This is a genomic window from Bradyrhizobium sp. USDA 4472 (genome assembly GCF_054058595.1).
Genome location: NZ_JBSSAM010000002.1, coordinates 114837 through 230179, shown reverse-complemented (window position 1 = coordinate 230179; position 115343 = coordinate 114837). Strand labels below are relative to the sequence as shown.

Sequence of the window (115343 nt, the reverse complement as noted above, 5' to 3'; positions counted from 1 at the left end):
TGCTGCCCGGATCACGTCGGCCATCGAGCGGCTATCGGCGGAGCAGTCAAGGGTGGTGAGACTTTCGTTCATCGAGGAAAGGCCGCATCCGGAAATCGCAGGCCTGCTTGGAATTCCGCTCGGAACGGTGAAGTCGCGTATCAGGCTGGCGATGAGCCGCCTGAGAGAGCTATTGGACGAAGAAGCATGACCATCAGCCATCATCCGCCGGAAGATCTTCTGGCCGACTTTGCCGCCGGCAGGCTGGAAGAGGCCCACCACCTTGTCGTGGGGGTGCATGTCGCTGAATGCGTCCGCTGCGCCCGGTTCGTGCGTGCGATGGAGCAGCTTGCGGGCTTGGCACTCGGGGAGGTCGCTCCGGTGCCGGTAGCATCGGATGCATTCGAGCGCGTGCTGGCCCGGATCGACGACGCCGCCGAACCGAGAGCTGCGCCGCCCTCGACCGAGACGTTCGCAATGGTGCGAGACGTTCCACCGGCGCTGCGGAACTACCGCGTCGGCAAGCCCAGGCGCGTTGCGCCAGGTCTGAGCATGCGGCCGATTGAGCTGTCCGGCGCAGGTAAGGCACGGGCCTTCCTGCTAAGGTCCGCGCCGGGCACGCGGATGCTCGAACACACGCACACCGGTACCGAGTTGACTCTCGTGCTGGAAGGCAGCTTCAGCCACGAGGGCGGCCGTTTTGGCCCTGGCGATTTCGACTATGGCGATGACGAGGTCGATCATCGACCGATCGTCGGCGACGATTGCCCATGCCTCTGCCTGGTTGCGATGACAGGTGATCTGCGCATGAACGGTCTGCTTGGCCGGCTGATCGGGCCATTTGTGCGGCTCTGATCTTCTTCAGTCCCTCTCCCGCGGGGTGATCCGACCGCGATCCCCAAGCGTTTCAAAGCCGAACGCAAGGGAGACGGGACATGGCCTGCTCACGTCGGGCAACACAGGTACAGAGCGACGGATTGCCCGAACTGCTCGCCGGTGTGTCACGCGGCGACGCTCGAGCTTTCTCCGCGCTGCACATGATAACTCGGGGCAGACTGCGCAGGATCGCGCTTGCCGTTGGCGTAGCGCCGCATGATGTCGAAGACGTCCTGCAAGAGACCTACCTGAAGATCTGGCGCAACGCCCCTCAGTTCAATGCCGAGCGCGCTCCCGCGATGGCGTGGATGTCCGCGATCGTGCGCAATACCGCGATCGATCATCTGCGCGTCAGAAGACTGCTGACTGACGCGTTCGACCACGCGCTGTCGATAGCGGCCGGCGAGAATCCGTCTGAGACCGACGAACTCGACTACGCCAGTGCCGAACCCCTCGCCTTTGGCGCAATGGCTCGTTTGCCAGAAGATCGCCGCACGCTGGTGGTGCTCGCCTATCTCGAGGGCGAGAGCCGGGCCAATCTGTCACGGCGCTTCGGCGTGCCGGTGGGAACGATAAAGACCCGGCTGCACCGGGCTCTCCTGACGGTCCGCAAGGACTTCCTCGCCGCGTCTGGCACCGCCTGATGGTGAGGGAAAACCCGGCCTTGATCGCCGAGATCATCGAATTTCCGCTGCGCAGGCACGAGGACAACCTTGTGCCAGCGGTCATCAGGCTCGAGGAGATCGTGCGAGAGATCGAACGCATTGCGGTCGAGCAGCCTGCGGATGGTCTGCATCACCTGCTCACTGTGATCGAGCATTTGGGCGACAGGATGGTCGAGACGTCATCGCTATTGCTGGACGACGATGCAAACAGTCGAATCCAGACCGTCTTCACGACGTTATCTGAAAAGATCGCGGAAACCAGGGAGGCATTGGGTGAACTCGGGAACCACTTGCATCCGTGACGGCGCCATCAGCGACGCCAGCCGGGAGCCTTTGCTATTTTGCGGCCATTTGAGCTGTATTCACTGAGCGGCTCGCCGCCTCAAGTCCGCTCAACTCCAAGCGCGGCAGGAAAGCGGACGTCTCCCGAAGTCGCTGAAGAGCCAAACGCGACAAGTTCTAGGCTTTTTCCGCCGCCCCTGATGCCTTCCAATATTTCGTATTGGTTTGCGAGCGCCGAGAGGGTTTTGGCAATGTTCCTAAGCACCGTGGTAGCTTCCGAATTCCATTTGATGAATTCATGCTTCGTTTCCGGCGCTATAGGCGGGAAACGAACGAGCGTTCGCGGGATCAGCTCAGCTCCTGCGCAGACCTCGCGTGAATGACCGTGAGGGTGACGGGGTGAGCATGAAAAGCGTCGCATGGCACTCCACTCCAAGCTTCTAGCAGTTGAGCAGGAGCAGCGACAGATTGAGCACCATCGCGAACGCGAGCCAGGCCGCATAGGGCAGGAAAAGCAACGCCCCCAGCCGGTCTGCGGTCCACTGCCGCCAGATGAATGCGACGATGACGACGAACATTGCAGCGGTCACGCCGAGTGCGACGTCCATGCGATGAAGCGAAAAGAAGATCGGCGACCAGGCGAAGTTTAGGATCATCTGAATCGCCCATTGCCTCATCGAAACGCCGCGCGGCTCTGCCTCGAAAGTGCTATATCCCGCGACGGCGATGAGCAGGAACAGGATCGTCCAAACCGGAGCGAAGACGGCATTCGGCGGATCGAAGGATGGCTTGTTCAGTGCGGAATACCAGGCCCCAGGCCGGTTGAGCACGCCGATCAGAAGCCCCGCGGCGGGAACGAGACAAAGAAACGCGGCGCGGTGATACCAATTCCCGCTTTTGCGGCCTTGCTCCTTCGGCGGCCTGGTTGTGGCGCTCATGATCAGGGCATCATCCTTTGAGCGACGAGAAAGCCCGCCCAGGCGCTGACGCCGGCGAGAACCGATCCCCAGCAGATGTCCGCCACCGACAAGCCGGTCGACCAGCTTCGCAGCGTTGCTTGATTGGTCAGATCGTACGTCGCGTAGGTGAAACAGCCGAGCAGCGCACCGGAGGCAAATGCGCGTAGCGCGCCACCGTCCTGTTGCGCGGGCAGCACCGCGAACCAGATCAGCCCGGCGGGATAGGCCAGATAGAACACCGCGGCAGCGGCCAGATCGGGTTCGGACCGCAACATGTCGCCGAGCACCGGCCGATAGAGCCTTTCGACCATGGTCCTGAGCCAGATCATGTCGAAACCAAAGAAGGTGATCGCGACGGTGAGATACGTGAAGACCAGATTCATACGGCGTTCCCTTCCGCGCTCGCAGTCGCCAGCCTGACGAGGGTGTAACGACCCGAAGGTCGAATCGGATCACCCGACCGGCTCATTCGATCTTGCCGCCCGCTAGCCAGACCGCCTGGTCCCTCGGGGCGCCCGATCAATACGGCGAATGTCTGGGCGGCCACGGGAAGAACGCGCTGGTTCTGGCCTGGTACGCGCCATAGCGCTCGCCTCGCGATCGTAGCATCTGTTCCTCAAGCGGTGGGATGCCGGTCACCCTCACGAGGATCCAGTACATGATGGTTGGTGCCGCGATGCTGGCCCAGCCCCAGGGGTATTGAGGCGACAACGCGATGACGGGGTAGGCCAGCCATCCCAACCATTCGAAGAAATAATTCGGATGGCGTGACCAGCGCCAGACCCCGGTGTCGCAAATCAGACCAGCTTCGGGATGCGAGCGCTTGAAGCGACGCAATTGCTCGTCGGCGATGGCCTCGCCGACGACCGCTACCAGTATGATGAACGCTCCGGCATAGTCCTGTAGTCCCAGGCCGGGGCCCGGAGCGTGCGCGGCGAGAAAAATAGAAAACGGCAGCGGGACCGAGGCCAGCGCCTGGGATTGCAGGAAAAAGAACATGCGGCGGGGCGCTGCGAAGCCCCATTCGCGCGCATAGTTCGCATAACGCGGGTCATCCACACCTGCGGCAGAACGACGCGCAATGTGCGTCCCGAGTCTTGCCGACCAGCACAGTACCAGCCCTGCAACGAGAACACGGCGAGCCTGCGAACCATCGTCGAGAGGCCATAGGGCGACCACGGCGCCGACCAAACCGATCGAATAGGACCAGATGACGTCGACCCAACCCGAATTGCCGGTGCGCTGTCGGACGACCCAAGCCAGCGCCATCAACGCGGAAAGAGCCAGGGTAATGCCGGCTACGATCTGAAAGTGCGGGACAAGCATGCTTCACCGGCGCTGTTTTCCGTTGATACGTCTAACGTATGCACCGGTTTCATCATCGGCTCCAAGCTCGGCGAAGGGGGCGGTGATCCAAGGTGACTCCGCGAGCGTTCTTATTCACGGCCTGCAAAACAGAATGCGGATCGGTGATGAGCCGCGGGAAATGGCTTTGACGCAAAGACGTTTCTTGCTGCTTTGAGGCGACAATAGTGCAAGGGGGCAATGAAAGATGCGCTTGGCAGTGATCGGGACGGGAATTGCAGGCAATGCTGCTGCCTGGCTCCTGTCGAAGCGCTACGCTGTGACGGTGTACGAGCGCGAGCTGCGACCGGGCGGGCATAGTCATACCGTTCAGATCGACTATGATGGCGAAGCCATTGACGTTGACGTCGGCTTCATCGTGTTCAACGAGCTGAACTATCCCGAGCTGACATCGCTGTTCGCGCAACTGGGGGTGAAGACCGTCGAGACGTGCATGAGTTTTGCGATGTCCGCCGATCACGGCCGCTTTGAATGGCGCGGGGGCGGCGAAGGCATTTTGCGAAATGCACGCGGTCTCTTCGCCCAACCGAGCAACCTGGTCTCGCCGTCGCACTTTCGCATGCTGGCCGACGTCGTGCGATTCAACAGGCAGAGCGTCGCCGATTTGCGCGCCGGTCGGCTCGAGAAGATGACGCTCGGTGAGTATCTGCAAACGGAATCGTTTGGCGCGCGCCTGTTCTCCAGATATCTCGGACCGATGGGGGCCGCCATCTGGTCATCCTCGCCGGCGGAGATTCTGTCGTTTCCCGCGGAGAACTTCGTCACCTTCTTCGATAATCACAGGCTCCTGCACCTGGGCCGCCCGCGCTGGCTCACCGTGGCGGGTGGCAGCCGGCGCTATGTCGACAAGCTTACCGCTATGTTCAAGGACGTTATCCGGCTAGGCTGTGCCGTGACGTCGGTCACCCGAACGGAGCATGGCGTGACGATCAGCGACATTCATGGCGGTGTGGAGAGCTACGATGCGGTCGTGATGGCCTGCCACAGCGACCAGGCCCTGGCGGCGCTCACCGACGCCAACGCGGCGGAGAAGTCAATTCTCGGCGCGATCCGCTACAGCCCCAACGCCGTTTATCTGCATCGCGATCCCAGTCTGATGCCCAAGCGCCGGCAGGCATGGGCATCCTGGAACTTCCTGCAATGGCCGCGGCAAACACCTGTCGAGAACGACGTCGCCGTGACTTATTGGATGAACCGGCTGCAGGGCATCGACGATCGCAAGCCGCTGTTCGTCAGCCTCAACCCGCCGCGCGCGCCGGCGTCCGACCTGACCTTTGCAAAATTCAGCTTCGCTCACCCGCTCTACGATATGGCTGCGTTCGCAGCCCAACGACGGCTTCCTGCAATTCAAGGCCGTCGTCGAACATGGTTCTGTGGAGCGTGGACGGGGTACGGCTTCCACGAAGACGGTCTGCGGTCTGGGATCCGGATAGCGGAAGCCATGGGCTGCGAGCCGCCTTGGCGCCAGTCCACGTCATTGCTGGCGCAAGCAGCCGAGTAGCGGCGATGTTCGGGTCGAGACCGCACAGAGACAGAGACGCCGCCGCTCCGGTCGTGCTCTATCGGGGAAAGGTGATGCACGCGCGATGGCGGCCGGTGCAGTATAGATTCACATACGAGGTGATGAACCTTCTAATCGATTTGGACCGACTGGACGGTGCGGACCGACAGTCGCGCTTTTTCGGGGTCAATCGAGCCGCAATCTTCAGCTTCCACGAGCGTGATCACGGAGGCCACAAAGGCGCTAAGCTGAGTCATTATGTGCGGCAACTGGCAACCGAGCGCGGCATCGACCTCTCGGAAGGCCGGGTTCTGCTTCTGTGCTATCCGCGGGTGCTGGGCTACGTGTTCAACCCGCTCTCAATCTACTTCTGCTATAGCGCGAGTGGCGAGCTCGCATTGTTGATCTACGAGGTGCGCAACACCTTCGGGGAGATGCATTCCTACGTCCTGCCGGTCCGAGAGGCGCCCGCTGAACGGGCGATACGCCAAACTCAGGTCAAGGAGTTCTACGTGTCGCCCTTCATGGAAATGGAGATGCATTACCGCTTCAGCATCTCTCGACCGGCGCGGCATGTGCGGGTCAGGATCGTACAGCGGAACGAACAGGGTGCGATGTTTGCGGCCGCCTTTTTCGGCCGACGGCAGCGGCTGACCGGCCCCCGGCTCTTGGCGGCATTCTTCGGTCTGCCGTTTCTCACCTTCAAGGTGATCGCTGCCATCCATTGGGAGGCGTTGCGGCTCTGGATTAAAGGTGTTCCCTACGTAGGGCGGTTGAAACAGCGCGGAAATTGAGATCATGGACCTCGCAGCCAATCATCAGACTGCTCGCTTCGAAGATGTGCCGTTCCTCGCACGGCTCGCCTTGAGGCTTGCTTCGCAGCTAAAGTTCGGCAGTGTGCATGTGCGCCTTCCCGATCGTAGGACCATCGTCTTGAGGGGCGGCGAACCCGGCCCATCCGCCACGATCCAGCTCAACAATTACGGGTTTGCCCGCAGCCTCATCATGGGCGGCGATATCGGCATGGCCGACGCCTTTATTAGAGGCGACTGGACGACGCCCGATCTGACCCAGCTTCTTTATGTGTTCTGTCTCAACGACGACCTCGTCGAGAGCGCCTTTGCCGGCAACATGTTCATCCGACTCTGCCGCAGGATGCTTCACAGAGTACGCCGCAACACGCGAGAAGGGTCACGGCAAAATATCCATGCGCATTATGATCTCGGCAACGAGTTCTTCGCAGCATGGCTAGATCCAAGCATGACCTACTCGTCGGCTCTGTTCTCGGCCGAGACAGCGGACCTTGTGGCCGGGCAACGATTCAAATACGAGCAACTGGCGAAGGACATCGATTTGCGGCCCGGTCAGACGGTGCTCGAGATCGGATGCGGCTGGGGAGGTTTCGCCGAGTTTGCGGCGAAGACGCGCGGCGTCAGCATCTTGGCACTCACCATCAGCAAAGAGCAACACGACTTCGCCCGCCGACGGATTCACGAAGCCGGACTTGCCGAAAAGGTCGAAGTCCGGCTGCAGGATTATCGCGATCAAACGGGTCAATTCGACCGCATCGCCTCGATCGAAATGTTCGAGGCCGTCGGCGAGCAGTTCTGGCCCGCATACTTCCACCAGCTGCATCAACGGCTCAAGCCGGGCGGCCTGGCGGGTGTCCAAACCATCACCGTCCAGGACGCACTGTTCGACAGCTACCGGCGGCGCGTGGACTTCATCCAGCGCTACATTTTTCCAGGAGGCATGCTGCCTTCGGCGGGGATCTTGCGCTCGCTCGGTGAGCGCTTCGACATTCCCATGATGGGCGAGCGCGTCTTTGGACAAGATTATGCCAGGACGATCGCAATCTGGCGAGCAAATTTCGGTCAGGCCTGGGCTGACCTGACCTCGCTCGGGTTTGACGAGCATTTCCGACGACTTTGGGAATACTATTTGTCCTACTCCGAGGCGGGGTTCAAAGCCGGAAAGATCGACGTCCGCCAGTTGGTCTTTGCGCGTCGAGGTTAGAACCTACGATTGCTGTTCTTGTTGCCGGCCCTGGCTCACGCGATTGTTGGCCCGGCGGCCCGCGAAAGTCGCAGCCATCGCGCTCGCCAATAAGCTCGCCAGGATGGCTTGGCGATGATGGCCAGGAATGTACGGTGTCAGGAGCCGGCCGCGCTAGCGGCCTAAGCGAGATCGCGCCGACATTGCCGGCATGACGTAACGATTGGGAGGGCGAACAGCACGTAATGCAGTGCCGGTCGACAGGCGATCAGGACAACCCAAATGGGCCATGCATCTCCAATGCGTGCTGTTGACCGGCACCTGATCCACGGAGGGCATTATGGCCAGCGGTTATGTGTACCGCGCAAACAGGCCGAACACATGGCTGAAGATTCCTCTTGCCAACCCGGAGCCGTCACACATGGCCCGTAGCCGACCTTCTCGCGAAGCACCCAAGCGTCAGCTTTGACCCGTTCCGGACATTATCGCTTTCAAGCGGGGGTTCGATCACCCGATTATTGTGGTAATTTGCCCGCATAGACCCTTTAAGCTATGGAAGCTGGTTGGGGAGCGCGTCTTGACGCAGCCTATCGACACTCAGCGCAGGCTGGTCGCCATTTTCGCGGCGGATGTTGAAGGTTATAGCCGCATGATGGGAACCGACGAGGTCGGGACCCTCCGAGCCTTGAGCGAAAGACGGGTCATCCTCGACACACTTATCTCATCCCACCGAGGCCGCATTGCCAACACTGCGGGAGACAGTGTCTTGGCTGAGTTCGGCAGTGCTGTGGATGCCGTTCAGTGTGCCGTGGCAGCTCAGGCGGCCCTCGCGGAGGCCAATGCTGGGGCCGCACCCGACCGACCTATCAACTTCCGGATCGGCGTTCATGTTGGTGACGTCATGGTCAAGGACGGCGACCTCTTCGGTGATAGCGTCAATGTCGCTGCTCGCCTTCAAACGCTTGCCAGTCCGGGTGGCGTCTCGATGTCCGGCGCGGTTTACGACCATGTCCGCAAGATACTACCATTCAGCTTCGCTGATCTCGGCGCTCAACAGGTCAAGAACATCGAGGATCCGGTTCAGGCTTATTCGGTGACTGCCCTGAAATCCTCCGCAACTCCGGATGTCGCGAGAGCTTCGCCGCATAAGCAGCCCCTTGCGCTGCCCGACAAGCCTTCTATCGCCGTGCTCCCGTTCCAGAACCTAAGTGGCGACCTGGAGCAGGAGTACTTCGCCGATGGAATGGTCGAGGAGATCACCACCGCGATCGCTCGGCTACCGTGGCTGTTTGTAATCGCTCGCAATTCGAGTTTTACCTACAAAGGCAAGGCAGTCGATGTGAAGCAGGTGGCGCGCGAATTGGGCGTGCGTTACGTGATGGAAGGCTCGGTGCGCAGGGGTGGCAACCGGATGCGCATTACCGGACAGCTGATCGATACCGCATCAGGCACGCATATCTGGGCTAACCATTTCGATGGAGCGCTCGAGGACATTTTCGAGCTTCAGGACCAGGTGGCGAGCGGTGTCGTCGGCGCGATCGAGCCAAGATTGTACCGCGCCGAGATCGAGCGGGCCTCGCGTAAGCCGACCGCGATCCTTGACGCTTACGATCTTTACCTTCGTGCTTTGTCGCAAGTGCATAGAATGACGCCAGAAACGCTCACGGAAGCGATTTCGTTATCCAAAAGGGCACTGCAACATGATCCCTCGTATGCAGCCGCAGCGGGATTGGCAGCTTGGTGCCGCGGCATACAAAGAGGTCAGGGTTGGGTTCTCCCAGCCGGTCCAGAGGACGACGACGGCATCCGCCTTGCCAAGCTGGCGATCGAAGTTGGGACCAATGACCCCGATGCTCTCTGGATGGCGGCCTATCTCTTGTCCGTCGTCGGGGAGCAAACGACAGCGCTCTCCGCGCTGGATCGCGCGATTGCACTGAATCCAAATTCGGCGCACGCTGGGGGACCAAAGCCATGTGTCAGTCCCTTCGCGGCGCAGCTCATGCCTTGGTTGCTGTCGAAGCTGGCAATCGCGCAATCCGGCTCAATCCGCTCGATCCACTGTGCTACATCTATAAGTTCGCCGTCGCGTTGGCATATCTGGGTGCTCGCCAATACCAGGATGCCGAAGTCTGGATCGACGACGCGCTGCGCGAGCAACCAAGATTCCACGCTTCATTTCGCGTCAAAGTCTCTCTTTGCGGGCTTCTCGGCAGGAATGATGAGGCCCTAGTCTGGTTGGGTCGGCTCCTCGCTCTTCAACCCGGCCTAACGATTGCCGCGTGGACGGCTCACGCAGCTACCTTTCTTGCGCCGGAGACGAAGGCACTGATGATCGAGGGTTTGCGGCAGGCCGGCCTGCCCGACAAATAATGATGACCATCTGAACGTCTTGCTCAACCCGGCATTTCCAAAGCGCGAGGGACCAATCCGCATGGGGCGAAAAGGATTACAAACGGGAAGATGTTCCCGACGAGTTCTTGGCGAAGGCCTTTTAATTTAGCTCGGTAGCTAGCTTTGAAGGGATGACTGGCCGGTACGTTTTCATCACTTCAATCTCCAAAAAAGAAAAGGCCGGCTCATCGGAGCCGGCCCTCTGATTATTCCAAGAATGTGACTCAGTACCTTGCGATGATCGGGCCGCCGAACTTGTAGTTCAGACGCACGAGACCCATGTCGACATCCTGAGTGATGCGGTCGGTCTGGAAGGGGAAGCCCCCGGGAACCGTTGTGAGCGTTCTGTTCTGATTGCTCAGGAAGATGTGGTCGTACTCCAAACCTACCGACCAGTTTGGTGCGAACCCGAACTCGAGGCCGGCGCCCACTGTCCCGCCCCAACGAGTGTCATCTGCAGTTGCGAGCCGTGTCCCCGCACCGGGCGTGCCAGCGGCAGCGTAGATGTCATATCTGTCGCCAACCACGGCCGCACCGCCCTTGACGTAGAACAGCACGCTGTTCCAGGCGTAGCCGATCTGACCGGTGATCAGGCCGAAGGAGTTGATCCGCGATCGATTGCGGTCGCCCGCGACCAGCGCGCTGCCGGGGAACACGAGGCTGACATTGTCGCCACTGAAGTCAGCCCAATTGCCCTGACCTTCGAGGCCAAACACCCAGTTGGCGGACTGCCAGCGGTAGCCGATTTGACCACCGACTGTGCCGCCCGTTGCGTTGTGGCAGCCTTCTCTCGCAAGAGCGCCAGGGACTCCGGTCACGGCGCCGGTGGTGTCGACGAAGTCCCAGCAGGTGTGGGCGGAGCCGCCACCACCGTTAATGCCGATGTAGAATCCGCTCCAGTCGTAGATGGTCGCGACCATTGGCGCCGGCGCCTTGGTGTACGGTCGAGCCGCAAGATCGGCGGCGTTGGCAGGAGCTGCCAGTCCCAGTGTCAGTGCTAGTGTCCCGGCCGCAGCCGCAGTCAGTTTCTTCATTCGAGTCTCCCCCGATAACCAGTTCATGAATCGGCGCGTTCGCCCGCTTGCCGATCAGTAGTATGTGGCTCTCGCGCGTACGTTGCTGTAGCTGGCCTGCCACACTGGCGATCAAAGGAAGGCCAAAAATCCTTATATGTATTAATCAGTCGGGAACCTAATGCCTGGCGTCGTGCATAGCACGAACGCCCGACGCGGTTGAAGGAATGTAGAGCCGCGCTCATGTGTCAGGGCTGTGTTAGCCGCGGTGCCGACGTTCGACCGGACTTCAATCGGAATAAGCCTGTCGTTCCTGCGATAGGATATCGGAATACGGTGGCAACGTGAGGCGCGTCACAGCGGCCATCGCTGGAGCACGTACATCCTGCATTCGTCGGCAATCAAGCCATACACAGAACAGGGAGAACGCAGATGAAGACGATTAGCGCTCGTGAACTGTCAGCCGTCAAGCTGGAAGCCGTTTCGGGAGGTTCTCCGAACCTCACCGTTCCAGCGGGTACGTTCGATAAGCTATTTGCGGCGATCGACAAGAATCTTGAAACGGTGAGGCAGCTGCCGAAGGGCGGTTACCTTCCGCCTGGCTAAGACAAGTGGGCTTGACTTTGAGCGGGTCGACGCGCGGCTTGGCCTTACTGCATCGCCAACGAAAAGATGACGGCGAGCGCGATCGTGGCCAGTGTCCAAGTCAGCGTGTGCAGCATCCAAAGTCGCATGCCGTGCGCTCCAGTGTTCATTGGCCTCTGAGAAGCCGCTACGGCTGGCGCGCCTCTACGGCTTTTTGGTCGAGCGCAGGGACGGCCTCTATCGCCCGGGCGGCAGTCAAACGTCATGCTCGATGGAATCGGCGCGGAAGACAATTGAAGGTGGCTGGCTCCTAGAGCACGGCCAGAGGTATGAGCTCACAGAGCAAAGTCTGAAGGCCACAGAATGATCCGACTGATCATCCCAGTACTCAGCGGCGGGGCCGGCGAACCCTGCCCGATTGATACCCTTACTTGCTCTGCCATGTCAGCGCCTAATTGCCCAGGTCAAGCACTTTACCTGAGTTGCCATCCCCTTCCCCCATAATGAGCCCTTAACCCTGAGTACGTCGCCGGGCAACTATCCTTGGTCTCTAGACTAGTGCAGCCGCTCGTGAGGAGGATGAACCTCACTCATCTGCTCCAGTCGTTGCTCTAACCGCTCGTTCAACAGCATCAGCGCTCTAACCGCGCCGCGCAGGTCGCCGTCACAAGCGGCGACGATCTCATCGATCGCCAGCTCGTAATGATCAAGAGCAGAGTTGGTGCGTTGGCGTGGCATACGAACAACATCCAAACAGAAACCTAAGTAGATGGTCGCAATGCACGGGCATTTTCCCCGCAATTCACAGGATACTCTCGACCCAAAATGATTTCGATGCACCGGACGCAGATCAACTCGCCGTCTGCGTGCGGTGGCGGAAGCGTGGTTAGAAGTTCTACCGCGACTTGCTCTTGCAGTTGTGGCGGAATCGTGTGGCTCTTAGACTGTTGCTCTAGGCGCGCCCTGTTTAGGTTCGGGCTCGCATGAGTTCGTTCGCAATCCGGAACGCGGTGAAGCAAAAGCCGCGGGCGTTGCAGATTTACAACCCGCATAGCCGTTCCAGATACTAAGCTCGTCACATCAAGAGCGCCGAAACATATTTCTTGTTTTACTTAATGCGATCAGCGGAGACGCAAATGTTTGATGTCTATCGCAATGACAAGCGCGAGTTGCTCGTACTCAACAATGGCTCTGCAATACCGGTCGTTTGCTCCCAGAATAAGTGGCGTAAGAGCAGAAAACGAGTTCTCAGGGTCAGCGACGAGATCAAGTCAGCCGTTAAGAGACAGGGCTATTATGTTCGCAGCTTGCGGGTCACCAAGGCGCGGCTGATCTAGGTCGAGCAAGCCGGCGGCTTAGGTCGTCCTCGCGCCATCTAACTGCGCCAGTCCGGCCTCGATCACGATGATATCTTCCTCGATCTGGAATGGTTGCCCGGCAATCAAAACCAGTGCGCGCCTTTTGGGTCCACGGCCGGCTTCCGGCGCTGCATGCGCAGATCGTCGAGAGCCGCCTTGTCCTTCAGGCCAAACGTATGCGCTCACGATAAGCTCGATTGCGTTTGGTATCCCGACCCCAGTCTTAATTTTCCAGCCGCAACGCTTAGCCCGCAAGCCTCCTCATGACGGCATCTCTTCGCAAATTGTGTCCAGCAACCGTCAAATGGGACCCTGCGATTAAACCGAGCCGCCTCAACGCCAGGAGGGCGAGAGGGTCACATAGTTCAAGGGAAAGTCCGGCTCCCAATGTCGCAATGGCGCGCTGTTCATCGGTATCTAGATCAGCCCACGAAATGTTCATCACGCGGCTCCGTGCTCAAACAATTATCTAAAACCCAAACGCGTGCCTGATTTGCCGCAGCATAGCCATGGCCGCGTCGGTGTACCGACCGTCGTTTAAGTAGTGATCCACCTGCGCTGTGCTAGTCAGCGCGACAACTGCTACTGTGAAGCCCTTAAGCATCGGGCCTCTCCTTCAATAGACTGCCAACCGGGCGTGTCGAAAAATCAAAGCATTCTTGGAACTGGCTGCCGCCTATGGCGACGTAATAGGGGAGATGGTGACAGCGACTCGTAACCAGTTTCTTAATGGGCGCGATGTCTGGATGCGAGCGCCAATGACGAAGACGCCGGTACTGTTGCGGTATCGTTGCAAGAGGCGCGCGAGCCCGCCACTCGATGCCATGCCATTCGCCGGCCTGGCAACCATAGTCGGGGCCCCACTTACGTCGCCTCGTACCGCTGCCCCCTCAAATCCGGACATTGGGCGGTGCTCTTTGAATGCCTGCTAGAAGGTAAGCGTAGCGCCGAGGCCCTTTGGATTGTTTGTGCGGAGTTTTGAGAGCACCGTTAGAAGAGTCATCTTCTGGAAGGGTGCTCATAATGGACGACCATTCTGACGACATAAGACGACCGTTGTCGCCACGTATCGAGGTGTACGCAGGCGCAGGTCGCAGGCGCTGGCCGGGTGCGGATGAATGCCGCGCAGCTGTCGGCGCTTGCCGAACTGCGCATCCTTTGCAAGCTTGAGCAACCGCTCGAGCCGGGCGCAGCAATCCAGCAGAGCCGCGGCATCACTCAACACAGCAAGGCTGGGCGTCCCTCGCACCTCCACTCGTGCTCCCTGGAGCTCAACCGTCACAGGCGGGCATCAGGGTCTCGATGATGCGCGGCAAATGCTCCGGCAGCTGACCACGGTTGGCTCTGCGCGCGGCAGCTCTCTTCTCGCATGTCTTTGGATTGGCGCGATCCTCGGCGGCTTCGAGAGCCGCAACGGCCTGATCGATATCCTCCAAAACAAGTTGAAGCTGATCCCCGGTGGTGTCGGAATCGGCGCTGCCGATGGCGGCAGAGCCCACCGGGCGCCGGGCTCGTAACTCCAGTCGGGCTACGCCCTCCCTACGTCACGAGCCCAGCGAAACTCTCTCACCTTGATTGACGCTGCCTTCCATCCTGATCGCCGCGCGACAGACGACGCCGTGACAGGCACGGCCGGGCGCTGTCACGCGATGACAGGCCTTGGGCCGGACCTGATCCGCCTGGGGTGGTCTATGCCTATGCACCGGGCCGTGGCGCCGTTCATGGCTTGCGGTTACTTGAGGGCTATCGCGGCATCATCCATTGCGACGGCTATCAGGCTTACAAGACCATGACCCGAGAGACGCGTGCGGACGCCCTGTCCGGGACGCTCGCCTTCTGCTGGTCGCATCTGCGGCGCCAGTTTGTGAAGATCGAGCGCGAGGCGGCGCCGGCGCCAGCTCCGGTTGCCCGCGAGGCTCTCGAGCGCATTGCCAAGCTTTACGCGATCGAGAAGACCCTCCGGGGCCGATCTGCTGCCGAGCGCCGCGCGGGTCGACAAGCGCATGCCCGGCCTCTGGCTGCAGCCTTGAAGCAATGGTTTGAGGCAATGCTTGACCATCTTGCCGGGAAGAGCGACACGGCGGAGGCTTTACGTTATGCGCTGCGTCATTGGGACGGCTTGACGCTCTACCTTGATGACGGGCGCATCGAGATGGATACCAACGCGGTCGAGCGCGCGATGCGGCCGATCAAGCTCAACGCCAAGAACGCCCTGTTTGCCGGGTGCGACGAGGGTGCTGAGAATTGGGCATTGCTGGCTTCGCTCATTGAGACCTGTAAGCTCAATGGCGTCAGTGCCGAGCACTGGCTCGCTGACGTTCTCGCCAAGCTCGTCAATGGCTGGCCTGCGGCGCGACTGGACGAACTGCTTCCCTGGGCGTCGACCTACACGATCCATGCACAAGATCCGAGGCTGGCGGCATGAGCCTGAACACGACCGCGGTCCGGATCAAGGTGACACTGAAGGACGTGAAGCCGGAGGTGATGCGTCGCCTTGTCGTACCCGTCACCTTGCGCCTTGATCGGCTGCATCTGACCCTCCAGGAGGCATTTGGTTGGACGAATAGCCACCTCTTCGAGTTCTTCGCCGGTGAGGTCAGTTGGGGGATTCCCGACCCCCACAACGATTACGGACACCATGTAAATGCCGATTTGATTTTCCCCAAAAGCGCCGAAGTAAAATTCCCCACCCAGGCGGGCTCGGCGATCAACCGTCGGCATGATCGATATCTCCATTTTTCGGTGGCCGCCCTCGGCGCTTGAGGGTTGGTGGGATCGGCGATGGCTGTAAAGAGGCCTTGATTCTGATGTGCTCTGGAACGAGGTCGGCGTGCTGGCGCAGACGATAGCTGGAACCCTCGATCTGGAACACGACGGCGTGGTGTAAAAGGCGATCAAGGAGGGCAGTGGCGACGACGGGGTCACCGAACACGACAGAGTGCCCCTATTCTCGAACGGGTGGTGTCTCACATCACGATCACTGACCCGCATCATTTCCTTTTTGGGCAGCGGCTTGAGGTGCTGAAGGAGCGGTCGGGGCGCGGTCCCGCCTATGTCGTTGTCGTGCTGCCGGACGGACGGCGGCGGGGGGTTCGGATCGCGTCGACGGACCTTGCCGAGACGATCACTTCCCGCCCGAACGCCGCCGATCTGCCGCGCATCAGTACACGTACGCTGATCCCATTGATGCAACATTTGAGCGCGAGTCTGAGCCTTCTCGACGAGAAGGTGATTCGCGATGACCCACCGACCGCTCCCAGGTCGCGTTGCGTATCGACCCCTGCCAACGTTGGCAAATCCACCCAGCCGTCCGACGGCCGGCATTCCACGCCTGTGGCCGAATCTGTCGACCGCGACGCAAACCCAGATTGCTCAAACGATCGCCGCGCTGATGCGGCGAATGCAAGCGATCCCCGGCACGCCCGGAAGGGAACTGGGTCGTGCTGATCAGCTCGACCATCGCTGACGAGCGGCTCACGACCGCACACCGAGCCAAATTGGCCTATGTCTACGTGCGGCAGTCATCCGTGAACCAGGTGCGTCAGCATCAGGAGAGCACTGAGCTCCAGTACCGCCTTGTCGATCGCGCCATTGGCCTGGGCTGGCCGCCCGAGCGCGTCCAGGTCATTGACGAGGATCTGGGCAAATCCGGTGCTGGCGGCGTGGACCGCCATGGTTTCCAGAAGCTCATTGCCGAGATCGGCCTTGGCAACGCCGGTCTTGTGGTGAGCCTCGACGCTTCTCGCTTGGCCCGCAATAACCGGGACTGGCATCAGCTTCTCGAGCTGTGTTCGGTGTTCGGCGTGCTCATTGCGGATGGCGAGCGGCTTTACGATCCGCGCGCCTATCACGACCGCCTGCTGTTGGGCTTGTCCGGCATCATGAGCGAGGCGGAGCTGCATCAGCTACGGATGCGCCTTCACCAAGGGGAACGCCAGAAGGCGGCGCGGGGCGAACTGCGGCTGCCGCTGCCAGCCGGGCTCGCCTACGATCGAGCGGGCACAATTGTTCTCAATCCGGATGAGGAGGTGCGGGCCCGTCTTCACCTGGTGTTTGCCAAATTCCGGGAACTGCAAAGCGCGCGCCGTGTGATGCGTTACTTGGACAGGAATGGATTGTCCTTGCCGGTTCGGCCGCTGCTCGGACCATCTCCACATGAGATCGTCTGGCGCGCGCCAGATAGTACACGCGTCCTTAATATCCTTCAGAATCCGGCCTATGCTGGGGCGTATGTTTATGGCCGCCGGCAAAAGGATCCGAGCCGATGCCGGCCGGGATCGCTGACGGGAACGGTCAAGATAGCGATCGCGGATTGGGCGGTTTGCCTCCACGCCGCTCACCCAGGCTATATCAGCTGGGAGGAGTTCATGGCCAACCAGGGGCGATTGGCAGATAACGTCTGCCGCTACGAGGCAGGACACGCTGGCGTACCGCGCAAGGGGGGAGCCCTGCTACAAGGAATCGCGGTCTGCGGTCGTTGTGGACGGCGCATGAGCATGCGGTACACGGGCCCGAATGCCGACTATCCGGTCTATTGCTGCCGCTCGGATCGCGACCAGCAAGGCAGTGCAATGTGCCAGGAAGTCCGGGCCTTGGCAGTTGACGCGCTGGTTGAGCGGATGGTCCTCGATGCCCTGGTGCCGGATCAGATTGAGATCGCACTCGCAGCCGCGGGCCAACTGGAGCAGGAGAGCCGTCAGCTCGAGCGCCAGTGGGCGCTTCGCGTGGAGCGCGCCCGCTACGAGGCTGAGCGCGCTCGGCGCCAGTATGACGCCGTAGAGCCCGAGAACCGCCTTGTCGCACGCTCACTCGAGCGGGCTTGGGAAGAGAGGTTGCGTGTCGTAGAGGCGATCGAGCAGGAGCATGCGCGTTGGCGCGGGCAGGAGCCGCTTCTGATTGGGCCGGCGGAACGCGCAGGCCTACAAGCGCTCGGCGAGAACCTGCCGCGGATTTGGAACGCGGCCACCACGTCGGCAGCCGATCGCAAGCGCATTCTGCGATTTGTGATCCGCGAAGTCGTTCTTGATCAGAAGCGGACCCGAGGTCAGGTGTGGCTCAAGATCGTCTGGCAGACCGGTGCAACCAGCGAGCATCACGTGCAACGGCGCGTCCAGACCTACCGCGATTACATCGACATTGATCGGTTGCGGCAACGGATTGTCGAGTTGAATGCTGAACACAAAATGGATGCCGAGATCGCGGAAACACTCAATCAGGAAGGCTTTGTCGCGGCCCGAGGCTGCACCTTCAAAGGCGAGAATGTCTGGCTGTTGCGTACCCGCTGGGGCATTCCCACCGTCAAAATCAACGGCGTGGACAAGAATCCGATGCGCTGGCCCGACGGAAGCTTCTCAATTCAGGGCGCAGCGGCTGAGCTTGGAGTGACCCCGCAGACCGTGTTCGATTATCTCGCGCGGGGATTGCTGGCAGGTCGTCAGTTAGCCAAAGGCCAGCCATGGCAGATCGAACTCTCAAACGACCAAATCCGACAGCTTCGCAAGCGGATACGACGCACCAAGCGTTCGAAGAAGGAGGCATCATGAAGTCATCGGCTCGCCGAAGATTTCGCCCCACTCGGCGAAGCCTCGATTCGAAGTAAGGATCATGGCTCCCTTTTCGTACCTGGCATTGACGAGCTGGAAGAACAGATTGCCGCCGCCAGGCGTTACCGGCAGGTAGCCGATCTCGTCGACGATCAGCAGCGCGAAGCGGCAGAAGAAGCGGATTCGCTCGCGCAATGTCCCCTCGCGCTCGGCCTTGGCCAGCGTGGCGACGATGTCGGCAAGAGAGCCGAAGTAGACGCTGCGGCCAGCTTTGACGGCCTCGACGCCAAGCGCCAGGCTCAGGTGGCTTTTGCCCGTACCAGGCGGTCCAATGAGATGGACCACTTCGGCGCGATCGATGAACTGCAGTTCGGCGAGCGCCATGATGCGGTTCTTGTCGAGGGATGGCTGGAACGAGAAGTCAAATCCGGCCAGCGTCTTGATGGCCGAGAGCCGGGCCATGATCAGCGCCATTTTTATGCGCCGGTTTTCCCGCAAGGTGAGCTCTTCGGTGAGAAGGACGTCGATGGCTTCGAGGGCGCTCGTTTCGCCGCGCTCGATGCCTCGCAGCGTAACGTCGAGGATTTCCAGCGCACGCGGCATTTTGAGACCGACGAGATTACGCCGAATGCGGTCGATGACGGCGGGAGCCGTTCCGGCGCTCATCGGATGTCTCCCTGAGCGGCCAAGCGGCGCCCGACGGCCTCATAGAAGTCGAGGGAGCGCCGAACTGCCATGTCGCCAGGCCGGCGGATGACGACAGCATTGCCTCCTTCCGGTGACCGCCGGCGCGGTGGTGGCGTCGATTTACGATGCGCCGGATCGAGGCGCCGCTCACCCCGGCCTTCCAGCGGGGCATGGGTCGCGACGAGTACGCCATCTTCGAAGATTTGGATCGCGTTGGCGAGCACATGAACATCGAGCACGCGCCGGCGCGTGGTGTCAGGGACGCTGTAAAGATTGCCACCGACGCTGATCATGCCTTCGTGGGAGGCGCGCCGTTCAAGCCGCAGGACCGCCTCGTACGACGCCAGCGGCAGTGGCTTGAGGACGGCCTTTTCGTCGGCGAAGGCCTCGTTGACGACACGATGCGTCGTCGCATGGACCCGTGGATTGGCGACCGTATTGAGCCAATGCTGCAACTGGCTGTTCAGGTCATCCAGATTTCGGAACGAGCCACCCAGGAAGAAGTCCTCGCGGATATAGCGGAACGGCCGCTCGACCTTGCCTTTCGTTTTTGGACGATAAGGCCGGCAGGCGCGAGGCTGGAAGCCGAAGTGCCGGGCAAGGTCGAGAAGCGCACGATTGTAGATCACGAGCCCATCGGCATCTTCGCCGATAACCGCGGTCTTCATCCGGTCGTAGAGGATTTCCCGCGGCGCGCCACCAATCGCCTCCAGGGCGGCGATGTGACAGCGCAGGACGCTCTGCAGGTCTTGATGGACGACGAAGCGCGCCCAAATCAGCCGGGAGTAGCCCAGAACCATGGAGAAGAGCCAGACAACGCGTCGAACGCCAGGCTCATCGGTGAACTCAACATCGAACTGGGCAAAATCCACCTGCGCCTGTTCGCCAGGCGGCGTCTCAAAACGGACTTCAAAGCCGCCCGGTCGGACGGGCCGCATGTCGCGGAGATAGTCGGTGACGGCGGTGTAGCCGCCCACATAGCCGCGCTCCCTGAGTTCGCGCCATAACCGGCGACCCGTCAGGGTCGGAAACTCAGCGACCCTCTCCCGCAGATAGGGCGCGAACGGATCTATCACGCGCGGGCGCGGCGCCCGTTTCTTGTAAGCCGGGGGCTCGAGCCCCTTGGCGATATAGGATCGGACAGTCTTCCGATCGATACCGAGTTGGCGGGCGATGGCGGACACGGAAAGTCCTTGGCGGTGCAAATCTAAGATCATCACAAGTTCCCCAATTTTGATCACCGCGCCCCTCCCTCCCGCCAAGGGGAGCAGCATCGGTGAGTCGTTGCGTCGCCAGCCCCGCCGGGGCATGCCCCGGCGGGGCTGGCGACATGAAAACTGGGGAATTTTCAAACGGCACTTTTGGGGAATTTACGTCCGGCACTCACACACCACCCCATGGACGCCCGCAAAGCGCGGCTTTGCGATATCGTTCGCGAGACCGGCGCCAAGACGATCCATTATCTCTATGACTTCGGCGACAGCTGGGACCATGTGATCAAGCTCGAAAAATGGTTCGAGAACACCACGACGGAGGGGCTTCCCTTCCTGCTCGAGGCCGCCGGTCGTTGTCCTCCGGAAGACGTCGGCGGTGCGCCAGGCTATGCCGAATACCTCGCTGCCATCAGCGACCCCGGCCATCCCGAGCACGAACACATGCGCCTCTGGGGCCCGGAGCGGTTCGATCCCAACGTCGTCGACCGGAAGGCGCTCGAAGCCGCCGTCAATGCATTGTCCGACACATGGATACCGCGGCGACGCACCACGCGAACAAAATAGGCGTCAAAAGGGCCGCAGAGCTACGCTTACGCTAGAAGTCAACGTGGTGCAATCAAAGAGGACCGCCAACTGAGGCGACCTTATCGCAGCGTGGCTTGATGGCCGAAGCTCGTAATGAGCATCGCCATGCTCAGTGTCACAGTGAGGAGGGCTTGTTCCAGTCCATCCCTCCCAATGCGACCGCTTTAGCCGCGAGTTCTAATCCTCCAGTGCCTTCAGCCGCTTGGCCTCCGACACCTTCATAACGCCGAACTTCGCCTTCCATTTGTAGATGCTGGCGTCGCTGACGCCGTGCTTGCGGCACAGGTGGGCAACCGAAACGCCGGCCTCGTGCTCCTTCAAAATCCAGAGGATCTATCTTCCGAAAAGCGGCTGCGCTTCATGCTCTGGTCCTTGTCTTGGGCTAGAACGAACTTCAAATTGGATTAAGCCCGTGGGGCAAGGTCATCCTTCCGATGGCCCCCGCTCAAGATCACCTTCGGCGAGGTGCGCGGGATGGGCTTGCGAGCCGCCTTGGTCTACTGCCACTGCGTACATCACGTTGCTCTGGACGCAAATTGCTGGCCAACGACATGCGGCTGTCAGATGTCGAACCGCGCTTTGTTTGTCAGACGTGCGACAGCCGCTGCGATGTCCGGCCCGCCTTCGAGCGAGGCAATCAGCGGCTTGCCATCCGATCACGGTAGTCACCCGTAAATTTCCCAGGTAACAGGGCCGCCAGCGTGAACCGGCGGGCTAAAACGCAGGAGCGAAGCCCGCGCCCTGGAGTGTGTGACCTTCGTCACAGCGCAGATGAATTAAACGGTCTGAACCTGCGACATCAGATCGAGCGGGGAGCAATCCCGCATGAAGCGGGGAGAATGGGGACACCATAGACAACAACAACAATCTCCCGTGAAGAACCAAGAGGCCGCCTCAGTTGGCGGCCTTACTCCATCAAAAGATGACGGCGAGAGCGATCGTGGCCAGTGTCCAACTCAGCGTGTGCAGCATCCAAGCTGTCGTGTATGGCCCTTCAATCGCGTGACGTGTCGTTCTCGCCGCCAGACATCAAGGTTGTGCCCATCGAGTAGTTGGGCCGCCTTCTCTTTGGCTACTTCGCCGTTGGCGCAATCCAGCTCATGCACGCCGGTGATGCGCCCTTCATCGTCTAAGATGTAAGCGCGGTAGTCCATGGCAGTCGTTCCCCGTAGCTGGACCGATTATACCACCGGCTAAATGACTGAAAAGCACTGAGGCGGCCTTACTCTGCGGCGTCTTTGGCCTGCATATCGGCTAATGCGCGCTCCAGCTCGCCAGCCAAAATCCTGTAGTGCGCCGCGGTGCGGCGAAATACGCCTCGCTTGATATCGCTCTTGGCCGAGCGCTCAAGCTCCTCGCATTGGGCGATGTTCACCCGAAGAGTCTCGAGATGGGTGAGGATGTCTTTCATGGAGCTGTTCCGATCATCCCGGCTCACTAGCAGGTCGCAGATGACTGGAATACCACAAATGATGGGTGCTTCTTTCGGCGCCCGCAACTCGCCGTGGATCACGTTCTGGAGGTCCTGCCACTCGATGGGTCTTCCTCCGGGAACAGCTCTTGCCTCTTCCGGCCTAAGAAGGTGTCCGGTTTGGGCACTTTCAGCGCTTCGCTTGTGCGACCCGTGCCCGCACGCGGTCGTTCTGTTCGGCAACTTCAGAAGCCAAGTTGTGCGCGCGATAGACAGACCTATCCGTCATGACGGTGCTCCCTGTTATGCAGGCGGGAGCGATGGTCTCTCAGCCACCGACGCCTACGGGCAGAGCCTCGGCCGGTGATGATGTGACAACAGACCGTTTGGCGGGCGGTTCCTACGTCAGTCTTCCCAGATGCGTTCGCCGCACTGGCACTGGTAAAGCCGGACGGTCTTGCCTCTTCGGGTGTCGAGTATGGATTGGGTCAGGCGGGGGAAGGCAGCGCAGGCCAGGCAACGAGGCTCTTGGTCCTGCGCCTGCTGTCGCGGTAGCTGATCTTCGTGATGCGTAGCCACTTGCTCAAGTCTCTTAAGGAAAGGCTTAAGCGCAAAAGTAAACATTCGTTCCAATTTGAAATCAGGCCAATGCGAAAATCAACTTAGGCCACTAGGAGTTAACACAGGCCAGCGCCCGGCACTCCATAAGAACATCCGAGAAACGGGGACAAAACGCAGCCGGGCGAAACCGTACCCCGCCGGTCAGAGCGTCAGGAACAAAGGCCGCCGCGTAAGCTTGTGAGTCCCGCTGGCTCGCCGCCCGAGCTGGCGGAGCGGCCCCGGCCATATCCCCTAGCCCCCTGCGAGCCGGGGCCGTCTCTCCGCAGTATCGGAGTAGAGTATGCGTGCCTCGCCCTCGATTGTGCCGCTGGATCGTCTGGACCGGGACATCTACTTAGTGCTGGAGGATTTCGGGGCGCGCGCCGGCTGCTCTTGGCGCGAAACCGACGAGCAGGACGCGGATCGCCAGACCGTGCTACGGGATCTGATCTCGGGCCAGTATGCCTATCCCGTGCGGATCGTCGTCTTCAACGCCATCGAGGGCTGGTCCCGCGACGCGACAGAGGACATCGCCGATGCGATCGCCGAACGCGCTGCTCATGAAAGGCTCGATCTCTCGCCCGCGCTTGAGGCTTTCGTCCAGGCCAACGCCACGAGGCGCCTAGACGTACAGCTCGCTCTACCGCTCCGAGGCACGGCCTAAGGCAACCCGCTCGACACACGCCATGGGAGGATTGTCTGAGAGGGCGTGGACGGCCCCGGCCCCGGTAGAAAGGAGTGGTGAGGTCGGGGCCGCTGGAGGTTGCCTGGCCTTCACGCTAGCAAGGACCAAGCGAGAACGAGGCTATCAAGCTTGCAGCATTCCTACTGTTCGCTTCAGCACCGTTCCGGTTAGGAACTCGCCCTGTCGTCTCGGATTGGTAAATTCGCGTGTGAATGCATATCTGCGCTTTCATGCGTATCGCGTACGAGCTCTGCCTGGCTACCGCTGGCAAGCAGGTGCCCGGCGGGCCGGACTGGATTCACGAAGTAAAGCATGATGGCTACCGGATGCTGGTTATCCGCGAGCCTGAGCGCGTGCGCCTGCTCTCGCGCAACGGCACCGACTGGACCAAGCGTTATCCCTTGATTGCTGAGGCCCCGCCGAAGAGTCGGCAGAAGCAGTTCGTCATCGATGGTGAAGCCGTGGTGACGGCATTTCCGATTTCAACGCGCTGCACGCCCGCAAGCACGAGCATGAGGTGCAGCTTTATGCCTTCGACATTCTCGCCATAGACGGCGATGATATGCGCGTTTGCCCTTGCACCTGCGACCAACCTGGCAAGGCTTTTGGCGCGGCGTCCGGAGCGCATCACCGTTGCGCCCTTCGAGCGTGGTGCGATCGGGCCGGACTTATTCCGAGCGGCCTGCCGCTTGGGTCTCGAAGGATTAGTCTCCAAGCATCGCGATCGGGCGTACCGCGGCCGGCGGCAGAAGCACTGGATCAAGGTGAACAATCGGAGCCACCCAGCCATGGGAAGGGAGCTATAATCCGTGCCCTCCAGCTGAACCGGTGGGCCGTGCGCCTGCAGGCAGGAAGGGAGTAGACCACATCGGCCCCAGCCTGGAGGTTTTTCCGGATCGAAAAACGAGCTGGGACCGAGCGGTCTGCCGCCGCGTAAGTGGCAAACACTCCCGCATTTCCAAAAATTGCTTGCTTGCGCACTAACATTTGTGAGTCCAGCGGGCGGATTGGAACACCTGGTCGAAGTGAATATTTGCTGGTTCGGATTCGCCATAAGCCAAACGCCACTTAGAGATTGTGGTCAGCGGAGTTTTGTCGCTATCCAATTGATCGCCTCGATAAGATTTTTACTAGTCGTGGGCAAAGCCCGAATCTAGCAGAAGGTCGCCTCCGCTTTGGGGGGAAGACATGGTCATGGCAGCAGCTCTGCCGATCAACTTCGCGCTCGTCGCGTCGTCTGAAGAGATGTAGCTGAAATGAAAAGGCCGCCGGACCGCCAGGTATCTGATCGATCGCTCTTGGCTAGTCGTTAGCGCAATCTGTGCCCGCTTCAGCTTTATCTAGTCCCCGGAAATACGTCGCCAAAGCTCCCCCGGGGTGCCATCCAATACCTCTTGGGCTTTCCGCTTTGCCACCGCGTCGTTAGCGCATTCAAATTCCACCGCGCCGACTAAGTCGCCTCGTTCATCCAGAATGTGGAGACGATAACACGAAATTGCTTCGTCTTCCGTGCCTGGGTCCGACATGTCGGTATTTCCCCTCCTTAGGGAGCGTTGCAAGTCCCATGTATTCCAATCAGAACACCCACACTGAAGGAAAGCCCGCCATTGGCGACGGGCTTTAGGCTCGGAGGAAAGGCACCCGTGAAGACGCAGTAAAGCCTACGATGAGTCGACTGGGTATTGTGTATCGCGATCGACACTGTGGACAACAAAGAGCTGCTGTCGCGTTCCAGAACTAACGCGCAGCGCCGATATCAAGCTAAACAGAGGAGAAAAGTGGTGGTTGATCCAGGGGGCTTCTATCGTGCTCACAACCTGCAGATGAGGTGCGCTTTCGATCATCGGCAATGAAGTGCGGCGTGGCGCCCCTGCTGTCCAAGAAGTATCTTAGGAGACCGATGCATCTTGCCAGATTTCATAGTGGGCTTTCAGAGCAAGTCCGATAGCAGGATTATCGAAGAATGCGTAACAGCGGATTCCGCAGCCGAGGCTGTGCGTCGTTTGAAAGCAAAATACCCGGCGCCCCTATTCAGCTTCACATTCATCACCCCGGCGACCCGCAAGAAGCCACCGTCGAAATATGGCGCTGACTGACGGCAAGGTGCGCCGTCTTCCGTGCAGTATTGGCGTACAACGGTCAAGCGACACAAAGATCGTCCGAAAAGAGGTTCGCCGAGCGACCGCTCGACAAGACCAGATCAACTGCCTGCCCCTTGTACTCGTCCGAATATGACCAACGCTTCCGTTTCGCCATCCGACACCTCTCTGCCTAAGCTAAAGGCCGATTTAGGGGAGGCCACTTCTCGAATCGTCATTCGTGGAGGCACATAATGAAAATCCTCTTTTCTGCCACTGACAATCCTACGGACGTGCGAGTTCTGCTTGGAGCCGATGAAGTTTTGGGCGAACAGGCCAACTGCAGAGTATTCAGTTGCAACGATTGCGCGCTCGTGGCTAGCGAGACAATCATGCCCGCAGCGGCCTTCCAAGCACTGTCACTTAAAAAGCCATCGCTCTGGCGTTGACTTTTAGCCGACAGTTCGGTCGGACTGTCGACTTCCTGGTAGCCCAGGTCAATCTTGGGGATGCGCGTGACCGAGCAGCTATTCTTAGTTCTCCATCGCGCTTCCAAAGGTTCGGCCCCCGTCAGAACAGGACAATTGTCAGTAGGGAAAGGATCCGGTTCTCGGCAAGTGACGGTCACGCGAGGTAAAACTGAATATCCTGGTGTGCTGCTTGGGCGGCCTAGTCATGAAGCAGTGCGAATTCGCCGCTACGTAGTTTAAAAATCCGGGGCAATCGTTGGCGAAAGCGCTGGCTGGAAAAAAGTTAACGTCTCCTCTTGTGTCGATCGAGATGAGAGGCTGAAACAATGAAACTCCGCTCGAAGAGTCTCTCCGGCTGTGCACCTAGGGCCGGTGCTGATCGATCATTGTTCAGCCAGTCGGCAGCTCGTCATGAGAGCGTTCTGACTGCATTTCCAAGCGGCGCCCAGATCGGAGCTAACTGGGCGCGGGATAAACGCGATAGCGGCCATGAGCAGCGCGGCGGTGAAAGCAAGAGCCCGGGCGTTCCGATAGTGTGTCATAGGTGTCTCTCCGTGCCTTGAGATGGAGCAATCATTCGCCCTTCCCGCTTCAACTTCATTTCGTCTGCGTCCTAATCGTGTTTCCGGACCGTTTCGACCGGCGCTGGCGGGATCCGCCGTCAAAGCGGGCCCGCCCTGCGCCGAAAGTTCCCGCACCTCCTTCGCGAACCGGCGTAAATTTGCGTGTGAGTGCCTAGCTGCGCTTTCATGCGTATCGCGTGCGAGCTCTTCTCGCGCAACGGCACCGACTGGACCAGGCGCTATCCCTGGACTGCTGAGACCGCACTGAAGAACCGGCAAAAGAGGTTTGTGATAGATGGCGAGGCCGTGATCCTCGGGGTGGATGGCATCAGCGACTTTAACGCGCTGCACTCCCGCAAGCACGACCACGAAGTCCAGCTCTACGCCTTCGACATTCTCGCCGTGGGCGGCGATGATCTGCGCGTCCTGCCCTTGCACCTGCGCAAGACCAGCCTGGAAAGCTTTTGGCGCGCCGTCCGGAGGGCATCACCGTGGCGCCCTTCGAGCGCGGCGAGATCGGCCCGGACCTATTCCGAGCGGCGTGCCGCATGGGTCTCGAAGGCTTGGTCTCAAAGCTTCGCGATCAGCCGTACCGAGGCGGTCGGCAGAAGCACTGGATCAAGGTTAAGAACCGGCAGCATCCCGCGATGGAGCGCGAGCTGTGACCCGAGGCCACGAATTGAAGCGGCCCCACTGTCCTGTTGGCAAATTTACAGTTGCTTGCCTCTCGAGCCGCGCCATTAGCCTCCGAGCGCGCGCCACTCGAATACAATGATGATGCTTCCCAGCAGCGCGGTCCCTATGTAGCGAAATGGTGACAGCAACTCGTCTCCAGTTCCTTAATGGCCGATGTGTGGACGCGAGCGCCAAGAGCGAAGACGCTGGAGCGGCTGTTGCAAATATCGCCACAAGATGCGGTCGACCCTGCTGCTCGCTGAATTAGCCGCCCATCCAGCCATAATTGCGGAGAACTGCGTTGAGCAAATCAGGCCCGCTCCGCCTGAATGAGCTGACCACCATCAAAGGCATTTCGCTGACGGGCCACAAAGAGACATTAGCCCTAAGCGACGTCACAGCTCACCGCCGACTCTGTCAAAGCGCTTGCATCGCTTTAACGATGCGCGATGATACCAGCATGCCCTTCGCATTCAAGTTGCGGCCGCGGGTAAGAATCGCTTAAAGGAATAGCGATACAACCTACACTAGCATGAGGCCCGTCGGCAATCGGGCTCGATCCGGGGAGCGAGACGGCCACCGTCAGATGCATTGCGACGGAGGGCGTTATTATGATGTCCTTAGGGAGCTATGCCATGTTTTCCAACATTTCCATACGAACGAAGATTACCGCCGTCGTCATCGGCCTCTTGGTGGCCCTGATCGCCACCAGCGCGCTCGCAATCTGGAAGATGCAGGTGATCAACGCCGCGGTCGTTGACATCCAGACCAACTGGCTTCCGAGCGTTCGCGTGCTCGGCGACCTGCGCGCAACCACTATCACTTACCGTAACGCGGTGCGGCAGCACCTCTTAAACGACCAAGCAGAGGACAAGGCGGACTTTGACAAGCGGATCGAGCAGATCGCTGAAAGGATGGCGCAGAATACTGCGGACTACGAGAAGCTCATCTCCGCTCCGCAGGAACGTGCGCTCTATGACCAATGGCGCGGTCTCTGGAACGAGTACATGAAGGGCGCGCAGGAGGTGCTGCGTCTGTCGCGCGTCGCGGTTGGCCGTTTCCCCCAAGAGGCAAACGAGCTCAACAGCAAGACCGTCAATCCCGTCGGCCTGAAGGCCGACAAGGTCCTGACAAGTGCGATCGACCTGAACAACAAGGGCGCGGACGAGGCCGGAGCGAAGGCCACGGCCGCCTACCACCATACCTTCAATACCGTGGTGGCGCTGGCGGCGACCGCCGGCGTCCTCGGCGCCCTCGTCGCCTTCTTCTTGGTGAGAAGCGTCTCGCGAGGGATCGCCGCGATCGTGTCGCCGATGCAAGCGCTCAGTGCCGGTGATCTGTCGGCAGAGGTCACGCGTCAGGGCGAGCGCACCGAGATCGGGCAAATGGCCGATGCGTTGCAGGTGTTCAAGGAGGCGCTGATCGCCAAGAAGGGGGCAGAGGAAACCAGGGCCGAGCAGGACCGGGAACAGGCCAAGCTCCAGCGGCGCAACATGGATCAACTCGCCGACGCATTCGAGACTGCGGTGGGCGAAATCGTTCGAACTGTCTCGTCAGCTTCAAGTCAGCTTGAATCATCTGCAAGCGCGCTGAGGTCGACGGCCGAACGCACCCAGAACGTGGCGACCGGCGTCGCCGCGGCTTCCGAGGAAGCGACCACCAACGTCCGGTCGGTCGCGTCCGCCTCCGAACAATTGGCGACCTCAGTGGGAGAAGTCGGCCGACAGGTTCAGGAGTCCTCACGCATCGCAAGCGAGGCGGTCCGACAGGCTGAAACAACGAATGAACAGATCACGCATTTGGCGCAGGCAGCCGCGCGAATTGGGGATGTCATCGATCTCATCAACAGCATTGCTGGCCAAACCAATCTCCTGGCGCTCAACGCGACGATCGAGGCAGCGCGTGCAGGCGATGCCGGTCGCGGCTTCGCGGTGGTGGCGAGCGAGGTCAAGGCGTTAGCCGAACAGACCGCCAAGGCCACTGAAGAGATCAGCCAGCAGGTCGGGAGCATGCAGGACGCCACGGGAAAATCTGTCGCGGCCATCACGGATATCAGCGGCACCATTTCCAGAATGTCCGAAATCGCTACGGTGGTCGCGGCTGCGGTGAAGCGGCAGGGCGCGGCGACGCACGAGATTGCTCGAAACATCCAGCAGGCGGCCCAAGGCACCGGCGAGGTCAGTTCCGGCGTCGCCGACGTGCAACGCGGCGCAGTGGAAACCGGCAGCGCGTCGGCTCAGCTCCTGTCATCCGCTGGGCTGTTGTCGCGCAATTCGACTAGACTCAGGGACGAGGTCGCGAATTTCCTGCGCACAGTTCGAGCGTGACGCGTTCCTGAGAACGTGTGGCAGTTGTTCGGCGCGAGGCTTGCGCAGCTAGGCCAAGTTTGTTCGCGCCGACCGGCAGCGAGGAGGATTGCAAGCCTCTTCATCTCGGCTGTGGTCGACCAAGCCTTCGGAGTGTGTCGCGAAGAAGGGGCCGGTTTAGTTCAAACGCCTTGCGCCTCTTTAGGTGCAATCTCTGCAACATCGTAACCAGTGAGCCGCCATGCTCGCTTCTTTCGCGCGCACCAACCGACGCGCAGCCGGATGCCAGCATCAGCATCTGCTGGTCCTCCGACTGGGGAGGCACCTGCACTGGCCGTCCACGCGTGGGACGCCTTGCCTAAAGCTCGAGTAGTCGTTCGGCATTTGAATTCTTGAGACAGCAAGCGACCCGCAAAGACAGCGTGTCCCTACTACCTACGCGCCATCCAAGGATTCGATTGTCGGGCTGAGGCTTCTCATAGAAAAAGAGCGGCTACTGTCTCTCCGACGTGACCCTTGCGTGACCCAAGCCGACGCGGCCAACTGACTTGAGCCCGGTCACTTTCTAAGCATTTGATTCTGTGGATATTTTGGTGGCCGCGCCAGGGCTCGAACCTGGGACCCGCTGATTATGAGACATGATAGGATCATTGATTTTACAAGAGAAAGGGCGAGTTTGCCGCGCGTCTCGCGTCAGCATTGCGGTTCGCTGCTGCCTCGAGTCTCGGTCTGGTCTCGCTGCTCAATGCACCGCCGCGTACAGAATTTTGTCCTGCGTGGCCTCCGCCGAATCGAACTCGGCGACGATGCGCCCCGTCCGGGCGACCAGGATGCGGTCGGAGACGGCGAGGACTTCCGGCAGATAGGACGAGATCACGACCACCGCCTTGCCCTCGTCCGCGAGGCGGCGGATCTCGGCGTGGATGTGCGGAATGGTGCCGACGTCGACGCCGCGGGTCGGCTCATCGAAAATGATAATGGAGGGATCCTGCACCAGCGTCTTTGCCAGTACGACCTTCTGCTGGTTGCCGCCGGAGAGTTCGATGATCTTGGCTTTTCTTTGCAGGGCGCTGATCTTGAGCCGGTCGACCCAATAGGTGGCGAGCTTGCCGCGGCGGCCGCGCGAGAGCAGAAAGCTGAAGCCGCCCTTGGTGGCGAGCTTGCCGAGATAGACGTTGTCATCGACCACCATGGTCTCAAAAAAGCCGTTGGCCTTGCGGTCCTCGGTGATGTAAGCGATGCCGTCATTGATGGCCTGGCGCGGCACCCGGTAACGGATCGGCCTCCCGCGCAGGCGGATGGTGCCACCATTGATCAAATTGCGCTTGAGCGCACCATAGATCACCTTGGCGATCTCGGTGCGGCCCGAGCCGATCAGTCCGGCGATGCCGACGACCTCCCCTGCATAAACCGAGAACGACATGTTCTTCACCGCCATGCCCATGGTGACGTTCTCGACCGTCAGAACCTTCTCGCGACGGTGGTGAGTTTTCTTGCTGCCGCCATAGACCGCTTGCCCGACCTCGCGGCCGACCATATGCTGAACGAGGCTATCCCGGCTGAGTTGCTTTGCCGGCGCGGTGATCACGTGCCGTCCGTCACGCAGCACCGTGATGCGATCGGCGATCTGCAAGGATTCTTCCAGCGCGTGCGAGATGTAGATGATAGAAACGCCCCGGGCGCGGAGGTCGCGCACCAGGTGGAAGAAATGGACGATCTCCTCTGGCGTAAGCGAGGCGGTCGGCTCGTCGAAGATAATGATGCGCGCCTTGTTGTAGATCGCGCGCGCGATCTCGACCATTTGCTTCTTGGCGGTGCCGAGCATGGCCACGGGCGTTGCCGGGTCGACGTGGAAATTGAGCGATTGCAGCAGCTGCTGTGCCTGGATGTTCAGGGTGCGGAAGCGCGTCAGCAGCTTTTCGTTGCCGAGCTCGATATTCTGCGCCGCCGTCATGGTCGGCACCAGGCTCGTCTCCTGATAGACCATGCAGATGCCGGCGTTCAGAGCATCGCGCGGCTGTTCGAGCTTCACCTGCTTGCCATCGAGCCGGTATTCGCCGGAGGTGAGCTGGATCGCCCCCGCAATCGCCTTGCACAGCGTCGATTTGCCGGCGCCGTTCTCGCCGACGAGGGCATGCACCTCGCCCGGATAGAGATTGAAGTTGACACCCTCGATGGCGTGCACGCCGCCGTAGATCTTGCTGCCGCCGACGATCTCGAGCACCGGCTCGGCGGGATTGACGAGGTTTGCGCCGTCGCTCATCGGAACTCTCCCGTGTGGAGCAGAAGACATCCCGCGCCGCGGGCGGCGATGACCACGCCTTGCGGCGTCGCGCAGGCCGCAGTGACGCCGTGGAAGCGGCCGCCGGCACGGCTGTGCAGGCTGTCCGTTGCTTCGCCCTCGCTATCCAGATGCACGAGCAACCCATAGGAGCGCGGCGGCGCCCAAGGCTTTTGTATGCCGAGCGCCTTGACGCCACCGATCTGCATCGGCTCGAGGCAATCGGAACCGCCGGCCAGCGCCGGCGCGATCCAATAGCTTTCCGGCATGGTCCGCATCATCTCCTCGCGGAAATCGTCCTCCTTGAGCACGAATTCGATGAGATGCGTGCGCCGCGCGAACAGGCCTAGGAGGAAGCCGCCACGATCATCCGGATGCAGCCGCCCAGGGTAGCCCGGCAGATTGCCGGCGACGATTTCGGCCTGCCCCAGCGCACTTGCGGTGAGCGGGAAACGGCTGAAGCGATACGCGCCGGTCTCGGTGAGCCACAAGCTTTTGCCGTCGGCGGACACCGCAACGCCGGAGGGATAAGATAGGTCACTCAGCAGCACCTCGGCACTTCCGAGATCCGGCCCGCACGCAATCAACCTTCCCTGGCTCCGCTTCTCCATCAGGTCCCGCCGCCACTGGTCCGGTGAGCGGCCGGCGGCGCCTTCGACCGCGAAGATGCGGCCCTCGGGATGCGCGGCCACCGACAACAGCCCGACTAAGGGGCGGCCGTCCCCGGATTGCAGCCAGACCGGATCGGGTTTGGCCGGATCGATTGCCGCAAGGCCGCGGCCGGCCACGCACGCGAGCAGCCGGCTGTCCGGGTGAATCGCAAGCCCACCCGCATCGCCGTCGAATTCGGCGATCAGCGTCCGCGTTGCAAAACCCGCACCTGAGAGCTTCAGCACTTGTCGCCCAGCCGAGGCGAAGATCGATCCGTCGGGTGCCGCGACGACGTCGTCCACCCCAGGCAAGGGCTCGCCGATGACGGTCGCGCCATCCAGCCGGTCGTTAGGGCTCAGCGACCCGTCGAGCGGCGGGATCGCGTTCTCGCCGCCATCGCGGTCGATGACGCTGCGGATATCGCGCAGGAGATGATCGAAGAATCCCATCGCTATCCCCTGACCCTGCTCTTGTCGCCCCAGTAGGCGTCGTATCCGGTCCAGCTCTCGTCGACACCATCGAGCTTGATGCGGCCGATACGATTGTTCTCGAGGCCGCCGAGATAGAGATAGCCCTTGTGCTCGCGCATCGAGGTCAGCGTCGAATGCGAGATGCCGGTCGGATCCCACCAGGATTCCAGCGCTTCGCCCCGTTCGTTGAACTTCAGCACGCAGCCGTGATTGAGCGCGGGCGCGAGCCACTCATCGGTCGGCACCTGCTTGACCATGCGTAAGCGGAATCCGGGTTTGCGTACCGAGAGGTCGAAGGTGGGCGTGCGGATGCCGACCAGCGCCAGCCAGTAATTGCCGTCGGACGCGCGGTTGATGTTATCGGGATTGCCCGGAAGCTCGTCGATCAGGACCTCGGTCTTGCCCTTCTTCGGCCCCTCGATCCAGTAGCGGAAGATTTTGCAGAGCGAGGTGCTCGCGATCAGCACTGATTTGCCGTCATGGGAGACGCACACTCCGTTGGGGAAGTAGAAGTGATTGATGACGGTACGCGTCGTCCTGGTCTTGGGATCGTAGCAGACCACGCGACCGTTGGGCCGCGCTTCGAGAATGTCGAGCGTGTTGGTCGTCATCTCGTAGCGCGTGGTGCAATCACTGAAATAAATCTTGCCATCAGGCGCGATGTCGAGATCATCAGCCATGCGGAGGCGGGAATCGTCATTGAGCTTGTACCAGGTGCGGTTGGTCTCGTCGGTGACTTTGAACACGCGGCCGTCCGGGGCGACGCCATAGACGCCCATGCCGGCAACCGCTACGATCAGGTTCTCGTCGCGGTCGAACTGCATGCCAAGAGGGCGGCCGCCGATATGGGCGAATACCTCGCGCTGTTCGAAGTTCTCTCCCGAAAAGCGGATCACGTTGCCGTCGCGGGTCGAGCCATAGACCCGGCCCTGGCGGTCGACGATGACGTCCTCCGGACCCTCGACCTGGTCGAGGCCGATGGCCTTGGCGTGGATCAAGCGATCGTTCTGGGCAAAGGGCGAGGCCGAGCCGCGCTGCACGGAGGGCGCGGGGGAGAACGCCACATAGGCCGGATTGACGTAGATCTTCTGGATCGCCTTACCGCGGTTCTTCGACCATTTGACGTCGATACCGACCGCGGCGAGCAGGATCATGCCCGTGACCGCCGACGTGACATAGCCGGGGATGCCCATGCGGACGAGGCCGTTGATGAGGAGGAAGACGATCAGGGCACCGATCATCGCCCGCCACACGGTGCCCTTCCCGCCGGCTAGCGAGATGCCGCCCAGCACGACCGCGGTCAGCGCCTGGAATTCCCAGCCGACGCCGGTCGTCGAATCCGTCGAGGCCTGGCGTGCGGCATAAAAGATGCCGCTGGCCGCGCACAGCGTGCCGGACAGCACATAGGTGAGAAACAGCATCAGCCGGACGCGGATGCCGGCATGCCGCGCCGCCTTGCGGCTGGCGCCGATCGCGGTCAGATGCCAGCCATAGCGCGAGCGCGACAGGAAGATGTGACAGATCAGCAGCACCACGAACAGCATCGCGGCGTTGACGGGAATGCCGAGCACGCTGCCGGTGCCGATGAAGTCCCAGGCATCACTATCGACCGAATTGGTGGCGAACACCTGGGCATAGCCGGTGTTGAGCAGGTTCACCGAGGCACGCAGTATGATCAGCGTCACCAGCGTGGTCAGGAACGGCCGCGTCTTCAGGAAACCTATGAGGACGCCGTTGATGCTGCCGAGCGCAGCGCCGACGCAAAGCGTCGCGACCACGACGAGGCCAACCGGCCACTCCATCACAAGGAGGAAGAACAGTGCGGCGAAATTGCAGAGCGCAAAGATCGCACCGACCGACAGGTCGATGCCGCCGCTGATGAGGCAAAAGCCCATCGCCAGCGCCACGAAGCCGAATTCGGCGAACAGGCGCAGCAGCGACAACCCGTTTTGCACCGAGGCATAGTCCGGGATTGTCAACGCGAAATACAGCCACAGCCCCATCATCACCGTGAACGGGACGACCGGCTCGAACCATTGCTTGAGGAGCAACTCGGAGAGAAGCAGGCGTGGCGAGAACCGCCGCGCCGATTGCGTCAGGGATTCGGCAAAGGCTTCGATGGTAGACATGGTCGTAGCACTCCCAAGCAGCCGGCGTGCAACCGCGCACGCCGGCTCAGATTCGCGTCAGCTCTTCTTGGGAAGTGCGAAGCAGTTCGCACCCGACGCGTTGCTCTTATCGAGCCAGATCGGGCGCGTGTAATATTCGAGATTCTTCGTGCCGGGCTTTTCGCCGGACATCAGCAGCGTCTCAGCCGCAAACATCAGATCGTGGCCCTGCTCAGTCGCCTTGTAGCTAAGGAATTTGTAGAAATTGCCAGAAGTTAGCTGGTCGCAATCGAGCGAGGAGCCCTCGCCGGAAGCGAACACCTTGACGTCGTCGATCTTGCCGGCGTTGCGGATCGCCTGCGCGGCACCCGATTCCATGATTCCCCAGAACCCGATCGAGGCGCAGAGGTCCGGATGCTGCTGGATCACGGTGGCGGTGATGTTCAGCGCGGTATTGGCGTCCCAGTTGGCGGCCTGGTTCGACACCACCTTGATATTGGTGTCCTTGTTGAGGACCTCCATGATGCCGCCGACCTGGTCGACACTCGCCGCCGCCGTCAGTTCGCCCTGCACGATCTGGACCTTGCCGGACTTGCCGGACCCGGTGCCGCAGACCCTGACCACCTCAGTCGCCAGCATCTTGCCGATCTCGCGCCAGTCCGCGCCGACGAAGGCGCCTGACTTGTAGTTCGAGGACATGTTGATCTGGATGACATGCGTGCCCTGCGCTTCGGCGCGCTTCAGGTCCTTCATCAGCAGCGTGACGCTGGGATTTTGCACGATCAGCACGTCAGGCTTCTGGTCGACCAACGCGGTGAGCGCCTGCTGCATCGCCGATGGATTGTTGTTGGGATCGCGGACAATGAACTTCATGCCGCGCCACTCCGCCTCTTCCTGCACCACCCGGCCCCATTCGTCGGACAGCGGAACGCCGAGCGCGATCGGCAGGTACGCGATGGTCTTGCCCTGCAACGCCTTGTCATAGGAGGCGCGAAGCTCGCGCGCGGTCTTGGTGCCGCCTTCCTCCTGCGAGAGCACCAGGGATGGCAGCGCGGCCAGCGCAGCGCCTGTGATCGCGATCGTCCAGAGTGTCCTGATCTTCATGGGTTCCTCCCGTTGTTGATGAGACGGGATGCCTTGGCGGCATTCTTCGTTAGGTTTTTGCCTCGCTAGGTTTTGCTTCGTTGAGTAAGTCTCGTCAGTCTCCCTGCCGCGCCGTTTCCTCGTCCCGCGGATGCAGGAAATTGTCGAGCACGATGGCGGCCAGCAGCACCACCCCCTTGATGATGTTCTGCACCTCGCTGTTGACGTCCATGATGGTGAACGCATTCAGCAGTGTGCCGATCAGGATGCAGCCGACCACGACCGAGAACACGCTGCCGCGCCCACCAATTAGGCTGATGCCGCCGATGACGACGACCAGCACCACGTCGAAGATCATTGTGCCCTGCGTGATCGCCATCTGCATGCTGCCGGTGGTGCCGACCCAGACGAGGCCGGCGAGCCAGGCGAGGAACGCGACGAGCGCGTATTCGAGCACGATCAACGGCCGCAGCGGGATGCCGGTGAGCCGCGCGGCCTCGGGATTATCGCCCTGCGCATAGATGAAGCGACCGATCGAGGTGCGCGACAGGAACAGATGCATGGCGATCGCCGAAACGGCGAACACCAGGATTGGGACGGGAATGCCGAACAGGCGCCCGGCGCCGGCGAACATCAGCCCTGGTGCATCTTTGGGCGCGTAGACCACCCAGGCCGGCGCCAACCAGAACGCCAGCCCATAGATCACGAAGCCGGCGGCCAGCGTCACGAACAGAGGCGGCGCTTCGACAAAGGCAACCATGACGCCATTGATGACGCCGATCAGCAGCGCGATGGCGAGAGCGAGCAGGACGGCGGCGCCGACCGGCACGCCGCGCTGCATCTCGATCAGGGCGATGGCCCAGCAGCCTGCAAGGGTCGCGACCTCGCTGAGGTCGATGCCGCGGCTGATCACGATCAGCCCCATGCCGAGGCCGAGCACGCCCAGAATGGAAATACTGCGCAGCAGATTGAGCAGGTTGGAGACGGTGGCAAAGCCGCTTAGCGTGACACCGAACACGACGAGCAGCACGATCGTGATCAGAAGCACGATCTGCTCCTGGTTTGGCTTCGGGATATTGAAGGGAATGCGCGGGGCGGTCTCAGGAACGGCAAGGCTGCGCGACGCCAGGGGCCACCGCATTCGTTTCCTCCAACTCTTATTTTGTCGGGAGTTTGAAGCGGCTTTCAGGCTTCGTCAAATACATTTCGCGAGCTGCGTTTGATCACCTCCTCGCGATTTTTCAAACAGCGTTTGAAGTTGCGACGTCCGGGATGCAGTCGGTGGACTGTGATCTTACAGACTTCATCAGCAATTCCAACGCGCCGATTTCCACGAAACGGCATTTTGCAATGTTGCAGCTTTCGCCTGCATAGCTTTTGCGCAATCACAGTCGCGACTCCTACGGCGAACCGGCGAGTAGCCGCGCGGTGTGGCGCGCGATCATTGCGGGCGTGGTCCATCTCCAGGCCGAGCCATTCGGAATCCTCACAGATCCGCGCACTGATGCGACAGGCATTCTCGCCGATGCCGCCGGGTCGCGCGATGCAACGTCGAGCTGATATCCGATGCATTGCTCATGGGCAACCGCGGCCGCCTACACAGACCAACCGTCCTGACGTCTGATCGGCGGTCGCGGCGCGCAGGCATAAAACACTAACGCACCGATTTTCTTGGAACGCGGTACGGCAAAAATGGTTCGATTGGCCCGTCGTGTAAGCCACTGATTGGGCGATTGAAAGTCGCTAGCGGGGAGAGGCTTCAGCCCGCCCTGGCCGTTGGTTGAAAGGTCCGTTTGAAAAATCATGTGCTCACTGGCTAATGCATTGAAATCGTGGGCGCACGAGGGCTCGAAACTGGGACCCGCAATTGCTCTCATGACCGGAGAGAAGTTTTCCGGTAAGCAGCCAAGCAAGTACTCGCTTTCAGTATCTCGAAGCCGCCTTCATAATTCTGGTCTTGGAGTGGCCGACGCTGACGATTACGCCGCAGCTATTACCGTCGCCTGCTTCTTTCCGGTCTGGCCGAGTCTAGTGATTCCGGTGGCATCGATACTCAGGCTGACTGTGTGGCCAATGCTCGCAGACGCTAGATCGGCTTTTGCGCCTTCGCGCAGCGCCTCTAATGCCGTTTCGTCAATCTCTCTGGCCAAACAGCTCAGTATGATGGTTGCCCTTGGCAATTTCCGCCTCAGCCGCCGGACCGAGTAACGCATATGTGCCGGACTGCTGATGTCGAGATAGACCAGGCATACGATCATAACGCCTGTGGTATCCAAGCGGAAAACATTGCTGGAGGTCAGCGAAGAGGCACCTTCTACGCGCGCCGCTAATCCGTGCTCTGTTGAGAGCTGGCCGAGCATGATCGCAGCTGCCTCATCGACTAAGCTGCGTCCGGCCACGCACAGCACGGGGTGATCGCCCTGCCACTCCGGCGGGAGGTCTCCTTTGCGCACGGAAGGCATCCGTTCGTTCGCGGCGGATTCTGGAACGCTCTCCACCGCAGTGGATGCTTCCGGATCCATGGTCGCCTCGCCCTTCGCCGGCGGCCGCTCATCTTGATCGGCAAGGTCGCCGACGAGCTCGCTGACCGCATCGCGGATTCTGATGAGTCGCTCCTGATCGAGAGCATTCCGTTCGGCATCGGTTTGCGCCAGGTGCAACCCCCTAAGGGCGACTTCGTCATAGTATGAGGCCAGCGACCGCTCCTTAAGAAATTCCTCGGCCTTCTCGGCTGCTTCTGTCGGATCGCCAGCCAGCATGCGCTGATAAAAAATTTCCGGTGGAGCAAGAGCCGGCCGATCTCCGAACATGACGTCGAGGAATTCCAGCCTCTCCACGTGCCTTCCGAGCACCACAAGGCAGACCGTGAGCGGCGTTGCGAGGACGAGGCCGATGGGTCCCCACAGCGCGGTCCAGAACGTCGCCGACGCGAGAACGGCAACGGGAGATAGCCCTGTGCTGTGACCGTAAACCATTGGTTCTATGACATGCCCCACGATCGGCTCCACGACCACAAACAGCGCGAGCGTCCACAGCAGCATTGACCAGCCAGGGTCAAGGGCGACCGCAAGAGCAAGCGGAAATGCGGCGGCAATCACCGCGCCGATATACGGGACAAAGCGCAGCGCGGCAGCCAAGATGCCCCACAAGATCGCGCTGGGAATCCCGATGAACCACAAACCCGTGCCGATCACTGCGCCGAACGCCCCGTTAAGAATGAGCTGCGTGAGGAAAAGCTTGCTAAGCCGGCTCGCCGCATCGTCCAGCGCCGCCGTTGTCCGCTGTAAATCGGACGAGCCGGCCAGCCGGATCAGGCGGTTACGCAGGTCCTCGCGTTGAACGAGAATGAAGATCACGAAAATGATGATGATGCCCGTGGTCGCGAGCGGATGGATGAGTGGAGATATCAAGCTACGAAGACTTTCCAGCGCCCCGGGATCCGGCTGGCGAACCTCCACTGGCACCGGCGGAGCAGAAATGGTTCGGCCCGCCGTTAATCCGGGGACTCGCACCACCGCGGTGTCCTTTGGCTTGTCGAGCTCCTTGCCGAGGTCCTTCAGCATGTCGGACGCGCGTTCCAGCGTACCCCTACCTGCTTTGGTGTTCCGGAACGACTGTATCTTTTCACTGATCGTCGACTGATAGCGAGGAAGATCACCGGCGAGTTGGGTCAGCTGCGTTGCCAGAAGACTTCCCATCGCAAAAATCAGGCCAAAGGCGAGGATGACAACGCCTACGACAGCCAGTCCGCGGGGAACGTGGATGCGCTGCAATAAACCTACGACGGGAGCCAACACAAAACTGAGAAGGACAGCAAGCGCTACCGGCACGAAAATATCTCGGCCGAAATAGAGCGTGGCGATGATGATTACGGCCAGTATCGCAGCGGATGCCGTGCTTAGGATCCCAATCAGCTCCTCAATGGTCCGTGCCTTGAACGGCTGCCTCGGTAGAGGGCTCATTCCTTTTCTCCGTCCCGTTGAGAGCGCGGGAGCTGCAAATCACGCGCGCACAGCCGCTTCTCAATTTATGGAAAGAACATTCAACTGTGGGCAGTTCTCTTCGGTTCCCTGTGATAAGGATCACACATCGCCGATTGATGTAAGAAGTACTTTGGAATGGCAGTTCGCCTTATAAGAGCCGTGGCTCTTTTGAAGCTTTCGATGCGATCGGAGTGGCGCTTGGTATTCCGCTGCTGTCTCTTTAGGGACGTCAATAGACGTCGCTTTTTTCGAAGGTGAGCAGCGGCACGATGTCCTGCGATATCCCGGCGAGCATGGCATTTACCGTGCCCGGGCCGCTGATCAGGAAACCATGCTCCAGGGCCACCTGCGGATTGGGCAGGATTCCGGCGGCAAACGCCTGCGCCTGGGCAACACCGAGCCGCGCCCTCGTCGCGCGTAGTTCCGGATTGTTGGCGACCGCCACAATGGGAAGGCAAGCGCCCCAGCTAAATTAGTTGGTCGATGGTGGGTTCCGGGCCCATGCCCGACTAAGGCTCGTAATTTCCGCGATGGAATTGGAAATGCTCGGTTCTGTCGTCGGGCCCGAAGTCCGCATGCGAAGAGCTCAGGTTGAGCAAATCTGTCCGCTCCGTCGCAATAAGCGGACCTCCGTCAGGCGCGCCCCTTTTCAGCAGCCACGATCATGGCCGAGAAGCACCCCTGCCGCCAGAAGCTTAGGCAAATTTTAACAACTACGGCGTGAGAATTAGGTCAGCAACACGGGGCATTTCGACAGTGCGGATTTTGACGCTGCACTCGTCCTGGTCGAAGCCGGACCCGCGAGCCTGATGCAGTGCGCGCGTCCTGTCGGTTTGTTGTTTATGTATTTTGATTCCTTGGGCGGCCCTTAAGCCCGAACCGATTGAGAACCACATGTCTACTGTCCTGAAATTCCGTAGACCTCGCCAATCCCCTAGGCCACAGCAGTTATACTGCCGTCCATCCAATATTTTGGCGCACATCGCTGCGCTCGTCTCAACAGTTGAATGTCACCAGATTCGCTCAACAGAGGATCTGCGCCAGGCGATCTTCATCCTGGATCTCGCAAACGCCTGCATTCGATTGTTGCTCGGCCAATTGCCCAGCGGCGCGACGACAATTCAGTTGCTGTCCCAGTCCGAACGAATCGAACAGCTCATCGTGGCTGCGCGCAGCGAGGTGCATATGTCCATCGAGCGCTTCTGCTTTGAACCTAGTACCTTTACTCCAGGGGATTGCAATGAGGTTGAACGGTCGAAAGGCAGGCCGCGTTCACTTTGAACACAAGCGCCTCATGAACATCATGGGCGTCGATGGCACATGGCGCCGAAGTTGCGTTCTCCTTGACGTCTCGGCAACAGGCGCCAAGCTCGAGGTCGAAGGATCTATCGACGCGCTCAAGGCTCAAGAGTTCTTCCTCGTTCTATCTTCCAGCGGGCTTGCATTTCGTCGATGCGAGTTGGTTTGGGTCAACGTGATGAATGTCGGTGTCCACTTCGTGACGAAAAAGGCGAGGAAGAAAGCGTCCCCTAAGGATCATCTTGCTCCCGCGCGATGAGCGGAAGCTGTCGAAGCTCGAATGACCAGTAGCAACACATGCAGCTAGTCTCCTCGCGAACGGTGTCTTTCATCGACGTTCCGTCTCTCGCTGCTTGCGAAGCCAAAGAGGCCCTCTTTTATCACGACAGCAAGGGCTTCATCCTCTATCTGTCCGGGGGAGGCCGACCGTCGACGTCTGAGGAGCGAGTGATCTTCCTGGAATTGCGCGAAGCGCTAGTGTGGTTGAACGAACCGCCTGAGGATCAGGGATCATTTTGGACGTGAAGACGCCGATTAGCGTCTCGGAGACGGCTCTCATGTTTGTGCATGTTCTGACTGATAATGCCGCCAAGCTGTCCGAGCTTTGCAGCCTGCTCGATCGAAGATTTCGGATCGCAGGGGAGCGACTGGACCTCGACGCAAAGCTCTCGGACGTGCCCGACGTTCTGGTTGTGCGGGCCGATTTACGTGTGATCGAAAACATCGTCGCTCTCAAGAGGAGGAGTGCTCGGATGGCCAAAGTCTCCAAGCGCATATTCCTAGTCGAGGAAGCGTCTCACGTCTGCATCTCGCAGGCCTATGCCCTGGGAGCTACGCTCGCCGTGACGGGTAAAATTAATCAATCCAAACTCTTCGCGGCGTTGGCCAGTCGGGCGAGTTCAGAGACTGATTCGGCAACTGGCACGGCGCAGCAAGACAATCCGGTGGAGGCGGCGGCTGCTGCGATCGGATCGATTTTTGCTGCGGCCTCTTTGGGCGAGCCGATAGACGTGATCGCGACTATAGAAGCTGGCAGAGGAATCGCCGAACGGATCACTGAGCGCGGCCTCGCTGAGTGGCTCAGCACCGTGCGGCGCCATCACGAAGGGACCTATCAGCACTGCCTCCTCGTTACCGGTGTAGCCATCGACTTCGGCCTTAGCTTAGGGCTGAAGAGAACCGATCTTGAGCGCCTGTACTCTGCCGCCATGTTTCACGACATCGGGAAGGCAACTGTCCCCTTGGCGATCCTGGACAAGCCCGGACGTCTGGATGCCGAAGAGCGGGCGCTTGTAGAGACGCATCCGGTGGCGGGGTACGAGTTTCTGAAAGCTCAGACCGGAATCTCGGCCGAGATCCTGGATGCGGTCCGGCATCATCACGAATATCTCGATGGCAGCGGGTATCCGGACGCGCTCTCTGCCGAGAGCATCGCCGACATCGTGAGAATGTTGACCATTGCCGACATCTTCGCCGCCCTGATCGAGCATCGACGCTACAAGCCGACCATGCCTCGGGCGGAGGCATACGGCATTCTCTCGGGGATGCAGGGAAAACTCGAAAAGGCTCTCGTGATTGCATTCAAGCAGGTCGCGCTGACTCGGTAGGAATGCCGAATAACTTGGGCGTAGAGGAGTCGGTGCACGGTCTCGCGCTGAAGGAGGTCTTCTCGGCAGGTAGCAGGCCAGGGTGTGGGCGGACGTGAGCGAGATAGCAATCAGCATCAAACCAAAGGGTGAGAAGCTCGTCATCCTTGCGGATGAAGTGCCCGTGTTGAATGCAGCGAACTCGCCGTAGCAATACGAGTCGTTGCAGAAGCCAATCGGCAGCTTCAGTCCACAGCCCGAAACGTCGCTGACCGGCCGCTTGCTGAACTCGGTCTGAAGCAAGCAGTAGGCACAGCGGCTCGCGCAGCCAAAGTTCAGTTCATTGTTTTGCCGGCTTCCGTTCCGGCGCGGAGCGCTGACCTAAGACCGCATCGAATAAACCCACTGATGAACTGCATTGCATTAACGTTCGAGATATGGCCCGAGTTGGCTAGCTCAATGCTCGCCCAAGCGTCGGCTAGCGAGGGAAGACTGGAAGCAGCACGCAGCGGTCTCGACCGCTGATTTTGACCCGGAGCGGTCTTTCAAAGCACCTCACAGCCTTAAACCAAAGTGCTAGGCTCCTACTCCCCAGCGTGGCCCTTGGAGGAGAGGCACATGCGACGGCGAGACGTGCTTGCAGGGATAGTGGCCACCGGCATAACGAGCGCGCTGCCGGCCGCGGAGCAAAACAAGGTCTACCGGCTGGCGATCTTTACCTTAGTCAGCATCCCTCGCAACGACCTGGCTTTTGCGCCGCTTGTTTCTCGCTTGCGTGGGCTCGGGTACATTGAAGGCAAGAATTTGATCGTAGCGCGATACACCGCCGACGGTCTGCCAGAACGCTATGCCGAGATCGCACGCAGTATAGTGCGAACAAAGCCGGATGTGATTGTGGCTCTGAACCATCAGGCAATAGCACTGCTTGCGAAAGAGACATCCACATCCCAATTGTCGCGTTGATGGGCGATCCGGTCGCCGCCGGACTTCTGCAAAATATGGCCCGGCCCGAAGGCAACATTACCTGCATCGCCGGGGACGCAGGGATCGAGATGCAAGGCAAGCATCTTGCTCTCCTGCACGAAGCTGTCCCTTCTGCATCGCGCGTATCATGGAAATTCGCCTGGCGGTTCCTGACCAAGCGTCTCTCAGCCACCGTTGCCTTGGCAGAGCCTCGCCAATCAGGGCCTGCCGCTGCCGATCGGAACGCCCGCCGACCACGCCCGCGCCGTCCTTGCGATTCCCCTCGATCTCGGTCGTACCGCTGCCGATCAATCCGACGCTGCCGTTGTTGCCCTCGTTGCCGACGATCAACTTGCCAACCATCAACTTGCCGAGCTTCGCGGCCTTCCCCGATCTGCCGATCTTCGAGGTCGGCATCTGACCGCATGAGGACGAGGCGCCGCGGCACGCATATCGTCGACGGTTCAGCCTGGTGCAATTCTCGGCGCCGTCGCCGGATCGATATCCGCGACGTTCGCCGCCGCTTGAGGGGACGACTAAGGTCCACACGACCGGCACCACCGCCTTCCGACCGCCTGGTCCATGCCGACAGAACCCTCGCGCCTCCGGGTCTCGAAGTGAAAGCGTTGGTTTTGTCCCAAGCGCCTGAAAGTGCTAACATATCGCTGCGTTAATGGTCTTGGCCAAATCGCGATCGCTGGAGGCCATCCTGAAGATCGAGCGAGCCCTTGCGATCGCGGCCCGGGCACGGGTCAGACGGCGTATTTCAACCGATCCCGCTGCGCCATACAGCACCGGAGCGACAGCGTCGTTCGAGCGCCCGTCCCAATGCGCGACGCGCATGGTCGCTTTGTCAACGGCCACGCTGGTGGCCCGGGGCGGCCCCCGCGTGACTGTCTCAGGGAAGCCTTTACCAGCGACCTACTTGCGGTCTCGACACGGCAAGCAGGCGCTGCGCCAACTTTGCGAAGAGCGGCCGGCAGCATTTCTGCGGCACATCTTAAGCATCGTCGCGAGCAAGAGGCGCGATTAGAATAATGGGGACGGCCGGTGGCGCATAGTGAGAATTAGGCAGTGGTCCAATCGATACCAAAACTAGCTGCCGAGTACATCATTGAATGGCCTGACGGCCAGCGCGCAAAGGTCGCCTGTGTCTCGGAAGACGGCATGCGCTTTCGCGTCGAGGGTCTGCCGTCGTTGCTGCGGGCGACCGACAGCTTTCGGGTGGTCAGGAGAGGACGAATAGCCGTTCCGGATTGAGCGCGCTGGAGACGCCTAGTAGCTCTAGCCAGAGGTGACATCGGGGTCAGCGCGCAGCCCGAGGTTCGCGATCTCCCCCTGTATTGGCCGGGACTACAAGTGCAGCCACAACCCAAGCTGGACCGGCCTGCGTTGGCCCGACGTTTGTCAAAAGCTACCGCTACGTAACAGCGGTCGCCTCGCCTTTTGACGCCCGAATCCCCGGATAGTGTCTAGGGACGTGGGCATTCCGCCGTTGCCCTGGCGCGCGCGGCCAGCCGGCTGATCGTCGATTGGTCCACATTGAGCGGCCGCGCTACCGCGCTCTGCGGCTCGCCGGCATCGAGCAGCTTGATCGCCTGCCGCTGTTGATGCTTGGTCAACTTCGATGGTCGACCGAACTTCGCCCGCTTCTCTCGCGCGCCGAATGCCGACGTCGGTGCGCGCCTTGATCAAGCTGCGCTCGAACTCAGACAGTCCGCCCGGAATGGTCACCATCATCTTGCCGTGCGGCGTGGTGGTATCGGCCCAAGCATCGGCCAAGCTCTTGAACGCAGCTCCCGACTCACTGACCTCGTGCAGGATATTGAGCAGATCGCGGCTCGAGCGCGCCAGCCTGTCGAGCCGGGTGATGATCAGCACGTCACCTTTCCCGAGCGCAGCGATTGCCTTTCGCAATTGCGGCCGGTCAAAACGCGCGCCGCTCAGGTTCTCAGACAGAAGCCGAGGAAGGCGAAGGTCTCCGGTCGCCGCTCGCCGCGCCGCTGAAGCGAGAGGGCCGCGAACCGGCCAAACTCGATCAGGCGTCTTGTTCTCATGGAGCGTCAGGCCGAAGCTGGCCAGCCGCGCCTTGAGCGCCAAGAGCATTTCCTGCGCATCTGCCTTGCTCTCGAAGCCCGTGACGAAGTCGTCGGCGTAGCGCGCGGTCACAATGCGACCGCGTGAGTGGCGACGACGTCATTGGTGGACCCAGAGATCGAGGATGTAGTGCAGGAAGATGTTGGCAAGGAGCGGGCTGATGCCTGCCCCTTGCGGCGTGCCCCTGTCCGTCTCTTGCTTCTCGCCGCTCTCAAGAACGCCGGCCGGCAGCCACAGCCCGATGAGCCGCAAGATGCGAGGATCGGCGATTCTATGCGCCACCATCCGCAGCAGCCACTCGTGGTCGACCGAGTCGAAGAAGCTGCGAATGTCGGCATTGAGCACGCAGTTCACGCGCTAGTGTGGTCTCTCAGGAGGTTGTCCATCTGGTCTGAACCGAGTGACCGCGACATTAAGGATCGGGAAGAGCTGCCGGAGGATATTGCCGTTCCGCTCCTCGAAGCTTCCCAAGGCGAATCGCGGGAGTCGATTCAGGACCTGTACGCTGCGTTGCTTGCCAATGCGATGGACAGCAGGTTCGCCGGGGATGTCCGCCCAGAGTTTATCGAAATCGTCAAACAACTACAGCCGATTGATGCCGTCGTTCTCGAGTTCGCGAGAGGGCGATATATCGAGCCCTCTAGGCGAATCTTCAACAACAAGGATGCTTTCGAAGCGCTGAAGAACTATCGATCAACCGCAATAGAGGTGAGCCTCGAAAATATGCAGCGGCTCAAGTGCATCAGGTCTCATTCCCAAGGCCTCCTATTGTCGACATTTGGGTTTGAGTTCATGTCGGCATGCGATCGGCATGTCGGAAGTTATCTTCCGCATTTCGCGGTCGCGTCAGCCGACAGCCCGCGCTGCTGAGACATGATCTCCGCCAGATCGTGCCGGTATTGCTCATGCCGCCGCTCTGACCGTCGAAGACCGTTCGAGCCGTGCGATCGCGGTGGAGATGGCGGCCAACGGTGCGGACGTGGTCCCCTAGACATCGCGGGGCCGGTTTCTCCCGCCTCCAATGCCGAGCCGGCGACGGCCGAGGAACTCGATGCGATCGTGCGGATGGTCAAGAAATTCGGAAGGCGCAGCGAAGGGATCAAGGCAGACATTCGCGTCATCGGTGCGGTGCGGGCGCGCGCCCGCCCCGTCCAAGGCATTCCGACGTCGCGGTTAACGAGAGACGCGAGACGCCCACCTCGGCATCCGGCAAGTGGGAAAAAGGGCAGCCCCTACTTCTTCACCTTGCTCGCATCCATCTTGATGCTCGGATCCAGCATCTTCGTCGTGAACGCGGTGGTCACGTCAAACGGCTTTTCCATGCCGAGATAGGTCTGGACCAGCTCGTAGTCCTTCTTCATCCGCTCGCCGTCGATCCAACCGAGGCCCTTGGTGGTCGTAAACTCGTCCGTCATCAGATATTTGATGCGCTCCCACTGGCGCTCCTGGTTCTCCTTGTCGAGACCGGAGACCTGGTCGAGCAGCGCCTTCAGGCACGGCGTGACGTCGGCGACGCAGGCCGCGAAGGCCTTCTGCGTGACGCGCACGAACTCTTCCGCGACCTTCGGGTTCTTCTGCAAGTAGACTCCATTGACGATCAGCGAATTGCCGTAAGGGTTGAGGCCGATGTCCTTCCAGTTGACGAAGCCGAGGTCGGGACCGAACTCGATCACCTTGAGATCGTGCTCGTTGTAGAAGTCGCTGATGATGTCCACCGTGTGGCTCTTCAGCGCGGCGATCTTCGCGGTCGGCCCGATATTGACGAAGCTGACGGAATCAGGCGCAAGCCCCGCGGCCTTAGCGAAGGCCGGCCACATCACGCGCGAGGCATCGCCCGGCGGATTGCCGATCTTGTGGCCGGCGAAATCCTTCACGCCGTTCACGCCATAGCTCTTCAGCCAGTAGAAGGTCTGCCCGGTATTGGCGTAGATGCTCATCAGCGCGACGTCGTCGGCGCCCTTGCTCTTGGCCACCAGCATGGTGGCGAGATCCGCGATCCCGAACGCCGAGCCGCCGGAGCCGACCTTGGCGGCGGAGACGCCCGAACCCTTGCCGACCTCGATGGTCAGATCGATGCCCGCCTTCTCGTACCAGCCCTGCGCCTTGGCGTAATAGAACGGTGAATGATCGGCCGTCGGCGTCCAGTTCAGGATCAGATTGACCGCCTGGCTCGCGTTCGCCGGCACCGCGGGTAGACCGAGCGCCAGAGCCACAAGAGCCGCCTGCAAACGCTTCATCGTCTCTCTCCCCATTGCCGCGACCCGGCTTGTCGCTCTCCTCGTGTGAGGTTACCAATGCAACAAGCCCGTCCTCAACTTGTCAACTGTTTGGTTGGAAATGCCCGCAAAACTTTCAGGAGGCAGCGTGCCGCAGCGCCGCGACCCTGTCGCCACCCGCAAGAAACTGCTCACCGCGGCGCGCCAGGAGTTCGCCCGACACGGTTTTGCGGGTGCACGCGTCGACGAGATCGCGGAGCGCGCTGGCGTCAACAAACAGTTGGTCTATCATTATTTCGGCGACAAGGACGCGCTCTACCTCGCCGTGCTCGAATGGGTCTACGAGGACATCCGCGAGCAGGAACGCAAGCTCAATCTCGAAGGCCTGCCGCCGGACAAGGCCATCCGCAAGCTGATCGAGGCCTCCTTCGATCATCTGGCCGAAAACCCTGATTTCATCGTGCTTTTGAACGACGAGAACCGCGGCGGCGCCCGCCATGTCCGCGGCTCGACGCGGCTGGAAGCCATGCATTCGCCGCTGGTGAGGAGCGTCTCCCACATCCTGCAGGAAGGCGTGCGCGCCGGCCTGTTCCGCAACGGGATCGACCCGATCCAGCTTTATATCTCCATCGCAGGCCTCAGCTATTTCTTCTTCTCCAACACCCCGACGCTGTCGGCGATCTTCGGCAAGGACCTGTCGAGCCGCACCGCCCGACGAGCCCGCCGCCGGCACGTGGCCGATCTGGTGCTGCAGTCGCTCCGACCGTAATCAACCATCTGGTTGAAACTTGTCCCAAGGCCGGTTAGGCTGTGCCTCGCGGCGATGAGGGCTACCGCAAATGGGAGAACCAGGTGGCTGGTGGCGGAGCAAGTCCTGCGCGCAGCTTTGCGATCATCCTGATCGTGCACCTCGCCGTGCTCGTGCTCTGGCAGGTCTCGGTCGACGCCTTCCACGCGCCGAAATTCATCCTGCCCTCCCCGCTCGCGACGGTGAAGACGCTGGGCACCGCGAGCTATTCCTGGGGAGCTAACACGCTGGTAACGGCGATTGAGATCCTCGGCGGGTTCGCGCTCGGTGCTGTCGTCGGCGTCGCACTTGCCGTGATCTTCAGCTGGGCGCCGCTCGTGAGCCTGGTGCTGCTGCCGCTGTTCGTGACCTTGAACATGATCCCGAAGGTCGCGCTTGGCCCGCTCTTCATCGTCTGGTTCTCCTATGGCATCCTGCCGAACATCCTGATCGCCTTCAGCATTTGCTTCTTCCCAATCCTGCTGACCACCGCGCGGGGTCTGCGCGAAGTCGAGCCAGACCTGCTCGATCTCGTCAAATCGCTGCGTGGCTCGCGCTGGACGCTTTTCCGCAAAATCCAGCTGCCTGGTTCGCTGCCTTACGTGTTCTCCGGTATGAAGGTCGGCGCTATCCTCGCGGTCGCCGGCGCCATTGTCGGCGAGTTCATCGCCTCCGAGCGCGGCCTCGGCTACCTCATGATCCAGGTGCAATCTTCGCTCGACACGCCCGCAATGGTGATGGCGGTCGTGCTGCTGACGCTGCTCGGCGTCGCCCTCTACGGCCTGGTGCTCGTCCTCGAACGCATGTTCGTGGTCGGGGACGCAAGACAAAATTGAAGGAGCTCTCCATGCTGCTCTCCCGCCAGGCGCTGCCAAAGACCATTTCTGACATCACCGCCCTCGATGATCTCCTCTGCCGTCCGACGCAGGCGCTGATCGACGACCTCAAGAATGTCGACGGCGACATCATGATCCTCGGCGTCGCCGGCAAGATGGGCCCGACGCTCGCAGGCCTGGCCAAGGCCGCCGCGCCGGATCGCCGCGTCATCGGCGTCGCCCGCTTCAGCGATGTCAGCGTCAAGGACTGGCTGCACGCGCGCGGCGTCGAGACCATCAATTGCGACTTGCTGGACGAGGCCGCGATCAAGGCGCTCCCAAAGGCGCCGAACATCATTTTCATGGCCGGCCGCAAGTTCGGTGCCGAGGGTGATCTGTCGCTGACCTGGGCGATGAACGCGCATGTGCCGGCATTGGTAGCGCAGGCTTTCCCACGGTCGCGGATCGTCGCGTTCTCGACCGGCTGCGTCTATCCGTTCGTGCCCGTCGACGGCAAGGGCTCGACCGAGGATATGGCGCCGAACCCGCCCGGCGAATACGCCCAGTCCTGCGTCGGCCGCGAGCGCATGTTCGAGTATTTCTCGCACAAATTCGCAACGCCGGGTCGACTGTTCCGACTTAATTACGCGATCGACATGCGCTATGGCGTGCTGCACGACATTGCGACAAAAGTGCTGATGGGCACACCGATCGACGTCAGCCTCGGCCACGTCAATTTCATCTGGCAGGGCGATGCGTCCGCGCAGGCGCTGCGCTGCCTGGCGCATTGCACGGCGCCGACCTCGCCGATCAATGTCAGCGGCCACGAGATTTTGGCCGTGCGCGATCTCGCACAGAAATTCGGCGCCCGCTTCGGCCGCGCGCCGGTGCTGACGGGCAAGGAAGAGCCGACGGCCTGGCTGACCGACACGTCGAAAGCCGTGGAGCTGTTCGGGCTGCCCGTCATCGACACCGAGCAGTTGATTGCCTGGACCGCCGACTGGGTCTCCCGCGCCATGCCGAGCCTCGGCAAGCCGACAAAATACGAGGTGCGCGATGGCCGCTACTGATGGGCGTCCCGTCATCAAGCTCGGCCTGGATGATGCCACGGCCGGGCTCGTCCTCTCGGCGGAGGCACACTGGAACCAGACCGAGGAGGATTGGCGCGTCTTCCTGCGCGACGGCGTCGTGTTTGGTATCCGCATCGGCGTGCTGCTGGTCGCAACGGCCGCGCTGCTGCCCTATTCCGGCAACAACGCCTGGATCAGCATGGTGCTGGTGACATCCAGCCACCGCCGGCGCGGCCTCGCCACGCGGCTCGTCGATGCCTGCCTCGAGACCGCCCGCAAGAACGGCCTGACCAGTTGGCTCGACGCGACACCTGATGGCGTTGCCGTCTACGGGCCGCTCGGCTTCACGCCGACGCTGCAATTGCGGCGGCTGAAGCTGGCGAGACCAGCGCACACTCCCGCGCCGCCGCCGCCCTCCGCAGCGCTCGAAGCGCTTCGCGCGCGCGATCGCCGTGCCACCGGCTTCGACCGGACCGCCCTGCTGTCCGCCTTCGCGCAGCGTTCCGGCTCGCGCATCGCCGCCACGAGCGGAGCGATCGCGCTAGTCCGCGATGGCCGGACTGCGCGCCATATCGGCCCGCTGTTCGCGGACGAGGCCGCCGAAGCGCTGGCGCTCGTTCATGCCATCGCGCGATCGGAATCCGGACCGCTGCTGATCGACGCTGTCGCGCCGCAGACTGCGTTTCTGGAAGGATTGACCGCCTCAGGGTGGGCCATCGAGCGTCCGTTCCAGCGCATGCGGTTCGGTCCCGCTACCACCCCGGGCGAGGAAATGCCATTCGCCGTCGCCGGCCCTGAATTCGGATAGGACATCATGCACCACAGCCAGATCAACAGGGACATCCGCAAGCTGATTGCCGAGGGCACCGTGCTGCCGGCGCATCCGCTCGCGCTCACCGCCGAGCGACAGCTCGACAAGACACATCAGCGCGCGCTGACGCGCTATTACATCGATGCTGGCTCGGGCGGCCTTGCCGTCGGCGTCCACACCACGCAATTCGCAATTCGCGATGTCGGGCTCTACCGTCCGGTACTCGAGTTAGCCGCTGAGACCGCAGCAAACTGGACTAAGCGTCCGCTTGCAATGGTCGCGGGGCTCGCTGGTCCGACCGCACAGGCCGTGACTGAAGCCCGCACCGCACGTGATATCGGTTATCACGCCGGCCTCCTCAGCCTCGCCGCAATGAAAAGCGCGTCCGAGGACGAAATCATCGCGCATTGCACCGCTGTTGCCGCGGAAATCCCGCTCGTGGGATTCTACCTTCAGCCGGCGGTCGGCGGCGTCATCCTGTCGAGCCGGTTCTGGCAGCGTTTTGCCTCGGTCGAAAATGTCATTGCGATCAAGATCGCACCATTCAACCGCTATCGCACGCTCGACGTGCTGCGCGGCGTAGCTGCCGCCGGCGCCCTCGACCGCGTCGCGCTCTACACCGGCAATGACGATCACATCCTGCTCGACCTGATGCTGCCGTTCGATCTCCGCGACAAGGGCGTCACCACGCGCACTTATTTTAAAGGCGGCCTGCTCGGCCACTGGTCAGTTTGGACCTCAAGCGCCATCAAGCAGTTCGAGCGCTGCAAGGCGGCGCGGCACAAGGACAGCGTGCCGGCCGATCTCCTCGCGCTCGATGCCCGCGTCACCGATTGCAACAGCGCCTTCTTCGACGTGGCCAACAATTTTCACGGCTGCATCGCCGGCTGCCACGAGATCCTGCGCCGTCAGGGCCTGATGAAGGGTCTCTGGTGCCTCGATCCGAACGAAGGTCTCAGCCTCGGCCAGAAAGACGAGATCGATCGCGTGACGCGCGAGCATGCCGACCTTAGCGACGATGCCTTCGTCGCCGACAATTTGAGCAAATGGCTGGCATGAGCTCAAAACCCTTCATCAGCCTGCAAGGCGTCCGAAAGGTCTATCGCAGCGGCGGCAGCGAGTTTCTCGCTGTTTCCGACGTGACCATGGACGTGCAGGAGGGTGAGCTGGTCTCGCTGGTCGGCCCGTCCGGCTGCGGCAAGACCACGGTCATGAAGATGCTGGCCGGCCTGCACAACGCGGACGGCGGCACCGTGACCATCGGCAACGCGTGCAGCCCGTTCGATCCGAGCCGTGACATTGGCATGGTGTTCCAGCAGGCGCTGCTGCTGAAATGGCGCACCATCCTAGACAACGTATTGCTACCGGCCGAGATCGTCGGCCTCCCGATGAAGGCCGCGCGCGAACGGGCGCGCGACCTGCTCAATCTCGTCGGCCTCTCAGGCTACGAGCAGAAATATCCCCAGCAATTGTCCGGCGGCATGCAGCAACGCACGTCGATCGCGCGCGCCTTCATCCACGATCCAAAGTTGATCCTGATGGACGAGCCGTTCGGCGCGTTGGATGCACTGACGCGTGAGCAGATGAATCTGGAGATGCTGCGGATCTGGCGGGAGAGCGGCAAGACCATCATCTTCGTCACGCATTCGATCCAGGAAGCCGTATTCCTGTCCTCGCACTGCGCGGTGCTGACGGCCGGGCCGGCGAAGATGGCCGACTACTTCCCGATCGACCTGCCCTTCCCGCGCGATCTGCCGTTGAAGACAATGGATGCGTTTGGCGCGTATGCACGGCGGATCTACGCGAAGCTGGGGCTGGGGGCGGCGTAGTACGCCACACGGTAGCTGCCGGCTTGCGATAAAGAGGAAGAGGCCGCCAACTGTGGCGGCCTTTCTCAGGGGGCAAGAATGCGCTCACGAATTATCGGCCGCTTGATCGGCGTGGCCGTGATCGAATTCGTAATAGGTGTTTCGTGGCTGTTCGGTGCCAACCAAATGCTAGTACTGATGCTCATCCACGTCGGCCTGTCGCCAGTTCGGGTGATGGCTCGTGTGGATGCCTATGAAACGCTATGGTCTAGTCGGCTTCGCTGCGGCCATTCTCTTAGCAGCAAGCCTCGCTCCCGATGACGCAGTTGCGCGTCGAGGCGGAGGTGGTTATCGCGGTGGCAGATTTCATGGAGGAGGAGGTCGCGTCGCTCATGTAAGAGGCGGTGCCGTCCACGGGCGAGTCGTCGGCGCCGGCGGAGGGTATGGCTACAGACCAATTCCCGGTAGTCCTGTCGCACGTGCGTCGGTACGACGGGGCGCATACCGCGCGGCCTATAGGGGCGCAGCCTATCGCGGCGCCGCTGTTGGCGCCGCGGCCGCAGGGGCCGCCTACTACAGCGGTTACAACAATCGCTGCTACTACAATTCCTACGGCCACCAGTCGGTAAGCATCACTGCGGGTCCTTTCGGCTGAACTGAACCTATGACGCATAATGAAGCCAGCGGTCCTTCGAGCTTCTTTGGTTCAAGGTGTCTGTCGCCGCCAGCCACGGAGCAGCGGTGCGCCGGGTTGACGTCACTTGGCGTCTTGATAGGCTGCTTGCATGGGCATCTTTGAAAAGCATCGCGGTACTCTAGTTCCCGTTCACGAGGACAACGCTAAGACGAGGGATTGGCTCGTCCTCCTGGAAGCAGCCACCATAGTTGGCGAGCAACGTGACAAGCTTCGGGTGGCGCTGACCACGCAAGAGCGGAAGCTCGTGAAGAAGCGCAGGCTATTCGGCAAGCCGCAGTATTTCCTTGTCATAGACGGCTATGATCCAAGGATACACGCTCTCTATTTCTGCCCCCAGCTCTACAAGAACGAAAACGGCAGTCTAGCCCCACTAACGGGGCCGGAAATCGGCCAGCTAATGGCTCAAGCACTTGAGGGCGGTGCAATTGAAAAAGCGCCTTGGTACGAGCCGGGCGACGGTGCCCCGAAGGACCTAGTGATCAAGGCGGCGCCCAACCTGGAGCTTGATAGTTTGGTCGTCGACGCTCCTATGCCGAGATCGAATAAGCCCGCGCCTCTCAGAGCGGTCCCTATTAGCGACAAAGACAAGTGAGGCGTTCGTGTTGACTGCTGCTATTGACGGCTGCTGCTATTGTAGCCGTGACTGTGCGCTCCCGAACTCCCTCAGCATCAGCCCCCTTTCGGAACTCCGAGTTTCAGTGTCGCTTTTGCAACCCTGCCCGTAAGCAGAGGTTAACCCAGGTTAACAACGCCGGGGTTTGCCATGGGCCAGTCCACTCCGTTTTCTAAGCTTGCAATGGTCGTCGAAGATGATCGCGATTCAGCGCGAGATGATCGCAATTCTTCTGGAGGAGAGTGGCTTCCAGGTGCTTCAATTCGAGGATGCCGATAGCGCAACTATGGTGCTCAAGGTCCATCACGCGGCAGTGCTGATTACTGATGTCAACCTGATCGGCAAAATGACCGGCGTTGAACTCGCACACATCGCGAGGGCAATTGATCCCGACCTTCGTATCGTTGTGACCTCAGGAAGACCTTGCCAGAGCGTGCTGCCTTCGGACGTGACGTTCCTATCGAAGCCGGTCTATCCGGTCGATTTGTTAAGGATGGCGACAAACTAGGCTGGCGCGCCCGCTACGTGCCAAGCAAGGCCCTTGTCGCTCTGCGGACGTGAAAAGCCCCAGACAGCTGCTGTCCGGGGCTTTGAACAGAACAAGACGGTCTCGCGCTCCGTTTTGTTACCACTCAGGTCCGTAATAACCGCGGCGCTCGTAATAGGGCTCGCCGTACCCATAGGGACGATCATAGTAGCCGCGGTCGTAGGCGTAGGATCCTCGGAACGGTGCAGTCGCGATAGCGCCAGCCGTTCCGATAGCCGCGCCAGCGAGGCCAGCGGCAGCTCCGATGGGGCCGACGCCATAGTGATGGGCGTAATAGTGGCCGCGATGGTGCACGATCCGCGCTTCCGCGGGGGCAGCCACCAAGGTCGCTACCGCCGCAGCGGCAGCCAATAGCTTCACTTTGATCATTGTATTTCCTCCTCTGAGCGGATTTAACGGCACCGAGACAAATCAGTTCCGGAGGTGGCCGGCGTGCTGCCGCCTGGGTGTGATGAATCGTTAGACCGGGGCTTGCCTGACTTGGCTGCTGAAGGGGTCGACCAGCTGCAGATTGGTCTGGGAGAGTTGTTCAACGAAGGGTTCGAACGCGGCCGCTCCTGAACCCTCCGGTCATCTTGTGCATCCTTCCTCGGCGGCCACGGCCGACATGGCCGCACGCGCGATGCGCATGCAAAGCTTCAAGGGCACTCAAGACGCAACGCGGCCTCAAGCCAATCGACCGGAGCAAGGCCTTCAGGAGGCGGCCTGGAGCGGGAGCCTCTTGCTTTTGTTGGGTGTCGCCAGACTTCGCGGCCGGCCGATCAGATATCCCTGCATTTCGTCGCACCCGTCTGCAGGAGGAGCGTCATCTGGGCTTCGGTCTTTATGCCCTCCGCCAGCACCGGGACCCCGAGGCCGTGGGCGAGGCCGATCACGGCCCGGACGATGGCGAGCGAGCGATCGTTTTGGCCGAGCGCCATCACGAAGGATCGGTCGATCTTGATTCGGTCGAGGGGGAAAGCTTCCAGGTATGACTGAGTATCCCGTGCCGAAGTCGTCCAGTGCGATTTGAACCCGGTGCCTTGAGCGACTGCATCGTCTTCTTGGCGCGCGCGATGTCCTCGATCAGCACGCCTTCGGTGATTTCGAGCTCGAGCCGCGAGCCCGGCAGCCCGCTATCGCGCAGCGCCTGGCGGACGTGCGCTTCGAGATTCTCGCGGCGCAACTGCGCGGCCGAGACGTTGACTGCGATCCTCAGCGGCCGTGGCCATGACGCAGCTTCCCTGCACGCCTCCGTCAGTACCCAGTCGTCTATCTGCGCGATCGAGCCGCTCCGTTCGGCGACCGGAATGAACTCGCCGGGCGGAACGATGCCGCGAAGCGGATGGCGCCAACGGATGAGCGCCTCATAAGCCTTCAACGTGCCGTCCCGGTGCTGCTGCGGCTGATACTCCAGAAAGAGCTCGCATCGCTCGACGGCGACCCGCAGGTCGTGCTCGATCGCCCGGCGCTCCCGCAGTTGCTGGTCCATGGCGCTCGTGAACAGGCGAATCGCTGCCCTGCCTTCATGCTTGGCGCGGTAAAAGGCGGCATCGGCATTGGCCAGCAACGAGACCGCATTGTCGGCATCTCGCGGATACAGTGCGGCGCCAACGCAGAGATCAATCTGAAGGGCGTGGCCGTCGACCTCGATGGGCCGTTCGACGGCGTGCATGCGTCTCGACACTTTGAAGGCCCCCGCGTAGCCTCGCGCACCACGGACGCCCGAGTTCTTCGTTCGCTAGTGTGTTTGTGAACAAGTTTCTCAGTCTTCTTTGACATCATCATCTGGATTCAACTGGCTTCGATATTCCCGCGCTATCGTGTCGAAGCAGGTGCAGGAGACTTGCCGAGAGCGTGAGAGTTGATGATGTTGACGAGCCCGCGCAAGCTGTGGATCAACCCACCTTTTTCGAGTGCTTCAAGGCATTCGGTCACGCTTGCCCGTCGAACACCAAGCAGATGAGCCAAGACTTCGTGGGTGAGCGGCAACTTATCGTCCTCGAGGGCATTGCTGGCGACGAGCAGCCATCGGGCGAGTCGTTGCTTGACGGAGTGTGCCGCATTGCAGACGCCTCGACTGCGAGGTCTGCAGCAACACGACATCTACGTGTCTGAGCAGAATTCTCCTAGAGCTCGAGACGGGATCTAGCGAGTTCAAAAATGCCTTGAGAGCGTCCGCGTCCTCGCGGCTGATTTTGGTGTACCAGGGGTAGGGAATGGCGGGACATAGATAGCTGCCATCGGCCGATATGCCCTGATGGAAAGCCCGGTAGAACTGATTCTCACTCGACGCGGTAGTCGGACTTGCCGTTGCAATGTGGCTGTACGCAACTCCGACTGCCTCGCTTGCGGTGCTGCTGGGGGGCGATAGGCGGCATAGTGCCAGATCCCCTGCAACTTGCGCATACTGCTCTCCCGAGGGAGCCCCTGAGGTCGCTTCAGCGCTTTCGCATCTGGATTCACACCAAACGGAAACTCAACTGGCCGGAAGGGATCTGGTCACAGATCTTGTTCGTTCTAGTGACCGTTGCCCTTGTCGAAATCGTTCGGACTGGCATCCAAAGCAGCTAATTCTGCAACACGCAAAAGACCCTAGCCCATGGGGCCATGGCGGTCAGTTACCCACACCCACGACGCGCAGTAGCTCGCGCGCGTTCGGAGCCACCCAGTAATCGACAATGTTTGCTAGCGGTGGCGGGGGCTTCGTCGGCGTGATCCGCTCGTAGGGCAGCGAACGAAAACGGCCGCAGGACCCTGCCCCACATCCTGCGGCCTCATTTTTCCGGGAAAATTCAATGTTTGCGAATGATGCTCGACTTCCAGCCCCGGCTGAGCGGAATGATTGCAGGACTCGGGCTGAAGTTTGAGTCGCCAATCGGTGTTCCAGAACGGAACATACGCGATGTTGCGACAGCGCCACGTTAAGGTCAGGACGGCGAACCTAAAGCAAATTGCTGTGATCCCGATCAGCGTCCCGGTGCATCAGAACGCGATAATGTTGGCTCGCCACTTACTCTTCCCAAACCATCTCCCCGCACTGACATCGAGCAGGTCGCTGCTGGATGAAGAGAGTAACCCGGAAGGTTTCTTTGGCGGAGCGACCCTTTAAGTGACCATCGTCTATTCTGGGTGCCTGGTCGCGGTCTGGTCCGCGACCAGGCGGTCGAGCGCCATAGCCTGAAGCCAGCCCCAGGGCGATGGTTGCTCGGCCGTCACCGTAGCAAACAACATGCCACGCCTAGACCGTGGCTCCGATACTCGGGACGTCGGCGTCCGGGGTCCGGCTGGCATGTTTGGTGGCGCGGCGCGGGAAACAGAAAAGCGGCCTCGGGTACGCAGCGGGCTGGGTAGGCCGGGGCCGCTCTGCGGGCATTGGTGGCCCGCAGCCATCAACGAACCGCGGGGGCGCCGTCGGTTCCTGCCCAAATCCGGCGCCGGGCCAACTAGGCTTGCGACTTGTACCCGCCTTCAGCGAGGCGCGGCCCCAGCCCTAGCCGGTGATTCACTCAGCCATTCGCCATTGCGAAAAGGTTTCGCCGCTCTTTCGACTGATCTGGCCTCGCTGCTTGCGAAAGCGCTGAGTACGGCCGTATATCGCCTGCCGGGACCGTCCTAGGCGTTTGGCGGTTTCGTCAGCTTGGACGCCATCGCTTCTTCGTCCGGCAACCAGGGCCGTCCTGTTGCGTGATCGTTGGACATAGAAATCACGTCGGAGGTCAATTACGAAACGATAGCGCCAGATCGTAAGTGAACGTTCAAAAACGGCAGCGTCGCAATTGCTTGGCTGGCTCCTTGGCGTGACGAGTCGTTGCACCTAGAGGGCACCAATCTTTAGACAAATCACGTAGGCGATTACAAATCCCGGCAGAAAGAGGAAAAACCACACGACGCCGTTCGGCTCGCCATGGGATGCAAACTCACGGTTTGGATCTGTCTCACGGTGATGGGGCACGTCCGAAGAGATGTTCTGACTCGGGCGTCTGCGTCTGGCTACTCGCCTTAGAAGCTGCTTGACGGCCGTTTCGTGCGAGCTCGTTGTGGTGTCATCTCGATCGGACATCGGTGCTCTACCTCTTCACTTCATCCGATGTCGACCAGCCGCGGCTATTCCCGCCATTCCTCGGACCTTCGCTTGGTAGCCCGGCCGCTAACTGCGCACGAAATCCCGCAATATCTCGAAGTAATTCGTCGCGACCCGGCCCCTGCGGAAGCTTCCGAGCGGTGGCCTCTAATAGCCTCACAGCCGTTTCTTCTAGTTTCCGCATGTCGTTGCTGCAACCGTTCGGTGGGTGCTTCCGGCGACGCACCGCCGATCAATGCGTTGGTGAGATCGCCCCCCGCGTCGACCACGATGACATCGCCGGGATCGGCGATCGCCATCGCCTTGTGAAGCATCAGATTGTCGCCCGGGCACGTCTTCACGGTCAGCGCGGGGCCGGCCATCCCTCCGGACTGGTGCCTCTCGAGATTTTCTTGGCCTGCCTGATGACCGGGGTCATTTCCTCGGGCTTCTCGGTCTTGAAGCGAGTGAATTGAACGATCGTCACTGGCTACCTCCATCATTGTGTGAAATGTCCAAGAGGCACCGGATCGTAGCGGCGCGGCGCTTTGGCTATTCTAAAATTGATCAAGTAGCTCAATCTATTCTCGCTCGTTCGCCACGGAATCTGTGAACCATCTCACACCCGACACAACCGCAAACCGATAACTTCTTTTTGTAGTCCTACCGCTTGAGTGACAAAGCGATGAAGAAAATCGTTGTTCTCTCTGACGGCACAGGCAACTCCTCTGCCGCTGTCTGGCGCACTGATGTATGGCGCACATTCGAGGCAATCGATCTCTCGAATTCGGATCAGGTCGCATTTTATGACGACGGGGTTGGGACCTCGAGCTTCAAACCTCTCGCGATACTCGGCGGCGCCTTCGGCTACGGCCTGAAACGCAATGTCATCGACATCTACAAGTTCATCTGCAGAAATTATCGAGACGACGGTGACGAGATATTCGGCTTCGGCTTTAGCCGTGGTGCTTTCACAATCCGCGTAGTCGTAGGCTTGATCTTGGATCAGGGCTTGGTCGAGGCGGAAGATGAGCTCGATCTCGATAGTCGCGCGACTGCCGCGTTCGAGGACTATCGACGTCGCAAGTATCATACGGTCTGGTGGAGCTTGTTCAGGGGTGATCGAAAAATACCGCCGCCTAAGGACACAGCCAGAAATAAGCCGGTCAAGAGCATCCGTTTCCTGGGCCTTTGGGATACGGTGGCGGCCTACGGGCTCCCCGTCGATGAAATGACCCGCGGCGTCAACAAATGGATATGGCCGCTCGAGCTCCCAAGCCGGGTGCTTGATCCCCGCGTTAAACGCGGCTGCCACGCGTTAGCCTTGGACGATGAACGCACGACATTTCACCCCGTCTTGTGGGATGAGAGCAAGGAGACGCCAGCCCAATCCGAACAACCGCGGCCGATCTCCGAGGAACGCATCAGCCAAGTCTGGTTCTCCGGAATGCATTCCAATGTCGGCGGCGGTTATCCCGACGATTCGCTGGCGAGGATCCCGCAGTGCTGGATCATGACCGAAGCCCAGAAGTGCGGCCTTCGCTTCAAGTCTGCTCCAACCGCCGATCCGGATAGTATGATCGCCACGCATGCCGCCAGAGACAAGGACGGGCGGCTCTATGACTCTCGCAGCGGCCTCGGCAGTTATTACCGCTACGGTCCGCGCAAGCTCGCCGTGCTGTGTCACGACCGCCTTTCGCGCGACGAAGGCCATCGGGTCAAGATCGATAAGCCAAAGATTCATGAGAGCGTCTTTCGGCGCATCCAAAACAACGCACATCCTTGCGCGCCACTCGGTATCCCGTCGCGGTATGACGTCCTCACGGACAAGGGCCAAATCCTTCCGGCCCCCGCCAACCCCTACGAAACGAGCGCTCAGAGTGAAGCGCGGGCGAAGGCGCAGGAAGCGGTCTGGAACACGGTTTGGCTTCGCCGCGTCGTATACTTCTTAAACGTCTTTGCCTCCGCGGCGCTGCTGGTTTTTCCGCTGCTGAAAGCCCTGCCGGCCTCAGATGAGTTCTCCAGTCCCGTGCGGTGGCTTTCCGACCTCATTCGCCTCATCGGCTCCTTTCTTCCGTCCATTGCCACGCCCTGGATCAACGGATATGCCCGCAGTTCCCTTACTTTCCTGGTTCTCGCGCTGGCGGTTGCGGCATTCTCGCTAATCGGAAGCCGGCTCTCGGCACGCATCAAGAGCGACATGGGCGCGATTTGGCAAAATTCTATGGTGACCGGCACCACTATCGCAAGCGCGCCGGAAAACTGGATCTATCGGCTGCGCACCAGCACGCCGTACGAATGGTCCAAACGATTTTGGAAGTTTCAGTTGGGGCCCGCCCTCTCAGCCGTCTTCTTTCTGTATGCCGGAATTATGGCCGTCAACCACCTCCTCTACATCGTCATCGACGATGCCGGCTTCGTGTGCAGCGAGAGTAGTCCGACCGCAATGACAAAGGGGGAAACGCGACGACTGATCCTTGACACGTCTTCAGTGTGCTCGCCCACTGGCATTCTTCTTCAAGATGGTCAGCGCTATCTCGTCACGATCAAAGCGAGGGAACCGCAATGGTTCGATCGGACGATTGCGACGACGGCTGCAGGCTTCTATAGCCTGGACCCGCCCACGATCTGGGAACGGGCAGCGATGCTGTTTGCGCTCCCGATGCGCCGCGAATTGATCCGGCCCTGGTTCAGGATCGTCGCTAGGACCGGCAGCGTCGGAGGCGAGGAGAGCTTTTTGGATCCCGATCCAGAAGACCATTCGATCGAAGAGGTGATCCGCGCAACGCGCGATGGCGAACTATTTTTCTTTGTCAACGACGCCGTCGTTGGCGTGCCTAGACTGGCCGGTACATTTTATGCGAACAACCGTGGCACCGCCGAAATTACGGTGACGCGGCGGTAGCCCCTAATAGGTAGATCACGGATTATGGAAAGAAGTCGGCCGAGGGCCGAGTTCTGGGCCGAAGCAGGTTCATCATCTTCTGCTCCTGTAGGCTGGCAGCCGCTTCGCGCGCCCGCTCTGCGGGGCGGGCTCTATAAGTTGCGCTCACCGAATCTTCGTCTGGGAGCCGAGGCTCCCGGCCGGTCGTTCAAGGACGTGCAACAAGCAATGACTGCACGTTTGCACCGCCGGCCATGAGAGGATTCGACGGCTCGAAGTGCTCCCCCAGTTCTCGTTTCTGGACAAGCAAGCGCGCATCGAGAAACGCATCCTTCAGGCTTACGGCTCGCCGGAGCGCGACGTTAAAAAACGCATCACCGAAATAGGTCCACTTCGCCTTATCTTGACACCCAAACGACGCATGATTTGCGTCGGCCGCAGTGATGACCAGCACATCGGGATTCGCGAGACGTGGGATGAAGACCCCGGAATAGCAAGCCGAGATGACCACCACCTTATGTCGCACACCAGTCTTCGCGAGTATGCTAGCGAGACGAGAGGGCGTCAGTGTTTGTGTGAGCCGCCCCGCCTTGATTGCAAGTCCGTCGGGAGAGCCATGGGAGGTGAGAATCAGAAAGAGAACATCTTTATCGGCATTCAGGCTATTGGCTGCGACCTGCAACGAACTAGCCAAGGCTTCGATCGTTGCACCTCCGCCTTTCTTCGAATTGTATTGTACGTCGATCGCGCCGGTTTCGAAACGGGCCGCTACGACCTGAGCTGCGCCAGTTGCCTCCGCTCTAAATACGCCCTGATCGCCGAAAAGGCCAAAGGACACCACGCCAACCTTTCGAGCATCCTCAATAGCGCATACCGACGAAACCAACGGCCCGACGGTCAGAATTAAAGCGAGGAGCGGCGCGCAGAGCCGCCTGATCCAACAATGAGAGGTCATGCAAAACCTCGTTTCGAGATCGCCGCTAAAGAATTGCGGCTCTATACAAAATAGTGGACGTACAGTGAATTACCATTAGTCGGAGTGTACCTCTCCAGCCACGCTCTCGCTTCGCCGCTCTGACGCGTCAATTTGAACGCTTGATTTGCATCAACGTTGCGTTTGCCGTTGCGTACGAGCATGTCCTGAACTTGCCTTGTCCCTAGGCGGCCGACCACGTTGCCACTTCAATATAAAAGGTATACCTTGCCACCGCTTCAGCCGGTCCACCGGCCTTTCGCTCGATCCCTGCACCGCGTCGCGAAAATGAGGAGCATGACCATGCCGATTACGACGCTGAAGGTTTTGGCCAGCCTCATACAATTACATGGGCCAGGGGCAACAATTCAAAGCGACCATCAGGGTATCGACGCATTGCTGAACGATCTGCGCGGACAGAGTGCGGAGCAAGGCGTTGTCTCCGAGGAACCCGTGGCGACCCAAGCCGCTTTCAGACGAGGGGGTTTTGCTAAAGGGGCTAATGCAGGCGCCTTTCGCAGGGCGGCGTACGCCCCGGGCGCGGGCGCGTTCCGCCGAGGGGGATTTGTTCGAGGGTATTAGATAGGTTTCTTCTAGCCCGGCTCGGTATCGGCATGTCGGCTGACGGTTCAGATTTTGCTGCCTTCCAGGATCTGCCGATTGCGCAGTTGCTGGTCAAGGTTGCGACGAGATGTAACATCGACTGCTCCTATTGCTACTGGTTTCGCGATACGTCCGTTTATAGCAAGCCCAAACTGATGAGCCCTGACGTGCAGCATCAATTGCTGCAGCGCATCGAGGAGCACGTCGTCAGATACTCCCTCGTCGATTTTCCGATCATTCTGCACGGCGGCGAGCCGCTGCTATGGGGCGTCGAGAACTTCCATCGCTTTGCCGAGGCCTGCGAGGCTATTTCATCACGGACGGGCTGCGAATTTCCCATCGCGGTCACGACCAACGGCGTGTTGATCGATGACGAATGGCTGGCCTGCTTCGAGGCCCGCCACATTTCGGTTGCGATCAGTCTGGATGGGCCAGCACACATACATGACATTCATCGCAGAACATTTCAGGGTACGGGTACCCACGCCGCTGTGGAACGTGCCGCTCGAATGCTGGTATCGCGTAAGATTGGCGTAATTGCCCTGGCAGTCTGCAATCCCGTCCACGCGCCACAGCACTATGCTGATTTTTTCGCTGCGTGTGGAATCTCCAACTACGACATCATGATCCCCGACGCGACGGTGGATGAGAAACCGCCATCTATTGCCGCGTTCTACAAGGGTCTGTTCGACTTGTGGCTGGAGGCAAATCGTACAAAGTCGACGACCAATATTCGTATCATTTCTGACATGATCACTGCCCTGCTTAGCAACAATTCGCCGACCGAGGGCGTGGGCCACAAACCTGTCGAACTTTGCACCGTCATGACAGATGGCACCGTGGAGGCGCACGATGTACTGCGGATTGCAGGCGACGGCTTCACGAGCACCACGTTCAACATCTTCGATCATGCGATCGACGAGGTCAGGAACGAGCCTCGCTGGAAAGCCGCGCGGGATGCCTCAATCAATCTTTGCGCGAAGTGTCGGCAATGCAAGTTCATGAACGCCTGCGGCGGAGGCTATCTTCCGCATCGTTTCTCCAAAAAGAACGGTTACGATAATCCTTCGGTCTATTGCGACGATCTCTACGCGATGTTTGAGAACATGCAGTCCGCACTTGAGAGCCATCTCTACGTCAGCAAGCCAGACGGGGGTCGCCTCAATGTGCGCGAGCTCTTGGCAGACGCCTAGTCGACTGCACGAACCGCCAGACGTTCCGCCCGCGGGGAGGCCGCCGTGCCGATCCCAGTGTGTGGCCCAGAGGGCTGGGTAGAACAATGCTGACGCAAATCTACGAAGTCGCGACGCCCGCCGAAGCCGAAGCAATATCCTCAATTGGTGTAGATCATGTCGGCGTGCTTGTCGGCGATGGTTCCTTCCCTCGCGAGCTTCCGGTTCACAAAGCAGCTGCCGTTATGAAAGCGATCCGGGCGCCGTCTGTACTTTCAGCGTTGTTCCTGTCGGCGGATGTCGATCTCATCGAACGGATGGCCAGGGAGCTTAATCCCCAGATCGTGCACCTCGGCGCTTCCAACGACTTGCTTACGCCTGATCATGTCGTGGCGCTGCGAAAGACTCTGCCAAAACTCAAATTCATTCGCAGCATATCTGTGACGGGACCCGAGGCGGTACACGTGGCGCGCACTTATGATGGAATTGTTCAGTGGATCCTACTTGATAGTCATCGAGTAGGCGATATCCAAATCGGTGCGCAGGGCGTGACGCATGACTGGAGCGTCAGTCGAACGATTGTCGAGACTGTTCGCACCCCGGTAATACTCGCTGGTGGCCTCGGACCAGACAACGTCGAAGAGGCCATCCGATCGGTCCAACCTGCCGGCGTTGACTCGAAAACGAAGACCGACCGCGAGGGTGCTCACTCAAAAGACCGGGCCAAGGTCGAAGCTTTCTATCGCGCCGCGAAGAGCTATTAGGTCTTCTCTTTGTTGGCTCTTGTGAGACGTTCGGATTCGACAGCATGTCGGTTTGCGCCAAAACCGGCCGATCCTCGCAAGACTATGCTTCATTGGCGTGACAAGGTCAGCCCGCATAGGCAAACTGGGCTTACCCGCGTTCGCAGTTTACACCATCGCATCAGCTAGCCCTGGCCGCTGTTATCAGGAGTAGAAGATCGGAGCAAATCGCTAGGTGGGCTACCGCTTCCGGCATGTGGTTGGAGTAATGACCCTGGGCCCGGATCCTTCGCAACGTGGACGGACACGCCTGATACCTTGCGGACCTACGATAACGCTGGTCCGCACAGTGAGGCTGGTCATGGCGCTGGGCACCACCCCCGCGTACGCCGCTGACGTTAATTATCTGGCCCCGACAGGAATCCCCGCAAAGGAGTTTCCCGCACCTCGGCGTCCGGTTGCGCCGATCCCCAGCCTAAGCCGCTCCGCCGAGGAGCACCGCGACTTCCTGAATGAGGCCGGCGAGGTCGCACGTCTTCTTGAGCTGAAACCAGGCATGACAGTCGGCGATATTGGTGCAGGCAGCGGCTACTGCACGGTCCGTCTCTCATACCTCTTCAGCCCGAACGGTTATCGTCGCCCAGGATGTGATGCGGGATTACCTCATCGAGCTCAGGAGGCGAACGGAACGACTGGGGCTGAGATACGTTATATTTGTGATGGGCGAACCGCACGACCCCCGCCTGCCCGCTTCGTCGCTGGATGTCGCCATCCTTGGGCACATGTATCACGAGATAGCCCCAGCCCTATGCCTTCCTTTACAATCTCGCGCCCGCATTGAAGCCGGAATTGTCGACTTCGAGCGTCCCACCTCATGGCACGGCAGGTCGATTGAGCTGCTGCGTTGCGAATTGACCGCTGTTGGCTACGGTCAGATCGCCACGTATCAGCTTGGAGGCGGTGGCGGATATTTGGCGGTATTTGCTCCACCGCAAGAAGCGGGTCTCCGATGGACATACGTCACGAGCGTCGAGTAGATCGTCTGGACCTCGTCTTTCATCCGACCGACGACTGCCTGCTTCGGGCCGGCGAAATGCTGAAAGACTATAGTCACCAGATAAGCTGACCAACCATCATTAAGCCGACCGGCGACCAATTGACCGTATCCGTTGGCGATCGTGCTCGGGCCGGTGAGAGTCCCTTGCCTTCCAGGATCTGTCTAACGGAGGGAGTCGGTGAGAAGCGAGGCCGGCGCATGGTTCGCGCGAACGGGACATTCCCCGCCAGTTCGGATCGCACGCTTCGAGTAACTCGATGTCTCTCCGGAGAGAGGGGCCCACGAACCGGCTACCCAGCCAGTCATGCAACTACTCCGCACGGCCGGTACAACGTCGGACCAAGGGGCCAAGACCGAGCGGGTTCGGCTGACGGCACTACCGATACGTTTCCAGCGAAATAGAGAAGCAAGGAAGGGTTGTAGCAGCAGCCATTTACCACAGGCGCCGTAAAGGCTCCTCGATATCTGCCTAGCACTTGATTCCCTGCGATGCCCTGATTTTGGGCCGCTATCGAACAGCGCTGCTGAAGACTCCACTTCAAACTGGTGGTAGAGTAATCATTCGCTTGGTTTGAGGAGGTGGCTGTGCCTTCTGGCCCAGACGTTTCAGTCGAGCCGATTATCGAGTTCGGTCGCCTCAGCCGAGCTGTGCTCGCCGCTGATGTAGTAGCGTATACGCGTCTCATGGAGACCAACGAGCTTCAAATTCATCGACGGTTTCGTCGCCTAAGGGTAGAAACTATCGATCCATGCATCCTTTACATGCGCGGGGAGATCGTCAAGAACACGGGCGATGGCTTTATCGCCATATTTGAAAGTCCATTGGACGCCCTAAAAGCAGCCGCAGAGTTGCAGCGCGAGATTAGATCCAGGGAAGCAGACCATCCGCCTGAACTCCAAATATCATTTCGGATGGGCATCCATTGGGATCCCGTGATTGTGGATCTGAATGATGTGTATGGCAGCGGAGTCAATATTGCCGCTCGGTTGCAAACCGCGGCCCCAGCTGGCGGAATTGTCCTCTCGTCAGCTATGCTCGACGAGATTGGTGATCAGAATGAATACGCTTTCGACGATTTGGGCGAACTTCGGTTTAAGAATCTAACACGGCCGATAGCCGCCTTTTCTGTTCGCTTGCCCGGTGTAGACCGCAGTGCAGCTGTGGGTTTTGCGTCGAAGGGTTCAAAGCGAGCAAGACTGCCATCGATCGGCGTACTGCCGTTCGCAAATCTCTCGCAAAACAATGACGACAACTATTTTGCTGAAGGTTTCGTCGACGACATTATCGCCACCTTGAGCAACCTTCGGGATCTACTAGTCGTCTCTCGTGGTTCAACTGTTAATTTTGTCCGGCGGTCTTTAGACCCATCCTTGGCAAGCGAGAAGCTCGGAGTGCGATATTTTCTAAACGGAAAGGTTAGGAGGACAGGAAACTCTATTCGTGTGTCAGTAGAGCTTACTGACTTGGCAGCTGGTTCAGTGATCTGGGCAGAGAAATATGATTCGAAGATCGACGATATCTTCGTTGTACAGGACGAGATTGCTTCTGCGATAGTAGAGCGCGTAGCTACCCACGTTCGTCGAGCTGAAGTTAGGCGTGCCATGCGTAAGCGGCCACAAAGCCTCAACGCATACGATCACCTGCTTCGAGCCCTTGAGCTGCTCTATAAGCTTGACTTCTCCAGTTTTTCGCGAGCGCGAACTCTTCTTGAAAGGGCACGTGAGGACGACAATACATATGCAGCGCCTTTTGCGTTCTCAGCGCATTGGCACTTGTTCAACATTGCAGAAGGCTGGTCTTCCGATCCTGCTGTCGAAATTGCAGAAGTTATGCACTTGTCAGACCTGGCGCTTGAGCGAGACCCCAGCAATGCACTCGCGCTTGCGCTGAAGGGACATGCCACGAGTATGTTCTTCCGCGACTACGATGCTGCGTTGGACTGCTTCGATCGTGCGCTTACTATTTCCCCCAATAACGCTTGGGCTTGGATGTTTAGCAGTGCGACTTATGGTTTCATCGGTAATGCTTTGAGCGGTATCGAGCGGGCAGAGCGGGCAATTCGTCTTTCGCCTCTCGATCAGCAAGCATTTGTAAGTTACGCTAGGCTCGCACAGAACCATTATCTCAACGAGGGCTACGAGGACGCCCTGCGATGGTCCCGTAAGGCTCTAAGTTTAAACCCTCGCTTTGGAAATGCGATCCGCATAGCAGCGGCGAGCCTACTCGCTCTCGGTCGCGATGAACAAGCCACGCAGATGGTCACACAACACAGCAAGGTGCTACCTCAATTCAAAGTCTCTCAATACGCAGCCCGTTGTCCATTTAAAGAACCCCAACGTTCTTTGTACTTGCAAAGATTGAGATCCGCCGGAATTCCCGATTAACTCTGGCGTGCCGCTCCGAAGTAATCTTTAACTCAGGAGGAAGCCATGCGCTTGCACATACTTGAAGGTGGCGGAGAGGGGGGCGGCGAAGGCGGAGGCGAGGGTGGCGGAGAAGGCGGCGGCAGCGCGGTTGGCGGCGCGTATGTCGGTGCACCGGCCCCCCAAGGTGCGCCCTTTCTACTCTTCGATCCGCTCGGCGGCACCATTTGCGAAAAAGATCTAAACTATGACGTTCATTTCCCATCTTCTGCGTGGCAGCCTGATCTGTTCGGCGTGATAGCACTTGCAGAATTTGGTGAGACGGATTGGCAGAAGAAGATTACGCATTCAGGTCCACCCACCGATCCCAAGATCATCTTCCATGAGATCGAACAGCTATTTGCTATGGCTCGAGACGAGCGGCCACGCTTGGTCAACGAGATTTTGGACCAGAATGCTAGACTCAGGGGATACTTCGCCCAAGTCCTGATGTTATCGTCGTGGTCGCACTCTGAAACACTCAAAGTAATTGAAATGGCGATGCGTGTAGCGCAGCTGGTTTCGATTTATTTCAAGCTGCGTTTCAAGCGGGCGCGACCTCAACAAGTGTGTCCAGCCTTGGTTCCTCTGATTAACTCCCCTTGGCACGCATCATTTCCGAGCGCTCATTCTTTGGAAAGTCACATGATAGCGTATTCGCTCGCGAAAATCAGACCACGCAGCGGACGTGAGCTAATTGCGCTAGCAGATCGCATTGGTCGAAATCGCGAAGTCGCCGGAGTCCACTATCCAACTGATACAGCCGCCGGAGTAGAAATTGCGAAACAAGCGTTTAAGCTTTTGATGACGTGCGGCAGCTTTAACGACGCGATCGAAAGAGCGCAGAGTGAGCCAGGCGGCTCAGGACATTAGAAATGGAAGCACGTCGGATGCAAATCGGGTCCGGCTAACCTATCAGCTTATTCTCGAGGTAACTCAAATGACATCAGTCGCGGGAGAAGGCGAACGCGCCTTAGGCTCGGTGTGTGATCCGATCAAACTAGGCTCAGTCCACGATTCAACCTGGAAGGCTCTAGATTTTCACCTTGAGTATCAAGAGAAGACCAATTGGTGCTGGGCGGCCTTAGCGGTCAGCGTTGCTAAGACTTACGTTTCATCAGGCAAGTACTCTCAATGCGAGATTGCAAACGGTGAACTCGGCAGGACGGACTGTTGCAAACAAGACAAGGATGAGCCGTGCAATGTATTTGGGTATCTTATGTCGTCGCTCAATCGTCTCGACCGCTTTGAACAATGGAATGTCCGACGACCTGAAAAGTCCGAGCGTTTAAGGCTTCAAGTGCGAGACGCGATTCAAGCTGAGATTCGAAGCGAGATAGACCAAGGTCGTCCCTTGTGCGCGCGCATTGCCTGGTTAGGGGGTGGCGAGCATTTCGTTGCGATCTACGGCTATGCTGGCGACACTGAGGTGGATGCAGTAGCTATCGCAGATCCATGGTGGGGCTTGTCAGACATAGATTGGAGCGACTTTCCCGCTCTTTACCGGATGGGGGCCGTCTATACGGACAGTTATCACACGAGGGCGCCATGACAGCTTACCTTTCAGCAAATTCGCAAGAAGCTAAGAAAGCTGCGCTAGATGGCATTCGAAAACGTGCCGCGACCAGAGGATTTCTTACGCCAAAGTTGAAGAAGGCAAAGCCAGACGCTCTTCAGCTATGTTGGGGGCACAGGCTCGGCTTTGTGCGGCTCAACGAAGTACCTAAGGACGGAAATATCAGAGCTGCCGCGAGGATTTCAGGATGGCGGTTCTTTGTTGTCGAGTCCGATGAGGCTATCGCAGCAGCACACGTTATGAGAGATGAGCATGGAGAACTCCGGCTATGCGAATTGAACGAGGGGCAGTTCGTCAGCGGCACTCTGGATGTTCTCAAAGACATTCTCGCTGATTTTAACGATGGCAGCAAAAACGGAACAAGATTGCCGTCTTTCGAGCTTTTACTTTTGATTGTTCCAGCACTTTGCTCGGTCAACTGGTGGGCGCAGTTCGAGGACCAAGCCAATGATTGGATTGCGCCCGTCAGCCCAACCCTTAGCCGTATCGAGTCAAAGCGTCTTTCGCCGAAAGAACTGCTTGGGGCTCTTAACGATGAGTACGAACATGCGGCGCAGGTTATGGAGACGTCCTAGCTAGGGCTCGACCAACGACAGAGCCGACGGTAGCAGTCAGACATGCATCCGCGACAGGCAGGCTTGGGCCGCGCACGCTTAGCGGTATATCGAACAGGACGCAGACGCCCAGCGTAAAGTTGTTCAGCAAATGTGAGGCGCACTTGAGGGTCGAGAGGCGGCGTTCCGATGAACCCCCGGGTAGCCGATTTAGGGTCCCCTGCAAAGGAGAGCCATCGAGCCACTGAGTATTTCCTCCAGAAGGAGCTAGAGTCCGCCCCGAAGAAGGACGGACAGATGAAGCGAGCACGGTTCACGGAAGAGCAAATTATTGCGGTGCTGAAGGAGCATGAGGCCGGGGCGAAGACGGCCGATCTGGCTCGCAAGCACGGGATCTCCGAGGCACGATCTACAATTGGAAGGCCAAATTCGGCGGCATGGACGTTTCCGAAGCGAAGCGGTTGAGGGCCCTGGAGGAGGAGAACGGAAAGCTGAAGAAGCTTCTGGCCGAACAGATGCTCGATGCAGCCGCACTCCGTGAGCTCCTTTCAAAAAAATGGTAGGGCCCGCCGCCAAGCGCGCTGCGGTCGCGCATCTGCAGGCCGTCGTGAGCCTGTCGGAGCGGCGGGCCTGCTCGATCGTGGGTGCGGATCGGAAGATGATCCGCTATCGCTCCAGCCGCCCGCAGGACGCAGTTCTGCGGGGCCGGTTGCGCGATCTCGCCAACGAGCGGCGGCGTTTCGGCTATCGCCGCCTGTTCGTCCTGCTGCGGCGCGAGGGCGAGCCATCGGGGATCGACCGGATCTACCGGCTTTATCGCGAGGAAGGGCGTACGCATCCGACGGGGGCCGTCTTGCGTGACGGATGGTAATTGGCGAAGCGTGTGACCTTAAGTCTAGCTTTAAGGTCATCAGGCGATGCGGGTCGAGGTTTTGGGCGGGCTGGAGCGGCGGCGGCGCTGGTCGCAGGACGACAAGGCACGGATTGTCGAGGAGACGTTGGCGCCGGGCGCGAAGGTGACTGAGGTTGCGCGTCGCAACGGAGTAGCGGCCAGCCTGGTGTTTACCTGGCGTCGACAAGCACGGACATCGGAACAAATTGTACCATCTTTTACGCCGGTGCAGATCGCCGCCGTAGCGGCATCGGCTGAGGAAACTCCGAAGCTTTTGCCTACGGTTGATGGCCGAGTTCGCTCCGTGGCAGCCGCGCGTACTGGTTTGATAGAGATTGATCGTATCGCTCCGGCGAGGGCCGCCTTGCGCGCTGAGGACGGAGGATGAAGACATAGGCGTATGACTGACCATACGCCTATTTCGAAGGTCTCCCGATTGGAAGTAGTTTCGACTGGCGCCCGCCGTCGTTGGACAGTGGACGAGAAGCAGCGGATCGTTGCTGAGAGTTATGATGGTTCCCGGTTGGTGTCGGCGACGGCGCGGCGCAACGGGTTGTCCACGAGCCAGTTGTTCACGTGGCGACGGTTGGCGCGCGAGGGTCGGCTGGGCGGGGATGCAGCGCCATTGCTTGTTCCTGTGGAGATCACTTCGACACCAACTCCGGCATCGGCCGTGGTCGCGCAGACAAGGCCATCGCCGGCTAAAGAGCGCGCGAAGGTAGGCATAATCGAGATCGAGCTTAGCGGCTGTCGGGTCCGCGTTGACCGTGACGTGGACACTGAAGCACTGCAGCGGGTCCTCGAGCTTCTGAGGCGGTGATGATTCCGATCCCAAGCAACGTCAGGGTCTGGATTGCCACCGGTCACACAGACATGCGCCGCGGCATGCAAAGCCTGGCGCTCGCGGTCCAGGAGAGTTTGAAGCGTGACCCGCATGCGGGGGATCTCTACATCTTCCGCGGCCGCCGCGGTGATCTGCTCAAGATTCTTTGGCACGACGGGTTAGGCATGTCGCTGTATGCCAAGCGCTTGGACCGCGGCAAGTTTATCTGGCCTGCGACGTCGGGAGATGCGGTATCGATCTCAGCGGCTCAGATGGCTTATATGCTGGAAGGGATCGACTGGAGGAATCCGCAACTAACATGGCGACCGCAGAGCGCCGGCTGAGCGAAATAAAATATGAGATCATGCGCATTTTGGGGCACCACAAAGCACTGAATTTGTGATTCTCTGGTTGCATGGACACGCCTCGCGACGCTCTTCCCGAAGACATAGCCGCTCTGAAAGAGGCGTTGGCGAGCGAACGCGCGAAGGCTCTGGATATTGCAGCGGAGCTTGCGGTCGCCCGTGCCAAGGCGTCGGAAGACAGTGCGCTGATTGCCCGCCAGAAGCTGCGGATCGCCAAGCTTGAGCGCCAGGTCCACGGGCAAAGATCAGAACGCTCGTCTCGTCTGATCGACCAGTTAGCGCTTACGTTTGAAGAGCTGGAATCCAGCGCCACCGAAGACGAGCTTGCGGCCGAGAGAGCTGTCGCCAGGACAACGACCGTGCGCGGATTTACGCGCACGCGTCCCGAACGCAATACCTTCCCTGATCATCTTCCCCGCGAGCGCGTGGTGATCGATTCGCCAACGACGTGTGAATGCTGCGGCGGCAATCGCCTGCGCAAGCTTGGTGAGGATGTGACCCGGACCCTGGAATCAATACCGCGCCAGTGGAAAGTGGTCGAGACGGTGCGGGAAAAGTTCACCTGCCGGGACTGCGAGAAAATCAGTCAGGCACCGGCGCCATTCCATGTGATTCCGCGAGGATGGGCGGGGCCGAGCCTGCTGGCCATGCTCCTCTATGAGAAGTTCGGCCAGCATCAGCCTCTGAACCGGCAGACTGAGCGTTACGCGCTGGAGGGCGTGCCCGTCAGTCTGTCGACCGCAGCCGACGCTGTTGGGGCTTGCTGCACGGTATTGGAGCCGCTATCGCGCCTGTTGGAAGCCCACGTCATGGCAGCTGAACGCCTCCACGGCGACGACACCACCGTGCCCGTGTTGGCCTTGGGCAAGTGCGATGTCGCTCGATGCTGGGTCTATGTGAAGGACGACCGCCCCTTCGGCGGCTCAGATCCGCCGGCAGCAATGTTTTATTACTCGCGCGATCGAAGGGGCGAGCATCCGCAGGCGCATCTGACCAACTATAGCGGCATCCTGCAGGCCGACGCCTTCGGTGGATACACCAAACTCTACGAGCCCCAGCGAAGTCCTGGGCCTATCAGGGAAGCGGCCTGTTGGGTCCATGCCCGGCGGCCGTTCTTCGCCATGGCGGATCTTGAGGAGAACGCGCGGCGCAAAGCGGCCGGAAAGCAGGAGATCGTCATCTCGCCCGTCGCCATGGAGATCGTGCGCCGCATCGACGCTCTGTTCGAGATAGAGCGCTCTATCAATGGCCAAAGCGCCGATCACCGAAGAGCTGTTCGCCAGGCGCAGAGCGCGCCGCTGGTCGCCGATCTGGAAGCCTATATGCGCGAGCAGTGCGCCAAGCTCACCCGCGGTCACGATCTGGCCAAGGCCATGAACTACATGTTCAAGCGCTGGACCTCCTTCACCCGCTTCCTCGACGATGGCCGCGTCTGCCTCTCGAACAATGCAGCCGAAAGAGCGCTGCGCGGCATCGCATTGGGCAGAAAGTCGTGGTTATTCTGTGGGTCCGACCGCGGAGGGCGCCGAGCCGCCGCCATGTATAGCCTCATCGTCTCTGCCAAGATGAACGACGTCGATCCTCAGGCCTGGCTCGCCGATGTACTCGCTCGCATCGCCACCCACTCCGCCCACAGGCTCGATGAGCTGCTGCCCTGGAACTGGAAGACAGCGCAACAGCAAGGCCTTGCGGCACAGGCGGCTTGATGGGACACGTCAACAAGGTTAGCCACGTGTTCACTCTCAGCCATGTTGCTGAGATGCTCGGCGAAGACGGGGAATGGCTGTTCGAGGTCGCCGAAGAAATGGACACCGAGGATGGCCAGCTATGGGTCGTCGGCGTCGGTGAAGACGGGGTGATGGCGTTCACCGATGACGGGATCGAGAACCTCAAAGAGCTGATCGCAATCCACAAGGACGCTCCTTGGATTATTGAAGAACGCCGCCAGGTACTCGCGGCGATCGTTAAGCCGAAGGCCGAAAAGCCCGAGGTTTAGCCGCTAACCGGACAAACCAGCCCGCCCGCGGCCTACGCCGCATGCTTACGGACAAGCAGTAGTTATGCCGCCGCCCGATCGTCCCGCCCGCGGCCTACGCCGCATGCTTACGATTGATCTCGGCAACCGACGGTGCATCCGGGTGGATGCGCACGTCGATCCGGAGGCGCTGGCGCGGGTCCTCGATGTGCTTGGACGCCGATGATTGCTATACCGGGGAATGTGCGAGTGTGGCTCGCGACAGGCTACACGGATATGCGCAGAGGCTTTCCGTCGCTGGCACTCCAAGTGCAGGAGGTGCTGCACAAAGACCCGCTCAGCGGTCATCTGTTCGTCTTCCGCGGTCGCCGCAGCGATCTTGTGAAGGCGATCTGGCACGATGGCCAGGGAGCCTGCTTGTTCACAAAAAGACTCGAGAGAGGAAAGTTCATCTGGCCATCGGTTGCCGGTGAATCGGTAACGATCTCGCCGGCGCAGTTGAGCTATCTGCTGTCCGGGATCGATTGGCGTAACCCTCAAGAAACCCATCGGCCGACGCGGGTCGGATAGCCGCTTTTACGGTTTGAATCTGCTGCTTGATCTGATTCAATGGCTTCATGATATCGAAGCCGGACGATCTTCCATCGGACCTTGCGAGTGCCCTGGCGGCGCTGCAGGCCGAGCGTGAGGCGCGGCTGCGAGCCGAGGCGGTGGCTGCCAGTGCGCAGGCGGAGCTGTCGGACAACGAGGCGCTGATCGCGCATCTCGAGCTGCGGATCGAGATGCTCAAACGCGAACTGTACGGGCAGCGCTCCGAGCGCTCGGCACGGCTGCTCGAGCAGCTGGAGTTGGAGCTCGAAGAACTCGTCACCACGGCGAGCGAGGATGAGCTTGCCGCGCAGGCCGCAGCGGCGAAGACGCAGAACGTCCGCCCCTTCATGCGCAAGCGGCCGGTGCGCAAGCCATGGCCGGATGACGTCGAACGCGAGCGCGTCGTCATTGAGGCTCCAACGACCTGTGCCTGCTGCGGTGGATCGCGGCTGGCGAAGATCGGTGAGGATGTGACCAAGACGCTGGAGGAGATCCCGCGCCGCTTCAAGCTGATCGAGACGGTACGCGAGAAGTTCACCTGCCGCGATTGCGAGAAGATCAGCCAGCCGCCCGCGCCGTTCCACGCCACGCCGCGCGGCTTCATCGGCCCACAATTGCTGGCGACGATCCTGTTCGACAAGTTCGGCATGCATATCCCGCTCAACCGCCAGAGTGCGCGCTTCAAGGCCGAGGGGATCGACCTGCCGTTGTCGACGCTGGCCGACCAGGTCGGCCACGGGACCTTCGCCGTCATGCCGCTCTTCCACTTGATCGAACGCCATGTGCTCGCGGCCGAGCGCCTTCATGGCGATGACACCACCATCCGTATCCTGGCGAAGGGCAAGTGCACGACCGGGCGGATCTGGACTTATGTGCGGGATGACCGGCCCTTCGCCGGGCCTGCGCCGCCGGCGGCGGTCTATTACGCCTCGAGCGACCGACGAGGCGAGCATCCCCAGAAGCATCTGGCCGCCTTCGCCGGTATCCTGCAAGCCGATTGCTACAACGGCTTCGAGCCGCTGTTCGACCCGCAGAAGAAGGTGCTGCCGATCACGCCGGCGTTTTGCTTTGCCCATGCGCGGCGGGGCTTCTTCGAGCTGGCTGACATCGAGAAAAATGCCCGGGAAGGTAAGAAGGGCAAACCGGTCTCTCCGATCGCGCTGGAGGCGGTCAGACGCCTCGATGCGTTGTTCGAGATCGAGCGCGCCATCAACGGCCGCGGCGCCGACGAGCGGCGCGCCGTGCGCCAGGAAAAGAGCAAGCCGCTCCTCGGCGACATGCACGCCTGGTTGTTGCGCGAGCGCGAAACCCTCTCTCGCTCCTCCGACGTCCTGAAGCCTATGAATTACATGCTCAGGCGCTGGGACGACTTCGGCCGCTTCCTCGACGATGGCAGGATCTGCTTGACCAACAATTGTGCTGAGCGCGCATTGAGAGGCATCGCCTTGGGAAGGCGCAACTGGACCTTCGCCGGCAGCCAGCGTGGTGCCGACCGTGCCGCCATCATGCTGACGATGATCACGACCTGTCGTCTCAACGACGTCGATCCGAAAGCCTGGCTCGCCGACGTCCTCGCCCGCATCGCCGATCTTCCCGCATCGCGTCTGCACGAACTGCTGCCCTGGGAATGGAAGCTCCTGCGCAAAGCCGACAAACCCGCCGATCAGCAGGCCGCCTGACGCAACGCCAAGCCATCATAGAGCTCGCCGCTCTCACGCGCATGTGCCAATCTGGCGGCCTTCGTCGTATGCGTACGGAAGGGCTCACCGTCCGCAAGCGGCGGGCTCGCCGCAAGGCCGCGGGGAGCCGGGCCCCGATCCTAGTCGAGGCCTAGCCAAATGCCCGCTGGTCGTTGGACTTCGTCCACGACCAGTTCGCCAATGGCCGACGCTTCCGCATCCTCAACATCGTCGACGACGTCACCAAGGAATGCCTGGGCGCTATTCCGGACACGTCGATCTCGGGGCGGCGCGTGGCCCGCGAACTCACGGCAATCGTCGAGCGACGCCGCAAGCCAGGAATGATCGTGTCCGACCATGGCACCGAGTTCACCTGCAACGCCATGCTGGCTTGGTGCAAGGACGCAGCCATCGATTGGCACTTCATCGCACCGGGAAAGCCCATGCAGAATGGCTTCGTGTATAGACGGCCCCGCGGATGCAAGAGATTTCAGCAGCACTTTGGTTACCGGTCGGGTGCGTTCATGTATACGGCCTGTTAGTGCGACCGATGCCATGGCCGCTGGCCCTGATCGAGTTCGCGGATCGAGGCCTCATCAACGGGTCGCGCTTGTTGCGCTTAAAACTCTTCGGGCTTTCTCGATCCCCAGCTCCGCCGGTTTCCATCACGCTGTCATCTGCCCTCACTCCTTAGGGTGGCCAAAAAAAGCGCGGCAGCTCAGGCCGCGAGCTTAGGCCGATAGAACTCACCGGTCGTCATCATTGCCCAGATGATCCGAGCCAACTTGTTGGCGACAGCGACCGCAACAACCATGGGCCGACGCCGTTCAAGAAGGGCTTCGATCCAGCCAGCTCCGACCCGGGACCGGGCCTTTGGACACCGAACGACGTTGCGTGCCCCGATGACAAGCAAGTGCCTGAGATAGGAATCGCCCTGCTTTGTTATGCGGCCGAGCCTGTCCTTCCCGCCGGTGGAATTTTGTCTAGGCGTCAGGCCAAGCCAGGCCGCGAACTCCCGCCCGGAGCGGAAAATTGTCGCGTCCGGTACGGTCCCGGCGAGAGCTGTGGCCGTTATGGGACCGATCCCGGGGATCGAGGACAGCAACTTCGCCATCGGATTTACGCGCTGGATCTGAGCCAGCTCGCGCTCGATAGCCTCGACCTGCCGGTCCAATTCCTTCAGTTGGTTCACAAGGACGGCTAATGCGATCCGGGCGTGAGCCGGTAGCGTCAGTTCCTCGTCATCCAACACGTCCACCAGACCATCCACCCGTTGCCGGCCTTGCCCGACGATGATTCCGAACTCAGCAAAGTGAGCCCGAATGGCGCAGGCCGTCATGGTTCGTTGGCGGACCAATAAGCCTCTTGCACGATGAAGCATCAAGAAGCCCTGGTTCTCGCCGCTCTTGATGGGAACGAACCGCATATTGGGACGACTGACCGCTTCGCAGATCGCGGCCGCGTCAGCGGCGTCATTCTTGGCTCCTCTTCGTACGTAGGGTTTAACATAGGCCGGCGGGATCAATCTCACATCATGTCCAAACTGCCGAATCTCCCGCGCCCAGTCGTGAGCAGTCGCGCAGGCTTCGATGCCGACCAGGCAAGGTGCGAGCGAGGAGAAGAACGACACGATCTCGCCTCGCCGGAGGCGTTGGCGACCGGCCACTTGGCCTTGGCCATCAACTGCATGGATGTGAAATACGTGCTTCGAAATGTCCAACCCAATTGTCGCGAGTTCCATTGGTGAATTGCTCCTGTTACCGGGTTCGTCCATCGCCAGTATATCGCCGGCGCCGAGGAAGCGGGGCCGTCTTCCCCATCAACGGCCGGATGCGCGATGAGCTACTCAACGAGACTCTGTTCTTCGATCTCGATGATGCCCGCGCCAAAATCGCCAATTGGGTCGCCGACTACAATCTCCAGCGTCCCCACTCGTCGCTGAAATACCTGACCCCCGCGGCCTACGCCGCCCACCTCACCGCAACGGACGATCGGCTGCGCAACCCCGACCAGCTCCGCCGATCGTCCGTTGCTCCACCCGCGCCACTTGGCGTACAAACCCCCGAGACTCTAACTGCTGCTGGATGAAAATTCAGTGGCAGGTCAGGTAGTTTTTGCTTTGCGGGTCCACGGACGGACGCCTGCCTCGGGTCAATCGCGACGGTTTGGCCCGGTTTAAGTTAGGTCCGGTCTAGCTCTGACAGCCGACACAGCTGCGGCCGTGGGATGCGGCAGCGATGGGCCAATTCCAGACTAAACTCCGCACTACAAAAACCTACTCGATTACCTGGTCAGCACGGGCGACCAATCCAGCAGGGATTTCAAGGCCGAGCGTTTTTGCAGTTTTCAAGTTGATCGAGAGGACGAAGTTCGTTGGTTGGGAGACGGGGATATCCACTATCTTTGTGCCCTTGAGCACTTGGGCCACCGAGTTAGCCCACCGCTCCGGTATATCGCTGTCGACTTGCGTATAAGCCAGGAGGCCGTGACCGTTCTCGACAACGTCCGGATACCAACCTATGGACGGAAGCCGATATCTCAACGCTAACTCGGCGATAAGATATCGGTGGGTGAAATTGCCACCAAGCCCGTTAGCCATGAGTGCCTCGGCCGACTGCTGAGCCACAGTCTCAAATGCTTGATGGTAGTCCTCTTCGTCGACCCAATGGTCCATCGGGATGCCAATTATTGATACTCCTGATGCCCGGCCAGCCTCGACAACTGCGCGTCCCCAAACTCCTTCCCAATCGTAGCGATTTGAAAGGTAGGCAACACGTGATGCGGAGCTAACGGCCTGCCGCAGAATATCGAGGTGCTTCCCTTGCATCTCAATCCCCGCGTCCGCAGCGATTCCAGTAATGTTGCCCTCAGGCCGGTTAGGGTTACGCACAAATCCGGCGTCGAGCGATGGCATGTATGCAACAATCGGAATCGTGGATGTCTCTTTAGCGACCTTCGCTAAGAGTTGGTTGTCCCACGACACCATGATTACGTCGGGCTTTGCTTCGACCGCCTTGCGTGCGATCTCTGAATATCGTTCGGGCTGATCCTCCGCGCCATATATGTCTACGATCAGGTTTTTGCCCTCGCTGTAGCCAAGCTGCCGCAAGCGCTCAAGCAATCTCGCGAGAAAGGACGAAGGAGGCTTCGGGCGCTTCACATGGACGCAGTACACCACGCGATAGACCTTGGTTGGCTCAGCCGCCCGCAGCGCGCTCACCGTTGTCGTGGCCAACAATCCTGCAAGAAGATCGCGCCGTTGCATGTGACCCCCTCAAGGACCACGCTCGTGGGCTGAGAAGGTTAGCATTTTTTTTCACGCCGTCAGAGCGGTAAGATGAGGACGGCAGGTCGCCTTTGGGTCAAAATCGGCGGTCTAGCCCCCGCAAGGCGCTTCCGGTCTACACTCGACAGACGACACTTGGGACCAACCTCGGGGTAGGCAGCATCGGCCAAGAGCGGAAAAAATTGGCCCGGCGCTAGGCCTCGCCAAGCGCGTCATCTGTTCCGCGAGCCGCTACCGCTTGCCACGCTGGGACGCCTGGAAATCGAAGATGAGGATGAGGACGACGAGTAGGCGCATCTGAGCCCGGCCTGGTCCGAGCACCTCGCTCGGACGGGGAGCGCCTATCGTGATGATCAACTCGACTATGAGAGCGATCCGGGCGGCTCTGGTCGAGCGGCAGCATCCCCATCGGGCGTGCGCATGGCCAGCGCCGTGCGTATCATTCGGGCAAGATCCGACCTGAGATAGGGCTTCGCCAGCAGGAGGACACCCGGGTCGAGGCGCCCGTGATGCACGATGGCGTTGTCGGTATAGCCGGAGCTGAAGAGCACCTTGAGGCCGGGCCGCCGCCTCACGGCCTCGTCGGCGAGATGACGCCCGTTCATGAGGCCGGGCATGATTACGTCGGTGAACAGCAGATCGACGGCATCACCATGTTCGATGCGGGCCAGCGCTTCGGCGGCGTTACTCGCGAGGATCGCGGTATAGCCGAGGCTCCGCAGCTGAGCGCCAACGTAGTCGCGCACCAATGCTTCATCCTCGACCACCAGAATTGTTTCAGTTCCCCTCTCGACCTGCGTCACCGGCTGGGCACGCGCCTGCCCCTCATCGTGCTCCCCTGCCGGCGGCAGATAGATCCTAACAGTCGTTCCACATCCCTCCTCGCTGTAGATCTTGATGTGGCCGTTCGACTGCTTGACGAAGCCGTAGACCATGCTGAGGCCGAGCCCGGATCCCTTCCCGGCGTGCTTCGTGGTGAAGAACGGATCGAACACCTTGTCGCGGATCGCGGCGGGGATTCCTTGCCCGGTATCGCTAACGGCGATCATCACGTAAGGTCCCGGACGAACGTCGCCATTTGCACTCGCATAGTCCTCGTCAAGCTGGACGTTCTCGGTCTCCAGCATGAGCTTGCCGCCGGCCGGCATCGCATCTCGCGCATTTACGGCAAGATTGACGAGAGAGTTGCTCAGTTGGCTCGGATCGACCAGGGCGGCCCACACATCGTCCGCCAACATCGAAACGATCTCGACGTTGTCGCCGAGCATCGGCCGCAAAAGCCGGCCCACATCGATGACCAGCGCATTGACGTCCGTTCGGCGCGGCTGCAGCGGCTGCAAACGGGAGAAGGCGAGCAGCCGATGAGTGAGGTCCGCGCCGCGCTTGGCGGCTTCGTCGATCATTTTGGCGATGGCGGAAAGCTCTGGATTGCCGGCAACGCCGTCCTTCAGAATCTCTATGGTGCCAAGAATGACGGTGAGCATGTTGTTGAAGTCGTGCGCAACGCCTCCTGTGAGTTGGCCGACCGATTCCATTTTCTGGGCCTGCACCAGTTTCCGTTCCAGCTCGGCCTTGCTGTTCAATTCGTCCTGGGCCTGCACGAAGCTCGATCTCATCCTTTCGAGGGAGCGGGCCAGCGCATCGATCTCGTCGACCGACGATGCCACGTTGATCGGTCGAGAGAATTCCATGAGCCCGATGCGCTCACTTTCAGCCGACAACTGCTCGATCGGCCGGGCGATGCGCGTGCCGAACCATATCGCGGCAAACGACGCGATTGTTATGCAGCCGACGACAAGCGCTGCGCCAATCGCCAGCTTGCCCGCGCCCACCCATCCGAAATCCGCTGAGGGCGCGAGCGTTGCAATCCAGAAGGTTTGACCTGCAGGATGCACCGCATGGAACGATGCGAACCAGAGGTTTCCGCTTTCCTCGACCGGGATGATCTCGTTAGAAGGACGCCCGCGAGCCTGCCAGGCTCGGTATGACGCCGTTAGCGGCGCCACTCCGAGCGCGTCGACAGGCTTCAGCAATGCCTTCCTGACGGTCTCGCTCGTCCATCCCGGATGGCGCGGGAGACCGAGCGCCTCGCCGGCGTCGGTCAAAATCGCCGCCAGTCCGGAATTGGTGAAACGGACCTGCTGCGTGAAGCTCGTGATTTCACGGAGCCACACATCGCTGGTGATGGCGTAGCGATGGCCGTCCGGAGCGGTCCACCGCACCACCGCCGACAGGCCCGGCTCGCCGGACGAGACGAACCGATAGGCCGCCGTCCAATGGATATTGTCGTCCTTCGGCATCGCTGCGGCGGCCAGAAACCACGGACGCTTTCTGGCATCGTAGTCGGTCTTTCGCAGCTCGTCGCCGACCACCCGGTCGCTCTCATCGTAACTGATGAAGCGCCCGACGCCGCCGCGCACGTCCGGATCGGTGAGGCGGTTGAACCAGCGCCCGTTGGCTTCCGACGAGATCAGGATCTCGCGACCGTCGTCGCGCGCGATTGCGAACGAGGTGATGCCGCTGGTCCCTTTCAGGAGTGGGCGAAGCAGAGCGTTCGAGGCGTCGAGACGATCGACATCGATCAGTCCCTTGAGTCCCCATTCGCGTTCGAGGCGAGCGATCGCCTCGACCCTGACGAAGATCGTCTCGAAATCAGCGGTCACCTGGACGGCGGCACGGCGGCTCTCCGACGCCGCCAGCTCCTTCACCAGCGGCCGATAGAGCAAGACGTAGATGCCCATGGCGCAGATCAGCAAGGCCACGGTGACGAGCCCAACGCCTCCGAACACTAAGCTGCGCCGAATGGACCACTTGCGATCTATCTGACCCAGGTCGGGAACTTGTTCGGGCTGCAGCAAGCGATATCCCTGGTAAGAATCTTGATCGCCGGCACTGTAGGATTTCAGCGCCTTTGGGGGAACCAAGGAATGCAATCAAGCCGCCGGCTTTTGCTGCCGGTGGTCCTGTTACTAACCGCCGCTGCAAAAGACGGACCGCATGGAGTTCAAAAGCGTCGGATGGCCGCCGGTAGCCCTGTCCGGTCTGATCGCTCTGCCTCTGGATGGACATGGAAGGCGACCTGCTCCGTGAGACGATGCCGCTCGCCACTCTCATCCAGGTGGAAGAAGACGAGGATGAGGACGACGAAGAGGAGGTAGAAGATGACGAGGACGACGAGTAAGTCCGCTTAGCTAGCGGCCTGATCGGAGCGCTCAGCTCCGGCTCACCTGATGTCCGCTTTGCTGCCGGCAATGAAGCAAGAGCGGACATCGCTGGATGGCGCTGCTGTGAAGGGTTTCGGACGCCGGCCGCCCGAATACGCCGCGCCGTCAGTCATGCGGCCGGCATCCGAAACCCTTCACAATTCCTCACCTCGTCCGCGCGGGCGACCAATCCGGCGGGTATTTCGAGGCCGAGCATCCTTGCTGTTTTTAGATTGATCGCGAGGATGAATTTCGTCGGCGGAGAGACGGGGATATCCGCTATTTTGGTGCCATTGAGAACTTGGCCCACGGCATTAGCAAAGCGGTCCGTAAGATCGCTCAAGTCCGCCGCGTAAGAGAGGAGTCCGGGACCGTTCTCGACAATATCGGGAGACCAACCAATCGAGGGCAGTCGATATTTCAAGGCTAATTCAGCGATGAGTTTTCTGTGAGTGAAATTACCACCTAGCCCGTTAAACATGAGCGCGTCTGCGGACTGCTGGCCTATGGTCTCAAATGCTCGACGATAGTCCTCGTCCTCTACCCAATGGTCCATCGGTATGCCGATAATTGAAATGCCCGAACTGCGCCCAGCCTGGACAACCGCATGCCCCCAAGTCCCTTCCCAATCGTAGCGGTTTGAGAGATAGGCGATACGGGACGCAGATGGGACAGCTTGGCAGGATGTCGAGGTGTTTTCCCTGCATCTCCGTCCCGGCGTCAAAGGCGAAACCGGTGATATTGCCTTCCGGCCGAGCAGGGTTGCGCACAAATCCGGCGTCGAGCGATGGCATTTGCCAAAGAATCGGGATCGTGGATGTCTCTTTAGCGACCTGCGCTAGGAGCTGGTTGTCCCACGACACCACGATCACATCGGGCTTTGCCTGGACAGCCTTGCGTGCGATCTCCGCGTAGCGTTCTGGCCGATCCTCAGCGAAATATCCATCCGCGATCAAATTCTTACCTTCGATGTAACCGAGCTGGCGTAAGCGGTCGAATATGCGGATCGCAATGGGCCCCCGCGGCAACCGCTTGAAATGATTGCAAAACGCCAGCCGGTAGACCCTGTTTGGCTCGGCAGCTCGCACCGCGGTGGCCGTTGTCGTCGCCAACAATCCTGCAAGAAGGTCCCGCCGTCGCATGCGCCCCTCCCTCCACGGACCCACGCCTGTGGGATGAGAAGGTTAGCACTTTTTCGCGGCGCAAGAGCGATGACTAAGGACCGCAAGATCGGCTTCGGGTCAAAGGCTACCCTCGTCGACCAGCATGAACTTGGTCCGGTCACCTTTCGTAAGCGGACATACTTGCGCTCTGGGCTAACGTCAGCGACGGGCCGACAACGAAAGGAGGTCTGCAAGAGGTGACCGTCGGACATTGATTGCAACATCAATCCGCATCTATGCGTTAGTCGCGCCCAGGCACCGGCTTCGGCGTGATGGTCGCCGCCGGAAGCGGCGTGCGCGTCAACTCGGAAGACGCTAATGGCGTGAAATCTGGGCTCTGGTCGTTGCCGACCCGTATGCCGGAATAGGCGACGAGCCCGTCAGCGGTAGCGACCGCGTCGCCCGAGCGTAACGAGCCGTCCATCGCGAGATCGACTGACGCAAGACCGGCGGGATTGTGGCCGTTGCAGGTGCAATCGGCTCGCAGCGCCTTCCGATAGGCAAAGGCGTTTTCGCTATCGCCGTATCGTTCGCCGGTTGCGGTATAGGCTCTGTCGATGCTGGAGCCGAAGAACACTTTGGTGGGGCTTGCCGGACAGAAGGCTTGGCACATCTGCGCCGGCAACGCCGCGCCGCGCATCAGCGGAAAATATTTGCCGTCGCAGCTGCGCACGCAGAAAGCAGGTCCCGCGCTTACGACGACCGGCCGCGGCGGTGGTGATTGCGGATTGTTGTTAAAAGACGAGGTCTGCTGCTGTTGCTTCTGGCCGCCACCGAAAAAGAAATCAAGCAAGCCCTCGGCCGCACCCATTTCGGGCGTCAGCACCACGGGGCCAACGATGGCAACAGCAACAAGCATGTGGCGCAGCTTGCAGTGAAAGGACAATTCGGTACGCATCGCTTGCTCCACCGGACGCAAGGAACTCTCTTCAGTACTGAGGGCGTTGCGTCAAACGTGGATACGAAACGCGCTCTAAGCTGGGCGGAGAAGGGGAAATAAATAGGCGAGCGGGCGGCGCAAGCGCCACATTCCGGCCGTTATGGGACAAGGAGCCGTGATCCCACGGAGTTCGCGCCGCGTTAAAACCGACCGAAGTCCGGTGCGGGTCAAAGGCTGCCCTGGGCAGCAGCATGCTCTTGGTCGGGTCATCTCTTGGGGATCGGACATAGCAGCGCTGTGGGTGTGGACGGCTCCGGGTTGGCAAGAAGAATCTTCACGTCGCAGGATTGGTCGGAGCAGCCATGTGTTCGGCCTGTTTGTGCGATAATAACCGCTGGCCATAATGCCCTCCGCGGATCAGGTCCCTGGGCGCTGGCAAGATTCAGCCTCATGAGTTCGCTGATTCTTTCGTCGCGCCTAGCGCATTCAGCCAACAACTTGACAAAATCGTAATCCGTCGCGGCGCCGGCCCTGCTGAGAACACGCAACCACTGCGAAATGCGGTTCGCGCCCCGCCGAGTTGCAATTCAAATGGCGTTGCAAGATCTTGTTCTCGATTAAGATCCTTCTTCACGACCGCGGCTCCGCGGCCTTTTTATGAGGATGCGCAGCGTTTCCGAGCGTCGGCTCGATGCCGTGATCGATGAGCTTCTGAATGTCACTATCGCGCCAAGCGGTGATGCGCGGCCCGAGCTTCACCGGTCGGGAAAGCGACCGGACTTGACCCCGGCCCACCACGTCCTCCTCGCCAACGCCAATGGCCCATAGGGCCTAATAATTTCGCTAAGCCGCCACAGGGCTCGAGAGTTTGTGTCAGACATGCAGAACCTCACGCAATGTCGAATGCCGTGAGCGTCTGCTTTCCTTCGAACTAAAAACAGGGAGAATTAATGTGCCTGTTGTCTGAGCCCTATCGGCAAACCAGTTATGTTGGGTTCCCGTTGTGCTGATCGAGCGCCGGCAGGAATAGATCGCTGTAATGTCGCGCCAGGCGAATCATGGGGTGTCCGCCGCTCGTTTCTTCCATAGGTTCGATCTGTTTGGCGACATCGGATACAGCCTTCAGACTGACCCTCCACCTCCCCCCTCCTTATATTTAGTCTTGTAGGGGTCTTTCTCTCGCAAGGTCTTCAAAGCCTCCTTTCGGCTCCATCTCTTTTTGCTTGAAATGCTCCTCCCAAATTTGGATCAGGTCAAATCCTAGAGCCACCTTACGTTCTTTCGACCATTCCGGTGGACGGCCGCAAGCGGCGATATAGGTCCGGCAGAATATCTCAAGGAGAGTTCGCCAAAAGAAAGGGTCGTCGTGGCCGACTACGGGCGGCAAGCTCGGAGTCATCGTGCGCATCTTCAAGGAGCGGGTCTTGTTGTTGGCTGATGGCCCTAACCGCAACCGATGAAGACGTATCTGCGGCCCAGTCCCGAAACGCTGAACGAAAGCCATGGACCGTGAGGTGACGCCCAATCGGCGCAGCATCATCAAAAACACCATGTTCGACATCGGAGAGCTCAAGTCTCGTCCTGGGAAGATCGGACCTGAATCGCTGTTCAAGGCGCGGGCGGCGCGAAGTATCTCGACTGCGCGCGGCGCCAGCGGGACACGGTGTTCTCGTCCCGCTTTCATATGGCCGGCGGGGACTGCCCAAGTCGCCATTTCCAGGTCCACCTCACCCCACTGGGCTCTCTACACCTCGTTCGTTCGAGCAGCAGCAGTTAGGATCAGAAACTAAAGCCCTAGTCGCGCGAACTCGGCGGTAGGCGCCTCGGGGAGCCGCTTAACGAAGGCAGGTACGTCGGCGTAGGGGATCGCATCGAAGTGGCGGCGCTTCTCGTTCTGCCGAGGAAGCCGCATTCGGACGCCGTCGACTGGATTGTCGCCCTTGCGGTACCCAGCAGCCTTCGCCCAGTCCAGGACTGTTGCTATCCGTTGCCGGATGCGCCGCGCGGTTTCCGGCTTAGAAAGCCAGACTGGTGACAGCACCAGCAGCACGTCTGCTGTTTCGATGCTTTCAATTGCCTTCCAAGCTCTTCATCCACTGATCGGCATGCCCTTACCGTTTCTTCCAACCACCGCGGCGCTGTTCCATCGTGGATCTCGCGGCTTCCGCGAATGTTGGAATCTTCGCCCGGGCTGAGCGCTTGGCTTCGATGGGGTCCCCACCCTCTCTGGCCAGTTTTCGATACGCCAGTGCTTTTTGTCGCGCTTCAGCCAGGGAGACTAGGCGCAGACCGCCAAGGCCGATGTCGCGCCGTTTGCCTCGGACAACAGTTCGAAGGACCCATCGCTTTGCACCGGATGGATCGACGACGAGTACAAGCCGTTGCCATCACCATATCGGCCCGGCTGAGTCAGCTTGTTAATTCGCAGAGCAGATAGAGCCTTCTGTGGTTGCCGCCGGTCCATACCACATTCCATACCACATTCTGTTTGGGATTTTACAGGACGAAGGTGGACTGACGTGGATGGTCCCACAGCTTAGGTGACGGAAACTCAGCGCTAATTGGATTTTATTGAACCTAGTTGGACGCTAACGATAAGGACACTGTCGCCCCGCTGGGCCGAGGCGCGCCCGCATATCTCTACTCTATCCGAATACATAAGCCGCAGGGCTGAGCGCTCGCCTCTCAACTTCCTCCGGCTGGAGGGTGAGCTGTCATGTAGGACGTCGCAATGGTCAGAAGATGGACTGCAGCGGTGCCAAGCTGCTGCATGTCCTGATCGATCGTATATGTGCCCGCGGCGCGACGATATGCCATTGCTACAGTAGCGTAAGCATCCGTGATGAAAATGGCCGAATGGTCTTCCCCCGTCATTTCCACGACGGCTCCGGCGCTTCACTACCACGAGCGCAGCTTCAGCAGTGGCTCTGGCCATCTGTGCGTCCTCCGCAAGCGGATCAATGACGGGACGAACCGTTGCTTGCCGGACCCATCTGACGATAAGTAACTTCCTAGGAAGCGCTGCGTTCGGCCAACAACATATTGCCGATCCTCTCGGACTGCCTTCCGTCGCGGGTCAGCTTTGATCCAGTCAAACACGTTCGTCTCTCGCTCAAACAGAATTATCAAAGACCGCTCGTCGTCGAGCGTACATGGCTCGTGCCGTTGCTCAAGATCTACTTCGCTGTACATTCCGGCCAGCGCTCCTCCAGGGGCGTCCCGCTGCAAAACAGATCGTGATTTTTCCCATGAAGCGGGTGGGGCCAAAGCAACGGCGTCATTGGGCTACTACCTTGTGTCGTCATCTCGGCTGAATTTGTCGACGATTGTCCGCTCAGCCTGGAGCCAGAAATCCCAATCGCGCCCCGAAGGGCACCCACTCTGTTCCCAGAGCTCGTAAGCCTCGCCCTGATTTGTGGCCGCCGCGGCGCCGCAAAGAGCCGCTTAATCCTGCGCTAATCGCAATAGCCGCTGCACCGTGGTCTCATCTTTAATGTAGGCCGCAGCGCGTGTAGCCAGCTCAATATGATGCTTTAACTCCTGCTCGTTTTCCATGACCGCGACCTTTGCGGCTAGGCGGCTTTGCTCGAATTACGTTCGACCGTGAAAAGCGGTGCAACTATGAGCGCCTGGGCAAATCATGAGGCGGAGTTAGCGGACGGCCGCGCCGGATCAACTGGGTTAACCTGGAGGCCCGCCTCATTCCAGGGCTTCAATAATCTGCTTTCCCAAGAGCTTAGCTTCTTCAATTCCACATTGTGCGTCAGGATGTCCCTTGAAGAAATCCGCGATCGTCGTCGCAATGATCGTGTTTACTTGGTGTGGATCATCCATTTTACGGAATCGCTAATTTTAGTTGTCTCATGGAAGCGTGTTCTCGCGCGTCTCAAAAAGCACAGCGTCTGCCCAGCGACCGTCTGGCGCTCGCCGCTCGAAAGGCTCAACGGCGCCAAGCAGCTGGGTCGGCCTCTCAAGCGGCCTGCGAGGCGTTATCGTAAGCCAAAGAACGAAAGAATAGCCGCGACTACAACTATCAACCCTATCAGGTAAATGAGGCCGTTCATGGCATTTTCCTCCTTAATAGAAGGGCTGCAGATTTCTACGCTAGGGACGCGGGCTCTTTCTTGGAGCTGCAGTATTCAAGTGCCGCCACTCTTTCGAGTTCAACTTGCTTCGGTATGGCGGCATGAATTACCGATGTTGTCGGCAGTCCGAATCAAATCAGCATCGGAGATGCCGAAACGTTTCCGAACAGACTTCACCTGCTTCGCGTCGGCAAGATCGAGCGTCGTGCGGATAGGGCGAGACGGCTTTAGTCGCAACATAGCCGGCCTCCTGACTTGGTTAAGCGCGGGTAGGCCTTGTTTGTTCCATGGTTGCGCACTCGGGGATAGCGCCCCGAGCCTCATCCTGGTCGGCTCACAGAATGATTGTCTGGGCCTGCCGCCGGATATGCCACAACGCGATTTAGCGCGCTCACTGACCTCCAGGCTACGCGAGCGCATCTTATCAGCGATGGGTGCCTTTGTTTCGGACGAATGTCCGATCCTGCTCGTCTCAGCGTTGCTACTTCCAAATCCAAGTTTGCTCAGGTGGGCCGAATAATTTTGGCAACTTCCTCTCTGACGGGACCCCGTGACCACTCCTCGGCAGATCTCGCCATCTGCTTACTTACGATCACACAAATGCTCAACGCTCAGCTTGGTCGCTGCAAGGGTTGGATCGAAGAAGATGCCCGTTTTCGGCGATACAAGATCACCGAAGCCGGGATCGAAGCTATGAAGAGGAAAAATCCGATCCGTTAGGCAGCGTAAGCACAGGCTGAAGGAAACGATCGATGCAGGAGAGGAGTGCTGCTCAGCTCGAACTCCTTCTCGCCGATGCCGTCGGGTTTGATCCAAAAAACATCCTGATCAAACCTGTGGGGGACGTGGGCGACTTTCGTGCGGAGTTTGTAGGCCTCGTTCCTGGTGTCAGCAGTTATCGAGCAAGACTGGATATCGAGAACGCCTGCAAGCGTCTCAGAGCTCAGTTCATGCTCGATCAGGTAAAGGCTGCAGCGCCGCGCGCAGCCTGTACGCCGAGCGCGTTGCCGACTTATACTAAGTTTCATGTCGATGGACGAAATTTTCGATTTGAGAACAGGCTACCCGTACTGGCTTATGGTGGCCGGTACAGTTCTGGTGTTTCTTGGAGTGGTCGGGCTGGCGTTGAAACGCAGGCGCGGAGAGAAGGATTCGCCCGGCGATCCAAGTCCGCTAGCCGGGCCGCTCGGGCAATCTCGGGGGTCCGGACCCGTTGACGAGCGATCTGACTCGCCCACCGCGGAGAAAGTGCAGGCACCGCTTCGGAAACTCTGATGCTTCGCAGCATCCTCAGCCGATTGCGCAATAAGATTGCGCTAAATCCGGTGGCTTTGGTCCTTGATCTCTCGCAGTAGTTGCGATTGATTCACCCGCTTCATCTACAAGGAAATCACGGTTGGTAGGCTCGACCGAATTCTACCAAAATTTGGACGACCTGGGCGCCCCCCAACTCCATCTCTCCGGAAAGTAATAGTCAGTGGAACCTTCCGCCGCTTTTGCCGACTTTGCCTCATTGAGGGTGGAGGGAGAAAGGTGGAAACCCGTGTAACCCGGCACAACCTTCGCGCGGCTTTGGTCCCGGTCGGGGTTTTGAGCATCTGTTGACACGCTGGACCTCCTCTGGATCCCAGATGCCTAGCAGCGATTACTGGGAAATGCTGTAACTGAGGTACTACATTCACGGGGAAACAGCGCATTCGCCCTGTTTGTTTCACGCCCGTAGCATAACGTGAATTGTCGTCCCGAGCCTGCAGCAATAATGGTCGAACCATGTTTGCAGGCCTGTTGGTTACGGCAGGAGTGGGCGTGTTGGCTTTAGCCTTCACCTTTACCGCCGCGTTGTATATCGACGCGCGCGCCAATCGCTCGCGACAATAGATTGTGCGCCGCTCTCAGTCCGACATGGCCGACGATTGAGTAAAACGCCGAGCATCGTAGACAAGGCTCCCAACTACCGCTAATGGCCGAGACCAATCCCTAGGGACAGTGCCTTCTGACATAGCGAACCTCGCTTCGCCTGGTCATCTTCGCGATTTTGACGACCGGCGTCCGCGTCTTGGAGTGAGCCTTCAATTCTTTGATGTCTTCCCTTCGTCCACTAAAGCGTAAGCGCTGTTCAGTGACCACCTGCGATCTGCGAGTCTGCGGTTCGGTTTGGACCGTTAGGCTTAGAATGGACACAGTGCATACTGCTATCACGGAGCCAGTGCGGCGGCTTGAGGTCTTCACCGGAGCCGGTCGTCGGCGGAAGTGGAGCGACGAGGACAAGGCGCGGATCGTCGCGGAGATCGTGGCGAGTGGCGACTCGGTGTGTTCCGTGGCTCGAGCGGCACCATCACGATTTTGCGGGCTTCGGCGGATTTGTTGGATCTGTTGCTCATGGTTTTTTCCTTGCGGCGGGGGGTTGTGCGCGGCAAAGAGCCGCCATAACCCCAGCCCTCGTGGGCGAGCAGCGAGGTGTGCAAGGGCAAGGGCTGAAGCAACTTTTTTGGGGGGACCGCGCGCGGAGCGCGTGGGGGAGCCAAAACCGGCGGGCCTGCCGTTGCGCCGCGCCGAGGGGCCGCGCCCCTAAGCTCTGGCCGCGGGGGCGGCGAAAAACGCCCGGTAAATCAAAATGCCGTGCGTAGCGCCCAAGGAGCGGGATTTCTAGGACCGCCGGGAGAGTGGTAGGGGCGGCGCACCACGTGGTGCTGAAATCGACACTATGAGTGGCGGGACATTCGCGCAGAATGGCGGGCCACTAGCCACCTTCTTGAGGCTCGATGAATGCGAATTATTCCTGCCAATCCAGATGTCGCGGACACAGCGCCGACTGGTACAGCCGCCCTGACCCCTTACGACCATGAACACGCCGTCACGTATCTGCGTCTGCTGGATGCCGACGCGGCGGGGGCCGATTGGCGCGAGGTGGCGCAGCTCGTGTTGCACATTGATCCCAAGCGCGAACCCACCCGCGCCCGTCGGGCTTTTGAAAGTCATCTCGAACGCGCCAAATGGATGACCGAGCACGGTTACAGGCTGCGGTTGCGCGGCTGGCCAGCTTCTAACTAAAGTAGCCAGCGGCGTCATGCCGTTGTGCGGCTGCGCCAGTGGCCGGGGACCGTGGCAGCGGCGTACACCAGAAGCTAAAGCTTGTGGTAAGTAACGTGCGCCGTCGCAAATGGGATGCCAGCACGGCCAGCACGGCCCCGGACTATGCAAGCTTGTTCATCGATTCCATAAAACCAATCGTCGAAATTCAACTTGAACGATTTGCCGTCCCCTTGCGGTGTATCGCGCGTGTATTTCCAATGGAATGCGCAACCGGCTTGCTCCCCAATGGCTTCACCTTCCAGTCGATTTTCCAGGCCCGTGTACTTGCCCTCTTCACCTTTTCGGATCGTCCAATGCAGAGTGTCGCTATGACCATCGTCAAATGTATATGCCTCGATGAAAAGCACTGTATCAGTCTCCGCATCTAGTTCGCCGTGACCAGCAATCGTTGCGCGCTTCAGTAGTCCACCAACTAGACTTTCGAGCACTGCCCAACCTTCTAGCCGCCCGATGAAAAAACGTTCAGGGAGAAACAGCGGCGTTGTTCCTCTAAAAGCAGCGATCGCCATACGTAAACCCTTCGAAATGCATCTAGTAAACCAAATCTCCTTTCTGCCAATGGTTCCTACTTGGCTCTCCGGCACATGCTCCGCTCGGGGCGCTCAACAATCCACAGCCCGTCCTTCAAACTACTAATACCGCCCGTCGCCGCTTGGCGCCGGTGCGGTCGCCATCGGACTGGCGCCCGACGCCGACAATTCGGCAATGTTCGCCAGCAGCTTGCGCCGGTCACCAAGCCAGACGCCCAGCTCCTTCAGGTCGCGATCGGTGAGCTGGCCGAGCACCGAAACGTCGATGTCGTTCTCGGCGAACCGCGTCGCGTATTCGAGCATCCCGACGGTCGTCAGCCATTCGGCAATCGAAGTACGTGGTTGTGTATTGAGTGGATCGCGTAGCCGAGCTCTACCCAATGGATGCTCATCAAATCCAGAAATTCGACCGGAGCGACTCTCGGCTTACGCTGAGCCCACGATGACGGAGTTACTCTCGATAGGCTTGATCGCCAGGGTTGGTGCTGCTCACCACAACGCAACGAAATCGCAGCCGCCCGACCGAGCGCTGCATGCCGCCTGGAGGTTTGTTTGAGTAAGTCGACCGCCGCTTTCCTGTTGAACTGTCCTCTCCCAATCGACCTAATGCTGGCTTTCGGGCCGCACGTCGGACAGCACCAGGATGCCCGCTTGTGACCCGGAGACGTCGGCCAGCATCTCGTGTTGCGGCGAAGCCGTAGACACGGCTGCCCCACGGAATGCTCTTCATTTATACTTAGACGGAGCAGTGGCTGAGGTTCTGAAGTGCAGAGGCGCCTACTTCCGCTCTTGGACCCATTGCTGACGTCTTCTCCGGACGCCGACAGGGCCGCTACACCCGGCGCAATCCCGCAAAGAGCGCCTCGAATTCGCTATCCGCGCGATAGAACGCCGGTGGTCGCCCCAACGGTGCGGCGACCGATGTCTCGTGCCCACCGGCAAATGACTGGCCGGTCCACACATGAGTCCAATCGGTCCCTGACGGAAGGTAGACGCTCCGCTGATCCTGGCCCGCCTGCCAGACGGGCGCGACGAGCAGATCGCGGCCATAAAGGTAGCAATCCTGAATGCCGTAGGTTCGCCGATCGTCTTCGTGATGAAGAAACAGCGGACGTTGCACTGGAAGGCCCCGGCGCGCAGCTTCCAGCGACAACGTCCTGAGATAAGGCGAGAGGTGAACGTAGATCGCGGTCATCCTGGCAAAATGCTCGAGAACCGCCGGATCGCCGTCGAGCTGCAGATTGTCACGAGGCCTGTTGCCTTCGTGGCTGCGCATGACGGGCGTGAAGGCTGCCATCTCGCTCCAACGCATCACCAGCTCGGGCGTGCGCAAATTGCCAAACAGGCTAGTATAGCCGCCGATGTCGGAATGGTGAAACGCGTTGCCGAGCAATCCCGACGACAGGGCGGCGCAGATCACCGTGACCAGCCCGTCATGCCTGGAAAAGTCGACCGATTGATCGCCGGCCCAGAGCCACGGGCACCACTTCTGCACACCCGTGAAGCCGGACCGCATGAAGAACACGGCCTCGCCGGTGCGGCCGCGGCTCGCCACAGCATTCGCATTCACTTCGGCCCACAGCGTCGGCCAAAGGTTATGCGCAAGTCTTGCATCGATGCCGCTGGCGAGACGTACGTCAACCGGCAGATACTCACCGAAATCTGCCATCCAGCCGGATAGGCCGTAGTCGAGCATCCTCTTGCCGATGATTTCCTCCGAGAACCATGCCGCGGCATCCGGATTGGTGAAATCGACGGTGCCGCAGTGGAACTCGCCGAAATCGATCAGGGCCGTTCGTCCCGAGGCGTCCTTGACGAAGAATCCGGCATTTTCGGCCTCCTCGAATAGGACGCCATCGTTGCAGAGATGCGGGTTCACGTAACCGAGAAAGCGGATGCCTTGATCGTTCAATTCGGCGATGCGCTGCCGCAGGCCCGGATAACGCGTCTCGTTGGCCTTCCAATCCCAGAACAATCGCGCGCCAAAGGCGGTCGGCCGAATTCCGACCCAATCCTCGCACCAGAGACCGGAAACCTTGACGCCGGCCGCGCACATCTTCGCGAGGCGAGCGAAGGAGTTCGCGCCGTCCTTCAGGCCGACGATCGCGCCATTGTAAATCCACTCTGGAAGCGGCGGTTGACGGCCGAATCGCGCGGACAGCATCTCCACCAGCGCGACAAACGACGGCGCCGCAAATAGCTCGATGCGTCCAGGAACGGACCAGGCCTCGATCTCGTGAAACCCGTCCTCGCGAAAATCGAACACGGTGTAGGCTGACGTCTCGACGTGAAGCGCATAACGCGCCGAGGAGATGTAGGTCGGTTGCGGATAGTTCGTGTGATAGTAGTCGCCGCCGGCGTGGCCCACCGCGTCCGCCTTGAAGGTAATCTCGGTGGTCTTGTCGCGCCCGACGCCCGGCTCCGAGCTCCATAACGGAAACCGTCGTCCACGCAGATCAAAATAGGAGAATTGCTCACCGCCACCCCAGACATGCTCGTTACGGTTGGCCACGACACGCAGCCAGAACCGGTTCACAGAGGGATCGAGCGACCGCAGCTTCAGCGCATCGCCCTCAAGCGTCACCGCGAGGCGAGCAGGCTGGCCCTTGGCCGAGGACAGCATGATCGTGTTACCGTCGATCTCGGCATGCGCGAGCGGACAGCGTTCGGCTAGGCGATCCTCGATCGCGAAGCGGCCGCGGTGCATTTCGATGCTGTCGTTGCCTCGGCCGACAAAAAAACATGGCGCCGCGGCACTGTGGGCGAGAATCTGGCGGCCCGAGATCGATAGCGCAAAGCCAGACGGGGTCGTCTCGAGTTTCAAGTGCATTCCTCTCGGCCTTTCCGTCAGCCCTTGATGCCACCTGCGGTCAGCCCCGAGACGACACGCTCCTGGAAGATTATGATCAGGATCGCGACGGGGACGATCCCGACGACGAGCGCCGCCGAGATGACCGGCCAAGGAAACGCAAATTCACCCTGATAGAGCTGGATACCGACCGGCAGTGTCCGCAATCCCGGATTGGAGTTAAACGACAGGGCCAGCAAGAATTCGTCCCAGGCGTTGACGAAGGCGAGGATGCCGGCCGTGAAGACGCCGGGCGCCGACAGCGGCACCACCACCCTGAACAGCGCACCAAACCGCGTGCAGCCATCGATCATGGCGGCGTTTTCAAGATCGCGCGGAATGCCTTCGAAGAAGGACGTCAGCACCAGGGTGCATACGGGCAGGCTCAGCACGGTGTAGGGCAGGATCAATGCTGTCCACGAGTTCAGCAAATTGAGCGCGCGCATGGTCTCGAACAGGGGAACCAGCAGCGTCACCAGGGGAAAGGTCGAGACCGCGATGATGACGGCCATGATCAGCCCCCTGAACCGCAAGTTCAGCCGCGCGAGCGCATAGGCCGCGAGCACCGAGACCAGCAGCGTGAGCGCGGTCGAGAGCAGCGCGACCATGAAGCTGTTGAACAGAAAGGTGAGCAGCGGCTGATCGGAGAACGCCTGAAAGTAGTTTCGCAGCGTCGCTGCCTGCGGCAGCCAGGTGATCGGCTTTTGTGTGAGCTCGGCCTCGGTCTTGAACGAGGTCAGCAGGATCCACAGAGCCGGAAACAGGCCATTGACGACGAGAATGAACGAGGCGATGGCCCGCAGCGGCTTGCCTGAGAGAGCCGAGTCGAACGTGGAGGCGACAGCCGTGCTCATGATGCGGCCCCGTTGCCGCGGATCATGCGCAGGTAAAGCGCGGTTACCAGCATCGACAGGCCGAACATCACAACTGCGAGCGCCGATCCGTAGCCGAGGTCGAGGAACGAAACGGTGTTCTGATGAATGTACATGGCGAGCGTCGCGGTTTCGGTACCCGGCCCCCCGCCCGTCATCATGTAGGGAATGTCGAAGGTCTGCAGTGCGGTAATGGTGCGGAAGATCAGCGCGACGACGATCGTCGGCTTGAGCAGCGGCAGCGTGATCTCGAAGAACCGACGCACGCGCCCAGCGCCGTCGACGTCGGCGGCCTCGTAAATCGAACGCGGAATGGTTTGCAGGCCTGCGAGAATGATCATCGCCATGAAGGACGAGGCCTTCCAGATGATGGCAAGGCAGATCGCGGCGAAGGCGAGCCGCGGCGAGTTGAACCAGATCACGCCGGGCAGACCGATCCGGCGCAGCACATCGTTGACGACGCCGTACTCGGAATGGAAGAACCAACCGAAGATTAGACCGGCAAAGGAGAGCGGCAGCGCCCAGGGGATCAGCAGCGAGAGCCTCACCGGCCATTTCATCTGGAACGGCAGATTGGCGAGCAGCGCGAGTGCGAACCCGACAACGAGCGAGCCGGGCACGGTGATGAGCGTGATCAGCACCGTGTTCCAGGTCGCCTGCCAGAACACCGGATCATCAGGCATCTGCTTGAAGTTCGCGAGCCCCGCGAACCGCGCCGGCAGGCCCGACGTCAGCGACAGGTCGAGAAAGCTCGTGTAGATCAGCCGGCTCACCGGATAGACGATCATCACGCCGAGCAGGATCGCTGCGGGCGCCAAAAGTATCACGGCAAGCGTAGTGTCACCAGGATCGGACCAGCGCGACAGCCACAGACGCCGCATGACGGCGCGATCGGCCTCGCTTTTGAACGTCGATTTCGTTGTCACCAGGTCTGATCCGGATTGCAATACGCGCCTTAGCGGATGATCCGCTTCAGCCGGGCCTCAATCTGGGCGGCGCCGTCCGCCGGAGTGGTCGCACCCGCGAGCACCGCATTGACCGTGGTCCGGATCGCTTCACTGACCTCGTTGTAGCGCGGCGTCACCGGCCGCGGCTTTGCGGTCTCGACGATGGCTTGCGCCTCGGCGAACCAGGGCACCGCCTTGGTCACGTCGGCGTCCTTATAGAGCTTGCCGTAGGTCGGCAGCAACGAGCCGTTGATGGCCACGTATTTGGAAACTTCGGGACTCGACAGATATTCAATCAGCTTCTTCGCCTCGTCTTGATGCTTGGAAAAAGCGGAAACGCTCCACTCCCAGCCGCCAAGGCAGGTCGCCTGTTCGCCGCCTTTGATTGCCGGAAGCCGTGCGACGCCGACCTTGCCTGATACCGCAGACTCGGCGCCCTGCGACATCGCCCATGCATAGGCCCAGTTCACCGCGAATAGGACGTTGCCGGCCTGGAATTCCTTGCGCGTATCGTCGGTCGCGACCTCGGCAATGTTCTTCTTGGCAACACCGCTGTCGGCAAAGCCCTTCCACAGCGCGAGCGATTTGTTCGCCGCCTCGCGATCGAAATCGAGCTTGCCGTCCTTGGTCACCACCTTGCCTTGGCTCCAGTACGGCACGAGGAAGGTGCAGACCGCGCCTTCGATCGCCTTGCCCTGGAACGACAGCCCCTGCAAGTTCGGATTCTTCTCGCCGTCCGCAACCTTCTTCGCGGCGTCCGCGAGCTCGTCCCAGGTTTTTGGCGGCTGGAGCCCATATTTGTCCAGCAGGTCCTTGCGATAATAGAGGAACATGGAATCCGCAAAGGCGGGCAGCGCCACCACCTTGCCGTCGATCGTGTTCGCCTCGGCATAGGCACGCAGATAGGAAGACATGTCGGTTGCGACCGGGCTGGTCCAGCCCGCTGCCGCAAACTGTGCCGGACGGATAACGTCGAGCATCAGAACGTCGAGCGAGGAGTCCTTCGCCGTGAGCACCGTATTGAGATATTGCGCCTGCATGTCCGAGGTCGTACCGCCGAGCTCGACGCTGACCTTGATGCCGGGATTGCGTGCTTCGTACTGATCGAGCAGCGTGCGCCAGATGGCGGGCTGCCCCTGGCTCGTGACGAAGACCTTCAATGTGGTCTCGGCGGATGCACCGGTTGCGAATGCAGCCGCGGCGCACGCGAGCAGCGATCCCGCCATCCTTGAAACGCGTCCTGAACTCATGCCGTCCTCCCGGAAAAATCGCAATTGTCGTGGCTTGACTGATCTGCTGACGAGGTCTCACTGCGGGGCTCTTACTGCAAGGCGCGCTCGGTCTCCGGATCGAACAGGTGAATCTTGGCGGGATCCAGCCCCAGCTTGATCGCTTCGCCGGCTTTCGTGCGCAGCTCGGGCGGCAGCCGCGCAGTCAACGTCGCGCCACCCACGGTAAAATGCACCAGCGTATCGGACCCGAGCGGCTCGACGACCTGAACCTGGCTGTTCATGCCGACATCCGACGTCAGGCGCGTGAAATGCTCGGGCCTGATTCCGACGATGAATTCACGCCCGTCGGCCGCCGAGAGCTTTGTGCCGGCGATGCCCGCAAGCGGCAGACGGTTGCCATCTGCGAATTCGAGATAGCCTTGAGCGGCCCTGGCCTTCGCAAAATTCATGGAGGGAGCGCCGACGAAGCCACCGACGAAAACGCTAGCCGGATGATTGTAGACTTGCTCGGGCGTTCCGATCTGTTCGATGTCGCCACCACGCAGGATGACGATGCGATCGGCCAAAGTCATCGCCTCGACCTGATCGTGGGTGACGTAGACGATGGTGGTCCCGATCGTCTGATGCAGCCGCTTGATCTCCGTACGCACCTGACCACGCAGTTTTGCGTCGAGATTGGAGAGCGGTTCATCGAACAGGAAGATCTGCGGCCGCCGTACGATGGCGCGGCCCATCGCGACTCGTTGACGTTGACCGCCGGAGAGCTGTCCCGGCCGGCGGTCGAGCAGATGGGTGATGCCGAGCATCTCCGCCGCGTCCCTAATCCTGGCGTCAGCGTCCGCCGCATTCGCACCGCGTACCCTCAGGCTGAAGCCCATGTTCTCGCGCACGGTCTTGTGCGGGTAGAGCGCGTAGTCCTGGAAAACCATGGCGATGTCGCGCTCGCGCGGCGGCAGATCGTTGACGATGCGGTCGCCGATCCGGATCTCGCCGCCGGTGATGCGTTCGAGGCCGGCGATCATGCGCAGCGTGGTCGACTTGCCGCACCCAGACGGACCGACGAGGACGACGAACTCGCCATCCATGATATCGAGGTCGATCGCCTTGACGACGCGAAACGCGCCGTAGCTTTTCTCAAGCTTGCGCAGGCTGACCGAAGCCATGAGCCCGTTCTCCCGTCCCAACGGTTCTTGCAGCGCCGTGATGTTTCATAGTAGCGCTGCGATTTCTAGAAATCAACGACGGACCCTCACCGGCTCGATCCTGCGGATGAAGACGGGAGTACTATCTTATCTAGCTGGTCATACTCACTATATCGCTCGGTAAACAGAATGCGGTTGTAGCCTTTCAGAGCTTCGGATACATAATAGCGCTATTATCTTGAGCCACCATGGCAATGGCCGCATCAAAGCCCCTACGCACCCGGCGCAAGATGCAACGGGTCACGATCATGGATGTAGCGGCACGCGCAGAGCTGTCGCCTTCCACGGTGTCCCTCTATTTTAGAAAGCCCGATGCGGTCTCGGCGTCGGCGAGCGAGGCGATCGCACGCGCTATCGAAGCGCTCGACTACGTGCCGAACCTGATGGCTGGTGGCTTGGCGGCCGCCTCGTCGCGCGTCGTGAGCATCATTGTGCCATCCGTCCGCAATGCGTTCTTTGCCGAGACCGTCGCGGCCCTGCAGGAAGAACTCAGCAAGCAGCGGCTGCAGGTGATGCTCAGCCACAGCGAGTACAGGGAACACGACGAGGAGAATCTCGTCCGCACCGCCCTCGCCTGGGCCCCTGCCGCTGTCGTATTGACTGGCCTTTCTCACAGCGCCGCAACGCGCAGGCTGCTCCGCGACAGCAAGGTGCCGATTGTCGAAATCTGGGAGCTTGGTTCCCCGACCATGGACATGGCGGTCGGTTTTCACCACGACCAGGTCGGTCATGCCGCTGCTTCGCATCTTCTTCAGCGCGGGCGCAAGCGATTATTGTTTCTCGGCGCCCGCCTGCATGAGGATCGCCGCGCGGCTCGGCGCGCCCAAGGCTTCGTCGAAGCGGCGCGAAACGCGCCTGATGTCACGGCAGAGGTCATCCAGCACCCTGCACCAGCGAGCGCCGAAGTTGGCGCCATGCTGCTCGGCGAGGCCGTGCATCGCTTTCCAAACGTCGATGGAATCGCCTGCTCTAACGACCATATCGCACTTGGCGTGATCTTCGAATGTCAGCGCTCTGGCATTGCGATCCCCGAGCACCTGTCGGTGATGGGCTTCGGCGATTTGAGCTTCAGCGCGGCCGCAAATCCGTCATTGACGACGATCCGCCCGCCCGGCGACCTCATCGGGAAGGAAGCTGCGCGACTGATCATCACGCGGCTCGCGCACTCTGGTGCCGAATCGGAACAAGCCGTCATCGACACGCGCTTCACCCTGCTACATCGGCAAAGCAGCTGATGATCGGAACGATGGCGCTTTTGCCGCGGGATCCCCGATCAACCGATAGCGATTATCTCCTTTGCGTCATGGTATCAGACGTCGACGCTCTTGAAGACCTTATCGTGAACAAGCTCTCACGAATCGCAGGTATCCAGCATTCGCTCAGGATCTCACAGTTGAGCCATGGTTCGGCCGATGTCGTGCACCCACCGCAGACGAGGTCCACGACAGCAATGTGGGTAACACCAGCCCCACGCCCTTGCTCGAGCGAGTCGGCGCAAAGCACATGACGTGCTCCGGTCCATCGTGGCGCAGATAGTTATTCCCGAGGCGCCCCAGATACGCCTTTGGACGCGAACAGGCCGGCCGCCCTGATTTGCTTCGGCGTTGCCCAGCGTGCCGAACCGTAAGTCGTCACCAACTGGCTTTGGCGCGCGCGCCACACCGAATTGAGGATCGCAAAAACCGCGCCCGCGATGTCGTCAGCTGCAGCGATCGCTCAACCTTCCTCGAACACCTCGGGCGCATAGCCCTCATTGGCAAACCACCATTCGAACAATCGCCAGGGCAGATAAACACGATAGCCGACAATCAAGAACCAGGGGTCACCGAGGCGCTGCTGATAGCCGAGAGCTGCGGCAGGTCCATTGCGTTGTGCCCCACGTCGAGACGGCACGATGCCGAGCACGACGACGATCTGGCCGACCTAGATTTTCGCCGGAACATTTTCTGACCCACTCAACTCTCGCGAACGAGCGCGGCGAGATGAAAAGCGGCAGACGCCATCGCATTCAACCTGAATAAAAATCGGTTACGAGATCCGCGTCGATCAAGCCTATCGATGCGAGATCGTTGATGCGCCAATCTCGGCGTCTTTGAGGAAGCTGCTCAATAGACTGTGAACGGCGCGATCAAGCTGGATCAATTATCGAGCTCGCTTCGATGTGCGCCGCGCACGAGCCGGTACCGATTGGGAGAGAACGAATCGACCGCCCTACTCGATCGCAATGTTCGACGGTGCGCATCGACCCCGTATCTGAAAAAAACGGCGTGTTATACTCACTTCGCGAAATGGGTATAAGCGCGCGAACTCGCGCGCAGCCATCGGCGGACGTCTTTGGCGATGGAGACAGCACCCGGCGATCCCTCGGCGGCTTGGATTTCTTGGTGGAAGTTCAAAGGAGGGCGTCAGGCGGAAGCTCCAACGGATCCTGTTTCGGGGCTGGCGGGTCCGGTCCGATGCGGAGAATTGGCGCCATTCCCCGCATATTTTGCGGTAATTAGCCTTGCGGTTGAGGGGAAAGGCCGCCATATTCTCCGCAAGGAGTGCGGGGAATGCGGGACTATATCCACCAACTACCTGATTGGCCTCAATTTTCCTGGGATGGCGACGCCTTGGCGAAGCAGCTCGCGGCCGTGCGGCTTCGCCAGGGCCAGCTCATCGGTCGGATGCAGGCGCTCGGCTTCCCCCAGCAGGAGGAGGCTGTCCTCACGAGCCTGACGGAAGAAGTCCTCAAGTCCAGTGAAATCGAGGGGGAAAAACTCGACAAGGACGCGGTGCGCTCTTCGCTGGCGCGTCGCCTCGGCATGGACGCAGGCGCTCTGCCATCAGCCGATCGCAACGTCGAGGGCGTTGTCGAGATGATGCTCGACGCTACCCAGAAGTTCAAAGCCGAGCTCACGGCGGAAAGGTTGTTTGGCTGGCATGCGTCGCTGTTTCCGACCGGCCGCAGCAACATGAAGAAGATCGCTGTTGGAGCCTGGCGCGATGCCTCGTCAGGACCGATGCAGGTCGTCTCTGGTGACTACGGACGTGAGCGCGTGCACTACGAAGCACCGATTGCCGACAAGCTCGATGCCGAAATGACTGCGTTTCTCGACTGGTACAATACCGAAGAGAACATCGACCCACTAATCAAGGCTGCGATCGCGCATCTCTGGTTTGTGACCATCCACCCATTCGAGGACGGCAATGGACGTATCGCGCGTGCCATCGCCGACATATCGCTTGCCCGCTCCGAAGGAATACCGCAACGCTTCTACAGCATGTCGGCTCAGATACGGCGCGAGCGCAAGACCTACTACGACTTGCTGGAGACCACGCAGAAAGGCGATCTCAACATCACACCCTGGCTTGAGTGGTTCCTGGGCTGTCTCGACCGCGCCTTCAGTGGCGCCGAGAGTACCCTCGCAGCCGTGCTCGAAAAAGCCGACTTCTGGAAGCGGCACTCCACGGCTCAAGTCAACGAGCGGCAGCGCGATATGCTGAACCGTCTGCTGGACGGGTTCGAAGGCAAACTGACATCGAGCAAATGGGCAACGATTGAAAAGTGCTCGCCCGATACGGCCCTGCGCGACATCCAAGGTCTCGTAAATCAAGGTATCCTCGTGAAGGACGAGGGCGGCGGGAGGAGTACGAGCTATTCCCTCATGCCCCTAAGCGCCGTTGCGCCGGGACGTGCAGCACATCGTCCTACTGGCGACGACGACCCATCATGACCCCTACCCAGCCATAAGCTGGATAGGAAGTGCCTACCTGATCAGGTACCCCTCCCACCGATCAGATGTAGCGCGCTCGCCCGGGTTCTAGGGAAAAGTTGTATTTATCTATAAACGCAACTTTAAGGTTTGACAATATAACGGAATTGCATTCAGAGCTGGGAACAGAACCGTCCGTCAGAAAGTGACGTAGTTCTGCATCACGGGCGAGTGCTTCGATCTCGAGAAGTGATTTCTAACAGGGGCCATATTTGTGCGAACAATCCTCGTTCTGTTCGGACTCACCGGCGAACTCTTCGAGACTCTTCACGGTCGTCTCATCGGTTATGAGCGCGACTGCCCGACGAGCCAATCGAAGCTGATGTTCAAGCTGCGCAAGTTCGGAGAGGTGATCGATCAACGCACTTTGTCATTCGGCTTGCAATATTGACCCCGCATTGCCTCACCCAGAATGTTACTGGACAACTTCTCGCCGATGATTGGGTCGGTGCCATCGAAAACGTTCGGTGGCGTCTATGGCGGGAAAGATCAGCATGGGCGCGCGGCGCGAGGTGGTGTCGGCGGTAACGGAGCGTTACCGGTCGGCCGAACGAGCGGAGAAGGGACGGATCCTCGACGAGACGTGCGCGACGACGGGCTGGCATCGCAAACATGCGGTGCGCGCGCTCCGGCGACGCGAGACGGTTCGACCGGGCGAGGTCGAGGCAACAAGAAAGCGAAGACGCAGATATGGCGCGACGATCAAGGACGCGCTGACGGCGCTGTGGGAGGCGTCGGATCGGGTGTGCGGCAAGCGGCTCAAGGTGATGATCCCGACCTTGCTGCCTGCCCTTGAGCAACATGGCCGATTGCAGCTTGGCCAGTCGGACCGTGATCGTGTTCTGGCTATCAGCGCCGCCACCATCGATCGCCTGCTCGTCGATGTGAAGATCGCGGCGATGAAGGTCACTGGTATAGCGAAGGGCGCATTTCGAGGCATCGCCACCAGCCGCGGCGCCGGGATCGCCTGTCGCCTTCCGACTCTGAAAAATATGGGCGAGCGTCGCGTCAGCTGCCGTCTATTTGTGGTATGAACGCTCATGTGACTCACATCGATCGACGTAAGTTTCCGCACCTGCAATCTTTGTTATTGAATGCTTTGTGCATGCGCGCGATCAGGGCGACGGTTCGGCAATGGAAGAAACATCGGAGCACAAGTCGGCGGAAACGCCTGGGGCCCCTGGGAGAGCCGGTCACGAACCGGCATTCTCCAACCTGGTCCGGACCACCAATCTGGCCCTCCAGGGCGGCGGAGCGCATGGTGCGTTTACCTGGGGTGTACTCGACCGATTCCTGGACGAGAAAGACCTAGCGTTCGAGGGGCTCAGTGCAACCAGCGCCGGAGCAATGAACGCGGCGGTCTTTGCCTATGGGCTTGCGATCGGGGGTCGCGAAGGGGCACGCAAAGCGCTTACGGACTATTGGAAGCGCGTCAGCGACGCGGCCAAGTTGGGACCGTTGCAGCCAAGTTTCATCGATCAAATTCTGGGGGATCACAAGCTGGCCTGGTCGCCTGCTTTCTCCCTTATGGGGTTCGTGACGCGCGTCCTATCGCCATATGAGTTCAACCCTTCAGACTATAACCCGCTTCGTGAAGTGGTCGAGCAATCGATCGATTTTGACGTGTTGGGGCGTCCGGACTGTCCGGTCAAGCTCTTCCTCTCTGCGACAAACGTTCGTACCGGCAAGGTAAAGGTCTTCGCCGGAAAGGAAATTTCAATCTCTGCCGTGATGGCTTCAGCATGTCTTCCCACGATGTTTCACGCGGTAGAGATCGACGGCGAAGCTTATTGGGACGGCGGCTATATGGGAAACCCGGCGCTCTTCCCGTTGATCTACAACTGCAACAGTACCGACATTGTCATCGTCCATATCAATCCGCTGATTCGTACTGAGGTGCCGCGCGCCGCTGTCGATATTTTGAACCGCATCAACGAGATCAGCTTCAATTCGTCGCTAATGCGGGAGATGCGGGCGGTCAGTTTCGTCACCAAGCTTGTCACACAAAAACGAGTCGATGGAGGGCTCAAGCGTGTGCTGATCCACAGCATCGCCGACGATGAATTCATGGGTGCACTTAGTCCCACAAGCAAATATAACGCCGATTGGAACTTTCTCATTTTTCTTCGCGACCAGGGGCGAAAATGTGCGGGCGACTGGCTTGCGAAAAACTTCGCCAAACTGGGCGTAGAGTCGACGGTAGACATCGATAAATTCTACCTCTGAATCCGATTATCGACCCCGAGGGGGGTCTCGGTCTACCACGGCCGGGATTGTCAGTATCCCCGAATTGGGAGCGAGAGGCTTCCTTCCAAGAGTAGCGGCCGAGATGACGGCCCCCGTCCTAGCCTATGATCTGACGCCGGTTATGAACATGTCGGATCTCGCCGCACGGCGCGGTAGGAACGATCGCTGCGCCTCGACAGAATGCCCCATGTTGTAGCCGGCGGGGCTAGGACCCCCCCCCCGCTCCGATGCAAGAAGAACCCGGCCAACGATGTTGACCGAGTTAGTCATGGGGAGGGACCACTATGTCATCGATGTCCGGCAACTAGACGTATTCTCAGCCGTTCCTTGCGAACTGCTGCTCTCGCTGAGTTCTTGAAGATTTGCTGATGCAGGTTAAGGGCTAAGCTGGCGAGGAACGGTCATTGCGTCAGTGGCTTGGTTCTGTCGAAGACCACGCAACGCACCGCCGACCTGGTGAGCGTTGCAAGGTCGCAACGGCTGCGGTCGCGTTCCCTATGCTGCCCGGAGACAGGCAGATGATTGACGCTTTGATGCACTACCTTGAAAGAGCAGTTGCCTTCGAGCGACTTGCTGCCGGTGAGAACAATAGTGCCTTGAGAGCCGATCTTGAGCGTCAGGCAAGTGCGTACCGACAACTTGCTGCGATGCGGGCGAAAGGCATGGGCCTCCCCGCACCTAGTCAGCCATCCCAGCCGCCACATCCCTGACCGCCATGCGGATCAAGAGACCCATGCCGTCATCGCGTTCTGAGGCTCCTAGCCGTCCCAAACCAGTTCCCCGCACTGGCATTTGTAGACGCGAGCAAAGCGTTTGGTCGTTTGGTCTCCATGTTCCAAGTCTTGTCAGCCTGACTTAGCGGCTGACGACACTTAGGACAGCGATAGAGGGCGGGTGGCGCAGTCCTAAAAAACAATCAACAGGGTCGAACCGTTCCTAGTTCGTGCGACTGCATGAGCCTCGCACGATGGGAGTGCCAGAAGGACCGACCAAAGCGACACGCGGCCGGCAGAAAAGTATCTCCGGGAGAAGAACGAAGGCTGAGGTCCGCTGTTAGACAGCAAACCCTGCGAGGTATGACCATGCGTCGTTCAGATTTCGTCCTTCCGCTGCTCCTGGTTGCGAGCCTGTATCCCATCACTGCATCTGCTCAGCAGAGCGGAAGGGACACAAACCAGTCTCAAACCGAAATCAAAGGGCAGCTTAATCCGCAACCAAACCAAGCTCAAATTCAGAACACTCCGGTCGATACTGATCGGATGCAGCGGCGTTCCGATCAAAATCAAGCTCAGAACAAGCCCGTTCAGCCTGAACGATCACCACAGCAATCAGACCAAGCTCGCGAGCGCGATCGTCAAAGCGCTGAGGACACCCGGATTAATCGGGATTGGACTACGCGGCAGCGCGGCGAGGACCGGATGGACAGTGACCGAATGCGCCAACGCCAGATGGGCCCTATGATGGATCGAGATGAGGACCATCGAACCATTGGGCGCAACTGGCATCGGGACGACGATGACATGGATCGCGGCCGTGGGTATGCGGAGCAGAACGAAGGACGCTACTACTATGAGGTACGTCCCCGTCCTCGCGTGAAGACCTGCGTCGAGTACGAGAACGGGGATGAGTTCTGCCGGTATCGGGATTGACTGGCTGCGACGGCAAGGGACGCTCCACTCCCTACATGCGTCACAGCACTATCGACAGGATCGCGATCAGGCCGACGACGGTCAATCCCCACGTCAAAGTGTGCAACATCCAAGGCTGCATCATAGCGCCCACTCGGTGTCCTGCCGTTGGCAAGCAACACCGATGCGCGTCATTCAATAATTAAGATAGATCAAAAGCCGAAAAGGAGAGCGACGGATGCTGCCACAGTGAAGACACCGGCCCCGACCACCAGAACCTGCAAAGTTAGCTCTCTGCCCATACCCCAAAATATAACTTGGGTTAATGCCGAGAGCATCTGCAAATTATGACAGACGGATAATTTGCGGCCCGGCAAACGCTAATGGCACCCACGAACATAGGGTCAATTGGGAATCGGCAGAGCTGCCGCATGAGCGTGGACCAGCTGCTGTATCTCGTCCTCGAGCATTTCGGCCGCCGGGCCCCGCTGCGGGATAAGTTCGAGATCAACGGAACGCCCTTCTTCGGTGAGGAGAATTGGCGCGCTATGTTGTCGATCAAGTTGTGCTCCATGGGTACTGCTGGAGGGTCTTGGGTGCGAATATTTCTTATCAACTATGGGGATGCACTACAGCAGCGGACATCGGAATGGGCCACTAAGACCTTCCGCTTTGGCCCAAGAGCTGTCGTCAGCAGAGTGGGTCTGCCCGCGTGCGTCCTTCTCGTTGAGAAAGTGTTGCCAGGCTCTCGGCCGCCATCAGTTCGAAGGATTTCGCCATTTGTTGTTTCGCAACGAAGAGTGACCGCTCGAAATGAGCCTGCGCTTGCTGGACGTTCGGCGGTTCGAACGCCAGCGCCACCTCTCCGGCGATGCGATGTGCTTCAGCCTCCTGCCAGCACTCGCCACTTTCGCGGATACTCAGCAACGCGTCTTGACTACAGCGTTGCGCATCACCAAGCCGTCCAACCCGAGCGTATGTCGCTCCCAAAGTGCTGAGATACCACGGCGCATAGGCTGTCGCGCCGGTCGATCGCATGACCGAAATCCCGGCCTCGATCATCTCAGCGGAAGCGCAGTCATGCCCCTCGAGCGCGAGTACTCGGCCGCGCAGCAGCTTTCCGTAAGCGTTCCAGAAGCGTGATCCCTTTCCGTCCGCGAGCTGCATAAGCTCGTCGGCGAACTCGGCCGCGGAGTCTAGCTTGCCCATGTAGATCAACGTGAGCGACACATGCGCGAGCGCATACATCAGCGTGGCAGCGTGACCAAACTCGCGCGCTTCGCGGATCGCGCGCTCCACATCGGCCGTCACGACATCGGTGCGACCCAATGCCCATTGTGAAAAGGCGCGCCACGCCAAGGCGGAGACGAGAATATCGTGGCCAAACCGCATCGCCAGCGGGCGGTGTTCGGCTTGATGATACAGCGCCACGGCGCGATCGAGCTCGTGCGCGCCGGCCGTCAGGTCCCCGGCGAGCACAAGGGAAATTCCCATCAAGAGGTGCCCGATCATCATTGGTGTACCTGCCTGACGCTCGTCGGCGAGGGCCTGGAATTGGGCGGCCAGCTCCCGCGTCACATCGGCGTGGAACGACATACGGCTCGCCACCCAGAAGCCATAGAGTACCGAAAAGAGCATGATGGGATCGTCCGTCGTATCCCCAAGCTTCTCCGCGTGTTCGATCAAGGCGCGCGCGTGATTGAAGGCCGCTCTTGTCTCGGGGGCAGCGTGCCCTTTGGTGTGGATCAGGGCGTTGGCGAGCTCGATCTGTAACGCGATTCGCTCATGGCGCAACGAAGCAGTCTCGGGCGACGCGGCGATCAGGTCGAGGGCGCGGGCGAGCTGTTCCGCCGCTTCGACGAGCGCCGATCGGGAAAGCGAGCGCTTTCCGGCCTTGCTCCACAGGTGTGCGGCCTTTTCGAGGAGGCCGGCTTCCGTGCAATGCCGGGCCAGCACTTCCGGCTGGCTCTCGGCGATGTCGCCGAAATCGGTTTCTATGGTCTCGGCGATTACAAGATGGAGCTCGCGGCGCTTCTCACGCAGGAGCGTGCCGTAGGCAGCCTCCTGGATCAGCGCGTGATTGAAGACATAGTTCAAATCTTGTGGCTCGCCCTGGCGAAACAGCAACCCCGCATCGACGAGACGGTCGAGTCCGCGGTTCAGCTCGGACTCCGCTAGTGGCACGATGGCGGCGAGCAGCGCATGGCTGAAGTCGCGACCGATTGCGGCCGCCATCTGTGCAACCTCCTTGGCGGGACCGAGCCGGTCCAAGCGGGCCATCAGGGACGCGTGAAGGGTGGCCGGCACCGGGCTTGCAGCGGCAGGGATTGCTCCGAGGAAATGCGTTTCGGAGCCTGCCTCCAGCACAGCCTTGGTCATCTCCTGGACAAACAGGGGTATTCCGTCGGCGCGATCGATGATCTCCTTGCGCATGTGTGCCGGAACGGGGTGCTCTCCGATCACCTCATCGAGGAGAGCTTCGGTTTCGCGCGCACCAAGGCGGGCGATCATCATTGCCGTGATATGAGGCCGATCGGCCCAGGGCAGTACAAACTCGGGCCGGAACGTCGCAACCATCAGCACGGGCAGTGTGGCAATCGCCTCGATGAGCTGGCCAAGCAGTTCGAGGCTGGTCGGATCGATCCAATGCAGGTCCTCGAATATCATGAGAACAGGATTGGAGCGAGCCTGGCTCTCGATGTCCAGCACGATCGCTTCGAGCATTCGTTGGCGGCGCTGCGCCGGCGTCAGGTCGTCGGTTGAATACCGGCCGTCATTGGCGAGTTGGAGCAGGTCGGCAAGCGCTGCCCTGTGTGCGATAGGTGTGGATGAACCGCCGAGCGTCGTGTCAAACTTGTCAAGCCTCGTTTTCGGATCATCCTCGCGCGTAAAATTCGCGCGCCGTTCCATCTGCTTGGCGATCGGATAAAGCGCCGAATTGGTGTGCTGCGGAGAGCAGTAGTAACGCAGCTGCGTCGGCGCATCCGCGGCCACCCGCTCCAGAATGGCAGCCACCAGGCGCGATTTGCCGATGCCCGCCTCTCCGGCAATGAGAACGACTTGCCCGTCGTTCGTTCGAGCTTTGGACCAGCTCTGCTCCAGCACGGCACATTCGCCCTCGCGTCCGACGAGGCCTCCCAATCCGCGACGATAAAGGGCTTCGAATCGGCCATCGATGGCGTTGGCGCCTTGGACGGCCCAGGCCTGAACCGGTCCAGTGAGGCCCTTGAGCTGTTGTGGCCCAAGACTCGTCAGCACAAATAGATCGCCGAGCAGCCGTCGCGTTGCGTCCGCGATCACGACCATTCCGGGCCCTGCGACGGCCTGCAGACGGGCCGCCAGGTTCGGCGTTTCGCCGACAACGCCGCGTTCCTGCGCCTCTCCAGAGCCGACGATGTCTCCGACAACGACCAGTCCCGTTGCAATCCCGACACGCACTTCCAATCGGCCGGGGGCCGCCGTTTCGAGTTTTCCGACTGCAGCAACGAGCCCCAGCGCTGCCTGCACAGCGTGCTCCGCATCGTGCTCGTGGGCCCGCGGGTAGCCGAAATACACCAGCACGCCGTCGCCCATATATTTTGCAACGAAGCCGCCGTTCTGTTCGACAACTCCTGCGCAGGTCCGATGGTACGCACCGATAATCTTCCGCAAGTCCTCTGGATCGAGCTGCGTTGATAGGGCCGTGGAGCCGACGAGATCGCAGAACATGACTGTCAACTGGCGCCGTTCGGCCGCATCTGGGACCGATTCGGGAGACGTCGCGGAGCGTGCGATGTTGTCGGAGGCGTGCAACTCACGAATTGCACGCATGAGCTTCTTGCGATCGCCGAGGACGATTCCCAGTTCCCGGAGGTCTTGGTCGTTAAGTTCACCCAGGACGGTGGTATCGATCCGATTTTCGAGGAACAGCTGGGCATAGCCAGACATGCCTAGTTTCTCGAGCCACTGTTCGATCTGCTGCATTTCGATCCTCAATCGCGCGGCAATCTGGCGTAGGGTTGTCGCAGGATCAAGCCGGAAATCTTCCAGAACTAGCATCGACCTACTGGATTTCCTTGGGGCGATGACGGCCCTATTGCCTCAAAAAGCAGTCGGTTAACGAATTCACCTACCAAGTCCGCCTCGGCCTTAGATCCGGACGTGGTTTAGGTCATCTCTCCGGAGGTCAAGCCTCCACATGATTTTCTTATCAGTCGGTGAGCTTCCTCCGTTTGCGACCAAACCTTATAAGCTCGCAGATTGCCGCCATTTGCCCATTTCTCGAAAGCTTGTCAGTGGAGGACTGACTCCATTTGGGACCAAAACCTTATCATTCCAGCTACTTCACTCGGCGCCATCTGACGTTTTCGAATGTTCGCCGAAGGTGAAGGCAATCCCGCGAGGCGACTTCTGCGGGTCAACCAGGAAGATAAGAGGCAAACGTTACCGCCCACTGGTCCATATCGTTGCGCGCATGAGCTTCCAAGATGGAGTGATATTGAAGTCGCTCACAATCGCGAACTTCACATCGTAAGAGAAAGAATGCCTCCAGACCCCAGCGCTGGACCTTTCCCGTTCGGGTTGCTTCTTGAGGACTTCAGATAGGCGCTAGTCTCCGTGGCGGCGGCGGCAATCTCAAGGGTGCGATAGGCGGCGAAGATGGATCCATTGTCGGTCAGCCATTGCACCTTGCGCGGAGCGCGGATGTCGGCGAACCGCTGTTCGACACAGTGGACCATCATGTCCCGGATCATCTCGCCGGAGATCCCAGCCGTTGTGGCCACCCAGCTGATGACCTCGCGGTCGTGGGTGGCGACCACCGGATCAGCGAACACCGTACCCCATTCGGCAACGCTGCGGTTCGAGGTAATCAGCAGTGCTGCTCGGCCCTCCAGGCGTAGGTAAGACGCACTTGTCGGCGTCGAGATCGACACGAACAGCTACTCAGTGCCGTGGCGCCTGATTGGCGAGCGCGTGGCGGTAACGATCGCGGCCGGGGAAGTGCGGATCCGCCATGGATTGCACCAAGTTGCGATCCACAAGCAATCGGATGGACGCCGGCTGCGGATCATCGACACCGCTCATCTCGATGGTGTTGCTGGTCGCAATGGCGCGGTCCGCCGGGCTGAGATCGCGGCGGCGGTGCTGGCGCCGTCCTCACCCCCGTCGTTGTTGCGCCCTCTTGCCGAATACGAAGCCGTGGTCGGAGGAAGCTTCTGATGGCACGGGCAAAGAAGATAATGGAAGCAACGGCCGATCCGCTCGATGCCATGCTGGCGCGACTGCAGCTCTCGGGTATCCGCGATCAGCTCGACACCCTGCTCGACGAGGCGGCGCGCGCGAACCTGTCGGCGCGTGAGACGCTGATCCTGCTGTGCGAGCGCGAGATCGCACGCAAGGACCATCGCCGCATAGAGATGGCGCTGAAGCTCGCACACTTCCCGGCGGTGAAGGAGCTTGCTGGCTTCGACTTCGAGGCGCAGCCGTCAATCGATCCAAAGCAGATCCGTGATCTTGCCGCATCACGTTGGATAGCCAACGGAGAAAACGTGCTGCTGCTCGGGCCGCCAGGCGTAGGTAAGACGCACTTGTCGATCGCGCTCGGGCGAGAGGCGATCCTGGCCGGATACACGGTGCAGTTCACCACGGCGACGACGCTGGTCGCTGGCCTTGCCAAGGCGCACGGCGAGCGACGCCTGGACGAGAAACTTCTCGCGCTGTCGAAGCCAAAGCTGCTCATCGTCGACGAACTCGGCTACTTGCCTCTTGAACCTGACGCGGCCCATCTGTTCTTCCAACTGGTCAGCCGGCGATACGAAACTGGCGCGATGCTGATCACGTCGAACCGCAGCGTTGCCGAATGGGGTACGGTGTTCGCCGATCCCGTGGTCGCCACCGCGATCCTTGACCGGCTCCTGCATCACAGCCACGTGCTGACCATCCGCGGCGACAGCTACCGACTTCGCGCCAAGCGCAAAAGCGGCCTCATCAAGACGCCGACCGCCGGTGACGGCCCTCCGGTCGGCTCCGCCTCCCTCCGGCCCGTCACCGGCGGAAACAACCTTCAACCGAGATCATAATCCGATGGTGGGGGCAGTTCTTCGTGACGCAAAGGGGGCAGTTCCGGAAGGCGTTTGACAGAATTTGCAATCGGCTGCCAACTATCTTTTGGCGAAAGACATACCCACTCACGACCGGGCCGCATTGAGTGGCCGCATCTCCCTCGCGTAATATGTAATTGCCGTCAGCGAACTGCTTCAACTTAATGGGTAGTCCAACAGTTGATCGCGCTCGATTGGGGACAAGCCATTAACAGCCTGCAAGCGGCCGATCAGCCTTCCGAGTGACATCTTGTAGCCCTACCTGAAGTTCAGGGGATTACCGTCTTGC

General features: G+C 60.1%; 98 protein-coding genes and 14 pseudogenes (1 of these 112 only partly in view). 60 read left to right on the top strand and 52 right to left on the bottom strand.

Features of this window, described 5'->3' with window-relative positions; genetic code table 11:
* From ACVWZ4_RS36600 to ACVWZ4_RS36585, 4 genes are all read left to right on the top strand, one after another.
* Positions 1-190: the 3' end of a sigma-70 family RNA polymerase sigma factor gene (locus tag ACVWZ4_RS36600; RefSeq protein WP_456705470.1), read on the top strand. 356 nt of this gene lie to the left of the window's left edge; only the last 190 of its 546 coding nucleotides appear in the window; its start codon lies beyond the left edge, outside the window; its stop codon occupies positions 188-190.
* Positions 187-834, top strand: a complete 648-nt coding sequence (locus tag ACVWZ4_RS36595) for a ChrR family anti-sigma-E factor (protein ID WP_456705471.1) — start codon at positions 187-189, stop codon at positions 832-834. The genes ACVWZ4_RS36600 and ACVWZ4_RS36595 overlap by 4 nt, the downstream gene beginning before the upstream one ends.
* A 122-nt stretch (positions 835-956) precedes the next feature.
* On the top strand, positions 957-1499 hold the full coding sequence (locus ACVWZ4_RS36590) for an RNA polymerase sigma factor (RefSeq protein ID WP_456739542.1): 543 nt from the start codon (positions 957-959) through the stop codon (positions 1497-1499).
* Positions 1500-1519: 20 nt separating this feature from the next.
* Positions 1520-1822 (top strand): hypothetical protein, encoded by a 303-nt coding sequence (locus tag ACVWZ4_RS36585; protein ID WP_456705473.1) that lies wholly within the window; start codon positions 1520-1522, stop codon positions 1820-1822.
* Between the two features lie 420 nt (positions 1823-2242).
* On the opposite strand, the gene ACVWZ4_RS36580 is transcribed toward ACVWZ4_RS36585, so the two are convergent.
* From ACVWZ4_RS36580 to ACVWZ4_RS36570, 3 genes are all read right to left on the bottom strand, one after another.
* Positions 2243-2740, bottom strand: coding sequence for a TspO/MBR family protein (locus tag ACVWZ4_RS36580; protein WP_456705474.1), 498 nt, complete (start codon positions 2738-2740; stop codon positions 2243-2245).
* A gap of 2 nt (positions 2741-2742) precedes the next feature.
* Positions 2743-3144 carry a DUF2177 family protein gene (locus ACVWZ4_RS36575; protein WP_456705475.1) on the bottom strand — a complete coding sequence of 134 codons (402 nt, stop codon included), beginning with the start codon at positions 3142-3144 and terminating at the stop codon, positions 2743-2745.
* Positions 3145-3280: 136 nt separating this feature from the next.
* The gene (locus tag ACVWZ4_RS36570) at positions 3281-4087 is read right to left on the bottom strand and encodes a DUF1295 domain-containing protein (protein WP_456705476.1); all 807 of its coding nucleotides are present in this window, start codon (positions 4085-4087) and stop codon (positions 3281-3283) included.
* Between the two features lie 226 nt (positions 4088-4313).
* Between ACVWZ4_RS36570 and ACVWZ4_RS36565 the strand changes: the two genes are divergently transcribed.
* The 4 genes from ACVWZ4_RS36565 (at position 4314) to ACVWZ4_RS36550 (ending at position 9852) form a co-directional block, all read left to right on the top strand.
* A complete protein-coding gene (locus ACVWZ4_RS36565; protein WP_456705477.1) occupies positions 4314-5627 on the top strand; it encodes an NAD(P)/FAD-dependent oxidoreductase in 1314 nt (437 codons plus the stop codon).
* Between the two features lie 5 nt (positions 5628-5632).
* Complete coding sequence (locus tag ACVWZ4_RS36560) at positions 5633-6421, top strand: DUF1365 domain-containing protein (RefSeq protein WP_456705478.1); 789 nt, start codon at positions 5633-5635, stop codon at positions 6419-6421.
* A 4-nt stretch (positions 6422-6425) separates the two neighbouring features.
* The gene (locus tag ACVWZ4_RS36555; RefSeq protein WP_456705479.1) at positions 6426-7643 is read left to right on the top strand and encodes a class I SAM-dependent methyltransferase; all 1218 of its coding nucleotides are present in this window, start codon (positions 6426-6428) and stop codon (positions 7641-7643) included.
* Positions 7644-8199: 556 nt separating this feature from the next.
* Complete coding sequence (locus ACVWZ4_RS36550; RefSeq protein ID WP_456705480.1) at positions 8200-9852, top strand: adenylate/guanylate cyclase domain-containing protein; 1653 nt, start codon at positions 8200-8202, stop codon at positions 9850-9852.
* 385 nt (positions 9853-10237) lie between these two features.
* Here the strand turns inward: ACVWZ4_RS36550 and ACVWZ4_RS36545 are convergent, their stop codons facing one another.
* Positions 10238-11047: an outer membrane protein gene (locus ACVWZ4_RS36545; protein ID WP_456705481.1), complete on the bottom strand. Its 810-nt coding sequence runs from the start codon at positions 11045-11047 to the stop codon at positions 10238-10240.
* Between the two features lie 411 nt (positions 11048-11458).
* Between ACVWZ4_RS36545 and ACVWZ4_RS36540 the strand changes: the two genes are divergently transcribed.
* Positions 11459-11632: a hypothetical protein gene (locus ACVWZ4_RS36540; RefSeq protein WP_456705482.1), complete on the top strand. Its 174-nt coding sequence runs from the start codon at positions 11459-11461 to the stop codon at positions 11630-11632.
* Positions 11633-12166: 534 nt separating this feature from the next.
* On the opposite strand, the gene ACVWZ4_RS36535 is transcribed toward ACVWZ4_RS36540, so the two are convergent.
* The gene (locus ACVWZ4_RS36535) at positions 12167-12349 is read right to left on the bottom strand and encodes a hypothetical protein (RefSeq protein ID WP_456705483.1); all 183 of its coding nucleotides are present in this window, start codon (positions 12347-12349) and stop codon (positions 12167-12169) included.
* Positions 12350-12747: 398 nt separating this feature from the next.
* Between ACVWZ4_RS36535 and ACVWZ4_RS36530 the strand changes: the two genes are divergently transcribed.
* A complete protein-coding gene (locus tag ACVWZ4_RS36530) occupies positions 12748-12948 on the top strand; it encodes a hypothetical protein (RefSeq protein WP_456734519.1) in 201 nt (66 codons plus the stop codon).
* Positions 12949-14252: 1304 nt separating this feature from the next.
* Here the strand turns inward: ACVWZ4_RS36530 and ACVWZ4_RS36525 are convergent.
* Positions 14253-14498 (bottom strand): annotated as a pseudogene (locus ACVWZ4_RS36525) (IS66 family transposase); the annotation flags it as partial.
* 107 nt (positions 14499-14605) lie between these two features.
* On the opposite strand from ACVWZ4_RS36525, the pseudogene tnpC (ACVWZ4_RS36520) reads away from it, so the two are divergent.
* Both tnpC (ACVWZ4_RS36520) and ACVWZ4_RS36515 read left to right on the top strand, forming a co-directional pair.
* Positions 14606-15394, top strand: a pseudogene (gene tnpC / locus ACVWZ4_RS36520) (IS66 family transposase); the annotation flags it as partial.
* Positions 15391-15585 (top strand): annotated as a pseudogene (locus ACVWZ4_RS36515) (plasmid pRiA4b ORF-3 family protein); the annotation flags it as partial. The pseudogenes tnpC (ACVWZ4_RS36520) and ACVWZ4_RS36515, both read left to right, overlap by 4 nt.
* 91 nt (positions 15586-15676) lie before the next feature.
* Here the strand turns inward: ACVWZ4_RS36515 and ACVWZ4_RS36510 are convergent.
* Positions 15677-15901, bottom strand: a pseudogene (locus ACVWZ4_RS36510) (ATP-binding protein); the annotation flags it as partial.
* A 29-nt stretch (positions 15902-15930) separates the two neighbouring features.
* Here ACVWZ4_RS36510 and ACVWZ4_RS36505 point away from each other — a divergent pair.
* Complete coding sequence (locus ACVWZ4_RS36505) at positions 15931-16416, top strand: hypothetical protein (protein ID WP_456790540.1); 486 nt, start codon at positions 15931-15933, stop codon at positions 16414-16416.
* Positions 16410-18512: a recombinase family protein gene (locus ACVWZ4_RS36500; protein ID WP_456737628.1), complete on the top strand. Its 2103-nt coding sequence runs from the start codon at positions 16410-16412 to the stop codon at positions 18510-18512. The genes ACVWZ4_RS36505 and ACVWZ4_RS36500 overlap by 7 nt, the downstream gene beginning before the upstream one ends.
* Here ACVWZ4_RS36500 and istB (ACVWZ4_RS36495) read toward each other — a convergent pair.
* Both istB (ACVWZ4_RS36495) and istA read right to left on the bottom strand, forming a co-directional pair.
* Positions 18510-19178: pseudogene (gene istB, locus ACVWZ4_RS36495) on the bottom strand (IS21-like element helper ATPase IstB); the annotation flags it as partial. The gene ACVWZ4_RS36500 and the pseudogene istB (ACVWZ4_RS36495) sit on opposite strands and share 3 nt — an antisense overlap.
* Positions 19175-20440, bottom strand: coding sequence for an IS21 family transposase (gene istA / locus ACVWZ4_RS36490; protein ID WP_456734515.1), 1266 nt, complete (start codon positions 20438-20440; stop codon positions 19175-19177). The pseudogene istB (ACVWZ4_RS36495) and the gene istA, both read right to left, overlap by 4 nt.
* Positions 20441-20596: 156 nt before the next feature.
* Here istA and ACVWZ4_RS36485 point away from each other — a divergent pair, with 156 nt between their 5' ends.
* Entirely contained in the window at positions 20597-20977 is a 381-nt protein-coding gene (locus tag ACVWZ4_RS36485) for a plasmid pRiA4b ORF-3 family protein (RefSeq protein WP_456734514.1), read from the top strand.
* A gap of 201 nt (positions 20978-21178) precedes the next feature.
* On the opposite strand, the pseudogene ACVWZ4_RS36480 reads toward ACVWZ4_RS36485, so the two are convergent.
* The 3 genes and pseudogenes from ACVWZ4_RS36480 to ACVWZ4_RS36470 form a co-directional block, all read right to left on the bottom strand.
* Positions 21179-21360: pseudogene (locus tag ACVWZ4_RS36480) on the bottom strand (transposase); the annotation flags it as partial.
* Between the two features lie 594 nt (positions 21361-21954).
* A complete protein-coding gene (locus tag ACVWZ4_RS36475) occupies positions 21955-22152 on the bottom strand; it encodes a hypothetical protein (protein WP_456705485.1) in 198 nt (65 codons plus the stop codon).
* A gap of 68 nt (positions 22153-22220) precedes the next feature.
* Positions 22221-22409, bottom strand: coding sequence for a hypothetical protein (locus ACVWZ4_RS36470; RefSeq protein WP_456705486.1), 189 nt, complete (start codon positions 22407-22409; stop codon positions 22221-22223).
* Positions 22410-23310: 901 nt separating this feature from the next.
* Here ACVWZ4_RS36470 and ACVWZ4_RS36465 point away from each other — a divergent pair.
* The 4 genes from ACVWZ4_RS36465 to ACVWZ4_RS36450 all read left to right on the top strand — a co-directional run bounded on the left by ACVWZ4_RS36465 (position 23311) and on the right by ACVWZ4_RS36450 (position 29807).
* Positions 23311-23673, top strand: coding sequence for a hypothetical protein (locus tag ACVWZ4_RS36465; protein ID WP_456705487.1), 363 nt, complete (start codon positions 23311-23313; stop codon positions 23671-23673).
* Between the two features lie 251 nt (positions 23674-23924).
* Positions 23925-24245, top strand: coding sequence for an ATP-dependent DNA ligase (locus ACVWZ4_RS36460; RefSeq protein ID WP_456705488.1), 321 nt, complete (start codon positions 23925-23927; stop codon positions 24243-24245).
* Positions 24246-26991: 2746 nt separating this feature from the next.
* On the top strand, positions 26992-27549 hold the full coding sequence (locus ACVWZ4_RS36455; protein WP_456790539.1) for an ATP-dependent DNA ligase: 558 nt from the start codon (positions 26992-26994) through the stop codon (positions 27547-27549).
* 566 nt (positions 27550-28115) lie between these two features.
* A complete protein-coding gene (locus ACVWZ4_RS36450) occupies positions 28116-29807 on the top strand; it encodes a methyl-accepting chemotaxis protein (RefSeq protein WP_456790538.1) in 1692 nt (563 codons plus the stop codon).
* A 721-nt stretch (positions 29808-30528) separates the two neighbouring features.
* Here the strand turns inward: ACVWZ4_RS36450 and ACVWZ4_RS36445 are convergent.
* The 7 genes from ACVWZ4_RS36445 to ACVWZ4_RS36415 form a co-directional block, all read right to left on the bottom strand.
* Positions 30529-32049: a sugar ABC transporter ATP-binding protein gene (locus ACVWZ4_RS36445; protein ID WP_456763867.1), complete on the bottom strand. Its 1521-nt coding sequence runs from the start codon at positions 32047-32049 to the stop codon at positions 30529-30531.
* Positions 32046-33167, bottom strand: coding sequence for an SMP-30/gluconolactonase/LRE family protein (locus ACVWZ4_RS36440; protein ID WP_456790537.1), 1122 nt, complete (start codon positions 33165-33167; stop codon positions 32046-32048). The genes ACVWZ4_RS36445 and ACVWZ4_RS36440 overlap by 4 nt, the downstream gene beginning before the upstream one ends.
* 2 nt (positions 33168-33169) lie before the next feature.
* On the bottom strand, positions 33170-35317 hold the full coding sequence (locus ACVWZ4_RS36435; protein WP_456705493.1) for an ABC transporter permease: 2148 nt from the start codon (positions 35315-35317) through the stop codon (positions 33170-33172).
* A 57-nt stretch (positions 35318-35374) separates the two neighbouring features.
* Entirely contained in the window at positions 35375-36400 is a 1026-nt protein-coding gene (locus ACVWZ4_RS36430) for a sugar ABC transporter substrate-binding protein (protein ID WP_456705494.1), read from the bottom strand.
* Between the two features lie 94 nt (positions 36401-36494).
* Positions 36495-37520, bottom strand: coding sequence for an ABC transporter permease (locus ACVWZ4_RS36425; RefSeq protein WP_456705495.1), 1026 nt, complete (start codon positions 37518-37520; stop codon positions 36495-36497).
* A gap of 838 nt (positions 37521-38358) precedes the next feature.
* Positions 38359-40341 (bottom strand): AI-2E family transporter, encoded by a 1983-nt coding sequence (locus tag ACVWZ4_RS36420; RefSeq protein ID WP_456705496.1) that lies wholly within the window; start codon positions 40339-40341, stop codon positions 38359-38361.
* A gap of 250 nt (positions 40342-40591) precedes the next feature.
* Positions 40592-40807, bottom strand: a complete 216-nt coding sequence (locus tag ACVWZ4_RS36415) for a hypothetical protein (protein WP_456705497.1) — start codon at positions 40805-40807, stop codon at positions 40592-40594.
* Between the two features lie 449 nt (positions 40808-41256).
* Between ACVWZ4_RS36415 and ACVWZ4_RS36410 the strand changes: the two genes are divergently transcribed.
* From ACVWZ4_RS36410 to ACVWZ4_RS36390, 5 genes are all read left to right on the top strand, one after another.
* Positions 41257-41643 carry a hypothetical protein gene (locus ACVWZ4_RS36410; RefSeq protein WP_456705552.1) on the top strand — a complete coding sequence of 129 codons (387 nt, stop codon included), beginning with the start codon at positions 41257-41259 and terminating at the stop codon, positions 41641-41643.
* Positions 41603-41920 (top strand): PilZ domain-containing protein, encoded by a 318-nt coding sequence (locus ACVWZ4_RS36405; protein ID WP_456705498.1) that lies wholly within the window; start codon positions 41603-41605, stop codon positions 41918-41920. Before ACVWZ4_RS36410 ends, ACVWZ4_RS36405 begins: the two co-directional genes overlap by 41 nt.
* A 298-nt stretch (positions 41921-42218) precedes the next feature.
* Positions 42219-43268, top strand: a complete 1050-nt coding sequence (locus ACVWZ4_RS36400) for an HD-GYP domain-containing protein (RefSeq protein ID WP_456705499.1) — start codon at positions 42219-42221, stop codon at positions 43266-43268.
* Between the two features lie 597 nt (positions 43269-43865).
* Positions 43866-44210 carry a hypothetical protein gene (locus ACVWZ4_RS36395; protein ID WP_456705500.1) on the top strand — a complete coding sequence of 115 codons (345 nt, stop codon included), beginning with the start codon at positions 43866-43868 and terminating at the stop codon, positions 44208-44210.
* Between the two features lie 271 nt (positions 44211-44481).
* The gene (locus tag ACVWZ4_RS36390) at positions 44482-44631 is read left to right on the top strand and encodes a hypothetical protein (RefSeq protein ID WP_456705501.1); all 150 of its coding nucleotides are present in this window, start codon (positions 44482-44484) and stop codon (positions 44629-44631) included.
* 986 nt (positions 44632-45617) lie between these two features.
* Here the strand turns inward: ACVWZ4_RS36390 and ACVWZ4_RS36385 are convergent.
* Entirely contained in the window at positions 45618-46379 is a 762-nt protein-coding gene (locus ACVWZ4_RS36385) for a recombinase family protein (RefSeq protein WP_456705502.1), read from the bottom strand.
* A 27-nt stretch (positions 46380-46406) separates the two neighbouring features.
* Entirely contained in the window at positions 46407-46652 is a 246-nt protein-coding gene (locus ACVWZ4_RS36380) for a reverse transcriptase domain-containing protein (protein ID WP_456705503.1), read from the bottom strand.
* A gap of 33 nt (positions 46653-46685) precedes the next feature.
* On the opposite strand from ACVWZ4_RS36380, the gene ACVWZ4_RS36375 reads away from it, so the two are divergent.
* Positions 46686-47177 (top strand): Abi-alpha family protein, encoded by a 492-nt coding sequence (locus tag ACVWZ4_RS36375; RefSeq protein WP_456705504.1) that lies wholly within the window; start codon positions 46686-46688, stop codon positions 47175-47177.
* A 362-nt stretch (positions 47178-47539) separates the two neighbouring features.
* Here ACVWZ4_RS36375 and ACVWZ4_RS36370 read toward each other — a convergent pair whose 3' ends face one another.
* Entirely contained in the window at positions 47540-48544 is a 1005-nt protein-coding gene (locus ACVWZ4_RS36370; protein ID WP_456705505.1) for an ABC transporter substrate-binding protein, read from the bottom strand.
* A 100-nt stretch (positions 48545-48644) separates the two neighbouring features.
* Between ACVWZ4_RS36370 and ACVWZ4_RS36365 the strand changes: the two genes are divergently transcribed.
* From ACVWZ4_RS36365 to ACVWZ4_RS36330, 8 genes are all read left to right on the top strand, one after another.
* Positions 48645-49292 carry a TetR/AcrR family transcriptional regulator gene (locus tag ACVWZ4_RS36365; RefSeq protein ID WP_456705506.1) on the top strand — a complete coding sequence of 216 codons (648 nt, stop codon included), beginning with the start codon at positions 48645-48647 and terminating at the stop codon, positions 49290-49292.
* Positions 49293-49375: 83 nt separating this feature from the next.
* Positions 49376-50146 (top strand): ABC transporter permease, encoded by a 771-nt coding sequence (locus ACVWZ4_RS36360; RefSeq protein ID WP_456705507.1) that lies wholly within the window; start codon positions 49376-49378, stop codon positions 50144-50146.
* A gap of 11 nt (positions 50147-50157) precedes the next feature.
* The gene (locus ACVWZ4_RS36355) at positions 50158-51195 is read left to right on the top strand and encodes an NAD-dependent epimerase/dehydratase family protein (protein ID WP_456705508.1); all 1038 of its coding nucleotides are present in this window, start codon (positions 50158-50160) and stop codon (positions 51193-51195) included.
* A complete protein-coding gene (locus tag ACVWZ4_RS36350) occupies positions 51182-52003 on the top strand; it encodes a GNAT family N-acetyltransferase (protein ID WP_456790536.1) in 822 nt (273 codons plus the stop codon). The genes ACVWZ4_RS36355 and ACVWZ4_RS36350 overlap by 14 nt, the downstream gene beginning before the upstream one ends.
* Positions 52004-52009: 6 nt before the next feature.
* Positions 52010-53065: a dihydrodipicolinate synthase family protein gene (locus ACVWZ4_RS36345; protein WP_456734512.1), complete on the top strand. Its 1056-nt coding sequence runs from the start codon at positions 52010-52012 to the stop codon at positions 53063-53065.
* Positions 53053-53835 carry an ABC transporter ATP-binding protein gene (locus ACVWZ4_RS36340; protein ID WP_456705511.1) on the top strand — a complete coding sequence of 261 codons (783 nt, stop codon included), beginning with the start codon at positions 53053-53055 and terminating at the stop codon, positions 53833-53835. Before ACVWZ4_RS36345 ends, ACVWZ4_RS36340 begins: the two co-directional genes overlap by 13 nt.
* A gap of 764 nt (positions 53836-54599) precedes the next feature.
* Positions 54600-55103: a hypothetical protein gene (locus ACVWZ4_RS36335; protein WP_456705512.1), complete on the top strand. Its 504-nt coding sequence runs from the start codon at positions 54600-54602 to the stop codon at positions 55101-55103.
* Between the two features lie 217 nt (positions 55104-55320).
* Entirely contained in the window at positions 55321-55632 is a 312-nt protein-coding gene (locus tag ACVWZ4_RS36330; RefSeq protein WP_456705513.1) for a response regulator, read from the top strand.
* A gap of 117 nt (positions 55633-55749) precedes the next feature.
* On the opposite strand, the gene ACVWZ4_RS36325 is transcribed toward ACVWZ4_RS36330, so the two are convergent.
* From ACVWZ4_RS36325 to ACVWZ4_RS36300, 6 genes and pseudogenes are all read right to left on the bottom strand, one after another.
* A complete protein-coding gene (locus tag ACVWZ4_RS36325) occupies positions 55750-56040 on the bottom strand; it encodes a hypothetical protein (protein WP_456705514.1) in 291 nt (96 codons plus the stop codon).
* A 392-nt stretch (positions 56041-56432) separates the two neighbouring features.
* Positions 56433-56591, bottom strand: coding sequence for an EAL domain-containing protein (locus ACVWZ4_RS36320; RefSeq protein WP_456705515.1), 159 nt, complete (start codon positions 56589-56591; stop codon positions 56433-56435).
* Complete coding sequence (locus ACVWZ4_RS36315; RefSeq protein ID WP_456705547.1) at positions 56591-57220, bottom strand: EAL domain-containing protein; 630 nt, start codon at positions 57218-57220, stop codon at positions 56591-56593. Before ACVWZ4_RS36315 ends, ACVWZ4_RS36320 begins: the two co-directional genes overlap by 1 nt.
* A 9-nt stretch (positions 57221-57229) precedes the next feature.
* Positions 57230-57325: pseudogene (locus ACVWZ4_RS36310) on the bottom strand (hypothetical protein); the annotation flags it as partial.
* A gap of 143 nt (positions 57326-57468) precedes the next feature.
* Complete coding sequence (locus ACVWZ4_RS36305; RefSeq protein WP_456705516.1) at positions 57469-57756, bottom strand: Crp/Fnr family transcriptional regulator; 288 nt, start codon at positions 57754-57756, stop codon at positions 57469-57471.
* Between the two features lie 2205 nt (positions 57757-59961).
* A pseudogene (locus ACVWZ4_RS36300) lies at positions 59962-60111 on the bottom strand (RraA family protein); the annotation flags it as partial.
* Positions 60112-60398: 287 nt separating this feature from the next.
* Between ACVWZ4_RS36300 and ACVWZ4_RS36295 the strand changes: the two are divergent.
* Entirely contained in the window at positions 60399-62618 is a 2220-nt protein-coding gene (locus ACVWZ4_RS36295) for a DUF2235 domain-containing protein (RefSeq protein WP_456705517.1), read from the top strand.
* A 187-nt stretch (positions 62619-62805) separates the two neighbouring features.
* Here the strand turns inward: ACVWZ4_RS36295 and ACVWZ4_RS36290 are convergent, their stop codons facing one another.
* Entirely contained in the window at positions 62806-63552 is a 747-nt protein-coding gene (locus tag ACVWZ4_RS36290; protein WP_456705518.1) for a C13 family peptidase, read from the bottom strand.
* A gap of 632 nt (positions 63553-64184) precedes the next feature.
* Here ACVWZ4_RS36290 and ACVWZ4_RS36285 point away from each other — a divergent pair.
* From ACVWZ4_RS36285 to ACVWZ4_RS36215, 15 genes and pseudogenes are all read left to right on the top strand, one after another.
* Entirely contained in the window at positions 64185-65366 is a 1182-nt protein-coding gene (locus ACVWZ4_RS36285) for a radical SAM protein (protein ID WP_456705519.1), read from the top strand.
* A gap of 86 nt (positions 65367-65452) precedes the next feature.
* Positions 65453-66109 carry a phosphoribosylanthranilate isomerase gene (locus ACVWZ4_RS36280; protein ID WP_456705520.1) on the top strand — a complete coding sequence of 219 codons (657 nt, stop codon included), beginning with the start codon at positions 65453-65455 and terminating at the stop codon, positions 66107-66109.
* Positions 66110-67724: 1615 nt separating this feature from the next.
* A complete protein-coding gene (locus ACVWZ4_RS36275; RefSeq protein ID WP_456790534.1) occupies positions 67725-69530 on the top strand; it encodes an adenylate/guanylate cyclase domain-containing protein in 1806 nt (601 codons plus the stop codon).
* A gap of 45 nt (positions 69531-69575) precedes the next feature.
* A complete protein-coding gene (locus ACVWZ4_RS36270) occupies positions 69576-70421 on the top strand; it encodes a phosphatase PAP2 family protein (RefSeq protein ID WP_456705521.1) in 846 nt (281 codons plus the stop codon).
* A 67-nt stretch (positions 70422-70488) separates the two neighbouring features.
* On the top strand, positions 70489-71100 hold the full coding sequence (locus ACVWZ4_RS36265; RefSeq protein WP_456705522.1) for a papain-like cysteine protease family protein: 612 nt from the start codon (positions 70489-70491) through the stop codon (positions 71098-71100).
* Positions 71097-71699, top strand: coding sequence for a hypothetical protein (locus tag ACVWZ4_RS36260; RefSeq protein WP_456705523.1), 603 nt, complete (start codon positions 71097-71099; stop codon positions 71697-71699). Before ACVWZ4_RS36265 ends, ACVWZ4_RS36260 begins: the two co-directional genes overlap by 4 nt.
* A gap of 276 nt (positions 71700-71975) precedes the next feature.
* Positions 71976-72507: pseudogene (locus tag ACVWZ4_RS36255) on the top strand (transposase); the annotation flags it as partial.
* A gap of 88 nt (positions 72508-72595) precedes the next feature.
* Complete coding sequence (gene tnpA / locus ACVWZ4_RS36250; RefSeq protein ID WP_456790533.1) at positions 72596-72958, top strand: IS66-like element accessory protein TnpA; 363 nt, start codon at positions 72596-72598, stop codon at positions 72956-72958.
* Between the two features lie 12 nt (positions 72959-72970).
* Complete coding sequence (gene tnpA, locus ACVWZ4_RS36245; protein ID WP_310880253.1) at positions 72971-73390, top strand: IS66-like element accessory protein TnpA; 420 nt, start codon at positions 72971-72973, stop codon at positions 73388-73390.
* Positions 73390-73737, top strand: a complete 348-nt coding sequence (gene tnpB / locus ACVWZ4_RS36240) for an IS66 family insertion sequence element accessory protein TnpB (RefSeq protein WP_141340086.1) — start codon at positions 73390-73392, stop codon at positions 73735-73737. Before tnpA (ACVWZ4_RS36245) ends, tnpB (ACVWZ4_RS36240) begins: the two co-directional genes overlap by 1 nt.
* Positions 73738-73808: 71 nt before the next feature.
* A complete protein-coding gene (tnpC, locus tag ACVWZ4_RS36235) occupies positions 73809-75464 on the top strand; it encodes an IS66 family transposase (protein ID WP_456700491.1) in 1656 nt (551 codons plus the stop codon).
* Entirely contained in the window at positions 75464-75754 is a 291-nt protein-coding gene (locus ACVWZ4_RS36230) for a hypothetical protein (RefSeq protein WP_456700490.1), read from the top strand. The genes tnpC (ACVWZ4_RS36235) and ACVWZ4_RS36230 overlap by 1 nt, the downstream gene beginning before the upstream one ends.
* A 228-nt stretch (positions 75755-75982) precedes the next feature.
* On the top strand, positions 75983-76303 hold the full coding sequence (gene tnpB / locus ACVWZ4_RS36225) for an IS66 family insertion sequence element accessory protein TnpB (RefSeq protein ID WP_430642467.1): 321 nt from the start codon (positions 75983-75985) through the stop codon (positions 76301-76303).
* A gap of 47 nt (positions 76304-76350) precedes the next feature.
* The gene (tnpC, locus tag ACVWZ4_RS36220) at positions 76351-78003 is read left to right on the top strand and encodes an IS66 family transposase (RefSeq protein WP_456790325.1); all 1653 of its coding nucleotides are present in this window, start codon (positions 76351-76353) and stop codon (positions 78001-78003) included.
* Positions 78004-78065: 62 nt separating this feature from the next.
* Positions 78066-78464 (top strand): annotated as a pseudogene (locus ACVWZ4_RS36215) (DDE-type integrase/transposase/recombinase); the annotation flags it as partial.
* A 257-nt stretch (positions 78465-78721) separates the two neighbouring features.
* Here the strand turns inward: ACVWZ4_RS36215 and ACVWZ4_RS36210 are convergent.
* Complete coding sequence (locus ACVWZ4_RS36210; RefSeq protein WP_456705524.1) at positions 78722-79744, bottom strand: IS110 family RNA-guided transposase; 1023 nt, start codon at positions 79742-79744, stop codon at positions 78722-78724.
* Positions 79745-79812: 68 nt separating this feature from the next.
* Between ACVWZ4_RS36210 and ACVWZ4_RS36205 the strand changes: the two are divergent.
* Positions 79813-80091, top strand: a pseudogene (locus ACVWZ4_RS36205) (integrase core domain-containing protein); the annotation flags it as partial.
* Positions 80092-80278: 187 nt separating this feature from the next.
* Here the strand turns inward: ACVWZ4_RS36205 and ACVWZ4_RS36200 are convergent.
* Positions 80279-81268 carry an ABC transporter substrate-binding protein gene (locus ACVWZ4_RS36200; protein WP_456705525.1) on the bottom strand — a complete coding sequence of 330 codons (990 nt, stop codon included), beginning with the start codon at positions 81266-81268 and terminating at the stop codon, positions 80279-80281.
* Positions 81269-81651: 383 nt separating this feature from the next.
* Positions 81652-83589, bottom strand: coding sequence for an ATP-binding protein (locus ACVWZ4_RS36195; RefSeq protein WP_456734509.1), 1938 nt, complete (start codon positions 83587-83589; stop codon positions 81652-81654).
* Between ACVWZ4_RS36195 and ACVWZ4_RS36190 the strand changes: the two genes are divergently transcribed.
* Positions 83566-84081 carry a hypothetical protein gene (locus ACVWZ4_RS36190; RefSeq protein ID WP_456734508.1) on the top strand — a complete coding sequence of 172 codons (516 nt, stop codon included), beginning with the start codon at positions 83566-83568 and terminating at the stop codon, positions 84079-84081. The genes ACVWZ4_RS36195 and ACVWZ4_RS36190 overlap by 24 nt on opposite strands.
* 541 nt (positions 84082-84622) lie before the next feature.
* Here ACVWZ4_RS36190 and ACVWZ4_RS36185 read toward each other — a convergent pair.
* The 9 genes and pseudogenes from ACVWZ4_RS36185 to ACVWZ4_RS36145 form a co-directional block, all read right to left on the bottom strand.
* Positions 84623-84973: an ABC transporter substrate binding protein gene (locus ACVWZ4_RS36185; protein WP_456705527.1), complete on the bottom strand. Its 351-nt coding sequence runs from the start codon at positions 84971-84973 to the stop codon at positions 84623-84625.
* A 31-nt stretch (positions 84974-85004) separates the two neighbouring features.
* Positions 85005-85634 (bottom strand): ABC transporter substrate binding protein, encoded by a 630-nt coding sequence (locus tag ACVWZ4_RS36180; RefSeq protein ID WP_456705528.1) that lies wholly within the window; start codon positions 85632-85634, stop codon positions 85005-85007.
* 262 nt (positions 85635-85896) lie between these two features.
* Positions 85897-86553, bottom strand: a complete 657-nt coding sequence (locus tag ACVWZ4_RS36175) for a DUF2865 domain-containing protein (protein WP_456705529.1) — start codon at positions 86551-86553, stop codon at positions 85897-85899.
* Between the two features lie 1138 nt (positions 86554-87691).
* Positions 87692-88096, bottom strand: coding sequence for a hypothetical protein (locus tag ACVWZ4_RS36170; protein ID WP_456705530.1), 405 nt, complete (start codon positions 88094-88096; stop codon positions 87692-87694).
* A gap of 225 nt (positions 88097-88321) precedes the next feature.
* Positions 88322-88585 carry a phage integrase central domain-containing protein gene (locus ACVWZ4_RS36165; RefSeq protein WP_456705531.1) on the bottom strand — a complete coding sequence of 88 codons (264 nt, stop codon included), beginning with the start codon at positions 88583-88585 and terminating at the stop codon, positions 88322-88324.
* 61 nt (positions 88586-88646) lie between these two features.
* A pseudogene (locus tag ACVWZ4_RS36160) lies at positions 88647-88856 on the bottom strand (integrase arm-type DNA-binding domain-containing protein); the annotation flags it as partial.
* Between the two features lie 967 nt (positions 88857-89823).
* A pseudogene (locus ACVWZ4_RS36155) lies at positions 89824-89925 on the bottom strand (DUF2934 domain-containing protein); the annotation flags it as partial.
* Between the two features lie 309 nt (positions 89926-90234).
* Positions 90235-90369 carry a hypothetical protein gene (locus ACVWZ4_RS36150; RefSeq protein WP_456705532.1) on the bottom strand — a complete coding sequence of 45 codons (135 nt, stop codon included), beginning with the start codon at positions 90367-90369 and terminating at the stop codon, positions 90235-90237.
* A 329-nt stretch (positions 90370-90698) separates the two neighbouring features.
* The gene (locus ACVWZ4_RS36145; protein WP_456705533.1) at positions 90699-90860 is read right to left on the bottom strand and encodes a hypothetical protein; all 162 of its coding nucleotides are present in this window, start codon (positions 90858-90860) and stop codon (positions 90699-90701) included.
* Between the two features lie 1840 nt (positions 90861-92700).
* On the opposite strand from ACVWZ4_RS36145, the gene ACVWZ4_RS36140 reads away from it, so the two are divergent.
* Positions 92701-93192: a transposase gene (locus ACVWZ4_RS36140; RefSeq protein ID WP_456734507.1), complete on the top strand. Its 492-nt coding sequence runs from the start codon at positions 92701-92703 to the stop codon at positions 93190-93192.
* Positions 93193-93386: 194 nt separating this feature from the next.
* Complete coding sequence (locus ACVWZ4_RS36135; RefSeq protein ID WP_456705535.1) at positions 93387-93671, top strand: DNA -binding domain-containing protein; 285 nt, start codon at positions 93387-93389, stop codon at positions 93669-93671.
* Positions 93672-93745: 74 nt separating this feature from the next.
* Here ACVWZ4_RS36135 and ACVWZ4_RS36130 read toward each other — a convergent pair whose 3' ends face one another.
* From ACVWZ4_RS36130 to ACVWZ4_RS36100, 7 genes are all read right to left on the bottom strand, one after another.
* The gene (locus tag ACVWZ4_RS36130; RefSeq protein ID WP_456705536.1) at positions 93746-94222 is read right to left on the bottom strand and encodes a DUF3833 family protein; all 477 of its coding nucleotides are present in this window, start codon (positions 94220-94222) and stop codon (positions 93746-93748) included.
* 123 nt (positions 94223-94345) lie between these two features.
* Positions 94346-94624: an SAM domain-containing protein gene (locus ACVWZ4_RS36125; RefSeq protein WP_456705537.1), complete on the bottom strand. Its 279-nt coding sequence runs from the start codon at positions 94622-94624 to the stop codon at positions 94346-94348.
* 451 nt (positions 94625-95075) lie between these two features.
* On the bottom strand, positions 95076-97094 hold the full coding sequence (locus ACVWZ4_RS36120) for an alpha-glucosidase (protein ID WP_456705549.1): 2019 nt from the start codon (positions 97092-97094) through the stop codon (positions 95076-95078).
* On the bottom strand, positions 97091-97945 hold the full coding sequence (locus ACVWZ4_RS36115) for a carbohydrate ABC transporter permease (protein ID WP_456705538.1): 855 nt from the start codon (positions 97943-97945) through the stop codon (positions 97091-97093). The genes ACVWZ4_RS36120 and ACVWZ4_RS36115 overlap by 4 nt, the downstream gene beginning before the upstream one ends.
* Positions 97942-98844, bottom strand: coding sequence for a carbohydrate ABC transporter permease (locus tag ACVWZ4_RS36110; RefSeq protein ID WP_456705550.1), 903 nt, complete (start codon positions 98842-98844; stop codon positions 97942-97944). The genes ACVWZ4_RS36115 and ACVWZ4_RS36110 overlap by 4 nt, the downstream gene beginning before the upstream one ends.
* A 74-nt stretch (positions 98845-98918) precedes the next feature.
* The gene (locus tag ACVWZ4_RS36105) at positions 98919-100136 is read right to left on the bottom strand and encodes an ABC transporter substrate-binding protein (RefSeq protein WP_456790541.1); all 1218 of its coding nucleotides are present in this window, start codon (positions 100134-100136) and stop codon (positions 98919-98921) included.
* Positions 100137-100231: 95 nt separating this feature from the next.
* A complete protein-coding gene (locus ACVWZ4_RS36100) occupies positions 100232-101305 on the bottom strand; it encodes an ABC transporter ATP-binding protein (protein WP_456705539.1) in 1074 nt (357 codons plus the stop codon).
* A gap of 227 nt (positions 101306-101532) precedes the next feature.
* Between ACVWZ4_RS36100 and ACVWZ4_RS36095 the strand changes: the two genes are divergently transcribed.
* Entirely contained in the window at positions 101533-102579 is a 1047-nt protein-coding gene (locus ACVWZ4_RS36095; RefSeq protein WP_456734506.1) for a LacI family DNA-binding transcriptional regulator, read from the top strand.
* A gap of 144 nt (positions 102580-102723) precedes the next feature.
* On the opposite strand, the gene ACVWZ4_RS36090 is transcribed toward ACVWZ4_RS36095, so the two are convergent.
* Positions 102724-102849, bottom strand: a complete 126-nt coding sequence (locus ACVWZ4_RS36090) for a type IV secretory system conjugative DNA transfer family protein (RefSeq protein WP_456705541.1) — start codon at positions 102847-102849, stop codon at positions 102724-102726.
* Positions 102850-103060: 211 nt separating this feature from the next.
* Positions 103061-103249, bottom strand: a complete 189-nt coding sequence (locus tag ACVWZ4_RS36085; RefSeq protein WP_456705542.1) for a hypothetical protein — start codon at positions 103247-103249, stop codon at positions 103061-103063.
* Positions 103250-103896: 647 nt separating this feature from the next.
* Here ACVWZ4_RS36085 and ACVWZ4_RS36080 point away from each other — a divergent pair.
* From ACVWZ4_RS36080 to ACVWZ4_RS36065, 4 genes are all read left to right on the top strand, one after another.
* A complete protein-coding gene (locus ACVWZ4_RS36080) occupies positions 103897-105060 on the top strand; it encodes a Fic family protein (protein WP_456734505.1) in 1164 nt (387 codons plus the stop codon).
* Positions 105061-105575: 515 nt separating this feature from the next.
* On the top strand, positions 105576-106133 hold the full coding sequence (locus ACVWZ4_RS36075) for a hypothetical protein (RefSeq protein ID WP_456705374.1): 558 nt from the start codon (positions 105576-105578) through the stop codon (positions 106131-106133).
* A 100-nt stretch (positions 106134-106233) separates the two neighbouring features.
* Positions 106234-107325, top strand: coding sequence for a patatin-like phospholipase family protein (locus tag ACVWZ4_RS36070; protein WP_456790532.1), 1092 nt, complete (start codon positions 106234-106236; stop codon positions 107323-107325).
* 1103 nt (positions 107326-108428) lie between these two features.
* Positions 108429-108995, top strand: a complete 567-nt coding sequence (locus ACVWZ4_RS36065) for a hypothetical protein (protein ID WP_456705376.1) — start codon at positions 108429-108431, stop codon at positions 108993-108995.
* 669 nt (positions 108996-109664) lie between these two features.
* Here the strand turns inward: ACVWZ4_RS36065 and ACVWZ4_RS36060 are convergent.
* Both ACVWZ4_RS36060 and ACVWZ4_RS36055 read right to left on the bottom strand, forming a co-directional pair.
* Complete coding sequence (locus ACVWZ4_RS36060; protein WP_456705377.1) at positions 109665-112937, bottom strand: adenylate/guanylate cyclase domain-containing protein; 3273 nt, start codon at positions 112935-112937, stop codon at positions 109665-109667.
* A 539-nt stretch (positions 112938-113476) separates the two neighbouring features.
* Entirely contained in the window at positions 113477-113887 is a 411-nt protein-coding gene (locus ACVWZ4_RS36055; RefSeq protein ID WP_456705378.1) for a hypothetical protein, read from the bottom strand.
* Here ACVWZ4_RS36055 and ACVWZ4_RS36050 point away from each other — a divergent pair.
* Both ACVWZ4_RS36050 and istB (ACVWZ4_RS36045) read left to right on the top strand, forming a co-directional pair.
* Positions 113874-114173, top strand: a pseudogene (locus ACVWZ4_RS36050) (Mu transposase domain-containing protein); the annotation flags it as partial. The gene ACVWZ4_RS36055 and the pseudogene ACVWZ4_RS36050 sit on opposite strands and share 14 nt — an antisense overlap.
* Positions 114173-115033: an IS21-like element helper ATPase IstB gene (gene istB, locus ACVWZ4_RS36045; protein ID WP_456701697.1), complete on the top strand. Its 861-nt coding sequence runs from the start codon at positions 114173-114175 to the stop codon at positions 115031-115033. The pseudogene ACVWZ4_RS36050 and the gene istB (ACVWZ4_RS36045), both read left to right, overlap by 1 nt.
* Positions 115034-115343: the final 310 nt, after the last annotated feature.

What these genes read in the sequence shown, in the direction of transcription:
- ACVWZ4_RS36555 (WP_456705479.1), top strand. Translation starts at nt 6,426, where the DNA reads ATGGACCTCGCAGCCAATCATCAGACTGCTCGCTTCGAAGATGTGCCG.
- tnpC (WP_456790325.1), top strand. Translation starts at nt 76,351, where the DNA reads ATGATATCGAAGCCGGACGATCTTCCATCGGACCTTGCGAGTGCCCTG.
- ACVWZ4_RS36465 (WP_456705487.1), top strand. Translation starts at nt 23,311, where the DNA reads ATGCGTGCCTCGCCCTCGATTGTGCCGCTGGATCGTCTGGACCGGGAC.
- ACVWZ4_RS36540 (WP_456705482.1), top strand. Translation starts at nt 11,459, where the DNA reads ATGAAGACGATTAGCGCTCGTGAACTGTCAGCCGTCAAGCTGGAAGCC.
- ACVWZ4_RS36135 (WP_456705535.1), top strand. Translation starts at nt 93,387, where the DNA reads ATGCGAATTATTCCTGCCAATCCAGATGTCGCGGACACAGCGCCGACT.
- ACVWZ4_RS36440 (WP_456790537.1), bottom strand. Translation starts at nt 33,167, where the DNA reads ATGGGATTCTTCGATCATCTCCTGCGCGATATCCGCAGCGTCATCGAC.
- ACVWZ4_RS36345 (WP_456734512.1), top strand. Translation starts at nt 52,010, where the DNA reads ATGCACCACAGCCAGATCAACAGGGACATCCGCAAGCTGATTGCCGAG.
- ACVWZ4_RS36425 (WP_456705495.1), bottom strand. Translation starts at nt 37,520, where the DNA reads ATGCGGTGGCCCCTGGCGTCGCGCAGCCTTGCCGTTCCTGAGACCGCC.
- ACVWZ4_RS36435 (WP_456705493.1), bottom strand. Translation starts at nt 35,317, where the DNA reads ATGTCTACCATCGAAGCCTTTGCCGAATCCCTGACGCAATCGGCGCGG.
- ACVWZ4_RS36290 (WP_456705518.1), bottom strand. Translation starts at nt 63,552, where the DNA reads ATGACCTCTCATTGTTGGATCAGGCGGCTCTGCGCGCCGCTCCTCGCT.
- ACVWZ4_RS36140 (WP_456734507.1), top strand. Translation starts at nt 92,701, where the DNA reads ATGTCTTCCCTTCGTCCACTAAAGCGTAAGCGCTGTTCAGTGACCACC.
- ACVWZ4_RS36530 (WP_456734519.1), top strand. Translation starts at nt 12,748, where the DNA reads ATGTTTGATGTCTATCGCAATGACAAGCGCGAGTTGCTCGTACTCAAC.
- ACVWZ4_RS36370 (WP_456705505.1), bottom strand. Translation starts at nt 48,544, where the DNA reads ATGAAGCGTTTGCAGGCGGCTCTTGTGGCTCTGGCGCTCGGTCTACCC.
- ACVWZ4_RS36420 (WP_456705496.1), bottom strand. Translation starts at nt 40,341, where the DNA reads ATGAGCCCTCTACCGAGGCAGCCGTTCAAGGCACGGACCATTGAGGAG.
- ACVWZ4_RS36340 (WP_456705511.1), top strand. Translation starts at nt 53,053, where the DNA reads ATGGCTGGCATGAGCTCAAAACCCTTCATCAGCCTGCAAGGCGTCCGA.
- tnpC (WP_456700491.1), top strand. Translation starts at nt 73,809, where the DNA reads ATGGACACGCCTCGCGACGCTCTTCCCGAAGACATAGCCGCTCTGAAA.
- ACVWZ4_RS36210 (WP_456705524.1), bottom strand. Translation starts at nt 79,744, where the DNA reads ATGGAACTCGCGACAATTGGGTTGGACATTTCGAAGCACGTATTTCAC.
- ACVWZ4_RS36200 (WP_456705525.1), bottom strand. Translation starts at nt 81,268, where the DNA reads ATGCAACGGCGCGATCTTCTTGCAGGATTGTTGGCCACGACAACGGTG.
- ACVWZ4_RS36060 (WP_456705377.1), bottom strand. Translation starts at nt 112,937, where the DNA reads ATGCAGCAGATCGAACAGTGGCTCGAGAAACTAGGCATGTCTGGCTAT.
- ACVWZ4_RS36580 (WP_456705474.1), bottom strand. Translation starts at nt 2,740, where the DNA reads ATGAGCGCCACAACCAGGCCGCCGAAGGAGCAAGGCCGCAAAAGCGGG.
- ACVWZ4_RS36075 (WP_456705374.1), top strand. Translation starts at nt 105,576, where the DNA reads ATGGCGGGAAAGATCAGCATGGGCGCGCGGCGCGAGGTGGTGTCGGCG.
- ACVWZ4_RS36485 (WP_456734514.1), top strand. Translation starts at nt 20,597, where the DNA reads ATGGACGCCCGCAAAGCGCGGCTTTGCGATATCGTTCGCGAGACCGGC.
- ACVWZ4_RS36095 (WP_456734506.1), top strand. Translation starts at nt 101,533, where the DNA reads ATGGCAATGGCCGCATCAAAGCCCCTACGCACCCGGCGCAAGATGCAA.
- ACVWZ4_RS36565 (WP_456705477.1), top strand. Translation starts at nt 4,314, where the DNA reads ATGCGCTTGGCAGTGATCGGGACGGGAATTGCAGGCAATGCTGCTGCC.
- tnpA (WP_310880253.1), top strand. Translation starts at nt 72,971, where the DNA reads ATGACTGACCATACGCCTATTTCGAAGGTCTCCCGATTGGAAGTAGTT.
- ACVWZ4_RS36280 (WP_456705520.1), top strand. Translation starts at nt 65,453, where the DNA reads ATGCTGACGCAAATCTACGAAGTCGCGACGCCCGCCGAAGCCGAAGCA.
- ACVWZ4_RS36470 (WP_456705486.1), bottom strand. Translation starts at nt 22,409, where the DNA reads ATGAAAGACATCCTCACCCATCTCGAGACTCTTCGGGTGAACATCGCC.
- ACVWZ4_RS36150 (WP_456705532.1), bottom strand. Translation starts at nt 90,369, where the DNA reads ATGGATGATCCACACCAAGTAAACACGATCATTGCGACGACGATCGCG.
- ACVWZ4_RS36295 (WP_456705517.1), top strand. Translation starts at nt 60,399, where the DNA reads ATGAAGAAAATCGTTGTTCTCTCTGACGGCACAGGCAACTCCTCTGCC.
- ACVWZ4_RS36175 (WP_456705529.1), bottom strand. Translation starts at nt 86,553, where the DNA reads ATGCGTACCGAATTGTCCTTTCACTGCAAGCTGCGCCACATGCTTGTT.
- ACVWZ4_RS36405 (WP_456705498.1), top strand. Translation starts at nt 41,603, where the DNA reads ATGAGGTTGAACGGTCGAAAGGCAGGCCGCGTTCACTTTGAACACAAG.
- ACVWZ4_RS36365 (WP_456705506.1), top strand. Translation starts at nt 48,645, where the DNA reads ATGCCCGCAAAACTTTCAGGAGGCAGCGTGCCGCAGCGCCGCGACCCT.
- ACVWZ4_RS36430 (WP_456705494.1), bottom strand. Translation starts at nt 36,400, where the DNA reads ATGAAGATCAGGACACTCTGGACGATCGCGATCACAGGCGCTGCGCTG.
- ACVWZ4_RS36105 (WP_456790541.1), bottom strand. Translation starts at nt 100,136, where the DNA reads ATGGCGGGATCGCTGCTCGCGTGCGCCGCGGCTGCATTCGCAACCGGT.
- istB (WP_456701697.1), top strand. Translation starts at nt 114,173, where the DNA reads ATGGCACGGGCAAAGAAGATAATGGAAGCAACGGCCGATCCGCTCGAT.
- ACVWZ4_RS36190 (WP_456734508.1), top strand. Translation starts at nt 83,566, where the DNA reads ATGGATATTGTCGTCCTTCGGCATCGCTGCGGCGGCCAGAAACCACGG.
- ACVWZ4_RS36115 (WP_456705538.1), bottom strand. Translation starts at nt 97,945, where the DNA reads ATGAGCACGGCTGTCGCCTCCACGTTCGACTCGGCTCTCTCAGGCAAG.
- ACVWZ4_RS36100 (WP_456705539.1), bottom strand. Translation starts at nt 101,305, where the DNA reads ATGGCTTCGGTCAGCCTGCGCAAGCTTGAGAAAAGCTACGGCGCGTTT.
- ACVWZ4_RS36570 (WP_456705476.1), bottom strand. Translation starts at nt 4,087, where the DNA reads ATGCTTGTCCCGCACTTTCAGATCGTAGCCGGCATTACCCTGGCTCTT.
- ACVWZ4_RS36170 (WP_456705530.1), bottom strand. Translation starts at nt 88,096, where the DNA reads ATGTCGAACATGGTGTTTTTGATGATGCTGCGCCGATTGGGCGTCACC.
- ACVWZ4_RS36410 (WP_456705552.1), top strand. Translation starts at nt 41,257, where the DNA reads ATGTCTACTGTCCTGAAATTCCGTAGACCTCGCCAATCCCCTAGGCCA.
- tnpA (WP_456790533.1), top strand. Translation starts at nt 72,596, where the DNA reads ATGCGGGTCGAGGTTTTGGGCGGGCTGGAGCGGCGGCGGCGCTGGTCG.
- ACVWZ4_RS36455 (WP_456790539.1), top strand. Translation starts at nt 26,992, where the DNA reads ATGCGTATCGCGTGCGAGCTCTTCTCGCGCAACGGCACCGACTGGACC.
- ACVWZ4_RS36110 (WP_456705550.1), bottom strand. Translation starts at nt 98,844, where the DNA reads ATGCGGCGTCTGTGGCTGTCGCGCTGGTCCGATCCTGGTGACACTACG.
- ACVWZ4_RS36230 (WP_456700490.1), top strand. Translation starts at nt 75,464, where the DNA reads ATGGGACACGTCAACAAGGTTAGCCACGTGTTCACTCTCAGCCATGTT.
- ACVWZ4_RS36065 (WP_456705376.1), top strand. Translation starts at nt 108,429, where the DNA reads ATGCGTCGTTCAGATTTCGTCCTTCCGCTGCTCCTGGTTGCGAGCCTG.
- ACVWZ4_RS36330 (WP_456705513.1), top strand. Translation starts at nt 55,321, where the DNA reads ATGATCGCGATTCAGCGCGAGATGATCGCAATTCTTCTGGAGGAGAGT.
- ACVWZ4_RS36350 (WP_456790536.1), top strand. Translation starts at nt 51,182, where the DNA reads ATGGCCGCTACTGATGGGCGTCCCGTCATCAAGCTCGGCCTGGATGAT.
- ACVWZ4_RS36270 (WP_456705521.1), top strand. Translation starts at nt 69,576, where the DNA reads ATGCGCTTGCACATACTTGAAGGTGGCGGAGAGGGGGGCGGCGAAGGC.
- ACVWZ4_RS36595 (WP_456705471.1), top strand. Translation starts at nt 187, where the DNA reads ATGACCATCAGCCATCATCCGCCGGAAGATCTTCTGGCCGACTTTGCC.
- ACVWZ4_RS36265 (WP_456705522.1), top strand. Translation starts at nt 70,489, where the DNA reads ATGACATCAGTCGCGGGAGAAGGCGAACGCGCCTTAGGCTCGGTGTGT.
- ACVWZ4_RS36185 (WP_456705527.1), bottom strand. Translation starts at nt 84,973, where the DNA reads ATGTTTAACGGGCTAGGTGGTAATTTCACTCACAGAAAACTCATCGCT.
- ACVWZ4_RS36080 (WP_456734505.1), top strand. Translation starts at nt 103,897, where the DNA reads ATGCGGGACTATATCCACCAACTACCTGATTGGCCTCAATTTTCCTGG.
- ACVWZ4_RS36545 (WP_456705481.1), bottom strand. Translation starts at nt 11,047, where the DNA reads ATGAAGAAACTGACTGCGGCTGCGGCCGGGACACTAGCACTGACACTG.
- ACVWZ4_RS36305 (WP_456705516.1), bottom strand. Translation starts at nt 57,756, where the DNA reads ATGTCGTGTTGCTGCAGACCTCGCAGTCGAGGCGTCTGCAATGCGGCA.
- ACVWZ4_RS36395 (WP_456705500.1), top strand. Translation starts at nt 43,866, where the DNA reads ATGCGACGGCGAGACGTGCTTGCAGGGATAGTGGCCACCGGCATAACG.
- ACVWZ4_RS36195 (WP_456734509.1), bottom strand. Translation starts at nt 83,589, where the DNA reads ATGCCGAAGGACGACAATATCCATTGGACGGCGGCCTATCGGTTCGTC.
- ACVWZ4_RS36450 (WP_456790538.1), top strand. Translation starts at nt 28,116, where the DNA reads ATGTTTTCCAACATTTCCATACGAACGAAGATTACCGCCGTCGTCATC.
- ACVWZ4_RS36335 (WP_456705512.1), top strand. Translation starts at nt 54,600, where the DNA reads ATGGGCATCTTTGAAAAGCATCGCGGTACTCTAGTTCCCGTTCACGAG.
- ACVWZ4_RS36355 (WP_456705508.1), top strand. Translation starts at nt 50,158, where the DNA reads ATGCTGCTCTCCCGCCAGGCGCTGCCAAAGACCATTTCTGACATCACC.
- ACVWZ4_RS36460 (WP_456705488.1), top strand. Translation starts at nt 23,925, where the DNA reads ATGCGTATCGCGTACGAGCTCTGCCTGGCTACCGCTGGCAAGCAGGTG.
- ACVWZ4_RS36180 (WP_456705528.1), bottom strand. Translation starts at nt 85,634, where the DNA reads ATGCGACGGCGGGACCTTCTTGCAGGATTGTTGGCGACGACAACGGCC.
- ACVWZ4_RS36260 (WP_456705523.1), top strand. Translation starts at nt 71,097, where the DNA reads ATGACAGCTTACCTTTCAGCAAATTCGCAAGAAGCTAAGAAAGCTGCG.
- ACVWZ4_RS36400 (WP_456705499.1), top strand. Translation starts at nt 42,219, where the DNA reads ATGTTTGTGCATGTTCTGACTGATAATGCCGCCAAGCTGTCCGAGCTT.
- ACVWZ4_RS36325 (WP_456705514.1), bottom strand. Translation starts at nt 56,040, where the DNA reads ATGATCAAAGTGAAGCTATTGGCTGCCGCTGCGGCGGTAGCGACCTTG.
- ACVWZ4_RS36130 (WP_456705536.1), bottom strand. Translation starts at nt 94,222, where the DNA reads ATGGCGATCGCTGCTTTTAGAGGAACAACGCCGCTGTTTCTCCCTGAA.
- ACVWZ4_RS36575 (WP_456705475.1), bottom strand. Translation starts at nt 3,144, where the DNA reads ATGAATCTGGTCTTCACGTATCTCACCGTCGCGATCACCTTCTTTGGT.
- ACVWZ4_RS36535 (WP_456705483.1), bottom strand. Translation starts at nt 12,349, where the DNA reads ATGCCACGCCAACGCACCAACTCTGCTCTTGATCATTACGAGCTGGCG.
- ACVWZ4_RS36475 (WP_456705485.1), bottom strand. Translation starts at nt 22,152, where the DNA reads ATGGACTACCGCGCTTACATCTTAGACGATGAAGGGCGCATCACCGGC.
- ACVWZ4_RS36090 (WP_456705541.1), bottom strand. Translation starts at nt 102,849, where the DNA reads ATGTGCTTTGCGCCGACTCGCTCGAGCAAGGGCGTGGGGCTGGTGTTA.
- ACVWZ4_RS36145 (WP_456705533.1), bottom strand. Translation starts at nt 90,860, where the DNA reads ATGTTGCGACTAAAGCCGTCTCGCCCTATCCGCACGACGCTCGATCTT.
- ACVWZ4_RS36445 (WP_456763867.1), bottom strand. Translation starts at nt 32,049, where the DNA reads ATGAGCGACGGCGCAAACCTCGTCAATCCCGCCGAGCCGGTGCTCGAG.
- ACVWZ4_RS36320 (WP_456705515.1), bottom strand. Translation starts at nt 56,591, where the DNA reads ATGGCGCTCGGCCAAAACGATCGCTCGCTCGCCATCGTCCGGGCCGTG.
- ACVWZ4_RS36070 (WP_456790532.1), top strand. Translation starts at nt 106,234, where the DNA reads ATGGAAGAAACATCGGAGCACAAGTCGGCGGAAACGCCTGGGGCCCCT.
- ACVWZ4_RS36285 (WP_456705519.1), top strand. Translation starts at nt 64,185, where the DNA reads ATGTCGGCTGACGGTTCAGATTTTGCTGCCTTCCAGGATCTGCCGATT.
- ACVWZ4_RS36560 (WP_456705478.1), top strand. Translation starts at nt 5,633, where the DNA reads ATGTTCGGGTCGAGACCGCACAGAGACAGAGACGCCGCCGCTCCGGTC.
- tnpB (WP_141340086.1), top strand. Translation starts at nt 73,390, where the DNA reads ATGATTCCGATCCCAAGCAACGTCAGGGTCTGGATTGCCACCGGTCAC.